This is a genomic window from Xanthomonas chitinilytica (assembly GCF_026107455.2).
GTDB lineage: Bacteria > Pseudomonadota > Gammaproteobacteria > Xanthomonadales > Xanthomonadaceae > Stenotrophomonas > Stenotrophomonas chitinilytica.
On record NZ_JAPCHY010000001.1, the window covers coordinates 342,497 to 445,877 of the forward strand.

Annotated in this window: 112 protein-coding genes and 3 pseudogenes (1 of these 115 only partly in view); 61 read left to right on the forward strand and 54 right to left on the reverse strand. The window is 69.8% G+C overall.

Going from position 1 to position 103,381, the window contains the following annotated elements:
• Positions 1 to 950: the 3' portion of a sigma-54 interaction domain-containing protein gene (locus OK345_RS01515; RefSeq protein WP_265126130.1), read on the forward strand. The gene continues 382 nt to the left of window position 1, outside the view; the window shows 950 of its 1,332 coding nt (coding positions 383-1,332); the start codon falls outside the window, past its left edge; its stop codon occupies positions 948 to 950.
• A 42-nt stretch (positions 951 to 992) separates the two neighbouring features.
• Here OK345_RS01515 and OK345_RS01520 read toward each other — a convergent pair whose 3' ends face one another.
• From OK345_RS01520 to OK345_RS01555, 8 genes are all read right to left on the reverse strand, one after another.
• Positions 993 to 2,285: a transporter gene (locus OK345_RS01520; RefSeq protein ID WP_425510935.1), complete on the reverse strand. Its 1,293-nt coding sequence runs from the start codon at positions 2,283 to 2,285 to the stop codon at positions 993 to 995.
• Between the two features lie 41 nt (positions 2,286 to 2,326).
• Entirely contained in the window at positions 2,327 to 3,091 is a 765-nt protein-coding gene (locus OK345_RS01525; RefSeq protein WP_265126132.1) for a hypothetical protein, read from the reverse strand.
• Positions 3,092 to 3,103: 12 nt separating this feature from the next.
• Entirely contained in the window at positions 3,104 to 3,802 is a 699-nt protein-coding gene (locus OK345_RS01530) for a C39 family peptidase (protein WP_265126133.1), read from the reverse strand.
• A gap of 137 nt (positions 3,803 to 3,939) precedes the next feature.
• Positions 3,940 to 5,460: a FapB/FapC family functional amyloid domain-containing protein gene (locus OK345_RS01535; protein ID WP_265126134.1), complete on the reverse strand. Its 1,521-nt coding sequence runs from the start codon at positions 5,458 to 5,460 to the stop codon at positions 3,940 to 3,942.
• A gap of 47 nt (positions 5,461 to 5,507) precedes the next feature.
• Positions 5,508 to 6,131 (reverse strand): FapB/FapC family functional amyloid domain-containing protein, encoded by a 624-nt coding sequence (locus OK345_RS01540; protein WP_265154823.1) that lies wholly within the window; start codon positions 6,129 to 6,131, stop codon positions 5,508 to 5,510.
• A gap of 20 nt (positions 6,132 to 6,151) precedes the next feature.
• A complete protein-coding gene (locus tag OK345_RS01545) occupies positions 6,152 to 6,682 on the reverse strand; it encodes a FapA family amyloid fibril periplasmic chaperone (RefSeq protein ID WP_425510936.1) in 531 nt (176 codons plus the stop codon).
• A gap of 427 nt (positions 6,683 to 7,109) precedes the next feature.
• Positions 7,110 to 7,337 carry a hypothetical protein gene (locus tag OK345_RS01550; RefSeq protein WP_265126135.1) on the reverse strand — a complete coding sequence of 76 codons (228 nt, stop codon included), beginning with the start codon at positions 7,335 to 7,337 and terminating at the stop codon, positions 7,110 to 7,112.
• A gap of 152 nt (positions 7,338 to 7,489) precedes the next feature.
• On the reverse strand, positions 7,490 to 8,830 hold the full coding sequence (locus OK345_RS01555) for a dicarboxylate/amino acid:cation symporter (RefSeq protein WP_265126136.1): 1,341 nt from the start codon (positions 8,828 to 8,830) through the stop codon (positions 7,490 to 7,492).
• 153 nt (positions 8,831 to 8,983) lie between these two features.
• Between OK345_RS01555 and OK345_RS01560 the strand changes: the two genes are divergently transcribed.
• The 5 genes from OK345_RS01560 (at position 8,984) to OK345_RS01580 (ending at position 13,758) form a co-directional block, all read left to right on the forward strand.
• Positions 8,984 to 10,687 (forward strand): alkaline phosphatase, encoded by a 1,704-nt coding sequence (locus OK345_RS01560; RefSeq protein WP_265126137.1) that lies wholly within the window; start codon positions 8,984 to 8,986, stop codon positions 10,685 to 10,687.
• The gene (locus OK345_RS01565; protein WP_265126138.1) at positions 10,684 to 11,226 is read left to right on the forward strand and encodes a WG repeat-containing protein; all 543 of its coding nucleotides are present in this window, start codon (positions 10,684 to 10,686) and stop codon (positions 11,224 to 11,226) included. The genes OK345_RS01560 and OK345_RS01565 overlap by 4 nt, the downstream gene beginning before the upstream one ends.
• Before the next feature lie 70 nt (positions 11,227 to 11,296).
• Positions 11,297 to 12,598, forward strand: a complete 1,302-nt coding sequence (tilS, locus tag OK345_RS01570; protein WP_265126139.1) for a tRNA lysidine(34) synthetase TilS — start codon at positions 11,297 to 11,299, stop codon at positions 12,596 to 12,598.
• A 31-nt stretch (positions 12,599 to 12,629) separates the two neighbouring features.
• The gene (locus OK345_RS01575) at positions 12,630 to 12,890 is read left to right on the forward strand and encodes an exodeoxyribonuclease VII small subunit (protein ID WP_265126140.1); all 261 of its coding nucleotides are present in this window, start codon (positions 12,630 to 12,632) and stop codon (positions 12,888 to 12,890) included.
• Positions 12,880 to 13,758, forward strand: coding sequence for a polyprenyl synthetase family protein (locus OK345_RS01580; RefSeq protein ID WP_265126141.1), 879 nt, complete (start codon positions 12,880 to 12,882; stop codon positions 13,756 to 13,758). The genes OK345_RS01575 and OK345_RS01580 overlap by 11 nt, the downstream gene beginning before the upstream one ends.
• 161 nt (positions 13,759 to 13,919) lie before the next feature.
• Here the strand turns inward: OK345_RS01580 and OK345_RS01585 are convergent, their stop codons facing one another.
• Together OK345_RS01585 and pmbA are read right to left on the reverse strand one after the other, a co-directional pair.
• A complete protein-coding gene (locus OK345_RS01585; RefSeq protein WP_265126142.1) occupies positions 13,920 to 14,303 on the reverse strand; it encodes a DUF4870 domain-containing protein in 384 nt (127 codons plus the stop codon).
• An 84-nt stretch (positions 14,304 to 14,387) separates the two neighbouring features.
• A complete protein-coding gene (gene pmbA, locus OK345_RS01590) occupies positions 14,388 to 15,755 on the reverse strand; it encodes a metalloprotease PmbA (RefSeq protein ID WP_265126143.1) in 1,368 nt (455 codons plus the stop codon).
• A gap of 209 nt (positions 15,756 to 15,964) precedes the next feature.
• Between pmbA and yjgA the strand changes: the two genes are divergently transcribed.
• Positions 15,965 to 16,573, forward strand: a complete 609-nt coding sequence (gene yjgA, locus OK345_RS01595) for a ribosome biogenesis factor YjgA (protein ID WP_265126144.1) — start codon at positions 15,965 to 15,967, stop codon at positions 16,571 to 16,573.
• A gap of 84 nt (positions 16,574 to 16,657) precedes the next feature.
• Positions 16,658 to 17,611: a hypothetical protein gene (locus OK345_RS01600; protein ID WP_265126145.1), complete on the forward strand. Its 954-nt coding sequence runs from the start codon at positions 16,658 to 16,660 to the stop codon at positions 17,609 to 17,611.
• A gap of 61 nt (positions 17,612 to 17,672) precedes the next feature.
• On the opposite strand, the gene tldD is transcribed toward OK345_RS01600, so the two are convergent.
• Genes tldD through OK345_RS01620 form a run of 4 tightly spaced genes read right to left on the reverse strand, consistent with a single transcriptional unit; the run spans position 17,673 to position 25,193 of the window.
• Positions 17,673 to 19,118 (reverse strand): metalloprotease TldD, encoded by a 1,446-nt coding sequence (gene tldD / locus OK345_RS01605; RefSeq protein ID WP_265126146.1) that lies wholly within the window; start codon positions 19,116 to 19,118, stop codon positions 17,673 to 17,675.
• Between the two features lie 49 nt (positions 19,119 to 19,167).
• A complete protein-coding gene (locus tag OK345_RS01610; RefSeq protein WP_265126147.1) occupies positions 19,168 to 23,028 on the reverse strand; it encodes a YhdP family protein in 3,861 nt (1,286 codons plus the stop codon).
• 51 nt (positions 23,029 to 23,079) lie between these two features.
• Positions 23,080 to 24,567, reverse strand: coding sequence for a ribonuclease G (gene rng / locus OK345_RS01615; RefSeq protein WP_265126148.1), 1,488 nt, complete (start codon positions 24,565 to 24,567; stop codon positions 23,080 to 23,082).
• Between the two features lie 5 nt (positions 24,568 to 24,572).
• The gene (locus OK345_RS01620) at positions 24,573 to 25,193 is read right to left on the reverse strand and encodes a Maf family nucleotide pyrophosphatase (RefSeq protein WP_265126149.1); all 621 of its coding nucleotides are present in this window, start codon (positions 25,191 to 25,193) and stop codon (positions 24,573 to 24,575) included.
• Between the two features lie 128 nt (positions 25,194 to 25,321).
• Here OK345_RS01620 and OK345_RS01625 point away from each other — a divergent pair, with 128 nt between their 5' ends.
• Together OK345_RS01625 and OK345_RS01630 are read left to right on the forward strand one after the other, a co-directional pair.
• Positions 25,322 to 26,056: an SIMPL domain-containing protein gene (locus OK345_RS01625; protein WP_265126150.1), complete on the forward strand. Its 735-nt coding sequence runs from the start codon at positions 25,322 to 25,324 to the stop codon at positions 26,054 to 26,056.
• A 190-nt stretch (positions 26,057 to 26,246) separates the two neighbouring features.
• A complete protein-coding gene (locus OK345_RS01630; RefSeq protein WP_265126251.1) occupies positions 26,247 to 26,924 on the forward strand; it encodes an energy transducer TonB in 678 nt (225 codons plus the stop codon).
• 162 nt (positions 26,925 to 27,086) lie between these two features.
• Here the strand turns inward: OK345_RS01630 and rlmH are convergent, their stop codons facing one another.
• From rlmH to leuS, 6 genes are all read right to left on the reverse strand, one after another.
• On the reverse strand, positions 27,087 to 27,557 hold the full coding sequence (gene rlmH, locus OK345_RS01635) for a 23S rRNA (pseudouridine(1915)-N(3))-methyltransferase RlmH (RefSeq protein ID WP_265126151.1): 471 nt from the start codon (positions 27,555 to 27,557) through the stop codon (positions 27,087 to 27,089).
• A gap of 83 nt (positions 27,558 to 27,640) precedes the next feature.
• Positions 27,641 to 28,057: a ribosome silencing factor gene (gene rsfS / locus OK345_RS01640; protein ID WP_265126152.1), complete on the reverse strand. Its 417-nt coding sequence runs from the start codon at positions 28,055 to 28,057 to the stop codon at positions 27,641 to 27,643.
• Positions 28,058 to 28,113: 56 nt separating this feature from the next.
• Positions 28,114 to 28,791: a nicotinate-nucleotide adenylyltransferase gene (gene nadD / locus OK345_RS01645; RefSeq protein ID WP_265126153.1), complete on the reverse strand. Its 678-nt coding sequence runs from the start codon at positions 28,789 to 28,791 to the stop codon at positions 28,114 to 28,116.
• A 51-nt stretch (positions 28,792 to 28,842) separates the two neighbouring features.
• A complete protein-coding gene (holA, locus tag OK345_RS01650) occupies positions 28,843 to 29,886 on the reverse strand; it encodes a DNA polymerase III subunit delta (RefSeq protein WP_265126154.1) in 1,044 nt (347 codons plus the stop codon).
• Between the two features lie 49 nt (positions 29,887 to 29,935).
• The gene (locus tag OK345_RS01655; RefSeq protein ID WP_265126155.1) at positions 29,936 to 30,550 is read right to left on the reverse strand and encodes an LPS-assembly lipoprotein LptE; all 615 of its coding nucleotides are present in this window, start codon (positions 30,548 to 30,550) and stop codon (positions 29,936 to 29,938) included.
• Between the two features lie 431 nt (positions 30,551 to 30,981).
• Positions 30,982 to 33,624, reverse strand: coding sequence for a leucine--tRNA ligase (gene leuS / locus OK345_RS01660; RefSeq protein ID WP_265126156.1), 2,643 nt, complete (start codon positions 33,622 to 33,624; stop codon positions 30,982 to 30,984).
• A gap of 223 nt (positions 33,625 to 33,847) precedes the next feature.
• Here leuS and OK345_RS01665 point away from each other — a divergent pair, with 223 nt between their 5' ends.
• The gene (locus OK345_RS01665) at positions 33,848 to 35,146 is read left to right on the forward strand and encodes a metal-dependent hydrolase family protein (RefSeq protein ID WP_265126157.1); all 1,299 of its coding nucleotides are present in this window, start codon (positions 33,848 to 33,850) and stop codon (positions 35,144 to 35,146) included.
• Positions 35,147 to 35,170: 24 nt separating this feature from the next.
• Here OK345_RS01665 and OK345_RS01670 read toward each other — a convergent pair whose 3' ends face one another.
• From OK345_RS01670 to OK345_RS01690, 5 genes are all read right to left on the reverse strand, one after another.
• A complete protein-coding gene (locus OK345_RS01670; RefSeq protein WP_265126158.1) occupies positions 35,171 to 35,752 on the reverse strand; it encodes a DUF998 domain-containing protein in 582 nt (193 codons plus the stop codon).
• A complete protein-coding gene (locus OK345_RS01675) occupies positions 35,752 to 35,970 on the reverse strand; it encodes a helix-turn-helix transcriptional regulator (protein ID WP_265126159.1) in 219 nt (72 codons plus the stop codon). The genes OK345_RS01670 and OK345_RS01675 overlap by 1 nt, the downstream gene beginning before the upstream one ends.
• Positions 35,967 to 36,437: a hypothetical protein gene (locus tag OK345_RS01680; protein WP_265126160.1), complete on the reverse strand. Its 471-nt coding sequence runs from the start codon at positions 36,435 to 36,437 to the stop codon at positions 35,967 to 35,969. The genes OK345_RS01675 and OK345_RS01680 overlap by 4 nt, the downstream gene beginning before the upstream one ends.
• The gene (locus OK345_RS01685) at positions 36,434 to 37,066 is read right to left on the reverse strand and encodes a hypothetical protein (protein WP_265126161.1); all 633 of its coding nucleotides are present in this window, start codon (positions 37,064 to 37,066) and stop codon (positions 36,434 to 36,436) included. Before OK345_RS01685 ends, OK345_RS01680 begins: the two co-directional genes overlap by 4 nt.
• A gap of 161 nt (positions 37,067 to 37,227) precedes the next feature.
• Positions 37,228 to 38,430, reverse strand: coding sequence for a winged helix-turn-helix domain-containing protein (locus OK345_RS01690; RefSeq protein ID WP_265126162.1), 1,203 nt, complete (start codon positions 38,428 to 38,430; stop codon positions 37,228 to 37,230).
• Positions 38,431 to 38,591: 161 nt separating this feature from the next.
• Between OK345_RS01690 and trxA the strand changes: the two genes are divergently transcribed.
• From trxA to OK345_RS01710, 4 genes are all read left to right on the forward strand, one after another.
• Positions 38,592 to 39,443, forward strand: a complete 852-nt coding sequence (gene trxA / locus OK345_RS01695) for a thioredoxin (RefSeq protein ID WP_425510942.1) — start codon at positions 38,592 to 38,594, stop codon at positions 39,441 to 39,443.
• Between the two features lie 163 nt (positions 39,444 to 39,606).
• Positions 39,607 to 41,277, forward strand: a complete 1,671-nt coding sequence (locus tag OK345_RS01700; protein WP_425510937.1) for a FecR family protein — start codon at positions 39,607 to 39,609, stop codon at positions 41,275 to 41,277.
• The gene (locus tag OK345_RS01705; protein ID WP_265126165.1) at positions 41,274 to 42,908 is read left to right on the forward strand and encodes a CHASE2 domain-containing protein; all 1,635 of its coding nucleotides are present in this window, start codon (positions 41,274 to 41,276) and stop codon (positions 42,906 to 42,908) included. Before OK345_RS01700 ends, OK345_RS01705 begins: the two co-directional genes overlap by 4 nt.
• 75 nt (positions 42,909 to 42,983) lie before the next feature.
• Positions 42,984 to 43,445, forward strand: coding sequence for a DUF4442 domain-containing protein (locus OK345_RS01710; RefSeq protein WP_265126166.1), 462 nt, complete (start codon positions 42,984 to 42,986; stop codon positions 43,443 to 43,445).
• Here OK345_RS01710 and OK345_RS01715 read toward each other — a convergent pair whose 3' ends face one another.
• Positions 43,446 to 44,732, reverse strand: a complete 1,287-nt coding sequence (locus OK345_RS01715; RefSeq protein WP_265126167.1) for a hypothetical protein — start codon at positions 44,730 to 44,732, stop codon at positions 43,446 to 43,448.
• Positions 44,733 to 44,845: 113 nt separating this feature from the next.
• On the opposite strand from OK345_RS01715, the gene OK345_RS01720 reads away from it, so the two are divergent.
• The 14 genes and pseudogenes from OK345_RS01720 (at position 44,846) to OK345_RS01790 (ending at position 59,292) form a co-directional block, all read left to right on the forward strand.
• The gene (locus OK345_RS01720) at positions 44,846 to 45,520 is read left to right on the forward strand and encodes a DUF502 domain-containing protein (RefSeq protein WP_265126168.1); all 675 of its coding nucleotides are present in this window, start codon (positions 44,846 to 44,848) and stop codon (positions 45,518 to 45,520) included.
• A 9-nt stretch (positions 45,521 to 45,529) separates the two neighbouring features.
• Positions 45,530 to 46,297, forward strand: coding sequence for a queuosine precursor transporter (locus OK345_RS01725; RefSeq protein WP_265126252.1), 768 nt, complete (start codon positions 45,530 to 45,532; stop codon positions 46,295 to 46,297).
• 76 nt (positions 46,298 to 46,373) lie between these two features.
• Positions 46,374 to 48,230 (forward strand): DUF885 domain-containing protein, encoded by a 1,857-nt coding sequence (locus OK345_RS01730; protein WP_265126169.1) that lies wholly within the window; start codon positions 46,374 to 46,376, stop codon positions 48,228 to 48,230.
• A 100-nt stretch (positions 48,231 to 48,330) separates the two neighbouring features.
• Positions 48,331 to 49,332 carry a serine hydrolase domain-containing protein gene (locus tag OK345_RS01735; RefSeq protein WP_265126253.1) on the forward strand — a complete coding sequence of 334 codons (1,002 nt, stop codon included), beginning with the start codon at positions 48,331 to 48,333 and terminating at the stop codon, positions 49,330 to 49,332.
• Entirely contained in the window at positions 49,329 to 49,727 is a 399-nt protein-coding gene (gene gloA2 / locus OK345_RS01740) for an SMU1112c/YaeR family gloxylase I-like metalloprotein (protein ID WP_265126170.1), read from the forward strand. The genes OK345_RS01735 and gloA2 overlap by 4 nt, the downstream gene beginning before the upstream one ends.
• Before the next feature lie 145 nt (positions 49,728 to 49,872).
• A complete protein-coding gene (locus tag OK345_RS01745; protein ID WP_265126171.1) occupies positions 49,873 to 50,766 on the forward strand; it encodes an ABC transporter ATP-binding protein in 894 nt (297 codons plus the stop codon).
• A gap of 12 nt (positions 50,767 to 50,778) precedes the next feature.
• The gene (locus tag OK345_RS01750) at positions 50,779 to 54,366 is read left to right on the forward strand and encodes an ABC transporter permease/M1 family aminopeptidase (RefSeq protein WP_265126172.1); all 3,588 of its coding nucleotides are present in this window, start codon (positions 50,779 to 50,781) and stop codon (positions 54,364 to 54,366) included.
• A 114-nt stretch (positions 54,367 to 54,480) separates the two neighbouring features.
• Positions 54,481 to 54,924 (forward strand): DUF2147 domain-containing protein, encoded by a 444-nt coding sequence (locus tag OK345_RS01755; protein ID WP_265126173.1) that lies wholly within the window; start codon positions 54,481 to 54,483, stop codon positions 54,922 to 54,924.
• Between the two features lie 287 nt (positions 54,925 to 55,211).
• Positions 55,212 to 57,293 carry a methionine--tRNA ligase gene (metG, locus tag OK345_RS01760; protein WP_265126174.1) on the forward strand — a complete coding sequence of 694 codons (2,082 nt, stop codon included), beginning with the start codon at positions 55,212 to 55,214 and terminating at the stop codon, positions 57,291 to 57,293.
• A 67-nt stretch (positions 57,294 to 57,360) separates the two neighbouring features.
• Positions 57,361 to 57,951 carry an HAD family hydrolase gene (locus tag OK345_RS01765; protein WP_265126175.1) on the forward strand — a complete coding sequence of 197 codons (591 nt, stop codon included), beginning with the start codon at positions 57,361 to 57,363 and terminating at the stop codon, positions 57,949 to 57,951.
• Between the two features lie 38 nt (positions 57,952 to 57,989).
• Positions 57,990 to 58,412, forward strand: a complete 423-nt coding sequence (gene rnfB, locus OK345_RS01770; protein ID WP_265126176.1) for an Rnf electron transport complex subunit RnfB — start codon at positions 57,990 to 57,992, stop codon at positions 58,410 to 58,412.
• 70 nt (positions 58,413 to 58,482) lie between these two features.
• The gene (locus OK345_RS01775) at positions 58,483 to 58,635 is read left to right on the forward strand and encodes a hypothetical protein (protein ID WP_265154817.1); all 153 of its coding nucleotides are present in this window, start codon (positions 58,483 to 58,485) and stop codon (positions 58,633 to 58,635) included.
• A gap of 116 nt (positions 58,636 to 58,751) precedes the next feature.
• Positions 58,752 to 58,856, forward strand: a pseudogene (locus OK345_RS01780) (electron transport complex protein RnfB); the annotation flags it as partial.
• 307 nt (positions 58,857 to 59,163) lie between these two features.
• Complete coding sequence (locus OK345_RS01790) at positions 59,164 to 59,292, forward strand: hypothetical protein (RefSeq protein WP_265154815.1); 129 nt, start codon at positions 59,164 to 59,166, stop codon at positions 59,290 to 59,292.
• A gap of 75 nt (positions 59,293 to 59,367) precedes the next feature.
• Here OK345_RS01790 and OK345_RS01795 read toward each other — a convergent pair whose 3' ends face one another.
• The 6 genes from OK345_RS01795 to OK345_RS01820 form a co-directional block, all read right to left on the reverse strand.
• A complete protein-coding gene (locus OK345_RS01795) occupies positions 59,368 to 59,715 on the reverse strand; it encodes a RidA family protein (protein ID WP_265126254.1) in 348 nt (115 codons plus the stop codon).
• Positions 59,712 to 60,395, reverse strand: a complete 684-nt coding sequence (locus OK345_RS01800) for a DUF998 domain-containing protein (protein WP_425510938.1) — start codon at positions 60,393 to 60,395, stop codon at positions 59,712 to 59,714. Before OK345_RS01800 ends, OK345_RS01795 begins: the two co-directional genes overlap by 4 nt.
• Positions 60,396 to 60,546: 151 nt before the next feature.
• The gene (locus OK345_RS01805) at positions 60,547 to 60,726 is read right to left on the reverse strand and encodes an oxidoreductase-like domain-containing protein (protein ID WP_265126178.1); all 180 of its coding nucleotides are present in this window, start codon (positions 60,724 to 60,726) and stop codon (positions 60,547 to 60,549) included.
• A gap of 62 nt (positions 60,727 to 60,788) precedes the next feature.
• A complete protein-coding gene (locus OK345_RS01810) occupies positions 60,789 to 61,388 on the reverse strand; it encodes an HD domain-containing protein (protein WP_265126179.1) in 600 nt (199 codons plus the stop codon).
• A 43-nt stretch (positions 61,389 to 61,431) separates the two neighbouring features.
• Positions 61,432 to 62,019, reverse strand: coding sequence for an RNA 2',3'-cyclic phosphodiesterase (gene thpR / locus OK345_RS01815; RefSeq protein WP_265126180.1), 588 nt, complete (start codon positions 62,017 to 62,019; stop codon positions 61,432 to 61,434).
• A gap of 127 nt (positions 62,020 to 62,146) precedes the next feature.
• Complete coding sequence (locus OK345_RS01820; protein WP_265126181.1) at positions 62,147 to 62,608, reverse strand: PA2169 family four-helix-bundle protein; 462 nt, start codon at positions 62,606 to 62,608, stop codon at positions 62,147 to 62,149.
• 325 nt (positions 62,609 to 62,933) lie between these two features.
• Here OK345_RS01820 and OK345_RS01825 point away from each other — a divergent pair, with 325 nt between their 5' ends.
• Positions 62,934 to 64,013 (forward strand): tetratricopeptide repeat protein, encoded by a 1,080-nt coding sequence (locus OK345_RS01825; RefSeq protein ID WP_265126182.1) that lies wholly within the window; start codon positions 62,934 to 62,936, stop codon positions 64,011 to 64,013.
• A 28-nt stretch (positions 64,014 to 64,041) separates the two neighbouring features.
• Here OK345_RS01825 and OK345_RS01830 read toward each other — a convergent pair whose 3' ends face one another.
• Positions 64,042 to 64,380, reverse strand: coding sequence for a zinc ribbon domain-containing protein YjdM (locus OK345_RS01830; RefSeq protein ID WP_265126183.1), 339 nt, complete (start codon positions 64,378 to 64,380; stop codon positions 64,042 to 64,044).
• Positions 64,381 to 64,489: 109 nt separating this feature from the next.
• Here OK345_RS01830 and OK345_RS01835 point away from each other — a divergent pair, with 109 nt between their 5' ends.
• From OK345_RS01835 to OK345_RS01850, 4 genes are all read left to right on the forward strand, one after another.
• Positions 64,490 to 65,281, forward strand: a complete 792-nt coding sequence (locus OK345_RS01835) for a hypothetical protein (RefSeq protein ID WP_265126184.1) — start codon at positions 64,490 to 64,492, stop codon at positions 65,279 to 65,281.
• A gap of 93 nt (positions 65,282 to 65,374) precedes the next feature.
• Positions 65,375 to 66,739 (forward strand): Hsp70 family protein, encoded by a 1,365-nt coding sequence (locus OK345_RS01840; protein ID WP_265126185.1) that lies wholly within the window; start codon positions 65,375 to 65,377, stop codon positions 66,737 to 66,739.
• Between the two features lie 316 nt (positions 66,740 to 67,055).
• Positions 67,056 to 67,403: a YkgJ family cysteine cluster protein gene (locus OK345_RS01845; protein ID WP_265126186.1), complete on the forward strand. Its 348-nt coding sequence runs from the start codon at positions 67,056 to 67,058 to the stop codon at positions 67,401 to 67,403.
• 9 nt (positions 67,404 to 67,412) lie between these two features.
• Positions 67,413 to 67,619: a hypothetical protein gene (locus OK345_RS01850; protein ID WP_265126187.1), complete on the forward strand. Its 207-nt coding sequence runs from the start codon at positions 67,413 to 67,415 to the stop codon at positions 67,617 to 67,619.
• Between the two features lie 43 nt (positions 67,620 to 67,662).
• Here OK345_RS01850 and OK345_RS01855 read toward each other — a convergent pair whose 3' ends face one another.
• Genes OK345_RS01855 through OK345_RS01865 form a run of 3 tightly spaced genes read right to left on the reverse strand, consistent with a single transcriptional unit; the run spans position 67,663 to position 69,649 of the window.
• Complete coding sequence (locus OK345_RS01855) at positions 67,663 to 68,556, reverse strand: DUF4097 family beta strand repeat-containing protein (protein WP_265126188.1); 894 nt, start codon at positions 68,554 to 68,556, stop codon at positions 67,663 to 67,665.
• An 11-nt stretch (positions 68,557 to 68,567) separates the two neighbouring features.
• Positions 68,568 to 69,074: a hypothetical protein gene (locus OK345_RS01860; RefSeq protein ID WP_265126189.1), complete on the reverse strand. Its 507-nt coding sequence runs from the start codon at positions 69,072 to 69,074 to the stop codon at positions 68,568 to 68,570.
• Positions 69,071 to 69,649: an RNA polymerase sigma factor gene (locus OK345_RS01865; protein WP_265126190.1), complete on the reverse strand. Its 579-nt coding sequence runs from the start codon at positions 69,647 to 69,649 to the stop codon at positions 69,071 to 69,073. The genes OK345_RS01860 and OK345_RS01865 overlap by 4 nt, the downstream gene beginning before the upstream one ends.
• Positions 69,650 to 69,801: 152 nt before the next feature.
• Between OK345_RS01865 and OK345_RS01870 the strand changes: the two genes are divergently transcribed.
• From OK345_RS01870 to OK345_RS01935, 14 genes are all read left to right on the forward strand, one after another.
• Entirely contained in the window at positions 69,802 to 70,086 is a 285-nt protein-coding gene (locus OK345_RS01870) for a hypothetical protein (protein WP_265126191.1), read from the forward strand.
• A 282-nt stretch (positions 70,087 to 70,368) separates the two neighbouring features.
• Entirely contained in the window at positions 70,369 to 70,953 is a 585-nt protein-coding gene (locus OK345_RS01875) for a mechanosensitive ion channel family protein (RefSeq protein WP_265126192.1), read from the forward strand.
• Positions 70,954 to 71,019: 66 nt separating this feature from the next.
• The gene (locus OK345_RS01880; RefSeq protein ID WP_265126193.1) at positions 71,020 to 71,451 is read left to right on the forward strand and encodes an HD domain-containing protein; all 432 of its coding nucleotides are present in this window, start codon (positions 71,020 to 71,022) and stop codon (positions 71,449 to 71,451) included.
• A 39-nt stretch (positions 71,452 to 71,490) separates the two neighbouring features.
• Positions 71,491 to 71,814 carry a DUF7709 family protein gene (locus tag OK345_RS01885; RefSeq protein ID WP_265126194.1) on the forward strand — a complete coding sequence of 108 codons (324 nt, stop codon included), beginning with the start codon at positions 71,491 to 71,493 and terminating at the stop codon, positions 71,812 to 71,814.
• Between the two features lie 256 nt (positions 71,815 to 72,070).
• On the forward strand, positions 72,071 to 72,454 hold the full coding sequence (locus OK345_RS01890; protein ID WP_265126195.1) for a nuclear transport factor 2 family protein: 384 nt from the start codon (positions 72,071 to 72,073) through the stop codon (positions 72,452 to 72,454).
• Between the two features lie 67 nt (positions 72,455 to 72,521).
• Positions 72,522 to 73,091 (forward strand): hypothetical protein, encoded by a 570-nt coding sequence (locus tag OK345_RS01895; RefSeq protein ID WP_265126196.1) that lies wholly within the window; start codon positions 72,522 to 72,524, stop codon positions 73,089 to 73,091.
• Positions 73,092 to 73,297: 206 nt separating this feature from the next.
• Entirely contained in the window at positions 73,298 to 74,200 is a 903-nt protein-coding gene (locus OK345_RS01900) for a hypothetical protein (RefSeq protein WP_265126197.1), read from the forward strand.
• A 71-nt stretch (positions 74,201 to 74,271) separates the two neighbouring features.
• On the forward strand, positions 74,272 to 74,625 hold the full coding sequence (locus OK345_RS01905; RefSeq protein ID WP_265126198.1) for a hypothetical protein: 354 nt from the start codon (positions 74,272 to 74,274) through the stop codon (positions 74,623 to 74,625).
• Between the two features lie 3 nt (positions 74,626 to 74,628).
• Entirely contained in the window at positions 74,629 to 75,216 is a 588-nt protein-coding gene (locus OK345_RS01910) for a hypothetical protein (RefSeq protein ID WP_265126199.1), read from the forward strand.
• 71 nt (positions 75,217 to 75,287) lie between these two features.
• Positions 75,288 to 75,521, forward strand: coding sequence for a hypothetical protein (locus OK345_RS01915; RefSeq protein WP_265126200.1), 234 nt, complete (start codon positions 75,288 to 75,290; stop codon positions 75,519 to 75,521).
• A 63-nt stretch (positions 75,522 to 75,584) separates the two neighbouring features.
• Complete coding sequence (locus OK345_RS01920; RefSeq protein ID WP_265126201.1) at positions 75,585 to 76,031, forward strand: pyrimidine dimer DNA glycosylase/endonuclease V; 447 nt, start codon at positions 75,585 to 75,587, stop codon at positions 76,029 to 76,031.
• A 4-nt stretch (positions 76,032 to 76,035) separates the two neighbouring features.
• Positions 76,036 to 76,545: a GNAT family N-acetyltransferase gene (locus OK345_RS01925; protein WP_265126202.1), complete on the forward strand. Its 510-nt coding sequence runs from the start codon at positions 76,036 to 76,038 to the stop codon at positions 76,543 to 76,545.
• An 85-nt stretch (positions 76,546 to 76,630) separates the two neighbouring features.
• Positions 76,631 to 76,846 carry a hypothetical protein gene (locus tag OK345_RS01930; RefSeq protein WP_265126203.1) on the forward strand — a complete coding sequence of 72 codons (216 nt, stop codon included), beginning with the start codon at positions 76,631 to 76,633 and terminating at the stop codon, positions 76,844 to 76,846.
• 271 nt (positions 76,847 to 77,117) lie between these two features.
• Positions 77,118 to 78,374 (forward strand): sugar transporter, encoded by a 1,257-nt coding sequence (locus tag OK345_RS01935; RefSeq protein WP_265126204.1) that lies wholly within the window; start codon positions 77,118 to 77,120, stop codon positions 78,372 to 78,374.
• A 12-nt stretch (positions 78,375 to 78,386) separates the two neighbouring features.
• On the opposite strand, the gene OK345_RS01940 is transcribed toward OK345_RS01935, so the two are convergent.
• Together OK345_RS01940 and OK345_RS01945 are read right to left on the reverse strand one after the other, a co-directional pair.
• Positions 78,387 to 78,653 carry a DksA/TraR family C4-type zinc finger protein gene (locus tag OK345_RS01940; RefSeq protein ID WP_265126205.1) on the reverse strand — a complete coding sequence of 89 codons (267 nt, stop codon included), beginning with the start codon at positions 78,651 to 78,653 and terminating at the stop codon, positions 78,387 to 78,389.
• A 117-nt stretch (positions 78,654 to 78,770) separates the two neighbouring features.
• Entirely contained in the window at positions 78,771 to 79,325 is a 555-nt protein-coding gene (locus OK345_RS01945; RefSeq protein ID WP_265126206.1) for a DUF2058 domain-containing protein, read from the reverse strand.
• Positions 79,326 to 79,402: 77 nt separating this feature from the next.
• Between OK345_RS01945 and OK345_RS01950 the strand changes: the two genes are divergently transcribed.
• Positions 79,403 to 79,903 carry a M48 family metallopeptidase gene (locus tag OK345_RS01950; RefSeq protein WP_265126207.1) on the forward strand — a complete coding sequence of 167 codons (501 nt, stop codon included), beginning with the start codon at positions 79,403 to 79,405 and terminating at the stop codon, positions 79,901 to 79,903.
• A gap of 13 nt (positions 79,904 to 79,916) precedes the next feature.
• Here the strand turns inward: OK345_RS01950 and OK345_RS01955 are convergent, their stop codons facing one another.
• Complete coding sequence (locus OK345_RS01955; protein WP_265126208.1) at positions 79,917 to 80,432, reverse strand: Pvc16 family protein; 516 nt, start codon at positions 80,430 to 80,432, stop codon at positions 79,917 to 79,919.
• 235 nt (positions 80,433 to 80,667) lie between these two features.
• Between OK345_RS01955 and OK345_RS01960 the strand changes: the two genes are divergently transcribed.
• A complete protein-coding gene (locus OK345_RS01960; RefSeq protein ID WP_265126209.1) occupies positions 80,668 to 81,378 on the forward strand; it encodes an rRNA pseudouridine synthase in 711 nt (236 codons plus the stop codon).
• 28 nt (positions 81,379 to 81,406) lie between these two features.
• Here the strand turns inward: OK345_RS01960 and OK345_RS01965 are convergent, their stop codons facing one another.
• Positions 81,407 to 81,718 (reverse strand): AzlD domain-containing protein, encoded by a 312-nt coding sequence (locus OK345_RS01965; protein ID WP_265126210.1) that lies wholly within the window; start codon positions 81,716 to 81,718, stop codon positions 81,407 to 81,409.
• Complete coding sequence (locus tag OK345_RS01970) at positions 81,718 to 82,452, reverse strand: AzlC family ABC transporter permease (RefSeq protein ID WP_265126211.1); 735 nt, start codon at positions 82,450 to 82,452, stop codon at positions 81,718 to 81,720. The genes OK345_RS01965 and OK345_RS01970 overlap by 1 nt, the downstream gene beginning before the upstream one ends.
• Positions 82,453 to 82,553: 101 nt before the next feature.
• Between OK345_RS01970 and OK345_RS01975 the strand changes: the two genes are divergently transcribed.
• The gene (locus OK345_RS01975) at positions 82,554 to 84,110 is read left to right on the forward strand and encodes a phospholipase D family protein (protein ID WP_265126212.1); all 1,557 of its coding nucleotides are present in this window, start codon (positions 82,554 to 82,556) and stop codon (positions 84,108 to 84,110) included.
• Positions 84,111 to 84,156: 46 nt separating this feature from the next.
• Here OK345_RS01975 and OK345_RS01980 read toward each other — a convergent pair whose 3' ends face one another.
• Both OK345_RS01980 and OK345_RS01985 read right to left on the reverse strand, forming a co-directional pair.
• A complete protein-coding gene (locus tag OK345_RS01980; protein ID WP_265126213.1) occupies positions 84,157 to 85,131 on the reverse strand; it encodes an HDOD domain-containing protein in 975 nt (324 codons plus the stop codon).
• A gap of 250 nt (positions 85,132 to 85,381) precedes the next feature.
• Entirely contained in the window at positions 85,382 to 85,666 is a 285-nt protein-coding gene (locus tag OK345_RS01985; protein ID WP_265126214.1) for a hypothetical protein, read from the reverse strand.
• A gap of 226 nt (positions 85,667 to 85,892) precedes the next feature.
• On the opposite strand from OK345_RS01985, the gene OK345_RS01990 reads away from it, so the two are divergent.
• The 4 genes from OK345_RS01990 to OK345_RS02005 all read left to right on the forward strand — a co-directional run bounded on the left by OK345_RS01990 (position 85,893) and on the right by OK345_RS02005 (position 88,810).
• Positions 85,893 to 86,045: a hypothetical protein gene (locus OK345_RS01990; protein WP_265126215.1), complete on the forward strand. Its 153-nt coding sequence runs from the start codon at positions 85,893 to 85,895 to the stop codon at positions 86,043 to 86,045.
• 214 nt (positions 86,046 to 86,259) lie between these two features.
• A complete protein-coding gene (locus tag OK345_RS01995) occupies positions 86,260 to 86,922 on the forward strand; it encodes a class I SAM-dependent methyltransferase (protein ID WP_265126216.1) in 663 nt (220 codons plus the stop codon).
• A gap of 394 nt (positions 86,923 to 87,316) precedes the next feature.
• On the forward strand, positions 87,317 to 88,048 hold the full coding sequence (locus tag OK345_RS02000; RefSeq protein WP_265154813.1) for a carboxylesterase family protein: 732 nt from the start codon (positions 87,317 to 87,319) through the stop codon (positions 88,046 to 88,048).
• A gap of 522 nt (positions 88,049 to 88,570) precedes the next feature.
• The gene (locus tag OK345_RS02005; protein ID WP_265126217.1) at positions 88,571 to 88,810 is read left to right on the forward strand and encodes a DUF2789 domain-containing protein; all 240 of its coding nucleotides are present in this window, start codon (positions 88,571 to 88,573) and stop codon (positions 88,808 to 88,810) included.
• 42 nt (positions 88,811 to 88,852) lie between these two features.
• Here OK345_RS02005 and OK345_RS02010 read toward each other — a convergent pair whose 3' ends face one another.
• The 3 genes from OK345_RS02010 to OK345_RS02020 form a co-directional block, all read right to left on the reverse strand.
• A complete protein-coding gene (locus OK345_RS02010; protein WP_265126218.1) occupies positions 88,853 to 89,404 on the reverse strand; it encodes a DUF488 domain-containing protein in 552 nt (183 codons plus the stop codon).
• A 3-nt stretch (positions 89,405 to 89,407) separates the two neighbouring features.
• Positions 89,408 to 89,620, reverse strand: coding sequence for a hypervirulence associated TUDOR domain-containing protein (locus tag OK345_RS02015; protein ID WP_265126219.1), 213 nt, complete (start codon positions 89,618 to 89,620; stop codon positions 89,408 to 89,410).
• A 120-nt stretch (positions 89,621 to 89,740) separates the two neighbouring features.
• Positions 89,741 to 91,396 (reverse strand): hypothetical protein, encoded by a 1,656-nt coding sequence (locus tag OK345_RS02020; protein ID WP_265126220.1) that lies wholly within the window; start codon positions 91,394 to 91,396, stop codon positions 89,741 to 89,743.
• A gap of 180 nt (positions 91,397 to 91,576) precedes the next feature.
• On the opposite strand from OK345_RS02020, the gene phaZ7 reads away from it, so the two are divergent.
• Positions 91,577 to 92,734, forward strand: a complete 1,158-nt coding sequence (phaZ7, locus tag OK345_RS02025; RefSeq protein WP_265126221.1) for an extracellular native short-chain-length polyhydroxyalkanoate depolymerase PhaZ7 — start codon at positions 91,577 to 91,579, stop codon at positions 92,732 to 92,734.
• A 64-nt stretch (positions 92,735 to 92,798) separates the two neighbouring features.
• Here the strand turns inward: phaZ7 and OK345_RS02030 are convergent, their stop codons facing one another.
• From OK345_RS02030 to OK345_RS02040, 3 genes are all read right to left on the reverse strand, one after another.
• Positions 92,799 to 93,401: a YiiX/YebB-like N1pC/P60 family cysteine hydrolase gene (locus tag OK345_RS02030; RefSeq protein WP_265126222.1), complete on the reverse strand. Its 603-nt coding sequence runs from the start codon at positions 93,399 to 93,401 to the stop codon at positions 92,799 to 92,801.
• A 40-nt stretch (positions 93,402 to 93,441) separates the two neighbouring features.
• Positions 93,442 to 93,828 (reverse strand): nuclear transport factor 2 family protein, encoded by a 387-nt coding sequence (locus tag OK345_RS02035; RefSeq protein WP_265126223.1) that lies wholly within the window; start codon positions 93,826 to 93,828, stop codon positions 93,442 to 93,444.
• A gap of 359 nt (positions 93,829 to 94,187) precedes the next feature.
• Positions 94,188 to 94,823: a LysE/ArgO family amino acid transporter gene (locus OK345_RS02040; RefSeq protein ID WP_265126224.1), complete on the reverse strand. Its 636-nt coding sequence runs from the start codon at positions 94,821 to 94,823 to the stop codon at positions 94,188 to 94,190.
• Between the two features lie 135 nt (positions 94,824 to 94,958).
• Between OK345_RS02040 and OK345_RS02045 the strand changes: the two genes are divergently transcribed.
• The gene (locus tag OK345_RS02045; protein WP_265126225.1) at positions 94,959 to 95,864 is read left to right on the forward strand and encodes a LysR family transcriptional regulator ArgP; all 906 of its coding nucleotides are present in this window, start codon (positions 94,959 to 94,961) and stop codon (positions 95,862 to 95,864) included.
• A gap of 307 nt (positions 95,865 to 96,171) precedes the next feature.
• Here OK345_RS02045 and sstT read toward each other — a convergent pair whose 3' ends face one another.
• Positions 96,172 to 97,371, reverse strand: a complete 1,200-nt coding sequence (sstT, locus tag OK345_RS02050; protein WP_265126226.1) for a serine/threonine transporter SstT — start codon at positions 97,369 to 97,371, stop codon at positions 96,172 to 96,174.
• A 343-nt stretch (positions 97,372 to 97,714) separates the two neighbouring features.
• Here sstT and OK345_RS02055 point away from each other — a divergent pair, with 343 nt between their 5' ends.
• The 4 genes and pseudogenes from OK345_RS02055 (at position 97,715) to OK345_RS02070 (ending at position 99,741) form a co-directional block, all read left to right on the forward strand.
• Positions 97,715 to 97,930 carry a helix-turn-helix domain-containing protein gene (locus OK345_RS02055; protein WP_265126227.1) on the forward strand — a complete coding sequence of 72 codons (216 nt, stop codon included), beginning with the start codon at positions 97,715 to 97,717 and terminating at the stop codon, positions 97,928 to 97,930.
• 25 nt (positions 97,931 to 97,955) lie between these two features.
• Positions 97,956 to 98,174, forward strand: a pseudogene (locus OK345_RS02060) (LuxR C-terminal-related transcriptional regulator); the annotation flags it as partial.
• A gap of 69 nt (positions 98,175 to 98,243) precedes the next feature.
• On the forward strand, positions 98,244 to 99,329 hold the full coding sequence (locus OK345_RS02065) for a hypothetical protein (protein WP_265126228.1): 1,086 nt from the start codon (positions 98,244 to 98,246) through the stop codon (positions 99,327 to 99,329).
• Between the two features lie 22 nt (positions 99,330 to 99,351).
• Positions 99,352 to 99,741 carry a ribonuclease domain-containing protein gene (locus tag OK345_RS02070; RefSeq protein ID WP_265126229.1) on the forward strand — a complete coding sequence of 130 codons (390 nt, stop codon included), beginning with the start codon at positions 99,352 to 99,354 and terminating at the stop codon, positions 99,739 to 99,741.
• Positions 99,742 to 99,839: 98 nt separating this feature from the next.
• Here the strand turns inward: OK345_RS02070 and OK345_RS02075 are convergent, their stop codons facing one another.
• From OK345_RS02075 to OK345_RS02090, 4 genes and pseudogenes are all read right to left on the reverse strand, one after another.
• Positions 99,840 to 100,736, reverse strand: coding sequence for a dienelactone hydrolase family protein (locus tag OK345_RS02075; RefSeq protein ID WP_265126230.1), 897 nt, complete (start codon positions 100,734 to 100,736; stop codon positions 99,840 to 99,842).
• Between the two features lie 102 nt (positions 100,737 to 100,838).
• Entirely contained in the window at positions 100,839 to 101,759 is a 921-nt protein-coding gene (locus tag OK345_RS02080; protein WP_265126231.1) for a M14 family metallopeptidase, read from the reverse strand.
• A gap of 158 nt (positions 101,760 to 101,917) precedes the next feature.
• Positions 101,918 to 102,817 (reverse strand): 1-acylglycerol-3-phosphate O-acyltransferase, YihG family, encoded by a 900-nt coding sequence (yihG, locus tag OK345_RS02085; protein ID WP_265126232.1) that lies wholly within the window; start codon positions 102,815 to 102,817, stop codon positions 101,918 to 101,920.
• A gap of 199 nt (positions 102,818 to 103,016) precedes the next feature.
• Positions 103,017 to 103,381, reverse strand: a pseudogene (locus OK345_RS02090) (hypothetical protein); the annotation flags it as partial.

Below are 103,381 nucleotides of genomic sequence, written 5' to 3' on the forward strand. Positions count from 1 at the left end.
CGCCCCCCCAGGGGAGCGGGCTGGACGCGCTGATCGGCGAAAGCCCGGCGATGCTGGCGATGCGCGCGGCGATCCGCAAGTTCGCGCCGGTCGACCTGCCGGTGCTGATCACCGGCGAAACCGGCACCGGCAAGGAAATGGCGGCGCATGCGCTGCACGAGCTCTCCCCGCGCCAGGGCCGTCCCTTCACCGCCATCAACTGCGGGGCGATCCCCTCCACCCTGGTGCAGTCGGAACTGTTCGGCCACGAACGCGGCGCCTTCACCGGGGCCACCACCCGCCGCCTGGGCCTGTTCGAGACCGCCAATGGCGGCACCGTGTTCCTGGACGAGATCGGCGACCTGCCGCTGGACGTGCAGACCAACCTGCTGCGGGTGCTGCAGGAAGGCACCATCGAGCGGGTGGGCAACAGCCAGCCGGTGCAGGTGGACGTGCGCGTGCTTGCCGCCACCCACGTCGACCTGGAACAGGCGGTGGAACAGGGACGCTTCCGCCGCGACCTGTACTACCGCCTCAACGTGCTGCGGCTGCCGATGCCGGCGCTGCGCGAGCGCGGCAACGACATCGAGCTGCTGGCGCGCCACTTCCTGACGGCCTTCCGCGAGCGCCACCGCACCCGCGCGCGCGGCTTCTGCCGCGAGGCGCGCCTGGCGATGGAGCGGTTCCCGTGGCCCGGCAACGTGCGCGAACTGCTCAACCGGGTGCAGCGTGCGGCGATCATCGCCGAAGGCGAACTGATCACCTGCGCGGACCTGGAACTGGAAGACGACGAGGGCCGGAAGGGCGTGCTGGACATCGCCCGCATCCAGGCCGAACGCGACGCCCTGCTCGCCTGCCTGCAGCAGAGCCAGTACAACGTCAGCGCCTGCGCCCGCCGCATGCAGGTCTCGCGGGTGACCGTCTACCGCCTGTGCCGCAAGCACCGGCTGGAGCTGCAGGAACTGCGCTGACCCTGCCCTCCGGCGCGGTCGGCCGGCGCCGGATCCCCGCCGTTACAGCATGTACGGCACCTTGAAGGCCAGGGTGAAGTCCGGCGCGTCCGGGGTCAGGCCGATGCCGAGCATGCTGACGAACGTGGCATGCGGGGTCAGCGCATAGGTAACGCCCAGGTTGAGGGTGCCGGCATTGGCATCGCTGCCGATGACCTTGACCCACTGCCCGTTCTTGTAACGGGTGGAGGCCCGGGCGCTGAGCTTGTCGCTGAACGAGATGCTCAGGCTGGTGCGCTCGTTGAACGCGAACGCCACGCCGGCGCCGAAGTAATACGAACCGCCGAGCTTCACGTCGCCGGGATTGACGGTGTCGGGATTGGAGTCGATGTCGTCGAAGCTGCGCTTGAACGAATGGATGTAGCCGATATTGCCGAACAGGATGGCCGGGTCGGCGGTCTTGACCGCCGACAGGCCCAGGTTGGCCTGCCACACGCCGTTGCCGGTGGGTTGCTGTGCCGGCACCGCGAAGCGGATGAAATCGTCGTCGTCGCGCTCGATCACCTTCCAGTCCAGCCCGTAGGGTTCGCGCCCGGTCGGCGCGGTCACGCCGACCGTCATCACCGTTTCCGGGCGCCGCCGGCCTTCGGCGAACAGCTTGTAGTTGGCGCTCACGGTGACGTCGCCGATCCCGTCGCCACGGGTCTCTTCCTGCGCGATCGCGGCCGCCGAACCGCCCGCGCCGCCTTTCTGGTAGATGGTCTTGCGCGCGACGTAGGGCACGTCCAGGTTCAGGGTGAGCTTGGGATTGACGCCCCAGCGCGCGGCGAAGTTGTAGGTGAGCGAATCGGACTCGACGTTCTCGATGGCGATGTTGCCCAGGAAGATCGCGTCCAGCGCCAGGAAGCCGTTGAGGGTGAGCTGCTTGCGGTCGTAACGGGCGTAGCTGAGGCTGTTCTCCAGCGTCAGCCGCCGGTTGAACAGCGCCGACTGCTGCTGCTTGACGTCGTCGACGCTGCGCCGCGCCGCCTCCCTGGCCTCCTCGGCCTCGGCCGCGGTGCTGGCGTAGCCCTCGGCCGGCGCCGGTGCGGCGGCGGCCGGCGGTGCCGGGGGCGCGCCGGCGGTCCTGCCGCTGATGCGCGCCTGCATCGCCTGCACCTGCATGTCCAGTTCGCGCAGCCGGCGCACTTCCTGCGCATAGCTGGCCTTCAGTGCCTCCAGTTGCGACATCAGTGCCTTCATCTCGGCATCGTCGTTGCCGCCGGCCGGCTCCTGCGCCAGCACCTTCGACGATCCCAGGGACAGGCCCACCAGCGCCGCCATCGCCAGTACCTTCATTTGCGTATTCCCTCGCATGGTTGTTCTCGATTGCCCTCCCGGCCAGACGCCGGGCGTCGTCAGCCGCCCGGCCCCGCGCCGACTCCCCGGGTCAGCGTGATGGCCTGCGATACGTTCTGCGCCAGCGGCACGTTGCTGGCCAGCGAACTGCGGACCAGGTCGATCTGCAGCCGGTTGCCGGCCTGCTGGCCATCGGCCATCAGCTGGATGCTCTGGCCGACGCTGCCGGCCCGCAGCCATTGCTGCACCGCGCCGTGGCCGTCGATCTGCAGCAGCACCTTGGCCGCGTTGCCGTCGAAACTGGCGCTGGCGCTGGCGTTGCCCTGCCGGGCGAAGGCGTCGCCGGCCACCACGCCGGTGCCGGAAGGCACTTCGCCGCCGTCGCGCACATTGAGATGGGTGACGTTGCTGGCACGGTTGCCGTCGCCGGCCACCTGCACGCTCTGGCTCATGCCGGCCACGTTCTGCAGGCCGCTGGCATCGATGCTGCGGCCGCCGGTATCGGGCAGCGGCGCATTGGCGGCGGTGATGTTCACGCTGGGCGCGAAGCTGACCTTGGGCGTGTTGCCCTTGGTGAAATCCATGCCGAGCGCGAGCGTGCCCTGCAGGTTCTGCCCGGTCTGCGTCTGCCAGTTGGATACCATCGTCACCCCGAACCAGGCGACCGCGTTGCCGCCGGCGGTGTAGCGCCCGCGCATCAGGTTGAGCTCGGGATCGGGTATCTCGTCGATGCCCTTGCCGGTTTTTCCCGCCGGCTCGGACGCGATGGCCGGCATTGCCAGTGCCAGCGCAAGCGCCAGGCAACAGGGATGCAGGATCTTCATGGTCGTGCTCCTTCAGAACAGGTCGGCATGGGTGAAACCGAAATCCACCAGTTCGGCATCGGTGATCGGTCCGCGCCCCTGCCGGGCATAGAGCGCGCGCGCGCTCGGTCTCTCGCTTGGCTGCAACAACACGGTGTTGCGGTCGAAGTCGCTGCCGATGACGACGAACACCGCGCGCGACGGCCACGACTCCAGGAATTCCTCCAGCGGCACCACGCGGTTGCCCAGGATCGGATCGGCCACCTCGACCATCTCGTTGCGTACCTGCTTGAGCACGACGAAATGGCGGAAACCGCGCACGTCCATCAGTACCAGCCCCGGGACCCGCAGCGACCGCAGCCGCTCCTCGTTGATCCGGTAGCCGCGCCCGCGCATGCCCAGCGATTCGACATAGCGCTTGATGTCCAGCAGCGAGAAGCCGCGCTGTTGCACCAGCTCCGGATCGGAAACCCCCATCATTCCTTCGATCACCGTGGCCTCGTCGGCATCCAGGTGATAGGCGTAACGCAGGATGGTGGCCAGCGCGGCCGCGCCGCAGCTGTAGTCCGTATGCTGCCGCACCAGGTTGCGGAAGCGCCGTTCCTGCATGCTCTCCACCCGTTGGGTGTGGATTGCGCCGTTGGGCAACACGCCGCTGAAGCCGACATCGCCGGCACGGGCCATGGCGCCGGGCAACAGCAGCAGGAACAACAGGGCAAGCAGGCGGATCATCGGGAAATCGGCTCCATCGCAGGATGGAGCCCCTGCCCCAAGGGGGAGGAGGGACAGGGGCTCCTGGGGAGCCCGGTCATTGGCGGATGACCGGGTTTGTTGCGCCTAACGCGTGTTGCCTGCGCAACAGGCCACGCTTACTCGGTCCCGCCGCCGCCACCGCCGGTGGACGGCTGCGCCACGGCCAACGCCAGGCTGTTGGCCTGCAGGTTGCCGCTGCCCGACGCCACGTTCACGCCGATGTTGCCGGAGGCGCCGGAGAAGGCATCGCCCGACAGCGCGGCGGTGTTGGTCGCATTGACCACGACCCAGCGCGAGGTGGTCACGGTGCCGCTCAGGCTGGCGTACAGGTCCGAATAGCCCAGTTCGACGAAGCCGAGCGTGCCGCTTTCCTCGGTATCGAAGGCGATGCCGCCGACGCCCGGACGGTTCGGATTCGCGGTGGCGTTCTGGATCTCGTTGTCCAGATCGATGTGGCCGGTCGAATTGCCGTTGGCATGGGGAAGCGCGCCGCTCCAGGTATCCAGATAGTAGTTGTCCATCTGGTAGGCCGCGCCGCTGCCCTCGTAGGCGCCTGCGCCGACCGAGGCGGTGTAGCCGCGGACCGGGCCGCTCAGGCTGACCTGCACGGTGTCGGTGTACTTCTGCGCATAGCCGGAGTTGGACACCACGTTGCCGGTGGACACCTGGTTGGAGCTGATGCTCGACTGCGCGTAGGCGCTGGTCGCCACCGATGCCGCCAGGGCGTTCTTCTGCTCGTTGTTGTTGCCCGAGGTCACGTTGACGCCGATGTTGCCGCTGGCGCCGCTGAAGGCCGAACCGCCGACGCCGGCGGCGTTGGTGACGCCGTGGTTCAGCGTGGTGTTGCCCGCGCCGTACTGGTTGACGAACACTTCCGCATCGGCCATGCCGAAGCTGAAGGAGGCGTCCGCGGCCGACAGTGCCGCCGCGTTGTCCTGGGTGTTGTTGTCGCCGGCGGCCACGTTGAAGCCCAGGTTGCCCGAGGCGCCTGCGGCCACGTTGTCGGTCAGGTAGGCGTCGTTGGTCAGCAGCTGGTTGGCGGCCTTGTTGCCGGTGATCGACTGGCGGTTGTCGATCACGGCGATCGCCGCCGAGTCGAGGTCGATCGAGCCGGTGATGGTGGGATCGCCGCTGAAGTTGATGTCCGAGCTCAGGCGCAGGTCCTTCTCCAGATTCACGTCGACGCCGTGGTTGTTCTTTTCCTTGCGCTCGTCGGCCTGGATGTTGCTGGTCCGGTCGATGTTCTCGTAGACCTCGTTGCTCCAGTAGTTCTCGCTGCGGTTGTAGCTCTCGGTGTTGCTGATCGACTCGCTGTAGTTGCCTTCCACGTTGAGCAACAGGTTGGCTTCGGCGTTGAGCAGCAGGTTGGCCTCCGCGTTCAACGCCAGGTTGACGTCGGTATTGCTGTTGTTCGTGGTGGTGTTGGTGGTCGTGTTGGTGTTGGTGTTGGTGTTGGTGGTCGTGTTCGTCGTGTAGTTGCGGGTGTCGTCGACGTTGGTGTCCCAGTCCTCGATGACGATGTGCTTGTGGATGATGAGTGCCGAGGCGTTCTGGTTGTCCTGTGCAAACGCGGCAGGGCTGGCGGCGACAGCGGCCACGGCCAATGCGATTGCGGTCTTCCTGATGTTCGCGTTCATGGTGCCCTCTCTGGAATCACTTATCGGGTGATGGATGTGACGTTTCTTCACGGGATGGTCTGCACGGAGATGCTCAGTCGGTTGTCCGTTGCATTGCCCGATCCCGCGATCTGATTGAGTTGCAGCACACCTTCGAACCCGCGCAGCGCGGAGGCTTCCACTCCGACCCTGCGGGTCCCCGGCGAACCTTGCCCGCCGGCGATGCCCTGCCCCCCTGCCGACGCGAGCGAGCCTGCCGAGGCCAAGGCCTCTTCGCTCGCTTCGCGTATGCCCTGTTGGGCCAGCGTCGCGGTGACGGAATTGAGTTCCGCATTGCCGCTGCCGCTGGCCTGATTGATGGAAGCGATGCCGCTTGCGCCGGCCAACGCGCCGCCGCCGATGCTGGCGGAGGCGTGCAGGGGGGCGTCGAAGCGGTCGCTTCGCTGTTTCTGGATGGCGCTCACGCTGGCCGACGCATTGGCGCCGACCGCCATGCTGTGCAGGTTCGCCTGCAGGTTGAGGTCCCCGGCCGCCATGTTCACCGCGATCACGCCGTCGGCGCCTGAAAGCGCGCGGCCATCGATGCGGCTGTCGGCCAGGTACGACAGCATCGATGCGTAGACGTCGCCGGACTGCGCCATGACCGGTACCGCCGGGCCGGCGGCCAGGGCAATGGCCAGCAGCATCCGCATGCCGTGCATCGCGGCCGGCCTCACTTGCCCGGGCCGCCGGCCGGCTGGCCGAGCGGGAACTGCGCCAACGCACCGCGGACCTGGTCGCCGACGCCGCGCGTGGCGTTGCCGACGGCCCCCATCGGCCCACCGATGGTCTGGCTCAACTGACCGCCGGACAGCACGCCCTCGCCGCCGGTGACGCGCCCCAGGGTGCCGGTGATCGCCGTGCCGGTGACGCGCTCCACGGTGGTCTGCTGCGGGTGGTGCACGTCGCCCAGGCTCGAACCCAGTGCCGCGTAGTCGTCGTCGGAAAGCTCGTCCATGCCGTTGGACGTGCCCAGCATGCTGGACAGCTCCCGGTTCGGCGTGGGATCGGCGATCAGGGCCACGCCGGGAGGGGCGGGCCGGTAGGCGTGGCGTGCGGAGACATCGCGCAGCAGCACCATTTCGCCGGGCTTGGCCTTGACGCCCTGGCGGGCGCCTGACGCCTGCGCCACCTGCGGCAGCGCCACTGCCAGCATCAGTACCACGATCAAACGGGGGTGCCGACGTACGTTCCTGCGATCCATTGCTGCGTTCCCGACATTGCGTGCCGGAGGACAACGCAGCATCCGTGCCAAGCCTTGTTTATCCTTTGAAAACAACAAGATAAGCGAAAAACGCGCGGTCGCCGACGGGCGCAACGCTGTAACAGCCACGGCGGCGACGGCGGCTGCCGGAGTACCTCCCGACCCGCGAATGCGCGCGGCCGCTGGCCTGCGCCGGCTGTAACAGCGGTGATACAGCCCCCTGCAACACCCGGTTTACACAGGCCGCGGCGGCCCGGGCAGCCGGTGCCGGGGACCACCACCATCGCGCGCAGGACCATGACGCCATCGCCGGTCCGGGTACGAAAGCCGCGCCGGCGCCGGGCTGGTCGATGGCGGCATGCCGCCGATGGCCGACACGCGGCTGGCGCGCGGCGGCAGCGACGACCCGGACTTCGGCGACGAACCGCTACTCCCGTCGGTGCAGGCCGCACGCCTGCTGCAGGACGGGGAAACGCTGGAACTGGGCGGCCTGCGGCTGCGGCTGCACTTCACTCCCGGCTACCGCCGGGAAGCATTGGCTACAGCCGCTGCGCATCGCCTGCGCCGTCAGCCTCTCCGCGCCCGGCGACCGGCTGCGCGACAACCGGCGCCGTCCGCGGATGCTGGCCGGCTTCCAGCGCAGCTTCAGGGTCATGCGTGCCCTGCCCGGCGACCTGCTGGTCACCCCGCGCCCGGCGCTGGCCGGCATCCCGACAGCGAAAGCGGCTGGATTGCGGCATCTGCGCCGATGCCGCCGAAGCGCGGCTGCGGCAGCAACTGGCCGAACGGGACCGCGGCGGCTGGGGCTCAACCGCGCGGCGATTCCCCGGCTTCCTCGCCTTCCTCGATGCCGACGTTGCTCGACGCCGCATCGTAGACCTTCTGGTCGAGCAGCCCGGTCTCCTTGGCCACCAGCACCGGCACCAGCATCTGCCCGGTGACGTTGGTCATGGTGCGCATCATGTCGAGGATGCGGTCGATGGCGTACAGGTAGCCGATCGCCTCCAGCGGCAGGCCGGCGGCGCTGAGCACCACGGTGGCCATCACCACCGCCGTGCCCGGCACCCCGGCGGTGCCGAAGCTGCCCAGCACCGAGGCGATCAGCACCACCACGTACTGCTCCGGCGTCAGCGGCACGCCGGTGTACTGGGCGATGAACACCGCGCACAGCGCCGGGTAGATCGCGCCGCAGCCGTCCATCTTGATGCTCGCGCCCAGCGGCACCGCGAACGCGGCGTAGTCCTTGTTGACGCCCAGGTTGTGGGTGATCGAACGCATCGCCACCGGCATCGAGGCGAAGCTGGAGGAACTGACGAAGCCGACCTGCATGCCCGGCGCGGCGCCGCGGAAGAATTTGAGCGGGTTGAGCCCGTGCGCCAGCAGCAGGCCGCTGTAGACCACCACGATGTGGATCGCGCAGGCCACGTACAGCGCCAGCACGAAATTGCCCAGCGGCAGCAGTTTCTCGAAGCCGTAGCTGCCCACCAGCGCGGCGATCAGGCCGAAGGTGCCGATCGGGGTCATCTCCAGCACGAAGCGGGTGACCTGGATCATCACCTCGCTCATCTGCCCGGCCAGCCTGCGCGCCTCGGCCACTTTCTCGCCCAGCTTCACCATCGCGAAACCGAGCAGGCCGGCGAAGAAGATCACCGGCAGGATCGAACCGCGCCCGGCCGCCAGCACGGTCTCGCCGGCGGCGTTGATCCGGGTGCCGATCCCGGTCAGCGCGTAGAACGGATTGGCCGGCACCACGTCCAGCAGCACCTGCACCGCGTTGGGCACCTCGCGCGGGGTGTAGTTGCCGTCCATGCTCAGGCTCAGGTTGCCGGTGCCCGGCTGCATGAGCGTGCCCACCGCCAGGCCCACGCCCACCGCCAGCGCGGCGGTGGCCAGGAACCACAGGAAGGTGCGCCCGCCCAGCGCCGCCAGCGATTTCTGCCCGTGCAGCGAGGAGATCGCGTTGATCACCGCGAAGAACACCAGCGGCACCGCGATCATCTTGATCAGGGTCACGTACAGGTCGCCCAGCGGCCCGAACCAGGTCTTGGCGGCCGGCCCCAGCAACCAGCCGGCCAGCGCGCCGAGCACGAAGCCAGCCACCACGCGTTGCCAGAACGGAATGCGCAACCACGCGGAAACCAGCTTCATATCGTCGATCCGGGACCTGCTGCAGGGAACGGCACGATAGCGCAAGCAGCCACCGGCAACGACGCCTCCGCGGGAAAAACTGCGTGTCATCCGCGTGCCTTTTCGCAGCCGTCATAATGTCAGGCCCGTTTCCCGCGAGATCCGAACGCCGCCATGTCACGCGCCACGCCCCTGTTCGCCGCCATCGCCACCCTGCTGCTCGGCGCCTGTGCCAGCTCCCCGTCGCTCCCCACCGCCGCCGCGGTGAACGTGGAGGTGCCGGCCATCGCCCATCCGCAGGGCGAGACCCCGCAATGGTGGTACCGCAGCGGCGCGGCCACGGCCGCGGCCAACGGCGCCATGGCCGGCAAGGCCAAGAACGTGATCCTGTTCCTCGGCGACGGCATGAGCCTGACCACGGTCGCCGCCGCGCGCATCTTCGAGGGCCAGCGCAACGGCAACCCCGGCGAGGAGAACCTGCTGTCGTGGGAGCGCTTCCCCGCCACGGCCTTCAGCAAGACCTACAACACCGACTCGCAGACCCCCGATTCGGCCGGCACCATGACCGCCATCACCACCGGGGTGAAGACCCACATGGGCGCCATCGGCGTTTCCGCCGGCGAGCGCAACGACTGCGCCGACAGCCTCGGCAAGCACCTGCTGACCTGGCTGCAGCTGGCCGACAGCGCCGGCATGGCCACCGGCATCGTCTCCACCGCGCGCCTGACCCACGCCACCCCGGCGGCCACCTACGCCCACTCCCCGGACCGCAACTGGGAGAACGACACCGACGTGCCGGAGGAAGCCAAGGCCGCCGGTTGTACCGACATCGCCCAGCAGCTGCTGTCCACCGCCCGCTACGGGCGTGGCCCGCTGGTGGTGCTGGGCGGCGGCCGCGGCGAATTCACCACCGTCGAGGAGCGCGATCCCGAGTACGACGACAAGGTCGGCCAGCGCCTGGACGGCCGCAGCCTGGTCGCCGAATGGCAACAGGCGCATCCGCAGGGCGCCTATGTCTGGAACACCGCGCAGCTCGAGGCCGCGGCCGGTGCCCCGGCGATCCTCGGCCTGTTCGAGCCGGACCACATGCAGTACGAGCACGACCGCCCGCAGGACCCCGCCGGCGAGCCGAGCCTGGCCGAGTTGACCCGCACCGCCATCGCCAACCTGTCCCGGCACCCGGAAGGCTACGTGCTGATGATCGAAGGCGCGCGCATCGACCACGCCAACCACAGCGGCAATGCCGCCCGCGCGCTGGGCGACACCGTGGCCCTGTCCGACGCGGTGCGCGCCGCGGTCGAGGCCACCTCGGAGAAGGACACCCTGATCGTCGTCACCGCCGACCATTCGCACACGCTCAACTTCGTCGGCTACCCGGCGCGCGGCAATCCGATCCTGGGCAAGGTCATGGACAAGGGCGGCGAAGACGGCATCGGCGGCCTGGACCTAGCCCGCGACGGCCTGGGCCTGCCCTACACCACCCTGAGCTACGCCAACGGCCCGGGCTACACCGGCGCCAGCAACCAGCAGCCGGCCGGCCCCAAGACCTTTCCGCACAACCCCAGCAGCTTCGACAGCGCCGACGGCCGCCCGGACCTGACCCACGTCGACACCGAACACCCGGACTACATGCAGGAAGCGCTGGTGCCGGCCAAGAGCGAATCGCACGGCGGCGAGGACGTCGGCATCTGGGCCCGTGGCCCCGGCAGCGCCGCCGTGCGCGGCACGCTGGAGCAGAACGCGATCTACCACCTGATCGTGCAGGCCACCCCGCGCCTGCGCCAGCGGTTGTGCGACGCCGGCACCTGCGACGCGCAGGGCGTGCCGGTGGAACTGCCGCAGCCGCAGGCGTTCGAACGCAAGACGGAGACGCAGTGACCCCATCGCGGCGGCCCGCCCGACGCAGCCGCCGCGCCCGCGCGGCCGTCGGCCTGCTGCTGGCGGCGTTGCCGATCCTGGCCGGCGCCACCTGCCGGGAGCTGGCCGGGGACGACCTGCAGCCCGTCCCCGGCTGCAGCGTCGACGCCGGTGGCGCGCTGCAAATACCGGCCGGGGCATTGCGGCACCTGAAGTTCGACGGCGACGGACTGGCCGCGCTCCAGGCGGACGGCCGCCACTACTACGTCGGACGCGACGGCCGGCAGCTTGCGGTGGTCGGCTACGACAACGGTCCCGACTATTTCGCGGAAGGCCTGGTCCGCGGCCACGTCGACGGCGGGATCGGCTTCTTCGACCACGAATTGCGGCCGGCCTTCGCCGAACGCTTCGACTGGGCATGGCCGTTCCGCGACGGCATCGCCGAGGCCTGCAACGGTTGCCGCCCGGGCGCGCCCGATGCCGATGGCCACGTTCCGATGGTCGGCGGCGTCCACTTCCGCATCGACCGCAACGGGCACCGCATCGACGCCCCGCGCTGATCCGTTGCATGGCGCTCCGGGGCCGCAGCCGGGATACTGCCGGTTCCCTCGCCTGCATCGCCGCGATTCCATGAGCCCGCTTTCCCCCTCCAGCCTCGACCCGGCGTCCACCGCCGCGGTGCTGGTCGGCTTCAGCGGCGGGCTGGACTCGACCGTGCTGCTGCACCTGCTCGCCGGCGACCCCGCGCAGCGCGCGCGCGGCCTGCGGGCACTGCACGTCCACCATGGCCTGCAGGCCGGCGCCGACGACTGGGCCGCCCACTGCGAGGCGCTGTGCCGGCAGCTCGACGTCCCCTTGCAGGTGGTCAGGGTCGACGTCGCGAACGACAGCGGCCAGGGTCCGGAAGCGGCCGCACGCAGCGCCCGCCATGCCGCCTTCGAACAGGCATTGCGGCCGGGCGAATGGCTGGCCCTGGCCCACCATCTGGACGACCAGGCCGAGACCTTCCTGCTGCACGCGCTGCGCGGCTCCGGCATCGACGGGCTGGCGGCGATGCGGGGCTGGCGCCGGTTCGCCGGCGGCGGCCTGTGGCGCCCGTTGCTGCACGTCCCGCGCGATGCGCTGCTGGCCCATGCCGAACGCCACCGCCTGCGCTGGATCGAGGATCCCAGCAACGCCCGCGACGACTTCGACCGCAACTTCCTGCGCCTGCAGGTGATGCCGCTGCTGCGCGAACGCTGGCCGCATGCCGCCGCGGCCTTCGCCCGCAGCGCGGCGCTGGCCGCCGAGGCCGGCGACCTGCTGGCCGGACAGCAGCACGACGACCTGTCGGCCTGCCTGCTGCCCGGCAGCGGGGCGCTGTCGATCCCGGCGCTGGTCGCGCTGCCGCCGCCGCGCCGCGCCGGCGTGCTGCGGGCCTGGATCCGCCAGCGCGGCCTGCCGCCGCTGCCGGCCAACGGCGTACGCATGATCGAACGGCAGCTGCTGCCCGCCGACCACGACCGCCAGGCGGCCTTCCGCTGGCGGTCGGCGCAGGTACGGCGTTGGCGCGACCAACTGCACGCGCTCGCGCTGGCCACGCCCTGGCCGGACCACTGGCAGGCCGGCTGGGACGGGCGCGCGCCGCTGCCGCTGCCCGACGGCGGGTCGCTGCAGCTGCTCGGCGCCTCCGCCTTCGAGCAGCCGTTGACGGTACGCGCACGCCGCGGCGGCGAACGCATCGTGCTGCCCGGCCGCCGGCATTCGCATGCGCTCAAGGACCTGCTGCAGCAGGCCGGGCTGCCGCCTTGGCAGCGGCAACGATTGCCGCTGCTGTGCGCCGGCGACGAAGTGCTGGCCGCCGGCGACCGCATCGTTTCCGCCGCCCTGCAACGATGGCTGGACACGCATTCGGCTGAACTGTCGTGGCATCCCGGCGACACCGCGAATTGACCCCGTCGACCCCGCCGCTCACACTTTCGCCATGGCCAAGAAGTCCAACAACGAAACCTCCCCGGTCGCCCGGTTCGAACAGTCGCTGGAAGAACTCGAGCAACTGGTCGAGAAGATGGAAACCGGCGACCTGAGCCTGGAGCAGTCGCTCAGCGCCTACGAGCGCGGCGTCGGCCTCTACCGCCAGTGCCAGCAGGCGCTGGAGCAGGCCGAACTGCGCGTGCGCCTGCTCACCGACCCCGCCCAGCCGGAAAAGTCCGTACCGTTCGAACACACCGGCGATGACGACTGAGGCCCTGCTCGCCGGCTGGAGCGCACGCACCGAACAGCACCTGCAGGCCGCCCTGCCCACCGCCGACGCCGCGCCGCAGCGCCTGCACCAGGCCATGCGCTATGCCGCGCTCGGCGGCGGCAAGCGCATGCGGCCGCTGCTGGTACGCGCCGCCGGCCATCTGTTTGGCGCCGACGAGGCCCTGCTCGATGCCCCCGCGGTGGCGGTGGAACTGATCCACGCCTATTCGCTGGTGCACGACGACCTGCCGGCGATGGACGACGACGCCCTGCGCCGCGGCCGCCCCACCACCCACATCGCCTTCGACGAGGCTACCGCCATCCTCGCCGGCGACGCGCTGCAGACCCGCGCCTTCGAAGTGCTGGCCGAGGCCGCGCTGCCGCCCGTGCTGGCGGTGGCCTGCCTGCGCACGCTGGCCGGCGCCTCGGGCGCGGCTGGCATGTGCGGCGGGCAGGCGCTGGATATCGACGCCACCGGGCAGCAGCAGCCATTGGCCGACCTCGAACGCATGCACGCGCTCAAGACCGGCGCGCTGATCCGGGCGGCGGTGCGCATGGGTGCGCTGTGCGGCGGTGCGACCGAATCCGAACTGGCGCGGCTGGACGGTTTCGCCCACGCGCTGGGCCTGGCCTTCCAGGTCCGCGACGACATCCTCGACGTCGAGGCCAGCTCCGAGCAGCTCGGCAAGACCGCCGGCAAGGATGCGGCGCAGGACAAGTCCACCTTCCCCGCGCTGCTGGGCATGGAAGGCGCCAAGGCCCAGCTGGAAACGCTGGCCACCGCCATGCGCGAAGCGCTGGCGCCGTTCGGCCCGCGCGCCGACGCACTGGCGGCCCTGGCCGAACTGGCCATCCGCCGCTCGCACTGAGCCCCAGGTTTCCCCTGTAGGAGCGACGTCAGTCGCGACGAGGTTTTAACGGGAAAGCCCGGTCGCGACTGACGTCGCTCCTACAGGGGCAAGATTGAGAGACCGAAACGGAGAGGCCCGGGAATCCCGGGCCTCTCGCCTGTCCGCTTGCAGCCGACCGCTTACTTGATCAGGCGCAGCGTGAACGGATAACGGTAAGCCTCGCCGTTGTTGGCCTTGACCGCGGCGATGATGCAGAACACCACGTTGGCGATGCCGACCAGCGCCGGCAGGAAGAACAACAGGCCGAAGCTGATGATGGTCAGGATGAAGGCCACGACGAAGGCGATGGTGACGGTGATCTGGAAGTTCAGCGCTTCCTTGGCCTGGTCGACGATGAAGCCCTTCTGCGCGTCGTCCTTGTTGATCAGCCAGATGATCAGCGAGCCGACGAACCAGGTGAAGATGCCGAGGATGTGCGCCACCAGCGCCATCGTGCGCTGGTCCTGCGGTGCGGCTTCGCTCGGCGGCGGCGGCGGCGCGGTGATGTTGTCGAAATCGCTCATTGTGTATTCCCCTTTGTTCCTTGGGTGATGTGGTTGGATGTGCGTCCCCGGCCTGATCCGGCACCGCAGCTGTTGAAGGATACGTCAATCGTTGCCCGCAACGGTCATCTTTCCGATCAATATCGAACCAGTTCGCACGTGCGAACGCCGGTCCACGTCGCTGCCGACCGCCTCGATGCCGGCGAACATCTGCTTCAGGTTGCCGGCGATGGTGATGCCGTCCACCGGGTAGGCGATCTGCCCGTTCTCCACCCAGAAGCCGCCGGCGCCGCGCGAATAGTCGCCGGTGACGCCGTTGACGCCCTGCCCCATCAGTTCGGTGACCAGCAGGCCGCGGCCCATGCCCGCCACCATCGAGGCCAGGTCGCCGGCGTTGGCCGCCACCTGCAGGTTGTGCACGCCGCCGGCATTGCCGGTGGTCTGCAGGCCCAGCTTGCGCGCCGAATAGCTGCCCAGGATGTAGCGCTGCAGCACGCCCTGGCTCACCAGCGCGGAGTTGCGGGTGGCCACGCCCTCGCCGTCGAAAGCACTGGAGCGCAGCCCGCGCCGCAGCAACGGCAGTTCCTCGATGCCGAACCATTCCGGGAACAGGCGGGTGCCGGCGCTGTCGAGCAGGAAGCTGGCGCGGCGGTACAGCGCACCGCCGGACACCGCGCCGAGCAGGTGGCCGATCAGCGAACGCGCCACTTCCGCCGAGAACAGCACCGGCACCTCGCCGGTCGGCAGCGAGCGCGGCTGCAACCGCGCCAGCGTGCGCTCGGCGGCGCGACGGCCGATGTCGACGGCCGCCTCCAGGTCTTCGCGGGCGATGGCGCTGCTGTACCAGCCGTCGCGCTGCATGCCATCGCCGTGCCCGGCGATCAGCGCGCAGCCGATGGAATGGTGGCTGCTGCGCTCGCGGCCGATGAAACCGTGCGAGTTGGCATACACCGACAGGCTCTGCGCGGTGGCGGCCGAAGCGCCGTCGGAGTTGCTGATGCGCGCGTCGGCCTCGCGCCCGGCCGCTTCGCAGGCCAGCGCCAGGTCCAGCGCTTCGTCGGCGCCCAGCGCCCAGGGATGCCAGCCGTCCAGATCGGGGAACTCGTGCGCCATCAGCGCGGCATCGGCCAGGCCGGCGGCAGGATCGTCCTCGGTATGGCGGGCGATCGCGCAGGCCTGGGCCACGGTCGCCTCCAGGCTGGACTCCTGCAGGTCGGCGGTGCTGGCGCTGCCCTTGCGCTGGCCGAAATAGACGGTGACGGCGATGCCGCGATCGTGGGTGGACTCGACCGTCTCCACCTCGCCCAGGCGCACGTTGACGTCCAGCCCGCGCTCTTCGCTGCAACTGACCTCGGCCTGGGTGGCGCCCAGTGCGCGGGCCTTTTCCAGCAGCCGCTGCGAGATGCCGGCCAGTTGCTCCAGCCGCTGCAGGCTGTCGTCGGCGGCGTGGGTTTCGGTGGTCAGGGTGTTCAATGCTTTATCCTTTCGAAAATCCAGCCGAAGCCGGTGGTTCCTTCTCCGTTCGGAGAAGACGGCGCGAAGCGCCGGATGAGGGGCGAACGAAGTCCGTATGTCCGAACGAGCCGGACTCCATCGCCCCTCACCCCAATCCCTTTCCCTCGGGGAGAGGAGCTTTGAAGCGGGCTTCGGCTACACACGAACTTTAATCGAGTAACAAGGCAATGCGCGGACACGACGAGGAAACCGGCGAATTTTTGAGCGAGAGCCGCAGCCAGAACCGGCGCGAGGCGCTGGAAGTGCTGGCGCTGGGCGAGAAGCTGGTGGAGCTGACCGCCGCGCAGCTGGCACGCCTGCCGATTCCCGAAGAGCTGCTGGAGCACATCGAGTACAGCAAGCGCATCACCTCGCACGGCGCGCGCAAGCGCCAGCTGGCGTTCCTGGCCAAGCAGATGCGGCGCGAGGACGATGCCGTGCTGGAAGCCATCCGCGACGCGCTGGAAGCCAACAGCGAAACCTCCAGGCGCGCGGTGGCGCTGATGCATCGCATCGAGCATTGGCGCGAGCGGCTGCTGGCCGAGGGCGACGTGGCGCTGGCCGAGCTGCTGGACGAATATCCCGGCGCCGACCGCCAGCAGCTGCGCACGCTGGTGCGCAACGCACTGGCGGAAAAGGCGAAGAACAAGCCGCCGCGCGCGTTCCGCGAGATCTACCAGGTGTTGCGCGAGCTGCTGATGCCGGCACAGTCCGCGGCCACCGAGGGTCGGGATGGGGAAGACACCGGCACGCCCGACGACCTCGACGACGCCGGCGAAGACGACGGGCGCGATTGATCCGGCACACGCCGCGTCCCTGCGGCCCGTCGCCGGCGCATGACGGCATATCGCCATTCCCGCTCCCCGCAGCCTGGAGAAAGCATGCCCACACGACGATCCTTCCTGCTGGCCGCCCTCGCCGGTGCCGCCCTGCGCCTGCCGGTGGCCCGCGCCGCCAGCGGCAGCCAGCCGCGGGAGGCCGGCTACGTCGACCTGATGCCCGACTTCTGGGAGGCCTACGCCCGGGCTGAAGGCGCGGCCGATCGAGTGCAGGCGCTGCAGGACAGCTTCTTCGCGCCGCACCATGCCATCTACGCCGCCGCCGGCCTGAAGCCGCGCGCCGAGCGCATCGCCCGCTGGCTGCCCGACTTCGACGCGATGGCCGCCGACGTGCGGCGGATCGTCGGCGACTTTCCCGCCGTTTACGCGGCGCACGCCACGCGCTTCGCCGACGCCTTCCCGGATTTCGACCGCACCCACGCGCCGATCTATCTGCTGCCGGCGCTGTTCGCCTTCGACGGCCACCTCGAACCCGGCGGCGAGCAGTTGCCGCTGTTCATCGGTGCCGATGGCCTGGTGCGCTACCACGGCGCCTCGCCGGATCTGGCCGTGTTCCTGGACCACGAATCCTTCCACCTCTATCAATCCCAGGTGGCGCCGGAAGTGATGCTGGACCCGACCCCACCGGTGTACGCCATGCTGTGGACCGAAGGCGTGGCGACCTACGTGAGCGAACGACTCAATCCCGACGCGGCGCTGCTGCACGTGCTGCTCGACGACGCCCGCCTGGCCGAGGCCGACGCCGCCACGCGCCGCGAGCTGGCTGCGGCGATCCTCGCCGCGCTGGATTCCACCCGTGAAGCCGATGCGCTGCGTTTCTTCAGCGCCGGCGCCACCGGAGCGTGGCCGGCGCGCGGTGGCTACCTGATCGGCCTGGAAGTCGCGCGCCGGATCGGCCGCGAGCTGCCGCTGGCACAGTTGCCACGGTTGCAGGGCTCGGCGCTGCGCGAACGGCTGGCCCGCGAACTGGCCACGCTGGCGGCAGGCGACGACTGAACCCGCGGGCATACCGTCCGCCTGCCTGTCGCTGGATCGCCATGCGGGACAAGCCCCGCGACTACGCCTGCGTGCCGCCCACGGTAAGCCCGTCGATCAGCAGCGACGGCTGGCCCACGCCGACCGGCACGCTCTGCCCGTCCTTGCCGCAGATGCCCACGCCCTCGTCCAGCGCCAGGTCGTTGCCGACCATGCGCACCTTCTGCATGGTTTCCGGGCCGTTGCCGATCAGGGTGGCGCCCTTCACCGGCGCGGTGACCCTGCCGTCCTCGATCAGGTAGGCCTCGGTGGCCGAGAACACGTACTTGCCGCTGGTGATGTCGACCTGGCCGCCGCCGAAGTTGACCGCGTACAGGCCCTTCTTCACCGAGCGGATCATCTCCTGCGGATCGTGGTCGCCGGCACGCATGTAGGTGTTGGTCATGCGCGGCATGGTCAGGTGCGCGAACGACTCGCGGCGGCCGTTGCCGGTCGGCGCCACGCCCATCAGCCGCGCGTTGAGCGTGTCCTGCATGTAGCCGACCAGGATGCCGTCCTCGATCAGCGTGGTGCACTGCGTCGGCGTGCCCTCGTCGTCGATGTTGAGCGAACCGCGACGGCCATCCAGGGTGCCGTCGTCGACGATGGTCACGCCCGGGGAGGCCACCCGCTCGCCGATGCGGCCGGCGTAGACGCTGGTGCCCTTGCGGTTGAAATCGCCCTCCAGGCCATGGCCCACGGCCTCGTGCAGCAGCACGCCCGGCCAGCCCGGCCCCAGCACCACCGGCATCACCCCGGCCGGCGCCGGCACCGCCTCCAGGTTGACCAGCGCCTGCCGCAGCGCCTCGCTCGCGAGCGCCTCGGGGCGGCCGCCCGCGAACAGTTCCTCGTAGCCGTAGCGGCCGCCGCCGCCGGCATAGCCGGATTCGCGGCGTCCGTCCTGCTCGACGATCACCTGCACGTTCAGCCGCACCAGCGGCCGCACGTCGGCGGCCAGTACGCCGTCGCTGCGCGCGATCAGCACCGTGTCCACGCCGCCGGACAGGCTCACCATCACCTGCTGCACGCGCGGGTCGGCGGCACGCAGGTAGCGGTCCAGGCGCTTGAGCACGCCCACCTTGAGTTCGTTGCCCAGGCCGTCCACCGGATCGAGGGCCGGGTACAGCGCACGGCCGTTGCCGCGCACCAGCGAGCGCGCGCCCTGCGCGCCGCCATCGCGCGAGATGGCCCGCGCCGACTGCGCGGCGATCCGCAGCGCATCGGGGTGGATGTCGTCGGAATAGGCGAAGCCGGTCTTCTCGCCGGCGATGGCGCGCACGCCCACGCCCTGCTCGATGGAATGGGCGCCGTCCTTGACGATGCCGTCCTCCACGCTCCAGCTCTCGCGCCGGGAATGCTGGAAATACAGGTCGCCGAAGTCGATGCCCGGCCCCAGCAGGGTGCCGAAGGTACGTTCCAGGGCGGTGGCATCCAGGCCGGCGGGCAGCAGCAGGCGGGATTCGGCAAGCGTGAGGGCGGTATCGGTCATGGTCATGAGGTGGGGACACGGCCGCCGATCGCAAGCGGCCGCGCGGGTTTCAGAGGGTATCGGCGTCGTTGCCGGCGGCCGGGACCGGAATTGGAGCCGGGCGCGGCGACTCGCGCTCGATCACCTCCACCTTCGGTTCCTTCCACGGTCCGGTGACGCGGTAGGTCTTGGCACCGATCTCGCCGAGCGGCTTGGACAGCACCGCGTTGGCCGCGGCGCCCACGGCGGCGCCGACCGGTCCGCCGGCCACCGCGCCCACCACCGTGAGCAGGTTGCCCGAGCGCGGGTTGACGTCGATGGTCTGGTCGAACTGCTGGGCGCGCAGGTCGGCCTGGCCGCGGATCACGATGTCCGCCGCCGGCCCCTCGATCGCCACCCGTTCGGTCCTGGCCATGCCCTGGCCGAACGCCACCTGGCCCTCGACCTGGTTGAAGGCGAAGCCCTTGGAGAAGAAGTCGCGGAAATCCAGCATCAGCCGGCGCGGCAGCTGGGCGACGCTGAGCAGGCCCAGCACGCGGCCGGCGCCGGGCTCGAGCTCCAGCAACTGGCCGTTGCGGGCCTGCACCGCCAGTGTTCCGTCCAGTGCCGCCAGCTGGAACGCGGCCGGCCCGCCGGGCCAGCCGGCATCGAACTGGAACCGGCCCTGGCCGCCGCGCAACTGCCCGCCGTAGTCCAGGTTCTGCATCAGCGCTCCCAGGTCGTCGCTGTCGACCCGGGCGCTGAGCCGGGTATGCGCATCGGCACCGCTGCCCCGCCACTCGCCCTGCACGTCGATGGCCTGGCGCGGCGCGCGCAGCTGCAACTGCTCCACCCGCAGGCCGTCGGCCAGCGGCCGCGTGCGCAGGCTGGCCTGGCCGAGCCTGGCGTTGCCGAACTGCAGGTCGTCGATATCCAGCGCCAGCGGCGGCACCTTGGCCGGATCGGCGATGGCGACGACCGGCGTCGCGGCATCCGTATCGGCATCGGCATCGGCGGCGACCGCGGCAGCCGGCTGCATCTGCCAGTGCACCCGCGCCAGCTTGCCGACGATGGTGCCGCCCTCGGCCTCGGGCACGCTGAGACTGCCGGCCAGCGCCGGCCCGTCCAGCTGCACCGCGACCGCGTCGGCGCCGGGCCGCAGTTGCAGGCGGGTATCGGCGAACACGCCGCCGGCCAGCAACAGGCGACCGGCCTGCACGTCCACGTGCCGCAATGGCAGGGTGTCGCCGCCGGTTTCGGCATCGCCCTCCTGCCCACGCGCCAGGCCGATCCACTCCAGCGCGTCGAGCGAACCGGTACGTCCGGTCACCACCAGCCCTTCGGCCGGCGGCTCGCGCTCCACCCGGTTGGAGCCCATCGTCACCTGCACCCCGGTCTTTCCGTCCTGGCTGCGCGCCGCCAGCGCCAGCAGCCGACCGAAGGCGACATCGACCCGGCCGCTGCCCAGCGGCAGCGACGCCGCCACGGTGGTCGGCAGCGGTTCGCTGGCCGGCTTGTCCAGCGGCGCCGGCAGCTGCAGGCGGGTGCCGACCAGGTCCGACTGCAGGCGCAGCGACGTCGGCGGTTCGACCTTGCCGCCATCCGCCGCCTGGGGAATCTCGACGCCCACCGTCCAGCGCGAGGTGCCGCGCACCTGCGGCTTGAGCCAGGCCAGCTCCGGAGCCCGCTCCAGCAGCCGGGTGGCATCCAGTGCCGCAGCCAGCTGTGCCTCGAAGACATTCCGCGGATCGGCGACATGGCTACCGGCACGCAATTCCAGCACGCCTTCGCGCTCGTCCATCCGCACCGCCAGCGCCGGCGCCTCGAACCCGCCATCGCTGTAGCGGGCCTTGCCATGCACGTCGTCGAACTGCAGGTCCCAGCGCTTGTCGGCCAGGCGCGCGCCGCGCAGCTCCACCTCGCCGCCCAGCCTGCCGGCACCGTCCTCCTCGTGCAGCGGCTGCAGCAGGTCGAACGCCACCCGCGCCGGCCCGGAGACCTGGAGATTGTCGAGCGTTTCCGCATAGGTCTTCTGCAACGGGCTTTGCCGCAGCATCGCCAGCAACTGCGCGGCGTCGCCCTGGCTGGTCGCCTTCACCTGCAGCCGCGACTGCCCGAAATCGGCGATGCCGGCCTCGAAACGGTTGACCGGCACGCCGGCCAGTTCGCCCTTGCCGTGGATCTGGAAGCCGTTGCCGATGAAGGCGATGTCGGCGTCCACCTGCCGCATCAGCGGCCAGTCGTGCTGGAAGCGGATCGCGCCGCGGTCGATCTGCCCGCTGGCCTCGAAGCGGCCGTTGTTCTGGTCGAACGGCCAGTCGTCCAGGTCGCCGGTGACCAGGCCACGGCCGTTGCGGACATGGCCGTCGACCAGCGCCGCATCGAGCCAGTCGATCGCCTCCTGGCTCATCTGCGAACGGACCCAGAACCGCTTGGCCACGGTCATCGGCACGTCGTCCAGGTCCGCGGCCAGCTCCATCCACGGCCGCGTGCCGTCGCCCTGGAAACGCAGCCCGCCGCGGACGTCGGCGGCGTAGTCGGTGCCCTGCACCCGCATCGCCGGCGTCGCCACGCGCCAGTCCGTGCCCTCGCGCCAGCCCACGATGCGTCCGGCCAGGCGCACGTCGTGGACCTCGCCGAAACCGCTGGGCCAGTCGAAATGCAGGGTGCTGTCGGGCTGCAGCGTCAGTTCCACGCCCTCGCCGTCGCCTTCGAAATGGCCGCGCAGTCCCTCCACGCCCGGCACGTCGCCGACGGTGGCGAAGGCCACTTCCTCCAGCTCGCCGCTGCCGCGCAGGGTGCCCCCGCGCAGGCCGCCGACCTGCACCTGCGAGAACCGCAGTTGCGGCCCGGCCCGGTACAGCCATTGCCGCAGCTCCGGCTGCAGCCGTTCGCTCAGCGCGGCGATGCGCAGCAGCGGCGTGAGGTCCAGCTGTTCACCGACCAGCGCGAAGCGTTCGCCGCCGGCCAGCAGCAGGCCGTCCAGCCGCTGCACTTCGCCGGTGCCGCCGATCCGCAGCCGCGGCGCATCCAGCCGCCAGCCTTCGGCGGAATGGCGCCAGCGGGCGCGCAGTTGCAGGGTGTCGAAATCCGCCGCCGGCACCGCCCCGTCGTCGGGCAACGCCGCCCCGGACAGCTGCAGCTGCCGCAGGTCGGCCTCGGTGGTCACTTCCACCACCCGGTGGTCGTGCAGCTGCACCCAGCTGCGCAGGCTGCCCTTGCCGCCCTGCACCCGCACACCGGCGAAATGCAGCAGTTGCGACCACGCGGCCAGGTCGGCCGGTTCGGCCGCCACCCAGGCATGGCCATCGCCGCGCTGGCGTTCGAAATCCAGCACCGCCACCAGCGGCGGCGCCCCGGCATCGATCCAGCCCCTGGCCCCGGCCCGCAGGCGCTGGCCGTCGACCCGCAGCCGCAGGTCGATCCGCGGCACCTCGGTCTGGATGCCCAGCGAAGGCGCTTCCACCCGCAGCCGGCCGCCGATCACCTGCAGCTCGCCCAGGTTGCGCAGGGTATCGAGCGGATCGCCGCCGGTGCCGGTGGTGGGCAGGCCGCGCACCGACCAGCGTCCGTCATCGTCGCGCTGCAGGGTCAGCGACAGGCCGCGCAGCCGCAGTTCGGTGAACGACCAGCCCGGGAACAGTCCCGAATACAGCGACACCAGCACCTCGGCCTGGCCGATGCGCACGCCGTCGCCGGCACCGATGCGCAGCCCCTCCAGCCGCAGCAGCGGCCCGCGCCGGGTCCAGGCGGTATCCACATCATCGAAGCTGACCGGCTGGCCGGCGCGCGCGCTCAGCCAGGCCGCGACCTTGTCAGGATGCTGCTCGGCCAGCGGCAGCAGCTGGCTGATCGCGCCCACCAGCAACGCCACGCACACCAGCACGATCGCCAGCGCATACAGCGCGTAGCGTCGGAGCAGTCGCAGGCGGCGGCGCGGCGGCGTGCGCATCAGGCCACGCCGCGTTCCCGACGGACGCCCGCGGTCGGGCGCCCGGCAAGGTCAAAGCAGGACCACATCGAACTGTTCCTGCAGGTACTGGTCGTCGGCCTGGAAACGGATGCTCTTGCCGAGGAATTCCTCCAGCTCGGCCACCGCCGCCGATTCCTCGTCGGTGATCCGCGCCACCACCTTGGTCGAGGCGATCACCAGCAGCCGCGCCGCGTCGAACTGGCGCACCGCGCGGGTGATCTCGCGGAAGATCTCGTAGGTCACGGTCTCGGCGGTCTTGATGCTGCCGCGGCCGCCGCATTCCGGGCATTGCTCGGACAGCTGCCGCTCCAGGCTTTCCACGGTGCGCTTGCGGGTCATCTCCACCAGCCCCAGCGGCGAGAACTCGTACACCGTGGTCTTGGCATGGTCGCGCGCCAGCGCCTTCTCCAGCGTGCGCAGCACCTGGCGGCGGTGCTCGGCATCGTCCATGTCGATGAAGTCGATGATGATGATCCCGCCCAGGTTGCGCAGCCGCAGCTGCCGCGCCACCGCCTGCGCCGCCTCCAGGTTGGTGCGGAACACGGTCTCTTCCAGATTGCGCTGGCCGAGGAACGAGCCGGTGTTGACGTCGATCGTGGTCATCGCCTCGGTCTGGTCGATCACCAGGTAGCCGCCGGACTTGAGCGGCACCTGCTTGTCCAGCGCACGGCCGATCTCGTCCTCCACCCCGTACATGTCGAAGATCGGGCGGTCGCCGGCATACAGCTCCAGCTTGTCGGCCAGCACCGGCATGTACTTGGCGACGAACGCCTGCAGCTGGCCGAAGGTCTCCTTCGAGTCCACCTTCACCTTGTCCACGTCCTTGCGGATCAGGTCGCGCACCGAGCGCAGCGGCAGGCTCAGGTCCTCGTAGATGATGCTGCACGACGCCGCCTCGCGGCCGCGCCGCTCCACCACGTTCCATACCCGCGACAGGTAGGCGATGTCCTCGGCGATGGCTTCCGGCGGCTGGCCCTCGGCATTGGTGCGGATGATGTAGCCGAAGCCGCCATGGCTGGCGGCCAGGTCGGCCACCAGGGTCTTCAGCCGCAGGCGCTCGGCCTCGTCCTCGATCCGCGCCGACACCCCGATCACCCGCGACTGCGGCAGCAGCACCAGGTAGCGCGAGGGAATGCTGATCTGGGTGGTCAGGCGCGCGCCCTTGCTGCCGATCGGGTCCTTGACCACCTGCACCACGATGTCCTGGCCGTCGCGCAGCAGCTCCACGATCGGCACCGCCGACGGCAGCGCCAGGGTGGCGTCGTCGGTGTCGTCGCTGGCCACCGGCGCCGGCCGCACCACGTCGTTGGCGTGCAGGAACGCGGCGCGCTCCAGCCCGACCTCGACGAAGGCCGCCTGCATCCCGGGCATCACCCGCTGCACCCGGCCCTTGTAGATGTTTCCGACCACGCCGCGGCGCCAGCCGCGCTCGATGTGCAGCTCCTGCAGCATCCCGTTCTCGATCACCGCCACCCGGGTCTCGCGCGGGGTGACGTTGACCAGTATCTCTTCGGACATGACGCTCATTCCCCCATGCGCATTGCGGCCGTTGCCGGCGGATGTCCCGCTGTTTCCCCGTCCGCGGCCATGAATTCGCGCAGCAGCTGCGCGGTCTGCTGCAGCGGCAGGCCCATCACCCCGGAGTAGCTGCCGGACAGGTGGCGGATGTAGCGCTCGGCGCCGCCCTGGATGGCGTAGGCGCCGGCCTTGTCCATCGGCTCGCCGCTGGCGACGTAGGCGGCGATCTCGCCGGCCGTCATCGTCGCGAAGGTCACCTCCGACTCCACCGTGACCGAGCACAGGCGACCATGCCCGGCCAGCGCCACCACGGTGACGACCCGGTGGGTGCGGCCGGACAGGGCCTGCAGCATCGCCACCGCATCGGCGGCGTCGACCGGCTTGCCGAACACCCGGTCGCCCAGCACCACTTCGGTGTCCGAGCCCAGCACCACCGCGTCGGCGTCGTCGCCGACCCGCGCCAGCCCGGCGCGGGCCTTGTCCGCGGCCACGCGTTGCACATAGGCTGCAGCCGCTTCGCCGCTGCCGCGCACTTCGGGCACCTGCAGGTCCAGGGTGCGGAACGGCACGCCCAGGCGCGTCAGCAATTCGTTTCTGCGGGGGGAGCGGGAGGCAAGATAGAGCATCGCGGAAGGATAACCCGCGGCGGCTGACTGAATGATCGGCAAAGGCACGCGGATATCGCGAACCCTGACCGGGCTCACCACGCGTTCATCGCTCCGGCAACACTCTCACCCCTCACAAGGAGGACCCCATGCGCCACCACCCGCTGTCCCTGATGCTGCTCTCCCTCTCGCTCGCCCTGGGAACCACGATGACCGCAAACGCCCAGCCCGCCCCTGCCGCCTACGCCGTGCCCAGCGACGGCACGCTCCTGAACGTGTCCGCCCAGGCCGAGGCCACGCGGGTGCCGGACATCGCCACGCTCTCGGCCGGCGTGGTCACCCAGGCCGCCGACGGCAACGCCGCCATGCGCCAGAACGCCGAGCAGATGACCCGGGTGCTGGCCGCGATCAAGGCCGCCGGCATCGCCGAGCGCGACGTCCAGACCAGCGGCATCAACCTGAGCCCGCAGTACCGCTACGCCGACAACGAGGCGCCGAAGATCACCGGCTACCAGGCCAGCAACACGGTCAGCCTGAAGGTCCGCGACATCGCCAGGCTGGGCAAGGTGCTGGACGCGCTGGCCGCGCAGGGCGCCAACCAGATCCACGGGCCGAGCTTCGAGATCGACCAGCCCGAGCCGGTCTACGACGAGGCCCGGCTGGCGGCGCTGAAGAAGGCCCAGGCGCGCGCCGAGACCTACGCCAAGTCGCTCGGGGTGCGGGTGCGGCGCATCGTCAGCATCTCCGAAAGCAGCGGCGGCGGCTTCCGGCCGATGCCGATGATGGCCATGGCGAAGATGGACCGGGCCGAGTCGACCCCGGTCTCGCCCGGCGAAACCACCGTGTCGGTGAACCTGGAAGTGGTGTTCGAACTCGGCCGCTGACCGCCGCCGACAGTTGTCCAGGACGGCGCCCACGGGCGCCGTCTTGCTTTCCCGCAGCTGACTGGAAACTCCATCGCCCCTTGCCGCCTGCCATGTTTGCTGGCGCACTGGACGGGCACGGCCGGAATGCCGTCGACCCCGTCCGTCGCGCTGGAACGTTGCTGTTACCGCACATCTGTCATGGAGGTGGATCATGGTTCGCACGCAGTCCCACGCTTGGCCCGCACGCTTCGACGTCTCCCGCATCCTGGCGCTGAGCGCCGCCATCGCCCTGCACCTGCTGGCGCTGGGGCTGCTGCTGGTGCCGCTGTCGCAGGCGCCGATCCGGCTCGAGCAACCGCGCGAGACGTTCCGCTGGGTGATTCCGGAGATCATGCCGGTCACGCCTCCGCCGCCTAAGCCGGAAGAGGTGCCGGTGACCCGGCAGGTCAGCCCGCCCACGCCGGCGCCGGCGCTGGCTCCGGTGCAGATCGAGACGCCGCCGCTGCCGGTGTTCTCCACCGAGGCCGTCGTTCCGGAGCTCTCCGTGCCATCCACGCTGCCGACCACGGAGACCGGTTCACCGTCGATCGCACCGGCGCAGCCGGTCGCGGGCGTGCAGCTGCGCTACCTGCGCTCGCCGGCGCCGGCCTATCCGCGCGACGCCCTGCGCGCCGGCCTGGAAGGCACGGTGGTGTTGAAGGTACTGGTGGACACCGACGGCTCGCCGCTGAAGGTGGAGGTCGAACGCAGCAGCGGCCACCGCGTGCTCGACCAGGCCGCCCGCACCCAGGTGCTGCGCCAATGGAAATTCCAGCCGGCGGTGGACGGCGGCCGGCCGGTGCAGGCCTATGGCCTGATCCCGATCGATTTCTCGCTGCAGCGCTGAGCCTGCCGCATGGCAGGGCCAGGACGCGTGACATCGCGTCCTGGTTTTTTTTTGTTTGGCCCCGTCAGCGGACTCGGTCGCGACTCACGTCGCTCCTACAACGCTCCTGCCCCCATGTAGGAGCGACGTGAGTCGCGAGCTTTTCGGACAGCCCGGGAATGCTCAGGCGCGATGATAGGGATGGTTGGCCAGCATCGCCGCGGCCCGGTAGAGCTGCTCGGCCACCACCAGCCGCACCAGCATGTGCGGCAGGGTCAGCGGGCCGATCGACCATTTCTCGTCGGCCGCCGCCGACACTTCCGGCGCATGTCCCTCCGGCCCGCCGATCAGGAACGCCAGGTCGCGCCCCTGCGCGCGCCAATGCTCCAGCCGCTGCGCCAGCTGTTCGGAACTGAGCTGGCGGCCGGGCACGTCCAGCGCCACCACGTAGCCGTTCTTCGGCAGCGCCGCCAACACCCGGCGGCCCTCGTCCTCGATCGCCCGGCGCGGGTCGCGGCCCTTGCCGCGCAGCCCGGGCTCGATCTCCACCAGTTCCAGCGGCAGCCAGTGCGACAGCCGCTTCTGGTATTCGGCGAACCCCTGCGCCACCCAGGACGGGGCGCGCTCGCCGGTGGCGATCAGTCTGGCCTTCATGTTCCGCGCCTCCCTGTGGCTGGCGGTGCTGCAAACGGCGACGGCGCCCTGCGGCGCCGTCATCGCGACATCGGTTGCCGGGCTCAGCCGGCGAGCGTGTCCTCGTCGGCCGGGTCGGCCGGCGGCTGGTCGCCCACCGTCCACAGCCGCTCCAGCGCGTAGAACTCGCGCACGCGCGGCAGCATGACGTGGACGATCACGTCGCCCAGGTCCACCAGCACCCACTCGGCCTCGCGCTCGCCTTCCACGCCCAGCGGCATCACGCCCAGGTTCTTGGCGAACTTGACCACTTCATCGGCGATCGACTTGACGTGGCGGCTGGAGGTGCCCGACACGACCACCATGTAGTCGGCGACGCTGGACTTGCCGCGCACGTCGATCTCGGAAAGATCCTTGGCTTTCAGTTCCTCCACCGCGCCGCGGACGGCGGCGAGCAGGTCCGGGACGGACGGCGGCGGGCTGGGGAGTTGGGTCTTGATGACTTGGGCTTCGGTGGTCAAGGGGGAAAACTCGGGGAATGTGGGGCGATTATAAAGAACCCGGGCGCCGCCCGCGTTCACGATTGCGGCGGGCAGCCGTACAGGCCGGCGGCGGCGATGTAATCCGCCACCGCGACCGGCACCAGCGCCCGCCAGTCGCCGCCGGCGGCGATCCGCCGCCGCACGTCGGTAGCGGACTCGCCGCGCAACGGTTGCCGCAGCCGCCAGACCTTGCCTGCGGGGGAATCCATCAGCTCCTGCGGCTGCGCCACCCAGGCGCCGCGCAGATGCGCGGCCAACGCTGGCGGCAGGTCGCCGTCCAGGGCGCTGCCGGGGCGGTCGGCCACGACGAAATGGGCGAGCCCGAACAGCGCCTGCCACTGGTGCCAGCCCGGCAACCCCAGCAGGCTGTCGGCCCCTACCAGCAAGGCCAGCGGCTGCTCCGGGCCGGTCTCGGCGCGCAGCTCGCGCAGGGTGTCCACGGTCCACGACGGGACCCCGGGCTGTCGCGCCGCCCGCTGCAGTTCGCGCAGATCGAGCAGCAGGCCCGGCTCGCCGGCGATCGCCAGTTCCAGCATCCGCACCCGCTGCCCGGCGTCGGCACCGGGCGGAGCGCGGTGCGGCGGATCGGCGGCCGGCATCATCCGCACCGGCACCTGCAGCTCGTCGCGCGCGCAGCGGGCGATGGCCAGGTGTCCGCCATGGACCGGGTCGAAGGTGCCGCCGTAGTAGAGCCGCAACGGGGAAGGCGTCATGCGCGGGGCCCTGGAAAGACAGGGACATCCGCCGGCCGGGCCGCCGCCATGTCAGCGGCTGCCGCGGGCCAGCAGGCGCAGCGCGCGGTTCTCCGCCAGCGCCACCAGCAGCCGCTCCAGCGCCAGCCACGGATCGCCCTCGGCGCGGCCCTTGGCCATGCGGTCGACCTGCGAGGCTTCGGCGACGAAACGCTCCCAGCGGCGCGGATCGGGATGGCGCTGCAGGGCGCGCTTGAACGGCGCCTGCCGCGCTTCCCAGATGCCCTTGCCCTTCATTTCCGCGGCCAGGTTGCCGCCCTTGGCCTGCACCCGCGCCAGCCCGGCGGTCAGCAGCAGCTCGCGGATCAGGATCGGCATCAACGCCGCCACCGCCTCGCCCTCGGCACGCAATCCGGCCAGCATCCGCATCACCGCCACCGGCTGTCCGGAGAACGCGGCTTCGGACAGGCGGAACACGTCGTAGCGGGCGGCGTCGGCCACCAGCGATTCCATCGTCGCCACGTCCAGCGTCTGCCCTTCGGCCAGCAGCGCCAGCTTGTCGATCTCCTGGGCGGCGGCGAGCAGGTTGCCTTCCACCCGTTCGGCCAGCCGCTGCACCGCAGCCGGCTCGGCGCGCAGCCCCTTGCTGCGCAGGCGGCGCTCGATCCAGTCCGGCAGTTCGTGCGGCTTGATCGCCCAGGCCACCGACAGCACGCCCGTGCGCGCCACCGCGTCGGCCCATTTGCCCTGGTGCGACTTGCTCCATTCACCCGCCGTGATCAGCAGCACCACGTCGGTTGGCGGCTGCGCGCAGAAAGTGCCGATGACTTCGGCGCCCTCCTTGCCGGGCTTGCCGCTGGGCAGCCGCAGCTCGACCAGGCGCCGGGCGCTGAACAGGCTGGGCGCATTGAAGCTGGAGTCGAGCCGGCCCCAGTCGAAATCGCGGCCGTCGGCATCGAACACCTCGCGCTCGCCGATGCCCTCGGCGCGCGCGCGGGCGCGCACCGCGTCGGCGGCTTCGAGCACGCGCAGGGTCTCGGGACCGGCGATCAGGTAGACCGGGGACAGCGGCTGCGTCGCCGGCTGCGTGCAGAGCTGTTCGGGGCGCAGTTCCATGGCGACAGCCTAACCGGTGCGACCGGCGCGATGCCGGCCGGGCAACGACTCAGGCACCCTGGTCCACCGGCTGGGTCGGTTCGGTCGGCTCCACTGGCTCGGTCGGCTCCCCTGGTTCCGTCGGTTCCGTCGACTCTGCCGGTTCCGTCGCCTCCGGCGCCCGCTCCAGTTCGGCGCGGATCACGCTGTCGATGCGGCGCAGGATCGAGGCGGACATGTCGCGGCGCAGTTCGTCGGCCAGGATCTCGCGCTCGGTGGTGGTGCCGGTGACGTCGGTGGGCTGCGAGATGTAGTCGCGCGACAGCTCGATCACCTGTTCCGGCACCAGCACGCTGCCGTCGCCGCGGTAGAACACGAACACCGTTGCGTAGCGCAGGCTGTACTCCTGCGCGCGGCCGCGGGCATCGATCGCGATCGGCAGGTCGCCCCAGCGCTCGGAGCGGATCTGCAGCCGCGCCGCGCCCTCGACCGCGGTGTCGTCGGCCACTTCCGCACCGGACGCGCGCAGGCCGCGCTCGAGCAGCTTCACCAGTTCGCTGTAGCGCACGGACGACTGCACCTTCACCGCGGGCGTATCGGCCGGCAGCGTCAACGTGTTGCGCAGGTGGAAGCCGCAGCCGGCAAGGCTCGCGGCAATGACGAGGGCAAACAGGAATCGGGTCATGGATACAGTCTGGCGGAGCGGAAGGAGAGCGGCAATAGCCGGGCCGCATCATCGCGCAGGCCGCGTGAGCGGAGATGAAACCGCCCCGCGCGGCAGGCTCCCGTCATTGGCAGCGAAGGCGAACCTGCCGCCATGTGCCCGCGCAGTTTGCTGCGGGTGCCGCCCCAGCCGTCGTCCCCGCGCGGGCGGGAGACGCGCCACGACCGGGCAAAGCGCCGGTCGGCCGCCGTGCACGTCGCTGGGCTCCCGCCTTCGCGGGAGCGACGAGCGACGACATCATCGAGCACAGCGCCGAAGCCGTGGTGCCGGGCTTCCACCTGTGCGGAAGCGACGGCAGAACCGCGGGTTCGGAAATACTGCGGACGGCGTCCCATCGGGACGCGTCCCTGGCTGGCGACGCAACCTGGGGGGGTGGGCGGCCTCGCGGCGGCTCACGCCGCCACGATGTTCACGATCTTGCCCGGCACGATGATGATCTTGCGCACCGCCAGCCCTTCCAGGAACCTGGCCGCGTTCGGCTCGGCCTGGGCCAGCGCCTCGATCTGCTCGCGCGCCGCGTCGGCGGCCACCTCGATGGTGCCGCGCAGCTTGCCGTTGACCTGCACCGCCAGGACCAGCGCATCGCGCACCAGCGCCGACTCGTCGACCTGCGGGAACGGCAGGTCCTCCAGCAGCGTCTCGCCATGGCCCAGCACCTGCCACAACGCGTGGCAGGCGTGCGGGGTGATCGGGTTGAGCAGCAGCACCGCGGCGCGCAGCGCTTCGTGGCGCACGGCACGCCCCTGCCCGCTGGCGTCCTCGAACTTGGACAGCACGTTGAGCAGTTCCATCACCGCGGCGATGGCGGTGTTGAAGGCATGGCGGCGGCCGTAGTCGTCGCCGACCTTGCCGATGGTCTCGTGGGTCTTGCGGCGGATGGCCTTCTGGGTGGCGTCGAGCGCGGCCACGTCCAGCTCCGGCGCGGGACCGTCGGCGGCGTGCTTCTGCACCATCGCCCACAGCCGGCGCAGGAAGCGCGCCATGCCGTCCACGCCCGCCTCGTTCCACTCCAGCGACTGCTCCGGCGGCGCGGCGAACATCGAGAACAGGCGCACGGTGTCGGCGCCGTACTTGGCCACCATCGCCTGCGGGTCGACGCCGTTGTTCTTGGACTTGGACATCTTCTCCGAGCCGCCGATCAGCACCGGCTGGCCGTCGGCGATCAGCGTGGCGCCGGTGACGCGGCCGCGCTCGTCGCGCTGCACGTCGACGTCGGCCGGGTTGATCCACTCCTTCGATCCGTCGGCGTTCTGCCGGTAATAGGTGTCGGCGATGACCATGCCCTGGCACAGCAGGTTCTGCGCCGGCTCGTTGCTGTCCACCATGCGCGCGTCGCGCAGCAGCTTGTGGAAGAAGCGGAAGTACATCAGGTGCAGGATCGCGTGCTCGATGCCGCCGATGTACTGGTCCACCGGCAGCCAGTAGTTGCCGCGCTTGTCGACCGCATCGCGCGCGCCCGGCGAGGTGTAGCGGGCGTAGTACCAGCTCGACTCCATGAAGGTGTCGAAGGTGTCGGTCTCGCGCTCGGCCGCGCCGCCGCATTCCGGGCAGGTGGTCCTGCGCCATTCCGGGTCGGCCTTGAGCGGCGAGCCGGTACCCAGCAGGGTCACGTCCTCCGGCAGCACCACCGGCAGCTGCTCTTCCGGCACCGGCACCGCGCCGCACTTGTCGCAGTAGATCACCGGGATCGGGCAGCCCCAGTAGCGCTGGCGGCTCACGCCCCAGTCGCGCAGGCGGTAGTTGACCCGGCGCTGGCCCTGGCCCTTGCGCTCGAAACGCTCGGCCAGCGCCTCGAACGCGCCCTGGAAGTCCAGCCCGTCGAACTCGGCCGAGTTGACCAGCTCGATCTCGCGGCTCTTGTCGCCGTACCAGTCCTGCCAGCGGTCCGGATCGTAATTGCGTTCGTCGTCGTTCTTGGGGTTCTTCAGCGCGATGACCTGCTTCTTCGGCAAGCCATATTTGGTCGCGAACTCGAAGTCGCGCTGGTCGTGGCCGGGCACGGCCATCACCGCGCCGGTGCCGTAGCCCATCAGCACGAAGTTGGCGACCCAGATCGGCACCTGCTCGCCGCTGACCGGATGCACCGCCTTCAGGCCGGTGTCCATGCCGCGCTTTTCCTGGGTCTCCAGTTCCGCCTCGGAGACGCCGCCCTGCTTCAGCTCGGCCAGCAATGCGGCCAGCTGCGGGTTGTCCCTGGCCGCGTGCAACGCCAGCGGGTGTTCGCCGGCGATGGAGACGAAGCTCACCCCCATCACCGTGTCCGGGCGGGTGGTGAACACGCGCAGCGGGTCCAGCGGCGCACCGTCCACGTCGCGCACGTCGAACTGGATCTCCAGCCCTTCGGAGCGGCCGATCCAGTTGCGCTGCATGGTCTTGACCGAGTCCGGCCAGCCGTCCAGCTCGTCCAGCCCGTCCAGCAGTTCCTGGGCGTAGTCGGTGATGCGCAGGAACCACTGCGGGATCTCGCGCTTTTCCACCAGCGCGCCGGAGCGCCAGCCGCGACCGTCGATCACCTGCTCGTTGGCCAGCACGGTCTGGTCCACCGGGTCCCAGTTCACCACCGCGTTGCGGCGGTAGGCCAGGCCCTTGCGCATCAGCCGGGTGAACATGCGCTGCTCGTGCACGTAGTACTCGGGCGTGCAGGTGGCGAACTCGCGCGACCAGTCGATCGCATAGCCCAGCGACTTGAGCTGGCTGCGCATGTGGTCGATGTTGGCGTAGGTCCACTTGGCCGGCGCGGTCCTGTTCTTGATCGCCGCGTTCTCGGCCGGCAGGCCGAACGCGTCCCAGCCCATCGGCTGCAGCACGTTGTGGCCGGTCATGCGCTTGTAGCGGCTGATGACGTCGCCGATGGTGTAGTTGCGCACGTGGCCCATGTGCAGCGCACCGGACGGGTACGGCAGCATCGACAGGCAGTAGTACTTGGGCTTGTCGGAGGTTTCGTTGACCTCGAAGGCACGGGTGGCATCCCAGTACTGCTGGGCGGCGGATTCAACCTGCTGCGGGTCGTAGACGTTGGGTTCGACGCTGGACATGGAAACGCTAGGGCGGCGGCAAAGCGGGACAGGGTACCGCAGCGCATCAAAGGGCTCCAATCGGCCGCGGTACGGTTTCGCGTAAAAACCCCATCCGATTGATATGCATGGATTTTTTCCAGCCACCGGGAAACCGGCGCGGATGCCGTCGCATCCGTTGCGCGCCTCCCTCGATGGCGCATTCACGTTTATGCTCGATGTTCCACTCCCAGGAGTTCCACCGATGCGCAGATCGCTGCTGGCCTTGGCTGCGGCCATGGCCACCCTCCCGGCATTGGCTTCCGAACCGGTCGCCCTGCACTGCGGCAAGCTGTTCGACGCCCGCAGCGGCCAGATGCGCGGCGCGCACACGCTGCTGGTGGTCGATGGGCGGATCCAGCAGGTGGTGGGCGGCGGCAATGCCGATGTCGCCGGCTGGCGCGCCATCGACCTGCGCGACCAGGTCTGCCTGCCCGGCTGGACCGACCTGCACGTGCACCTGGGCAGCCAGTCCAGTCCGCAGAGCTACGCCGAGGGTTTCCGCCTGGATCCGGTGGACCATGCCTTCCGCTCGGTCGGCTATGCCGAAAAAACCCTGCTGGCCGGCTTCACCAGCGTGCGCGACCTGGGCGGCGAGGTCGCCCCGCACCTGCGCGACGCCATCGACCAGGGGCTGGTGAAGGGACCGCGCATCTTCGCCGCCGGCAAGTCGATCGCCACCACCGGCGGCCACGCCGACCCGACCAACGGCTGGAACGACCATCTCTCGCACCTGGCCGGCCCGCCCGGCCCGACCGAGGGCGTGATCAATTCGCCCGAGCAGGCGCGGCAGGCGGTGCGCCAGCGCTACAAGGACGGCAGCGACGTCATCAAGATCACCGCCACCGGCGGCGTGCTCAGCTATGCCAGGTCCGGCGACGCGCCGCAGTTCGTGCTCGACGAGATCAAGGCCGTGGTCGACACCGCCCGCGACTACGGCTTCCGCGTCGCCGCCCACGCCCACGGCACCGAGGGCATGAAGCGCGCGGTGCTGGGCGGGGTGACCAGCATCGAGCACGGCACCTACATGGACGACGAGGTGGTCCGGCTGATGAAGCAGCACGGCACCTGGTACGTGCCGACGCTGTACGCCGGCCGCTTCGTCGCCGAGAAGGCGAAGATCGACGGCTACTATCCCGAGGTGGTGCGGCCCAAGGCGGCGCGCATCGGCGCGTTGATCCAGGACACCGCCGCCAGGGCGTACCGCAGCGGCGTGAAGATCGCCTTCGGCACCGACCAGGGCGTTGGCCCGCACGGCGACAATGCGCGCGAGTTCGTCTACATGGTCGAAGCCGGCATTCCCGCCGCCTACGCGCTGCAGGCGGCCACCGTGCATGCGGCCGAGGTACTGGGCGTGGACGACCAGGGCGTACTGGAAGCGGGCAAGCGCGCCGACGTGATCGCGCTGGCCGGCGACCCGCTGCAGGACATCGACGCGGTGCTCAACGTGCGCTTCGTGATGAAGGACGGCGTGGTCTACAAGGAATCCGCGGCGACGCCGTGATCCCTGTCTCCGGGGCCTGCGCGGTCAGCCGCGGGCCGCCGGCCGCAGGGTCCTGGCCGCGTGCCACGTCCATGCGAACCACGCCAGCAACGACAGCCGCTGGCCGAAGCCGGCGCCCAGCAGCTGCGGCAGCAGCACCCCGCACAACAACACCACCAGCAACGCCGCCAGCGTCGCCGGGCGCAGCGGACGGATGCCAATGGCCAGCAGCGCGGCGCCGGCGACGAAGGCGATCCACCACGCGGTCCACGCAGCGGCATGCAGGCGGCTGACGCCGGCATCCAGGTGCTCCGGGTCGAGCGGGAAAACGCCCTGCGCCGCGAACGCCAGCGCGGCCAGCAGCAGCAGCGACGTCCCCAGCCGCGTGGCCATCCCCGCCGCCGGCGGCAACGCGTCGCGCAGCCGCCACGCGACGGCGGCCAGCAGCAGCCCCGGCAGCACGAAGCACAGCAGGTTGAACGCCAGCGCCCGCGGGATTGCCGTCGCGCCGGGCAGCGCCAGCGGATGCTGCAGGTGCGAGTAACCCTCGAGCAGACTGCCGAAGCCGGCGGAGGCCGCCACGCACAGCAGCATGGCGGCGACCGCCAGCCGATCCAGGTGCCGCATCAGCCCTCTCCTTCCCAGCGGAACACGTCCTCGACCCCCACGCCGAAGGCGCGCGCGATGCGGAACGCCAGCTCCAGCGACGGCGCGTAGCGGCCGGCTTCCAGCGCGATGATCGTCTGCCGGGTCACCCGGCAGGCGTCGGCCAGCTGCTGCTGCGTCATCCCGCCATTGTCGAAGCGCAGCCGGCGGATATCGTTGCCGAGCGGGGTGCCGGTCATCGCCCATCCCGGCGGTAGCGCAGCGCGACCGCGACGTGGGCGGCGGCATTGGCCGCGATCAGCCCCAGCAGCAGCATGCCGGTGAGCGTCGCCGGCGCGGCCAGCAACCAGGCACGGACGGCGGGCACCAGCAGCGCGAGCGCCAGGCCCATGCCCAGCGTGCTCGCCGCCAGCCGGAACGCCCGGTCGCCGGCCGCCAGGATCGCCGCATCGCGCTCGTCCTCCAGCACTCCGCGGTGGCGCCGCGCATCGAACAGCGCGCGCCGGCGGAACCCGTGCGACAGCGGCAGCACCACCACCACCGCCAGCAGCGGAAACAGGCTGCCCTGCCAGACCACGGCCACCAGCGTGAACAGGCCCAGCCCGGCCATGCCGCTGGCCATGCTCCATGCGAAGCGTTCGCCGAACGGCGCCGCCATCCCGCGCTCCGGCGGCATCTTCCGCCCTTCCCGCATCGAACTGTTCATACCTGTTGGCTCCTGCTGCGATCGCGCCAGTACATCCAGACCATGCCGGCATGTTCCGCCAGCCAGCCGCATGCCAGCACGAATACCAGCAGGTTGCCGATCAGGAAATGGCTGGCCCACTGCAGCCGGCCCGGCGGCGAGAACCCGAACGTCAGCGCCAGCCCGACCAGCCCGGCGACCACCGCCCCACGGCTCCAGCCCGCCGCCGGTATCTCGACCTGGCGATCGCGCTCGTCGACCTGCACCCGCCCCTTCCAGCGCGCGGCCAGCAGCCGGGACAGCACCAGCCAGGCCAGCAGCAGGCCGATCAGGCTCACCGCCACGTCCCTGGCCGCGGGACCGGCCCCTTCGGCAAGCAACGGCAAACGGGTGGCGAAACAGACCGCGCCGGCCGCATTCACGCACAACCCGATCCATGCCTGCCATTCGCGCGGCGAAATTTTCCCTTCCACCTCTCTGCGCGGCATCCGCGAAACCGCATGCAACGCCATGCCCGTGACCAGGATCAGCAGGCTGGCGCCGAAGGCGCCGACAGCGACACCGCGCACCCGCCCGCTCCCCGGCAACAGCCAGAACCCCGTGCCCGCCGTCGTCAGCAGCGCGGCCCACCCCGGGCGATGCCAATCCATATGTCATCCAGACCAGACTTTATGTAAAAACAAATTTACAAAGGCCATCGCCAATGTCAAATCATTTTTACACTCCGGATGCGATCGTCACCGCGTCACCACCGGCTCCGGTGCCCCCGGCATCCATCGCGGTCGCGCCCGGTACCGGCGGACGGCGCACCTCACCCCCGTCCGGCGACCGCCGCACGCAGGGCGGCGGCCAGGCCGCCACGGCGCTCGACCTGGATCTGCTGCAGTCCCAACCATCCGGCCAGTGCTGCCAGCTCCCGCGCCAGCGCCCCGGCGGTCTCCGCCGGCGCATCGGTTTCGGCATGCGCGCTGCGCACCACCAGCCGGCCCCGGTTGCGTTCGGCCTTGAGGTCGACGCGGGCGACCAGATGCTCCCCGAGCAGGAACGGCAACACGTAGTAGCCGTGGGTACGCAGGTGCTCCGGCACGTAGATCTCGATGCGGTAGCGGAACCCGAACAGCTTCTCGGCGCGTTCGCGCGCCCACACCAGCGGATCGAACGGGCTGAGCAGCGCGCACGCCTCCACCTTGCGCGGCAGGCGCGCATCGCGATGCATCCATGCCGGCCGCGGCCAGCCCTCGACCCGCACCGGCAGCAGTTCGCCCCTCTCGACCAGCGCGGCGATCGCCGGGCGGCCCTGCTGCGGCGACATGCGGTAGTAGTCGCGCAGACAGGCCTCGGTGCCGACGCCATGCGAGATCGCCGCGCGCCGGATCAGTTCGATGTGCGCCTCGGCATCGTCGGGCACCGGCCGCGCCAGGATGTCGGCCGGGATCACCCGTTCGGGCAGGTCGTACAGGCGTTCGAAGGCGCCGTTGCGGCCGGCGATCGCGATCTGCCCGGACAGGAACAGGTATTCCAGCGTCTTCTTGGCTTCCGACCAGTTCCAGCCCCAGTGGGTCTTCGCCCGCGGCAGGCCATCGTCCAGTTCGCGCGAAGTGCTGGCGCCGCGCTCGCGCAGCTCGGCCAGCAGCGCGCCCACCAGCTTCGGATCGTGCGCGATCGCCGACCAGGCGTGGCCGTTGTCGCGGTAGTGCCGCATCCGGTGCTGCATGTACGGCCACAGTTCCACCGGCATGAACGCGGCCACGTGCGCCCAGTACTCCACGATCCGGCGCGGCGCGGCTTGCGCGGCACGGCCGAGCAGGCCGCTGTCGTAGGACCCCATCCGGCTGAACAGCGGCATGTAGTGCGCCCGTTGCAGCACGTTGACCGAATCGATCTGCAGCACGCCGGTGCGCGCCAGCGTGCGCATGAAGGTGCGCATCGTCGGCGTGCGGTGGCGGCGGTCGCAGAAGCCCTGCGCGGCCAGTGCGATGCGCCGGGCCTGCGCGCGGGAGAGTTCGAGGGTCATGGGCGCTGCGGGTATCCGGGTGCGTCCGCGCATTGTCCCCGCCGCCGCGGCATCCGCAATCCCGCGCGCCGGCATCGCCGCGCAGGTTGAATTCCACGCCTTTGCCACAATGTCGGGGACTTCGCCGACAGGAACCTCGCCAGATGACCGCAGACGCCGCCATGCCCCACGTCTTCGACGCCACCACCGAAACCTTCGAGGCCGACGTCCTGCAGAAGTCGCTGCAGGTGCCGGTGCTGGTGGACTTCTGGGCCACCTGGTGCGGGCCGTGCAAGACGCTGGGGCCGCTGCTGGAGAAGCTGGCCGGCGAGTACAACGGCGCCTTCGAGCTGGCCAAGGTCGACGTCGACAAGGAGCAGCAGATCGCCGCCGCGTTCCAGATCCGCTCGGTGCCCACCGTGTTCCTGGTCAAGGGCGGACAGCTGGTGGACGGCTTCCCCGGCGTGATCCCGGAAGGGCAACTGCGCGAATTCCTCAAGCAGCACGGCATCGAGCCGCTGGCCGCCGCCGAGGTTGCCGTGGAGGCCGAGGCGTTGCCGCTGGACCCGCAGGCCGAGGTCGAGGCCCTGCGCCAGGCCATCGCCGCCGCGCCGGACAACGAGGAGCTGAAACTCGACCTGGCGCTGGCGCTGCTGCGCACCGGCGCCGCCGCCGAGGCCGGCGAGCTGATCGACGCCCTGCCCGCCAACCTGGCCACCGACGACCGCGCGGTGCGTGCCCGCGCCCGCCTCGATTTCGCCAAGGCGCTGCAGGACGCCCCGGCCGCCGAGGCGCTGGCCGCCCGCGTCGCCGCCGATGGCGACGACCTGCTGGCCCGGCACCTGCTGGGCGTGCACCAGCTGCTGGCCGGCGAGGACGAAGCGGCCCTGGAGCAGTTCCTGGAGATGCTGCGGCGCGACCGCGGCTTCCAGGACGGCCTGCCGAAGAAGGCGCTGATCGACGCGTTCCGGGTGATCGAGGACGAGGACCTGGTGGGCCGCTATCGCCGCAGGATGTCGTCGCTGCTGTTCTGAAGTGTGACGCATGCACGTATTCAGGTTGACGAAATACCTGCTACGCGATAATCGCGCGGTCATCGTCGTGATGACGCCACGGCAACCGTTGCCGTGACTACCAGGGGATGGGGATGCCCGGCACGACCACCGGGCGCCGCGGTCCCGTGCCTGTAGGACCGAGATGCCCGTGACGTTGTCGATTGCGCAGTCCCCGCGTTTCACCTCCCTGTCGCGACTCCTGCTGGCCGCCGTGCTGCTGGCGAGCGCGGCCGCCGCCAGCGCCCAGGACTGGACCTATCGCGTCCGCCCCGGCGACACCCTGTGGGACCTGGGTACCCGCTACCTGAAACCCAACGTACCCTGGGAAGAACTGCAGGCGCACAACCGCGTCGCCAATCCCTACCAGTTGCCGCCCGGCCAGACCCTGCGCTTCCCCATCGCCTGGCTGCGGGTGGAACCGGCACCGGCGAAGGTGCTGGCCGTGCGCGGGCCGGTGCAGCTCGTCGACGGCAAGGACGCGGCCGGGAAACCGGTACAGGAAGGCATGCGCCTGCCGATCGGCAGCCAGCTGCGCACCGGCGCCGATGCCAGCGTGACCCTCGTCTTCGCCGACGAATCGCGCCTGCAGCTGCGCGAGAACTCGGAACTGCACCTGGACCAGCTCAGCAGCTACGGCGCCACCGGCATGGTCGATACCCGGCTGCGGCTGCAGCGCGGGCGCACCAGCAGCCGGGTTGCGCCGGCCCGCGGCCCGGCCTCGCGCTACGTAATCGCCGCCCCCACTGCCACCAGCAGCGTGCGCGGCACCGTGTTCCGGGTCAGCGCCGGCAGCGGCGACAATCCCGCCGCCACCGAAGTGCTGGAAGGCCGCGTGCAGGTCGGCAACCGCCATGGCCAGCAGCTGGTCGGTTCCGGTCACGCCACGCTCAGCGGCTCGGCCGGCCGCGCACCGGCCCGCGCACAACCGCTGCCATCGGCCCCGCAACTGGACGAAGCCCGCCTGCGGCTCGACCCGCTGCCGCTGCTGGCGGCCTGGCAACCGGTGGCCGGCGCTACCGGCTACCGCGTCGAAGTGGTCCGCGCCGACGCCCCCGAGGTCCTGCTGTTCGCCCAGGACGTCGCCGAACCGCAGCTGCAGATCGACGACCTGCCAGCCGGGCAGTTGCGACTGCTGGTCCGCGCGGTCGCCGGCGACGGCATCGAAGGGCACGACGCCGAGCGCGATTTCGCCGTCCTCGACGATCCGCCGCCGCCACTGACCCTGAATCCCACCCACGGCCAGACCCTGAACCAGTCGCGCCCGCGCTTCGAATGGGCGCGGGTGCCCGAGGCCGCCGGCAGCGTGCTGCAGATCGCGCGCGACCCGCAGTTCCTGCAGCCGCTGGCCGAACAGGAAACCCGTTCCACCCGCCTGCGCGCGCAGCCCGAGCTGGCCCCGGGCGACTACTGGTGGCGGGTGGCCTCGCGCGATGCGCAGGGCCGCCGCGGCCGTTACGGCCAGGCCCTGCCGCTGCACATCAGCGACGACCCGGTGGACCCGCAGTTGCAGCCGCCGCAGACCGCCAGGGGCGAGCTGACGCTGCGCTGGCAGGCCGGCGGCGAAGGCCAGCGCTACCGGGTGCAGGTCGATCGCCGTGGCGACTTCGCGCGACCGCTGCTCGACCAGGAAGTCGATGCGCCCGAGGTCTCGTTGAAGCGCCCGTGGCGCGGCACCCTGCACATACGCGTGCAGTACATCGACGACGACGGCTACGCCGGCGCGTTCTCCCCTGCCCAGCAGATCAGGCTGCCCTGCCGGCTCTGCTACGGCGCCGGCGCGGGTGCCGGCGCGCTGTTGCTGCTGGCGCTATGAGACCGTTCCTGCTGCCCTGGTACCAGCGCTTGCTGTTCGCCGCCGCACTCGGTGCGGTGGCCGCCTGGGCCAGCCATGCCCAGCTGTTCTGGCAGCAGGACGAAAGCGTCTACGACCGCCTGGTCGGCAGCTGGGACTATCCGCCCGACGCGCGCCTGGCCATCGTCGCCATCGACGAGCGCAGCCTGCAGCAGCTCGGCCAATGGCCATGGCCGCGCGGCACCCATGCGCGCCTGCTCGACCGCCTGGACGAGGCCGGCGTGCGCCGCATCGCCCTGGACCTGATGTTCCCCGAGCCCGACCGCAAGGACAGCACCCAGGATGCCGAACTGGCAGCGGCGATCCGGCGCAGCGGCAAGGTGCTGCTGCCGGTGATGGCCACTTCGGTCAGCGACGAGACGGTGCCCGAGGAACTGCTGCCGGTACCGGCCATCGCCGGCGCCGCCGCGGTCCTGGCCCACAGCGACATCGAAGTGGACGGCGACGGCATCGCCCGCGGCCTGTACCTCAAGGCCGGTGTCGGCTCGGCCTACTGGCCGGCGCTGGGCCTGGCGCTGGCCGGTACCAGCGGCCCGGTTCCCGGCCTGGGCGATCCGCAGGCGGGAATCGCCTCCCCCTACCAGTGGCGCCGCGACCACTACGTGCGCCTGCGCTATGCCGGCCCGCCCGGCAGTTTCGCGCAGATGTCCTACATCGACGTGCTCGAAGGCCGGGTACCGGCCGAGCTGCTGCGCGACCGGCTGGTGATCGTCGGCATGACCGCCAGCGGGCTGGCGCCGCGACTGCTCACGCCCACCTCGCACGAGAGCTGGATGAGCGGCAGCGAGTACCAGGCCAACGTCGCCTCGATGCTGCTGGGCGGCCACGCCATCGTGCCGCTGCAACCGGCCCTGCAGGCCGGCCTGGTGGCCCTGCTGGTGGCGTTGTCCTGCCTGTGCATGACCCTGTCCACGCCGCCGCCGTGGCTGACCGCCACCGTGGCGATCCCCGTCCCGCTGCTGCTCAGCCTGGTGCTGCTGCGCGGCTTCGACCTGTGGTTCGCGCCGGCCGCCGCGGTGGCCGGGATCGCCGTGCTGCTGCTGGCCTGGGGCCTGTGGCAGATGCGCTACTGGCGCCGCCAGGCCAACCGCGACGCGCTGACCGGGCTGGCCAACCGCATGCGCTTCGAGGAAACCCTGCGCCAGGAGCACGACGCCGCCCGCCGCAGCGGGAGGCCGCTGAGCCTGGCGTTGATCGACGTCGACAACTTCAAGCACTACAACGACGACTTCGGCCATCACACCGGCGACCGCGTGCTGCAGCAGGTGGGCCGCACGATCTCCGCCCATGCGCGCCGTCCGCGCGACCTGGCCGCCCGCTTCGGCGGCGACGAATTCGCGATGATCCTGCCCGACACTCCCCGCGAAGGCGCGATCCAGTTGATCGAGGACCTGATCGCCCGCGTGCGGCGGATGAGCATCGCCGTCGACAAGGGCCGGCAGGCGCGGGTAAGCGTCACCGTCGGCCTGTACACCGTGGTGCCCGATGCCGACAGCCTGCCGCCGCATCTGTTCGAAGGCGCCGACACGGCCCTGTACCAGGCCAAGGCAGCTGGGCGCGACGGCTATTTCGCCGCGCCGCCGGACGATTGAAACGGCGCGCGACCGGAAACCATACGGCAGCGAATGCTAGACTCCCCGCTCCCGCCGCCACCTGCAATTCCCGCAATGAAAGCCAGCACGTTCCGCCACGGCATCAACCTGTGGCCGCCGTTCCTGTTCGCCGGCATCCACGTCACCCGGGTCACCCCGGACTATCGCGACATCCGCGTGGAACTGCGCATGCGCCCGTGGAACCGCAACTACGTGGGCACCCATTTCGGCGGCAGCCTGTTCGCGATGACCGACCCGTTCTGGATGCTGGGGCTGATGCAGAACCTGGGGCGCGACTACTACGTCTGGGACAGGAGCGGCAGCATCGATTTCCTCAAGCCCGGGCGCGGCACGGTGTGGACCGAGTTCAGGCTCGACGACGCGCTGCTGGACGAGGTCCGCGCAGCGGCGGCCAGCGGCGAGAAATACCTGCGCTGGTTCGAGAACGACATTCTCGATGCGCAGGGCGAGGTCGTCGCCCGGGTCCGCAAGCAGGTCTACATCCGGCTCAAGCCCGAGGCGCGCAAGGCGGGCTGATCAGGGCGCCGCCAGCGTCGCCGGCAGCGGCAACGACAGCACCGGCTCGCGCTGCCGCCAATGGCGCTGCACCTGCAGGCTGCGGCCATCGTCGGCCAGCGCGAACGGCCGCCGGGCACCGGTCAGCTCCGGCGGCAGCCGCGCCAGCAGCGCGGCCACATCGTCTTCGGCGTCCCCGCTTCCGGCGGCCTGGTCGCGCAGCCAGAGCAGCGCCGCCGCCAGCCGCAGTTGTGCGCCGGCATCCTGCAGCCGCAGCTGGTAGTCGCGGTAGGCCGGCGCGGCGATGTCGGCCAGGATGCAGCCCATGGCATTGGCCGCGCACTCCAGCCGCCACGGCGACGTGGGCTCCGGAACCGGAGCCACCGGCTCGTCCAGCGCCAGCGCCTGCTGCGCCTCCCGGGTGCAGGCCCACCCCATCCCCACCGCCATCCGGCCCAGTGTCTTGTCCTCGTCCAGTACCAGCCAGCGCAGGCGGCCAGCCGATTGCACGATCGCGGCCCGGCTGAAATCGAACTCGCCCCGCATCGCGCCGCAGATGCTCAACTCGCCGGCAGCCGGAGGTGCGAACGCGCCCGCGCAGGTTGCCGGCAGCGGATGATCCAGCGGCAACTCGGCCAGCACCTCGGCCAGCAGCCGTGCGTTGCCCTCCACCATCGCCGCTCCGATCATCGCCGCCAGCAGGTTGTCGCCGTGCGCCAGCAGCATGCGCGCGGTCGTCGCATCGTTGCAGATGCCCGCCAGCGCCGCGTCGCTGCGCCCCTGCACGTGCGCCAGCGCATGCGCCGGCAGCGACCGCATCAGCAACTGGAAGGGCGGCATCGGCATCGAAGGATCTGCTGCGAACAGGTTGCGGTGGTGTCCGTAGCGCGCCAGCTCCGCGATCCGCGCCAGCAACGCCTGCTGCCCGGCCAGCGCCGCGGCGACGGCCGTCGCATCCTCGCGGACCGCCTGCAGGCATCCCGGCTGGCGCCAGCTGCACGGCGACTGCATCGCCTCCGTCTGCCGGAACCGCTCAGAAGCAACGCTTTCGAAAGCGACGCCTGCGCCCCATTCCTCGGCGGGAAGGGCCGCCAGCAGCTGCCGATGGCGGGCGACGTCCTGCATCGCCAACGCCTCCCGCTGCGCTGCGGGGACCTCCTCGTAGCCGAGCAGCCACAGCGCCGCGAACGCGTTGTCGCCGGGTTGCTGCACCTCTTCCTGCAGCCATGCGAGCGCCTCGCGCTGGCCACGCTCCATCGGCATCATCCGCGACACCGTCCACAGCGCCACCGCCAGCAGCAGCAACATCAGCACTCCCTGCAACAACCACCGCAACGCCTTGAACACAGCATTCCCTCCCTGGCCATCGTCCAGCCGCACCGTGCAGCTTAAACAGGCCGCCGGACCGCTACAATCCGCCCATGTCGCCCGAAGCCGCTTCCGCCCCCCGCCCCTCCCTGCAACGACTGTTCCTGACCGGCCTGCTGACGCTGCTGCCGATCTGGCTGACGTGGGTGGTCGTCAAGTTCGTGTTCGTGCTGCTGGCCGGCATCAGCAGCCCGCTGGTGGTGCCGCTGTCGCAGCAGATGGCGGCCTCGTTCCCGCACTACCTGGGATGGATCAAGGCCGAATGGGTGCAGGCCGTCATCGGCCTGCTGGCCACGTTGCTGGTGATCCTGGCGGTGGGCGTGCTCAGCCGGCGGGTCATCGGCCAGCAGTTGCTGCGCTGGTTCGGCGCGGTCATCCGCCGCATCCCGCTGGCCAGCATCATCTACGACAGCGCGCGCAAGCTGCTGGACATCCTGCAGACCAAGCCCGGCAGCACCCAGCGGGTAGTACTGATCGACTTCCCGCACCGCGACATGAAATCGGTGGGGCTGGTGACGCGGGTGATCCGCGAGCACGGCAGCGACCGCGAGCTGGCCGCGGTGTACGTGCCGACCACGCCCAACCCGACCTCCGGCTACCTGGAGATCGTGCCGGTGGAGCTGCTCACGCCCACCGACTGGACCGTGGACCAGGCCATGAGCTTCATCATCTCCGGCGGCGCGGTGGCGCCGGACAGCGTGCCCTTCACCCGCGCCGGCGAGCGCTGAGCGGTGAGCCTGCGGCCGCTGCACGACCGCGCGGTGCTGCTGTTCATCGCGCTGGCGGCGTTCTTCTGCGCCAACGCGATACTGGCCGAGCTGATCGGGGTGAAGATCTTCGCCCTGGAAGACACCCTGGGCATCGCGCCACTGAACTGGAACCTGTTCGGCCAGACCGGCTCGCTCAGCTTCACCGCCGGCACCCTGCTGTGGCCGATCGTGTTCGTCCTGACCGACACGATCAACGAGTTCTTCGGCCGCCGCGGGGTCAAGTTCATCTCGTGGCTGACGGCGCTGCTGATCAGCTACGGCTTCCTGTTCGCCTTCGCCGCCATCGCGCTGGTGCCGGCCGGCTGGTGGGTGACGGCGATGCAGGCCGAGGGCGTGCCCGACTACCAGGCCGCGTTCGCCGCGGTGTTCGGCCAGGGCATGTGGACCATCGCCGGCTCGCTGGTCGCGTTCATGATCGGCCAGCTGGTCGACGTGGCGGTGTTCCACCGCATCCGCCGCGCCACCGGCGAGCGCATGGTATGGCTGCGCGCCACCGGCTCCACCGCGGTATCGCAGCTGATCGACAGCTTCGTGGTGATCTGGATCGCCTTCGTGCTCGGCCCGCAGCGATGGCCCACCTCGCTGTTCCTGGCGGTGAGCACGGTGAACTATGCCTACAAGCTGCTGTTCGCCATCGCCCTGATCCCGCTGCTGTACCTGATGCGGCGGGCGATCACCGCCTACCTGGGCGCCGAGCGCGCGCAGCAGCTGCGCGCCGAGGCCGCCGCCGGCTGAACCCGGCCGGCCCTCGTCTGGCCGAGCGCGGCGATATCGGGCAAGCTCGACGGCTTGTGCGTTCCCGGAATTCCCGATGCCCTCCAGCCTGTCCCGCGCCCTGGCGCTCGCCATCGCCTCGATCCTCGCCCTCTCCACCGCCCCGGCGGCCGAAGCGGCAACGAAGAAGGCCCAGCGCCCGGCAGCCGCCCAGGCCCGCCCCGCCGCAGCGAAGCCGGCCGCCACCCCGGACAAGGCGGCGCAGCTGAACAACCTCTACGAGCAGTACTGGGATGCGTCGATGCAGCTGAATCCGCTGCAGGCCACGTTCCAGGGCGACGGCCGCTACAACGACCAGCTGCCGAACTTCCTGTCCCCGGCCTTCCGCCAGCAGTCGCACGACTTCACCGTGGAATGGCTGGGCAAGGTCGAGGCGGTGGGCGCCGAGGGCCTCGGCGGCCAGGACCTGCTCAGCTACGAGATCTTCGTGCGCGACGCGCGCGGCTCGCTGGCCGCCGAACGGTTCCCGAGCTGGATGCTGCCGGTCAGCCACTACTACAACATCGCCAGCATCATGGCGGTCCTCGGCTCGGGCACCGGCCCGCAGCCGTTCCAGACGGTCAAGGACTACGAGAACTGGTCGCGGCGCTCGCTGGGCATCCCGGTGCTGTTCGAGCAGGCCATCGACAACATGCGCGAAGGCATCGCCGCCGGGGTGGTGCAACCGCGCGCGGTGATGGAGAAGGTGCTTCCGCAGCTGGATGCGGTGATCCGCCCCACCGCCGAGGAAAGCCTGTTCTGGGAGCCGGTGCGCAACCTGCCCGAGGACTTCTCCGACGAGGACAAGGCGCGCATCGCCGCCGAATACAAGCGCATGATCGAATACCGGATCATGCCCGCCTACCGCGCCCTGCGCGGCTTCATCGCCACCGCCTACCTGCCGGCCACGCGCGACAGCGACGGCCTGTCGGCGCTGCCCGACGGCCAGGACTGGTACGCGCAGAACATCCGCCAGGCGACCTCGTCCGCGCAGACGCCGCAGCAGCTGCACGAACTGGCCGTGCAGCAGGTCGGCGAACTGCAGGAGCAGATCGCCGCGCTGATCAAGCAGGCCAGGCTGCGCGGCTCGACCCAGAAGGTACTGCGCAGCATGCGCAGCGACCGGCAGTTCCAGTTCGCCGACGAGGACGCGCTGCTGGCGCAGTACCGGCAGCTGCAGGAGCAGGTCGAGGCCGGGTTGCCGGCGCTGCTGGCGACCCGGCCGAAGGCGCCGCTGGAGATCCAGGCGGTCGAACCCGAACGCGCGCCAACCTCGCCGGCGGCCTTCTACCAGCAGCCGCTGCCCAATGGCGGCCGTCCCGGCACCCTGTACGTCAACACCAGCGACCTGCCCAGCCGCAAGCGCTGGGCCACGCCGATGCTGTTCCTGCACGAAGCCATTCCCGGCCACCATGTGCAGCTGGGACTGCAGCAGGAGCTGGACAAGCTGCCGCGCTTCCGCCGCCTCGGCGGCGACGTCGCCTTCGTCGAAGGCTGGGGCCTGTACGCCGAATCGCTCGGCGACGCGCTCGGCCTGTACGAAGATCCGTACGCGCGGCTGGGCTATCTGCAGGCGGCGCTGACCCGCGCCGCGCGCATGGCCGCCGACACCGGCCTGCATGCCGACGGCTGGAGCAAGCGCCAGGCCGTGGACTACCTGGTCAAGACCGCCGGGTTGGCGCCGGCCGAGGCCGAGGCCGAAGTCGAGCGCTTCATGGCCCAGCCCGGCCAGGCCCTGGCCAACCGCACCGGCGAGCTGAAGCTGTTCGCGCTGCGCGACAAGGCGCAGGCCGCGCTCGGCGAGCGCTTCGACCTGCGTGCGTTCCACGAGGAAGTGCTGAAGGACGGCTCGATGCCGCTGGACATCCTCGAAGCCAAGATCGACCGCTGGATCGCCAGCCAGCAGACACCGTGACCGCCCTGGAGCCGCTGCGATGATCGCGACCTGCAAGCGCCTGCTGTTGTTGTCATTGTTGCTGGGCGGCGCGGTGGCGCAGGCCCAGGCCACCGCGCAGATGCGCCGGCCCGATCCCGGCGTCGATGCGCTGATGCAGCGCTACGACGGCCAGCTGCCCGGCGCCGCGTTGCTGGTGCTGCACAAGGGCAAACCGGTGTTCCGTCGCGGCTATGGCCTGGCGGTGGTCGAGGACGGCACCGTGGTGACGCCGCAGACCAACTTCCGCCTGGCCTCGGTCAGCAAGCAGTTCACCGCCGCGGCGATCCTGCTGCTGGCCGAGGACCGGAAGCTGTCGATCGACGACCCGGTGAAGAAATGGCTGCCCGGCCTGCCGGCCGCGGCCGATGCGGTGACGTTGCGGCAGCTGCTCGGCCATACCAGCGGGTTGATCGACTACGAGGACCTGATGGACCCGACCGACACCCGGCAGGTGCGCGACAGCGACGTGCTCCGGTTGCTGGAAAAGCAGGACCGCACCTATTTCCCGCCGGGCAGTGGCTACCGCTACAGCAACAGCGGCTACGCGCTGCTGGCGCTGGTCGTGGCACGGGCCTCGGGCAGCGACTTCGCCAGCTTCCTGCGCCAGCGCATCTTCCTGCCGCTGGGCATGGCCGACACCTATGCCCACCAGGACGGCGTGGACGAAGTGCCGCATCGTGCCTATGGCTACAGCGAGGTCGACGGCCGCTGGCAGCGCACCGACCAGAGCCCGACCAGCGCGGTACTCGGCGACGGCGGCATCTATTCGTCCATCGACGATCTCGCCAAATGGGATGCCGCGCTCTACGGCCGCCGCCTGCTCAAGCGTTCCTCGCTGAAGCTGGCGTTCTCCCCGGCCACCGCCACCGACGAGCCCGACGTGCCGTTCTACGGCTTCGGCTGGCGCCTCAACGGCGATGCACAATGGCACAGCGGCGAGAGCATCGGCTTCCGCAACGTCATCCTGCGCTACCCGAAGCAGAAGCTGACGGTGATCGTGCTGAGCAACCGCAACGACCCCGAGCCCTACCCGCTGGCGCTGCAGATCGCGCAGCGCTGGCTGGTGGAACCACGGCGATGACCGCCCCGCTGCTGCAGGGCATCCACCACGTCGCGCTGATCGCCTCGGACTATGCGCGCTCGAAGGACTTCTATACCCGCATCCTCGGCCTTGCGGTGGTCGCCGAGAACTTCCGCGCCGGACGCGACTCGTGGAAGCTCGACCTGGCGCTGCCCGACGGCAGCCGGCTGGAGCTGTTCTCGTTCCCCGAGCCGCCGCCGCGCCCCAGCCGCCCGGAAGCCTGCGGCCTGCGCCACCTGGCCTTCCGCGTCGGCGATCTCGACGCCGCGGTGGCCCACCTGCACGCGCACGGCGTGGCCACCGAGGACATCCGCGTCGACCAGTACAGCGGCCGCCGCTTCACCTTCTTCGCCGATCCCGACGGGCTGCCGCTGGAGCTGTACGAAGCCGGCTGAGCCGGCGCGTGGCGGCGGCCGTCGCCGCCGGCGGTCACATTCCGGTTCCCGCCACGTCCATGGTCCCAGTGACTTCCGGCGGATTGCGGCGCTGCCGCCGCGACCGGAAGAATCGAATCCATCCAGTGAACGACAAGGAACGTACATGCTGCAGATCCGCGGGCTGTCCAAGACCTACGCCAATGGCGTCCATGCACTGAAGGGCGTCGATCTCGACATCCCGCGCGGAATGTTCGGCCTGCTCGGCCCCAACGGCGCCGGCAAGTCGTCGCTGATGCGCACGCTGGCGACGCTGCAGGAAGCCGATTCCGGCAGCGCCACGCTGACCGGCGCCAACGGCGAGGCGATCGACGTGCTGCGCGACAAGGATGCGGTACGCCGCCAGCTCGGCTACCTGCCGCAGGATTTCGGCGTCTATCCCAAGGTCAGCGCGCTGGACCTGCTGGACCACTTCGCCGTACTCAAGGGCCTGACCGCACGCAGGCAGCGCAAGGAAGTGGTCGAGGGCCTGCTGCAGCAGGTCAACCTGTGGGACGCGCGCAAGCGCAAGCTCGGCACCTACTCCGGCGGCATGCGCCAGCGCTTCGGCATCGCCCAGGCGCTGCTCGGCGACCCGCGGCTGGTGATCGTCGACGAGCCCACCGCCGGGCTCGATCCGGAAGAGCGCAACCGCTTCCTCAACCTGCTGGCGGAAATCGGCGAGAACGTGGCGGTGATCCTGTCCACCCACATCGTCGAGGACGTCACCGACCTGTGCCCGACCATGGCGATCATGAACAAGGGCGAGGTGCTGCTGACCGGCAGGCCGGCCGACGCCATCGCCGCGCTCGAACGGCAGGTATGGCGCAAGCAGGTGGCCAAGAGCGCGCTGGCCGACTACGAGGCGCGCTTCACCGTGCTGTCCACGCGGCTGGTCGGCGGCCACCCGGTGATCCATGTATTCAGCCCCTCGCAACCGGACGAAGGCTTCGCGCCGGTGGAGCCGGGGCTGGAGGACGTCTACTTCCAGCGCCTGCGCCTGCAGGCGCGGGCCGCCTGACGGAGACGGCCCATGACCTTCGCCTTCCTTCGCTTCGAGCTGCGCGAGCAGCTCCGTTCCCCGCTGCTGTGGCTGCTGGCGCTGTTCCTGGCGCTGATGGCCTTCGCCGCCGCCTCCAGCGATGCCGTCCAGATCGGCGGCGGCATCGGCAACGTGCACCGCAATGCGCCGACGGTGATCGCCTCCTTCATGACGTCCTTCACCCTGATCGGGTTGCTGGTCGCCACCCTGTTCGTCAGCAACGCCCTGCTGCGCGACTTCGACCTGGGCACCGCCGAGCTGGTGTTCTCCAGCCCGATCAAGCGCCGCGACTACCTGCTCGGCCGCATCGGCGCCGCCCTGCTGGCCAGCCTGTTGATGTACCTGATCATCGCCAGCGGCCTGTTCATCGCCCAGTTCATGCCGTGGATCGACGCGGCGCGGCTGGGCCAGGTGTCGCTGCACCCCTACCTGTGGGCGTTCGCGGTGATGGTGCTGCCCAACGTGCTGTTCACCACCGCGCTGCTGTCGGTGCTGGCCGCGACCACCCGCAACATCCTGTGGGTGTACATCGGGGTGATCGTGTTCATCGTGCTGTACGGCGTCAGCAGGGCGCTGCTGGCCGACATCGACAACCAGCAGATCTCCGCATTGCTCGATCCGCTGGGCATCCGGGCGATGAGCCACGCCACGCGTTACTGGTCTGCCGAGGAGCGCAACACCGGGCTGCCGGCGCTGTCCGGCTTCCTGCTGCAGAACCGTGCGCTGTGGCTGGCGACGAGCGCCGCGCTGTTCGCGGCCACCTTCGCCCTGTTCCGCACCCAGCGCGCCGGCACCGGCCGCGCCGGCAGCCGCCAGCGCCGCGAACCGGAGACGGCCGCCCGCCACGGCGCGCGCTCCACCACCGTCGCGCCGCGCGCGATCCCGGCCTTCGGTGCCGCCAGCACCGCGCAGCAGTTGCTGCGCCAGCTGCGCTTCGACACCGCCGGCATCTTCCGCAGCATTCCCTTCATCGTGCTGCTGTTGCTGGGCCTGGCCAACTTCATTCCCTCCGCGCTGTTCCGCCAGAGCCTGTACGGCACGCCCACCTGGCCGGTCACCTCGCAGATGCTCGCCGCCCTGCAGGGCAGCTACAGCTGGCTGCTGGTGCTGATCGTGCTGTTCTACGCCGGCGAACTGGTGTGGAAGGAGCGCAATGCGCGCGTGGCCGGCATCACCGACGCCACGCCGGTGCCGAACTGGGTGCCGCTGCTGGGCAAGTTCCTGGCCCTGGTCGCGGTGGTGCTGGGCTTCCAGGCCATCGGCGGGCTGGCTTCGGTCATCGTGCAGCTGTGCAAGGGCTACACCCACATCGAACCGATGCTGTACGTGAAGACCCTGCTGCTGAACTCCATCGTGTTCGTGCTGATGGGCGGCCTGGCGCTGGCGCTGCAGGTACTGAGCAACAACAAGTTCCTCGGCTACGCGCTGTTGATCCTGGTGCTGATCGGGCAATCGATACTGGGCCTGCTCGATTACACCCAGGACATCTACAACTACGCCAGCGCGCCGAATGCGCCGTATTCGGACATGAACGGCTACGGCCATTTCCTGACCGGGCAGCTGGCCTTCCAGGGCTACTGGACCTTGTTCCTGCTGGTGTTGCTGCTGCTGTGCGCGGCGCTGTGGGTACGTGGCGTGGATACGGGCTGGCGCCCGCGCCTGCGGCTCGCCCGGCAGCGCCTGCGCGGCGGGCTGGGCGTGGCGCTGGCCGCCTCGATCGCGGCCTTCGTCGCCTGCGGCGCCTGGCTGTACTGGAGCACCAACATCCGCAACGAGTTCGTCTCGCCGGACCAGATGCTGGACCGCCAGGCCCGATACGAGCGCGAATACCGCAAGTACAAGGATCTGCCGCAGCCGCGCATCATCGCCGTCGACAACACCGTCGACCTGCGTCCGGAAACCCAGACGGTCCGCATCGACGGCCGCTACCGCGTGCGCAACACCCACGCCGCCGCGATCCCCACCATCCACGTGGCGATGGGCGACGACCGCACGCTGGCCAGCATCGAACTGGGCGGCGCCAGGCTGACCACGCACGACGAGGCGCTGGGCTACCGCATCTACACGCTGGATACACCGATGCAGCCGGGCGAGGAACGCGACATCGCCTTCACCGTGGACATCCACCCGGACGGCATCACCGCCGGCCAGGCACAGAGCCGGATCGTGGGCAATGGCAGCTTCTTCAACAGCCGCGTGCTGCCGGCCTTCGGCTATGACACCGGCGCGGAGATCAGCGACCGCAACGAACGCCGCAAGCGCGACCTGGGCGAACCCACGCGCATGCCGAAGCTGGAGGACGAGGCCGCGCGCGCCGACACCTACATCTCCAACGACGCGGACTGGCTGGATTTCCGCACCACCATCTGCACCGCGCCGGACCAGATCGCGCTGGCCCCGGGCTACCTGAAGAAGGAATACAGCCGCGACGGGCGCCGCTGCTTCGACTACGCGATGGACCGGCCGATGCTCAACTTCTATGCCTACCTGTCGGCGCGCTGGGCGGTGCACAAGGCCGCCTACAAGGACATCCCGATCGAGATCTACTACGACCCCAAGCACCCGTACAACGTGGAGCGGATGGTCGAGGGCGTGCAGAAGTCGCTGGCCTACTACGAAGCCAACTTCAGCCCGTACCAGCACCATCAGGTGCGCATCATCGAGTTCCCCGGCTACCAGTCGTTCGCGCAGAGCTTCGCCAACACCATTCCCTACTCCGAATCCATCGGCTTCATCGCCGACCTGCGCGACCCGGACGACATCGACTACGTGTTCTACGTCACCGCGCACGAGGTCGCGCACCAGTGGTGGGCGCACCAGGTGATCGGCGCCAACGTGCAGGGCGCGACCCTGCTGTCCGAGTCGCTGTCGCAATACTCGGCGCTGATGGTGATGGAGAAGGAATACGGCCGCGCGCACATGCGCCAGTTCCTCAAGACCGAGCTGGATCGCTACCTGTCCGGCCGCGGCGGCGAGGACGTGGAGGAACTGCCGCTGTACCGCGTGGAGAACCAGCAGTACATCCACTACCGCAAGGGTTCGGTGGCGTTCTACCGGCTGCGCGAGGAAATGGGCGAGCAGGCGCTCAACCGCGCCCTGGCCCGTTTCATCCAGGCCAAGGCCTTCCAGCAGCCGCCCTACACCACCTCGGCCGAGCTGCTGGACTTCATCCGCGCCGAGGCCAAACCCGAGCAGCAGGCGCTGATCACCGACCTGTTCGAGAAGATCAGCTTCTACGACAACCGGGTGGTGGCCGCGACCGCCAAACGCCGCGCCGACGGCCGCTACGACGTGACCCTGGAGCTGCACGCGGCCAAGCGCTACGCCGACGGCATCGGCAAGGAAACCGCCGGTACGCTGGACGACTGGATCGAGATCGGCGTGTTCGCCAAGGGGCCGTCGGGCAAGGAGCGCGACGAGAAGGTGCTGTACCTGCAGCGCCACCACGTCACCGAGGCCGCACCGCGGATCACCGTGACCGTGGACGAACTGCCCCACGAGGCCGGGTTCGACCCCTACAACAAGCTGATCGACCGGGTATCGGCCGACAACCGCAAGCGGGTCAGCCTGCAGCAGTAAGCCGCCGGCCGGAATCCGGCGCGAGCCGGATTCCGTACCCGGGCGAATGGGTATACAGTCCGGCTGTCCCGGCTGCATGCCGGAGTTCACGGAAAACTCCCTGGGAGGGGAAACATGCGCAAGACCTTCAAGACCCTGCTGCTGGCCCTGCCGCTGGCTGCGGCCGCCTTCTCCGCCAGCGCCGCCGACGGCGCGACCGGCCGCTGGAAGACCATCGACGACAAGACCGGCAAGGTGAAGTCCATCGTCGAGATCACCCAGGCCGCCAACGGCACCCTCAGCGGCAAGGTGGTGGACATCCTGTATTCCGAGCGCGGTCCGGACCCGGTCTGCGACAAGTGCGACGGCGAGCGCAAGGGCAAGCCGGTCAAGGGCATGACCATCCTCTGGAACCTCAAGGCCGACGGCGCCAACCAGTGGTCCGGCGGCACCATCCTCGACCCGGCCAACGGCAAGAGCTACAAGTCCAAGGCCGAACTCAAGGACGGCGGCGGCAAGCTGGACGTGTCCGGCTGCGTGGCCTTCATCTGCCGCGCGCAGACCTGGGTGCGCGAGTAATCCCACGACCGCGCCCGTGCGACGGAACGGGAAGTGCATCGCCACGCGCCGCCCGCCCGTTCCGTCCACCGGCACTCCTTCCTCCATGCGGCGGCGCCAACCGCCGCCGGCAAACCGGCCCGGCGCTTCGCCATCGGCAGCGCCGCCCGGCCACGACCGCCCATCCGTGGCTTCCCGGCTGACGCGACGATCCACAGGCACGCCGTTGCGCCAGCGCCGGCGCATCCCCGCGGGGCCGCCGCGGCGCGGCATGCGATAATCGCCGGTCCCCCGCACCACGACCGGCCATGACCCGCACCGCACTCGTCACCACCGCCCTGCCCTATGCCAACGGCCCGCTGCACCTGGGCCACCTGGTCGGCTACATCCAGGCCGACATCTGGGTGCGCGCGCGGCGCCTGAACGGCGACAGGACCTGGTTCGTCTGCGCCGACGACACCCATGGCACCCCGATCATGCTGGCCGCGGAGAAGGCCGGGGTCACCCCGGAAGCCTTCATCGCCAACATCCAGGCCAGCCACGAGCGCGACTTCGCCGCCTTCGGCGTGGCCTTCGACCACTACGACTCGACCAACTCGGCCGCCAACCGCGAGCTGACCGAAGCGTTCTACCTGAAGCTGGAACAGGGCGGCCACATCGCCCGGCGCTCGGTGGCGCAGTTCTACGACCCGGCCAAGGGCATGTTCCTGCCCGACCGCTACATCAAGGGCACCTGCCCCAAGTGCGGCAGCGGCGACCAGTACGGCGACAACTGCGAGGTCTGCGGCGCCACCTACGGCCCCACCGACCTGATCGACCCGAAGTCGGTGATCTCCGGCGCCACGCCCGAGATCCGCGACTCGGAGCATTTCTTCTTCGAGGTCGGCCGCTTCGAAGCGTTCCTGCGGCAGTGGCTGGCCGGCGACGTCGCCCTGCCGGGGGTCAAGGCCAAGCTGATGGAGTGGCTGGACGCCGACGGCGGCCTGCGCGCCTGGGACATCTCGCGCGACGCCCCGTATTTCGGCTTCGAGATCCCCGGACAGCCCGGCAAGTACTTCTACGTCTGGCTGGACGCGCCGATCGGCTACCTGTCCAGCTTCAAGACCCTGTGCGAGCGCAGCGGCGAGGACTTCGAATCGCACCTGCGCGCCGGCACCGATACCGAACTGCACCACTTCATCGGCAAGGACATCGTCAACTTCCACGGCCTGTTCTGGCCGGCGGTGCTGCACGGCACCGGCCACCGCGCGCCGACCCGGCTGCACGTCAACGGCTACCTGACCGTGGACGGCGCCAAGATGTCCAAGTCGCGCGGCACCTTCGTCATGGCCCGCACCTTCCTGGACGTGGGCCTGGAACCGGAAGCGCTGCGCTACTACTACGCGGCCAAGTCCTCCGGCGGCGTGGACGACCTGGACCTCAACCTGGGCGACTTCATCGCCCGGGTCAACGCCGACCTGGTGGGCAAGTTCGTCAACCTGGCCAGCCGCTGCGCCGGCTTCATCGCCAAGCGCTTCGACGGCCGCCTGGCCGACGCGCTGCCCGATCCGGCGCAGTACCAGCGCTTCGTCGCCGCGCTGGCGCCGATCCGCGAGGCCTACGAGCGCAACGACCCGGCCGCGGCGATCCGCCAGACCATGGCGCTGGCCGACGAAGCCAACAAGTACATCGACGAACAGAAGCCATGGGTGATCGCCAAGCAGGACGGCGCCGACGCGCAGCTGCAGTCGGTCTGCACCCAGGGCCTGAACCTGTTCCGGATACTGGCCGCCGCGCTCAAGCCGGTGCTGCCGCGCACCAGCGCCGAGGCCGAGGCCTTCCTGTCCGCGCCGCTGACCGGCTGGGACGGCATCGCCACGCCGCTGACCGCGCACACCGTCCAGCCCTACACCGCCCTGTTCACCCGTATCGACCCGAAACTGATCGACGCCATGACCGACGCCTCCAAGGACACCCTGCAGACCACCGCCCCGGCCACCGGGGCCAAGCCGGCCAAGGCCGAGAAGCCCGCCAAGGCGGAAACCAAGCCCGAAGCCGCGGTCGACGGCGCCACGCCGGCCTACATCGGCATCGACGACTTCGCCAAGCTCGACCTGCGCATCGGCAAGGTGCTGGTGTGCGAGTTCGTGGAGGGTTCGGACAAGCTGCTGCGTTTCGAGCTGGACGCCGGCGAACTGGGCAAGCGCCAGATCTTCTCCGGCATCCGCGCCAGCTACGGCGAACCGGAAAAGCTGGTCGGCCGCAGCGTGGTGTTCATCGCCAACCTGGCCCCGCGCAAGATGCGCTTCGGCATCAGCGAAGGCATGATCCTGTCGGCCGGCTTCGACGGCGGCGCACTGGCGCTGCTCGATGCCGACAGCGGCGCCCAGCCGGGCATGCCGGTACGCTGAGCGCCCCCGGGGAGCCGGCAACATCGGCTCCCCGATCGCACGGCGCATGTCCCGGCGGAACCGTCCCATGGAACTGGCCCTGTTCGACTTCGACCACACGGTCACCACCTGCGACACCTATGGCCGTTTCCTGCGCCGTGTCGCCACGCCAGAACAGCTGGCGCAAGCGCGCTGGAAGGTCGGCCCGTGGCTGCTGGCCTACAAGCTGGGGTTGATCTCGGCCGAGGCGATCCGTGCGCGCGTCACCCGCCTGACCTTCAGCGGCCGCCACGCCGGCGACATCGCCGAACTGGCCAGCGCCTATGCGCACCAGGTGCTGCCGGAACTGGTACGACCGGAAATGCTGCAACAGATCCAGTGGCACAAGGCGCAGCAGCACACCGTGGCGATCGTGTCCGGCTCGCTGGACCTGTACCTGCGCCCCTGGTGCGAGCAGCATGGCCTGCAGCTGATCTGCAACCGCCTGGAAAGCGATGGCGACCGCCTCACCGGCCGCTACGCCGGCGGCGATTGCGGCCCGCACAAGGTGGCGCGCATACAGCAGCTGTTCGACCTGGGCCGGTTCCAGCGTATCCACGCCTACGGCGACAGCCGCGAGGACAAGCCGATGCTGGCGCTGGCGCACGAGCGCTGGTATCGCGGCAAACTGGTGTCCTGATTTCCACGCACGCCTATCCGCGCAGCCCCACGCCACGCATGCAAGCTCTCCCTACCAACGACCTGATCGAACGCCTGGACCGGGTGCTGCCGCAGACCCAGTGCGGCCAGTGCGGCTTCGACGGTTGCCGGCCGTATGCCGAGGCGATGGCGCGCGGCGAGGCCGGCGTGGACCATTGCCCCCCGGGCGGCGATGCCGGGGCGCGGGCGCTGGCCCGCATCCTCGGCGTGCCGGCATTGCCCTACGACCGCTCGCGCGGCGAACACAAGCCGCCGCAGGTGGCCTTCATCGTCGAGGCCGACTGCATCGGCTGCACCAAGTGCATCCAGGCCTGCCCGGTGGATGCGATCGTCGGCGGCGCCAAGTACATGCATACCGTCATCGCCGACCTGTGCACCGGCTGCGAGCTGTGCATCCCGCCGTGCCCGGTGGACTGCATCGAACTGGAACCCTCACCGTAGAGCGCAGCTTGCTGCGCTTGGGTTTCTCCGGGGAGATCCCAGCGCAGCAAGCTGCGCTCTACGGCTGTGTGTGGCTTACGGTACCGCTGCGGCGGCGGCGATCTCGATCTTCCACTGCGGCACCCGGCACATGCATACCGTCATCGCCGACCTGTGCACCGGCTGCGAGCTGCGCATCCCGCCGTGCCCGGTGGACTGCATCGAACTGAAACCCTCACCGTAGAGCGCAGCTTGCTGCGCTTGGGCTTCTCCGGGAAGATCCCAGCGCAGCAAGCTGCGCTCTACGGCTGTGTGGCTTACGGTACGGCCGCGGTGACGACGATCTCGATCTTCCACTGCGGCGCCCGGTACATGCATACCGTCATCGCCGACCTGTGCACCGGCTGCGAGCTGCGCATCCCGCCGTGCCCGATGCGCTGCATCGAACTGGAACCCTCACCGTAGAGCGCAGCTTGCTGCGCTTGGGCTTCCCCGGGAAGATCCCAGCGCAGCAAGCTGCGCTCTACGGCTGTGTGGCTTACGGTACCGCTGCGGTAACGACGATCTCGATCTTCCTCTGCGGCGCCCGGTACATATCTTCCCTCATCGCCGACCTGACCGGCTGCGAGCTGTGCATCCCGCCGTGCCCGGTGGAGTGCATCGAACTGAAACCCTCACCGTAGAGCGCAGCTTGCTGCGCTTGGGCTTCTCCGGGAAGATCCCAGCGCAGCAAGCTGCGCTCTACGGCTGTGTGGCTTACGGTACGGCCGTGGTGACGACGATCTCGATCTTCCTCTGCGGCGCCCGGTACATATCTTCCCTCATCGCCGACCTGACCGGCTGCGAGCTGCGCATCCCGCCGTGCCCGGTGGACCGCATCGAACTGGAACCCTCACCGTAGAGCGCAGCTTGCTGCGCTTGGGTTTCTCCGGGGAGATCCCAGCGCAGCAAGCTGCGCTCTACGGCTGTGTGTGGCTTACGGTACCGCCGCGGTGACGACGATCTCGATCTTCCACTCCGGGTTGGCCAGCCTGGCCTCCACGGTGGCGCGCGCCGGGGTGGCGCCCTGCGGCACCCACTTGTCCCAGGCCTGGTTCATGCCGGCGAAGTCGGCCATGTCGGCCAGGAAGATCTCCGCGCGCAGGATGTTGCTCTTGTCGGTCACCGCCAGCGCGAGCAGGTCGTCGATCGCCTTGAGCACCTGCTCGGTCTGGCCGACGATGTCGGCGCCGGTGTCTTCGGGCACCTGTCCGGCCAGGTAGGCCACGCCATTGTGGACGGTAATTTCCGACATGCGCGTGCCGGTGTCGTAGCGCTGGATCAGCATGGGGCGTCTTCCTTCGGTGGGATATCCCCGACATTCTCGCGTGTTTGCGCACCGGCCGCAGCCTCCGGCGACGGTCGCCGGCGCAGCCACCAGGCGACCAGCAGCAGCCAGCACAGCACCCCGGCGATCACGACCTTCTGGCTCAACCCGCGCGGCGCCGAACGCCACAGCACGTGCAGCCACAACAGGCCGAACACCAGCCACGCCAGCCACCAAGCCGGCGGATGCAGGCGACGCCAGTAGCCATCGCCGCGGAAGCGCCAGGACTGCAGCAGCATCGCGCTGGTGACGCACAGGAACGCCGTCTGCGCCGCCAGCGCGTGCACCAGCGGCGCCAGGAGCGGTGCGCGCGCGGGCAGGTAGCTGTCGCCGATCGCGACCCCGAGCAACCCCGCCGCCGCGGCGACGAACAGCAGCAAGGGCGCCGCGCTGCGTGCGGCGGGCGCGAAGCCGCGGTACAGCATCGTCCCCAGCAGCGCGATGGCCAGCGCCAGCGCGCAGTAGCCGGCCCGCAGCAGCAGGCCGTGCGGGCCATGCAGGTAGAGGCTGAGCGTGGCGCGTTGCCAGTCCAGGTCGGTGCGCGCCACCTGCAGCACCGCCACCAGCGCCACGAACGCGGCGAACGTCAGCAACAGCGCCGTCGCCGCGATTGCTGAGGAACCGGCAGGCCGGCGCACGGCATCGCCACCGGCAAGGTTTCGTCTGTCGTCCCGATTCACGGCCGCTGCCTTCCCCTCCACCCGAAGCGGCAAAGCCTACGGGCCGGCAACACGGAAGAAAAGCCGGCCACGCCGGTGCAGCGGGAATGCATCGACCCCGGACGACGGCCTATTCGGCGCCGGGGTGGCGCAGCTTCCATTCGGCCAGCGCCTGCCGGTAGCGCTGCAGCTCCTCGGCATACAGGTCCAGCACGCACAGCGGGCAACCGCTGCCGCAGCATTCGTTGGGGCCGGGCTCTTCCGGCGGCTGTGGCCGCGGGTCGTCCTGGGCGGGGGAAGTATCGTTCATGGCGCTCGCAGCGGCGCACCGGCAGCGGTGCGCATTCGACATCCGCGCATTGTACCGTCGCCTCAGCCCGCGACCCGGCGCAGGTTGGCGCGCGCCGCCGCGTCGTAGCGCCGGTGGAAGAAATCGCTGAAGAAGATGCGCGGCTGCGCCAGCACGCCTTTGAGGAAGCGGCGCCGATTGAGGCGGAACAGGAAGCCCGGCACCTTGCCGCGGTATTCCTCGGCGATGCCGCGGTCGTAGGCGTCGAACACCTCCGCCGGCGCGCCGAGGATGGCCATGTCGCAGTCCAGGAACAACGCCGCCTCCGCGTCCACTTCCCCGGCCCGCAGCTGCCCGTGGCGCGCGGTCAGGCGGATCAGCTCCATCACCCTGTCGCGGTCGACACCCTGTCCCGGCAGCCAGCGCGCGATGGCCTCGCCGGCCAGCTGCGCCGAGCGTTCCTCGTTGTCCTTGCGCCCGGCCTCGTAGATCGCGTCGTGGTACAGGATCGCCAGGTACGCTTCGCGCGGCTGCCGCCAGCCGGGGCCGTCGGCGACCTCGTGGAAATGCCGCAGCAGCGCCTGCACGTGGCCGAAGTTGTGGTACGCGCGCGGCGGGGCGGCGTAGGCGGCTTCGATCTCGGCCAGCTGCGCCGCCGGCAATGCGAGGGGAGGCGTGGACATGGCGCCATCTTTGCCAGCGCGGGCGCGCGACGCAAGCGCCGGCTCAGCCCAGCGGCCAGCGTCCTTCCAACTGGTAGCGCGTCTGCCCCAGGAAGCTGCGCATCAGCACGAACTCGCCCACGTGCCAGCGCAACGGCTGCACCGGCTGCAGCGGCAACCGGCGGCGGTCGTAGAGCAGGGTCACGTGCGGGGTGAACGCATGCCCGGGCTTGTTGCCGATGCCCTGCAGGCAGCGCCCCAGCTCCTGCTGCAGCGCGTGCAGGCGCTCCACCCCGGATTCGCCGCGCAGCACGAACGGATGCTGGCGGTTCCCGGCGAAGCTGCCCACCTGGTCGAAGCACACCTCGAACGCCGGCAGCCGCAGCCGCGCCGCGGCCTGCTGCGCACGTGCCAGCAGGCCCGGCGGCACCCCGGCGTAATCGCCCAGGTGATGCAGGGTGACGTGCAGGCGGTCGCGCTGCAGCAGCTTCCCAGTCAGGCCGTGCTCGTCGCACAGCGCCGTGGCCAGTTCGACGATACGCGCGGCGGTCGATGGATCGGGCATCACCGCGAAGAACAGGCGTTCGGTCGGGATGTCGTCGCCGAATCCCAGCGACAGCTGCGCGGCGGCGGAAGGAAGTGGCTTGTTCATGGCGGTGCGCAAACCCGGCCGGCGGACTCGCGCGCCACCTGCCGCTCAGCAGTATCGAGGGCCGCGGATACTAGCAGACGCCGGCGCCCTCGCCGCAAGGACACGGCCATGCCTCCGGCGCGACGGCTCAGCCGGCCGGCGGCGGATGTTCCATGAGGCGCCGTCGCTGATGGATCACCTCGCGCGCGGCGCGCACGTCGGGCAATACCCGCAGCACCGCATCGCGCGCGGCATCCGGCGTGCGCGGATCGGCCGCCACCGCTTCGAAGGCCTGCTGCAGGTGTTCCTCCAGCGCTTCCAGTTCCACCACGTAGCGGTGGTCGCGGTCGCCCAGCGCGGCCCGCAACCGCGCATACCCCTGGCGGAGGCTTCCCGACAGCGTGCCCTGCCCTGCCGGCTCGCCACCGGCCGCATGCACCGTCTCCTCCAGCCTCGCCATCAGCGCCGACTTGGCCGCCGCGATGCGGACGAAAAGCGCGGCCAGTGCCGCGTCCTCCACCCGCCCGGCCGCATCCAGGTAGAAGCGCTCGCCATCGCGCACGATGGCCAGCAATCCCCCCAACGTGTCGACCGCATTGCGCGGGCTCATGGCGCGCTCCTTGTCGATACCGGCCCATGCCGATCATGCCGGCCGGTTCCTGCGATGCTGCGCAGCGCCGGGTAAAACCGGCGTGAGCCGCCGCCGGCGTCAGCAATGGTCATTTTTTCGCCGCGACGCCCGGGCGCCTTGCAGGCCGGGGGCCGCCGATGGTTATCCACATGTTTGCCCGACGCTGGTCCACACCGCCTGTGGATGGAATCGCCGCCTACCGGCCGGCCATGGATGAATACGCGACTGGCACCCCAAACGACGCGGCGCGGGCATACACTGGCGGCGTCGCAGTCCGGCACTCCGCACCCGAGAGGTGACCGCCATGATCGGCTGGAACGCAATCGCCCTGCTCGCCGCCACCACGCTGGCCCCGGCGCCTTCGGTGCCCACGCCGGAACAGGTCATGCAGATTCCCCCGGAGCTGCGGACGATGCTGCAGGAACGGGTCATCCGCCCGGCGCATTCGCAGGAGCAACGCCTGACCCGGCTGGTGGAGATGGTGCTGCTGCCCGACGGCCTGGGCCTGCAGTACGAGACCGCCGCCACCCAGACCGTGGCCGAGACCTACGCGTCGCGTCGCGCCAACTGCCTGTCGTTCACCCTGCTGTTCGTGGCCCTGGCGCGCGAAGCCGGGCTCGACGCCCGCGTGCAGGAAGTCCGCCAGGTGGTGACCTGGTACCAGGACCAGGGCGTGATCTACAACTCCGGACACGTCAACGTCGGGTTGCGGATCGACGGCCGCGAGGGCACCGTGGACCTGGACCGGAACGTGCTCTACGACCGCCGCGGCCCGCGCGTGATCACCGACAAGCGCGCGCTGGCCCACTACTACAACAACCGCGGCGCCGAGCTGATGGCCGAAGGCGACCTGGCCGGTGCCCGCAGCCACTACGACATGGCGCTGGAGATGTCGTCGCGCTTCGCCCCCACCTGGAACAACCTGGGCGTGCTGCACGCGCGGCTGGGCGAGCCGGCCGCCGCGATGCGCGATTACGAGACGGCGCTGTCGATCGACCCGCGGCATGCGCCGGCGCTGTCCAACGCCACCACGCTGTACCAGCGCCTGGGCGAGACCCGGCGCGCGGCGCAGCTGGCCTCGCGGCTGGAACGGGCGCAGCGGCGCGATCCGTTCTACCAGTTCAGGCTCGGCGTGGAGGCCGAACGCCGCAGCGACTACGCCGCCGCGGTGCGCCATTACCGGCGCGCGGTCGACCTGCACGGCAACGCCCACCAGTTCCACTTCGGGCTGGCGCGCGCCCACTTCCTCAACGGCGACAACCGCAGGGCGGAACGCGAGCTGGAATATGCCCAGCGGCTGGGCGACAACGACGAGATCCGCGCCCGCTACCAGGACAAGCTCGAGAGCCTGCGCCGCTGGAGCCGGCGCACCGCGCAGCACTGAGCATGCCGCGCGCCGCGCCGGAACCGGATCAGGCCTTGCGCAGGAAGCAGGTCTTCAGCACCAGGCCCTTGATCTTGTCGGAGTTGCCCTCGATGTGCTCGGCATCGTCCTCGACCAGGCGGATGTTGCGGATCACCGTGCCCTGCTTGAGCGGGATCGACGATCCCTTGACCTTCAGGTCCTTGATGACGGTGACCGTGTCGCCGGCCGCCAGCACGTTGCCGTTGCTGTCGCGCACCACCAGCGCCTCGGCGCCGTCCGCGTCGCCGGCGGCCCATTCGTAGCCGCAGTCGGCGCAGATCCACAGCGCACCGTCGACATAGGTGTTTTCCAGGGTGCACTGCGGGCAGGCGGGTGCGTTGGACATGCTCGTCTCCGTAAATCGCAAAGGCGATATTGTAGCCGCCCGCCGCGATCGCCCCGTCCGGCACCACCGGGATAGACTGGCCACCTCGCCCTGAAACGGAGTCCGGGACATGATCGCCCCGCTGCTGCTCGCCCTGAGCCTTGCCGCCACCGACGAACCGCGCCTGCCGCCGGCCGCGCACTGCCTGGATGCCCGCCAGGTCAGCAGCGCGTACCAGCCCGACGACAGCACCCTGGTGGTGGCCAGCGGCGACCGGCACTACCGCCTGGCCTTGGCCGGCAGCTGCCCGGCGCTACTGGCGCAAGCCGACGCGCTGCAGCTGCGCGCGCCCGGCGGCTGGGTCTGCGGCGGCCCGCAAGAGGCCGTGGTCGGCGCCGGGGTCCGCTGCCCGGTGGCCACTGTGGAAACCATCGGCGCCCGCGATTACGCGCTCGCGGCACGGCGTTCGGACCGCGAGGTGCGCACGATGGAAACGGTGCAGGTCACAGCCAGGGCCGGCGTCGACCGCAGCCGGCGTTTCGCCCGCGGCTTCGTCGGCACGCCGGACTACTGCATGGACCCGCGGCAGATGCGCGGCTGGACCGAGACTCCTGCCGGCCTGCAGGTGGAAGCGTCGCCACGCCGCAATGCCGGCAACCGTTTCTACGTGGTGGAAACGCTGGGCAGCTGCCCGATGCTCAGCGGCGACGCCAGGGTGGGCTTCCGCTCCGGCATGGGCCTGGGCGTGGTCTGCGGCAATGCCGGCGATGCCATCTACGCCCTTCGCGACGCCTTCGTGGCCGAAGTCCCGCACCTGGACGTGGACGGCAGCATGCTTGCCGTACTCGCCGCCGGCGACCAGGTCGCCGAGGTCATCACCGCCCGCTGCTCGATCACCGCGGTCTATCCGGTCGTCCGCTGAGCCGCGGGCCGGACGCCGCCACCGGCATCATCGCTTGCGATACCGCGGCGGCTGGCGCACAGTGCGCGCCCTCCCGCCTACCCCCTCTCGCCCATGCGCCTTGGCATCGACTTCGGCACCAGCAACTCCGCCGCCGCGGCGGTCATCGACGGATCGGTGGTGCCTGTCCGCTTCGGCGACGCCCTGCAGTTCCGCACCACGGTGTATTTCCCCGAGGTGATGCGCGATCCCAACGACTTCGAACTGACCCCGGCGCTGGAGCACCAGGTCGCGGAACTGGTCGAATCCGGCCGGCGCGACGCCCGCGCCGCCGGCCAGGAACGCACGCCCGAGCAACTGCGCCGCGACGCCATCCGGGTCGTACGCCGGCAATGGATGGAGGAACGCATGCGCGAGCCGCGCAGTTCCACCACGCTGCTGCAGAACGCGGTGTACGGCGACGAAGCGCTGGAAGCCTATTTCGAGGAGAACGAAGGCAACCTGGTGCAGAGCCCGAAGTCGATGCTCGGCTACAACCTGCATCCGCGCGCGCGCCAGACCATCACCGGCATCGCCACCCACATCCTCGAACACATCCGCCTTACCGCCTCGCGCCAGCTGGAAACGCCGGTCCGCAGCGCCACGCTGGGGCGGCCGGTGCAGTTCCGCAGCTCCATCGGCGAGGCCGGCAACGCGCAGGCGCTGGAGATACTGCACACCGCCGCGCTGGCGGCCGGCTTCGACAGCATCGACTTCCTGGAGGAACCCGCCGCCGCGGCGATGCACTACCACGCCGGCAGCGGACAAGCGCACGAAGCGGTGATCGTGGACATCGGCGGCGGCACCACCGACATCGCCCATGCCAGCGTCGGCGGCGACGGCGCGCCGCGCATCCATCGCGCCTGGGGCGTCGCCCGCGGCGGCACCGACATCGACCTGGCGCTGAGCCTGGCCGGCTACATGCCGCTGTTCGGCCGCGGCAGCACCCGCGTGCCCGCGCACCACTACGTGGAAGCGGCGATGGTGCAGGACATGACCCGCCAGCGCGATTTCCGCCAGCACCGCTACGACGACGCCCCGGCGCCGTTCGACCGCCGCCTGCGGGCGCTGCAGGACACCGGCAACACCGCGCGCCTGTACCGGGCGGTAGAGCGCTGCAAGATCGCCCTCAGCGACGACCCAGCGCATTCGAGCGCGCTGGACTTCATCGAACCCGGCCTGCGCGCGGACGTGACCGCACCGCAGCTGGCCGACGCAGCCGCCGGCTACCTGCGCGAACTGACCGGACTGCTGGCGCAGGTACGGGCCGACATCGGCCACGACCCGGCCGCGGTGTTCCTGACCGGCGGCATGTCGCGCGCCGGCTACCTGCAGGCGGCGGTGGCCTCGGCCTTTCCCGGATCGCGGCTGGTGCATGGCGATCCCTCCTTCGGCGTGGTGCAGGGCCTGGCGCTGGCCGCCGCGCAGGCGCGGGCCTGATTCCCGCCGCCGTGGCGCGGCGCCACGGAACGGTGGGTTCCGCCGGCATTGGCCGGGGATTAACGCTTGCCGACGCGAACCCGCGTAGCATGGTGCCGTTCGCCTCATGACGCACCGGCGCCCGCGCCACCCGTGCGTTCCTCCCGACAGCCCGACCCGCCGCGCCGATCCGCGCGCGTAACGGCCCCGATCCCGTCCTATCCGCCGAGGGGAACCGCATGCCCGCATGGGCGCGGCTCCTCGCCCGCCGTTCCGGCCCCGACCACTCCCGCAGCTTCCTGCGCCGGTCGCATGCCATCAACCTGGAGGCCGACGCATGGGGATTCCCCAGGCTGCCGCTGCCGCACCCGCCGCCAAGCGCCAGCCCGCCGTCAGTTGCAGCAATTGCGATGCGGTGTGCTGCCGCCTGACGGTGCTGCTGATGCCCGAGGACCGCGTCCCCGAGCACCTGACCGAGTACACCGACGCCGGCCTGCACGTGATGGCGCGCGACGAGGACGGCTGGTGCGTGGCCGTCGACAGCCAGCGCCTGTGCTGCTCGATCTACGAACAACGTCCCGCCATCTGCCGCCGCTTCGTCATGGGCGCCCCCTATTGCCGCGAGGTCCGCCACACCTACCAGGACCAGATGCGCCGCGGCATTCCCCTCACCCTGTACCGCTAAGGAGCTTTCATGTCCCGTTCGCCCCTGAAGACCGCCAACCAGCCGCGCGTCAACCGTACCGACCGCAAGCAGGCCCAGTCGGCATTGAGCCACGAGCGCATCGCCGCCGACCTGGCCGCGTTCCGCAAGGCCGGTGGCAAGATCGAGGTACTGGGCAACACCAACACCCTGAAGAAGATCGCCGAGGCCAAGGCCGCCGACGCGGCCGCCGAGTAACGATCCACCGCACCGCACGGGCGTGCCGCCATCGCGGCACGCCTCAGCGGTTGCCCAGCCGCACCCGCACGTTGCCGGCATGCGAGCTGATGGAGATGTCGCCGTCGCCCGCGCCGATGCGGGTATCCAGCCGGCTGCCGGGCCCGTAGCGCGGACGCACCACCTCGCCGGCATCGGACTGGATGCGGCCGCTGAAGCTGTTCACCCGCAACTGTGCCGAGGTATCGGCCGGCAGGCTCAGCTCCACCGGCGCACTGACCGTCTGCACGCTGATGCGCCCACCCGGTGCGAGTCCGCCGCTGCGGATGCCCAGGTCGCCGGACACCGATTCGACATCGAGCCGCTGTACCCGGGAAAGCGCCAGTTTCACCGCTCCGGACACGGTCTCGGCGGACACGTCGCCGCCGGTGTCGCCGGAAGCATCGATGCCGCCGCTGACCGTACGCGCCTCCAGCCGGCGGGTCCGCAACTGCGAGCGGATCGATCCACTGACCGTGCCCAGCACTCCTTCGCCCGTACGCCCGGCGACGACGAGATCGCCGCTGACCGTCTGCGCCTGCAGCCGCCGCAGGTCGACGTCGGCGATGTCGATCCCGGCGCTGACCGTGCTGGCCTGCAGCTCCGCCGCGCGCGGCACCCGCAGTTCCAGCTGCGCACCGCGGCTGTTGCGGTTGTTGCGCGGGTAGACCACCTTCAGCTGCACCCGGTTGGAGCTGCTCTGCACCTCCAGCGTCTGGCCCTCGCCCAGCGAGCCGGTCAGCTGCACCTCGTCGCGGTCCCAACCGCGGATATTGACCTGGCCGGCGACGTTGCCGATCTCGACCCGCCCCCCGCTGGCCAGCGGATGGCGTTCGTTCACTGCGGTCTGCGCGTTGGCCGCGGCCAAGGGTGCCAACAGCACGACGGCAGCGGCAAGGAAGCGAATGGATCTGTGCATGGCGTGCTCCTTCAGGATTGAAGACCGGCGGCTTGCAACAGCCCCTGCCGGGTAAGTTCGAGACGCAGCGCATAGGTGCGCTGCAGCTGGCGCAACAGGAATCCCGCCTCCGGGCTCTGGCCGATGGCCGCATGGATCGCGCCGGCGCTGCGGTCCAGCTCGCCCAGCGCCGGCACCAGTTCGGCAGGCATCTGCCCGGCCGGCAACGCAGCGAGCGCCTGCCGGTACTCCCCGGCCATCGCATCGGCCTGCTGCAGCAAAGACCCCTGCATCATGGCCTCCGGCGGCAGCGATGGCGGCCGTGCGACCAGCACCAACACCAGCGATGCAGCGGTGGCCAGTCCCGCCAGCAGCGGCCACCGCCGCGACCGCTGCCGGACGGGCGTTGGCGCGGAAGCCCGGCCCGGTTGCGCGGCGATGCCCTCGGCGATGCCCGCCCATACCCTTGCCGGCGGCAGGCGCTCGCCCGGCAGCGCGCGCAGCCGCCGCAGCAGTTCGTCGTCATCGTGATCGTTCATTGCGGTTCTCCCAGGCGTGTCCGCAGCAGGCCGCGGGCGCGATGCAGCTGCGCCTTGGAGCTGCCGACCGCCATGCCCAGCTGTTCGGCGATTTCATGGTGTTTCCAGCCCTCGATGTCGTGCAGCACCAGCACCGCCCGTGCGCGCGGCGGCAGGGTCTCCAGCGCTTTTTCCAGGTCCAGCCCGCTGGCATGGCATCTCGCCGCAGCCGGGGTGTCGGCCAGTTCCTGCAGCCCGCGTTCGCCGGCATCGGCCGCTTCGAAGGCCGCATTGGCGCGCAACTCCATCAGCGCGGCGTTCACCGCCATGCGGTGCAGCCAGGTCCCCAGCGCGCTTTCGAAACGGAACGTGGGCAAGCTGCGCCAGGCCTGGATGAAGGTGTCCTGCAGCGCATCCTCGGCACGCGCGGCATTGCCGCCGCACAGCCGCCACAGCATCGCGTACAGCCGGGGCGAATGCCGCCGGTAGATGCGCTCGTATGCCTGTACGTCGCCCGCGGCGGCGGCACGGACGAGCGCCACGTCGTCCACGATCGGCGGATTGGCTGCGGAGGCGGTCACGGTGGCGTCGAGCATATCCGTTGGATGCGGACGACCCGCAAAAGGTTTAAACGCACGCTCCGCCGCGACCGCCGGCGACTTGAAACGGCGTTTTAAACCTTTGCCGTCCTGCCCCGCATCCAATCGATGAGCGCCGCGTTGCGGCCTGCCGTCCCACCGGAGATTCCATGCCCCCCACCGTCGCCACCCTGCTCCTGTGCCTGGCCTCCTGCCTGCCGTGGCAATGGGACGGGTGGTCGCTGCAACTGCACCTGGGCAGGGACCATGCCGACCTGTGCCTGCGGCAAGCCGAGGCGGGGGACGCGTACTGCCTGTCCGGACTGCCGCGACTGCTGTCGGGGTTGCCCATGCCGCTGCCGGTGATACGCGGCCGGCAAACGCCACCGGCCGCTCCGCCCCTCGTCCTGGCGCGCGGGGCTGCGACCACGGCCGCGGATGACCGCCCCACCTGAGACCGGGCGACCGAACGCCCCCGACGGAAGAAGGGCACCCTGCCCGCGATCCCCATCCTGTTGCAGCGGTCCACTTGCAGCACGCCTCCGCGCACCGCCATTGCGATGCCTCCCGCAGGCACCGCAGGTATCGGCAGCGTCCGCCCCGGGGCATATCGCCGCCGCCATTGCCGTTGGCCATGCGATACGCGCTGCGGCGCGTTGAAAACCCCTCGTCAATGCCGGTACCGTTGCCGTCGCCGCCCACCTGCGAATCGCGGCATCGCAAGGAGATAGTCCGTGATGAAGCAACACCTGCCGGTCTGGATGCATGAATGGATCGAGGTTTTCCAGGGCGGGTTGAGCATCCTCCTGATACTCGTCGCCGCATGGCTGCTGCGACTGCTGGCACGGCGGCTGCTGGCGCGCCTGGGTACCCATTACACCCTGCCCCTGCAGCTCGAGGTCGCGGCACGGCGCCTGTCGAACTTCGTCATCTGGAGCACGGCCCTGGTGATGATCCTGGACCGGCTGGGCGTCTCGGCCACGGTGCTGTGGACGGCATTCACCGGCTTCGCCGCCGTCGGCGCGGTGGCGTTCTTCGCCGCATGGAGCGTGCTTTCCAACATCTTCTGCACGCTGCTGATCTTCACCACCCGCCCGTTCCGCATCGGCGACCAGGTGGAACTGCTGGAGAATGGCGAAAAGCCCGGCCTCAAGGGCCGCGTCATCGACATCAACCTGATCTACACCACCCTGCAGGAAGTCGGCGGCCCGGTGGAAGGCACGCTGATGCAGATACCCAACAGCCTGTTCTTCCAGCGCCCGACCCGACGCTGGCGACCGACGCATGCCGGTTCGGCCGAGATCATCCAGGGAGACGGCTGAGACCCAGCCCCTCCATCCGGCGCCGCTTCCGGGCGCCCCCGCTCCACGCAATACAGGCACTCCACCATGTCCACCCTGGAACGCGCCATCGAGATCGCGGCCGCCGCCCACGCCGGGCAGGTGGACAAGGCCGGCCAGCCCTACATCCTGCATCCGCTGCGGGTGATGCTCCGCGTCTCGACGGAGCACGAACGGATCGCTGCCGTGCTTCACGACGTGGTCGAGGACACCCCGGTCACGATCGGGCAGTTGGCCGACGAAGGCTTCCCTCAGCCGGTTCTTTCCGCCATCGCCGCCCTGACGAAGCATCCGGGGGAATCCCGGATGCAGGCAGCGGTCCGCGCCGCCGCCGATCCCGTCGCCCGCATCGTGAAGCTGGCCGACAACGCGGAGAACATGGACCTGGGCCGGATCGCGAACCCGACCGAAAAGGACTTCGCCCGCCTGCGCGAATACGAACAGGTGCGCGCCCTGCTGCTGGCACCCGACGCGGCCTGACTTTCACCGAGGCCGATCATCCACGCCCAAGAGGACCCCATGGACAAGAGCGTTGAAAACACCGATCGACTGGCCTCCATCAACCACAAGATCGTTTCCGACGGAGAGACCCTGCCGACGGTCCAGCTCAAGGATGGCAGCCGGGTCCAGACCGGAACGGTCGCCGCCATGCTGCACAACATCGCCCTCTACAACGCAGGCGAGCGCGGCCAGGTCGAACGGGAACTGGAACTGGCGGTCCCCACCCTGATGAAGGTCGGGCTGTTCGAACTGTTCGCGCCCGACGAGTGGATCGGCGGCTCCAATCCTGGTCGCGAGCTGGTCGGCAGGTATGCGAAGCAATACCTGGCCAACCGCCGCTGACGCTTCCTCCGGGTCGATGCCGCCATCCGGCTCGCCGATGAACACACGACAATCCGGCCCTGGGCATGGATCCGCGGGCATCAGGCTTCGCGACTTTCCAGCATACTGGGCATGGACCCCCGAAGCTTCCGCCCCTCGCGGCTCCGGTCTTCGCAGCGGGAGGGAAGCGATGCGATGCCCCGGGACCCTGCATTCCATCCAGGCCGGCGACGCCCGGCATCGCGCGGCCCCGACTTCCGACGCACAAGGAGCAATCATGGACAGTGCAGGCGCAAAGAAACTCGTCGACCGCTACATCGCCGCCTACAACGCCTTCGACATCGACGGCATGCTGGTGCTCCTGTCCCCGGACATCCGCTTCGAGAACCATTCGGGCGACCAGCCTGCGACCGCCACGACCGGCATCGACGAATTCAGGCAGCTGGCGCAGCAGTCGAAGACGTTGTTCTCCGAACGCGAGCAGCGCGTTGCCGCGCTGCGGATCGGCCAGGACTCGGCCATCGCCGACATCGCCTTCCGCGGCGTACTGGCCGCCGATGTCCCCGGCGGCCCCGCGGCCGGAACCGTCCTCGAGCTGCAGGGAACCTCGGAGTTCACGTTCGACGACGGGCGGATCGCCAGGATCGTCGACCGCAGCTGAAACCCTGCCCCCCACGGTTCGCCCGAACCTGCGCCGCTTGTCCTGACGCCATGCGAGGTGGAGACAGATGAAGAGCTTGATGGTGATGGGCCTGATGATGGTCGCCGCCAGCGCGACGGCGCTGCCCGTCGATGAATGGCACACCTACGGCAACGACACGTACGGGTACGAGATCCGGTATCCCGAGCCGTACGAAGCCGACGTCACGAGGCCGGGCAACGAGCGCGACGGGAAAATCATCCGCATCGCCATGAAGCGGATCACCCGCCAGCATGGCATCGTCCTCGAGATCCACCCCGGCCTGTCCCTGCAGCGGATCATGGAGCAGATGGGGCCGCGGATGATGGCGCCCGGGCTGGAAGAGATCGAACGCGGCGACGTTGCCGTGGACACCGAGCTCAGCCGGATCCTCTGGCAGTCCACCACGGTCAATGGCGCCCCGGCCGTGAAGATGGAGGCCAGGTTCGTCCAGAACGGCGAACTGCACATGAGCCAGCTGTTCATGGACCAGGCCGTCATGACCGTGGATTTCTGGCCCTTTGCGGGCTTCGACGAGGAACTCGCGGAACGGATCGTATCGACCTTCCGCTGGACGGCCGGGACGCAGGGCAGCCCGGGTGCCGACGCCGACCAATGACCGCACCCGACCGGTATCGCCACCGTCCAGTCGCCGGAACGATGAGCGGATCGATCTTCCCGGCATGCCGCGGGGCCCCGCCGCATCGGTCGTTGACTGCGGCACGGCGATCGAAGCCCGCGAAAAAGCGGAGCCAAGAGCCGACATGTTGAAACGAACCCGTGTGGACGACGATATGCAGCCACTTGCAGCAGGGGAGCAACACGATGTATGAGCAGCGTGCCAGGAGTTTCACCGGGATAAGCGCATTCAAGAAGGATTACGTCGTAATAACCGCCGTGGACGACGAGCTTGCGGACCAAGGCATCGATCATTCGATCGTCTTTCGATATGCCGGTGGATCCTGGGGGAAAAAGACCCTCGAAGGCGCCACACGGGGCTCGATGGTTCTTGACGATGGAAGAAGGATCTTCAACATGGGCACCGATGGACGGATATTCATCCTGAACCTTCCCGGCATGTCCGAAGAACATGTGGACACCTCCGACGAGGGGCCCAGCGACCTGCTGACGTTGAGAGCCACACGCCTCATTGGCGATGGGATCTATGCAGCAGGCATGGGCAGGCATGTTTACAAGAGAACCGGGGACGGCGCATGGCTCCGGATCGACGACGGCGTTTTCCTGGAAAAGGAGAAACGCACCCGTGCAACGGGCTTCAACGCCATCGATGGATTCTCCGAAGACGACATTTATTGCGCGGGATACGCGGGAGAGGTCTGGCACTTCGACGGCGGCGCCTGGATCCGGAAGCAGAGCCCGGGCAATGTCGCCCTCAATTGCATCCTGTGCGCGGAAGACGGCCTGGTGTACGCCTGTGGAATGGCTGGAACCATCATCCGCGGTCGTGGCGACGCATGGGAGGCCATCGCACAGGACGTCACCCAAAGTGACTTCATGGGAATCGCCTCTTTCAAGGGCGCGCTTTACCTGTCGAGCCATGAGGGCCTGTTCAGGGCCACAGGCGACCTGGTAGAGAAGGTGGACCCAGGGATCAGCATTGACACGGCCTACCTGGACTGCGCCGACGGGCGCATTTGGTCGGTTGGTCCACGGGACATCGCCTGCAGCGACGATGCCGCGAGCTGGATCCGGATAGTGAATCCGTAATGCATGGCCGGACCATGCCGGCATCCGGACCGCCTGCGCGGACGCCCCCCCCCCGGACCAAGGATCGAAGCATGCGCATTTTCCTGCTTGCCGCCGCACTGTTCCTTTGCGTGGTGCCCGGCGCCCATGCAACCTCTTCTTTCGGTTACTCCGGCGAGTCTCTGGACGTCCAGTTCGTCGGCCGCGATTTCCAGCCGACATTCAACGGCACGATCGAGGTCTCGACCGGGACCGGGCCTCGCACCTTGCCGGTGCACAGCTACATGTTGAGCGACTACCGCTTCGGGGAATCGCTCAGGCTGGACTTCCGCAACCCCGGGGATGAGTCGCTGCCGCCGTCCTTCACCCTGATCGTGGTCGGCGCCCGGGCGACACTGGAAACCGGCGGACTCCGGCTCGGCGGCCATTTCACCTGGGAGAGCTGAACCATGCCCTGGCAACCACCCGATACGCCGCCCCGGCCGTCAGCGTTCCGCGGCGCCTCGTTCCGGGTCTCGAGTACCGTGCGCAGATGCCTGCTCCTGCTTTTCGCCGCGGTGGTTCCGCCCTCCGCCGCCGCCGTGGAGCCTTATCGCGTGCATGGAATCATGCTGCTGCAGCCGGACTTCGTGCTGCAGCAGCGCGCACCATCGGCAGAAGCGGTTTCCGGCTATATCAAGGCGGTACAGGAAGCGGCGGAAGGCGCGCTTGCCGCCGAGCCTCCCAGCCCGGCAAGCGGCCATCTCGTCCTCGCCGTGCGGCCGGACGGGCGGTCGATGGCCTGGCTGGATTTCAGACCCGCATTGCCCGCGCCGACCGCGGCTCGGTTGCTGTCGGCCATCCGCGGCGTGCCGCCGTTCGAGGCACGCAATGGCGTGGTCGTTTTCGCGCTCAATGCGACGCTGTGGGAGGCCGCTCCCACCCGCGGCTTTCCGGATCCCGCGGAATGGCGCAAGGCAATGGAAGGGCATGACGAACCCCGGGAAATAGGCGATCTTGTGGACGAGATATGGCCGCCGGATGCGCCAGCCCCCTGAAGATCCTCCATCGACGGCTGCCCTCCGGTTGCAGCCGAACTTTCCTCCTTCGACCTTGCGCGGGTGACCCCATGCCGATCGGCGACATCGCAGGCGACGCACTCGGCGGCCTTTTCCGTTTCCTGGGCCGCCTCTTCGTCGAGATATTCTTCGAGTTCATCATCCAGGGGACCGGCCACGTCCTGCTCCGCATCGGCCGGCCCAGGCACGAGCCCAGCGATACCGCCTGCGCCGTGGCCGGCCTGCTGTTCTGGGCCATGGTCGCGGTGGGCGCCTACGGGTTCTATCGCGCCACGTCGTCCTGACGCCCCCCACCATCCCGGCCACCGCAACCGTGCGGCCGGCCCGCGAACGACAGGCAACACCGAATGCGATTGTGGTCGCTGCATCCCCGATACCTGGACCCGCAGGGGCTGGTCGCCCTGTGGCGCGAGGCGCTGCTGGCGCGCGCGGTGCTGCGCGGCCAGACCCGCGGCTACCGGCACCACCCGCAACTGCAACGCTTCCGTGCGCATCCCAGTCCGCGCCTGGCGATCAACGCCTACCTGGCGGTAGTCCACGCCGAGGCGCTGGACCGCGGCTACCACTTCGACCGCGGCAAGATCGGGCCGGTCCGGGCGGTATCCTCCATTGCCGTCGAACAAGGTCAGATCGATTTCGAATGGCGGCACCTGCTCGCCAAGCTGGAGCACCGCAGCCCGGCCTTGTTCGGGCAAAGCCGGGACGTCGCCGATCCGGCATGCCACCCGCTTTTCCAACCTCGCCCCGGTCCGGTGGCATCATGGGAACGCGCTTCGCCATCATCGCCGCAGTGAACCCATGGCCGTCACGACGAATCTCCGCATCCGCCGCTACGAGGAGGGCGAGGAAACCGCCCTCTGGGAGATATTCCATTCCTCCATCCACCAGCTGGCGCATCGCCATTACAGCGCCGGGCAACTCGCGGCCTGGGCGCCGGACAATCGCGACGAGCACGCATGGCGGCGCCGGATCGCCGCGAACGCTCCGTTCGTGGCGGTCGTCGATGGCCGCATCGCCGGGTACGCCGATCTCCAGCCCTCCGGCTACATCGACCACTTCTTCGTCGGCGGTGCCTGCGCCGGCCGCGGCGTCGGCGCTGCACTGATGCGGCACCTGCTCGCCGTGGCCGAATCGCGGCGCATCGGCCGCCTGCATGCCGACGTCAGCCTTGCCGCGGAGGCATTCTTCCTGCGCCACGGCTTTTCCGTCGAGACGCGCCAGCAGGTCACGATCCGCGGCGTGCAGCTGCAGAACGCCCGCATGTCCAGGAGCGTCGCGCTCGGGCACACTCCCGCGCCGCCCGGCTGACCGCTCCGCCGGGCGGCGACGGGGACACCCGCCGGAACCGGGCAAGCTGTCGGCAGGCTCGACGGCACCGGACAAGGAGAAATCCATGAGCGACAACACCGGAAGCGTCGCCGGCGCGGTGGGAGCCATCGTCGGCCTGGCGGCCATCGCCCCGCCCCGCGCCTGCCCCAGGTGCGGCACCGGCCTGCCGGCCCTCCGCATTCCGCGGGACGTGCGCGAAGCCCTGTTCGGCGGCTGGCACTGCCCGAGCGGCGATGTCCGCATCGGACGGGACGGCGCACGGCTGCCGGACCCGACGTAACGACAGCCCTCCCGCCGCCACGGCAACATCGGCGGCGATGCGGACCACCCGCCGTTCAAGGCGCACGAGGGCCTGATCCGGTGACGCAATCCTCCCGGCGACGCCGGCGCGCGCCGGTTCGAGTGCGCCCGGACCGCTTTGCCGGGCCTGGCAGGAACGGCTGCGCACCGCAGCGTTTCATTCCCGGAAAGCCTGCGCGTGGCAGAATCCGCAAGCGTGGCCTCCCGCTGCCTGCCGGGACCACGCCTCCCCCCGCCGCTCCCCCCGCACCATGTCCGCCGCCTCCGATCCCTCGTGTCCGTCCATCGCGGCGGGCGCTGCCGTTTCTGCTTCCCCTTCGCCGGTACCGAGCGACCGCCAACGCTGGTTCAGCGTGATCGCGCTGGCGCTGGGCGCGTTCGTATTCAACACCAGCGAGTTCGTGCCGGTGGGGCTGCTGAGCGACATCGGCGGCAGCTTCGGCATGCCGATCGAGCACGTCGGGCTGATGCTGACGATCTACGCCTGGGTGGTCGCGCTGACCTCGCTGCCGGGCATGCTGCTGACCCGGCACATCGACCGGCGCAAGCTGCTGGCCGGCGTGTTCGCCTTGTTCGTCGTCAGCCATGTGCTGTCCGGATTGGCCTGGAGCTTCCCGGTACTGATGGCCAGCCGCATCGGCATCGCCCTGGCGCACGCGGTGTTCTGGTCGATCACCGCCTCGCTCGCGGTCCGGGTGGCGCCGGAAGGAAAGCGCCCGCAGGCGCTCGGCCTGCTGGCCACCGGCACCTCGATGGCGATGGTGCTGGGCATTCCGCTGGGACGCATCGTCGGCGAGGCACTGGGGTGGCGCGTCACCTTCCTGGCCATCGGCGGCGCGGCGCTGCTGGTGATGGCGGTGCTGGTGCGCCTGCTGCCGGCACTGCCCAGCCGCAACGCCGGCTCGGCCAGCAGCCTGCCGCTGCTGTTCCGGCGCCCGGCGCTGATGGCGCTGTACCTGCTGGTGATGGTGGTGGTTGCGGCACAGTTCACCGCCTACAGCTACATCGAGCCGTTCGTGCAGCAGGTGGGCGGTTTCGACGGCCACGTCACCACGCTGGTGCTGCTGCTGTTCGGCGGCATGGGGCTGGTCGGCAGCCTGCTGTTCTCGCGTTTCGGCCTGCGCTGGCCACGCGCTTTCCTGCTGGCGGCCATCGGCGTGCTGGGCGGCTGCCTGCTGTTGCTGGCGCCGGGCAACGGCCACGCCTGGATGCTGTACGCGCTGGCTTCGGTCTGGGGCGTGGCGATGATCTGCTTCGCGCTGTCGATGCAGTCCAAGGTGCTGCACCTGGCGTCGGACGCCACCGACGTGGCGATGTCGCTGTTCTCGGGCATCTTCAACATCGGCATCGGCGCCGGTGCGCTGATCGGCAGCCAGGTCAGCCTGCACCTGGGCCTCCAGCACATCGGCCTGGTCGGCGGACTGCTGGCGCTGCTGGGCTGGAGCTGGTGCCTGTTCGCGATGCTGCGCTACTCGGCCAGCTTCCGCCTTAGCGGCCCCACGCATTGAGGCCGGCCGCCGTCAACGCAGCTGGCTGTCCTTGCTGCCGCGGCGGTTGTAGCCGCTGAATTCGGCCTGCTCGCGGTCCTGCGCTTCCTGGCAGGCCACGCACAGGCGCACGCCGGGTATCGCCTTGCGCCGGGCCTCGGGAATCGGCGCGCCGCACTCTTCGCAATGTTCCAGCCCGGGACCGCTGGGCAGCTTGCTGCGCGCCCGCTTGATCGCATCCTCGACGGTGGCGTCGATCTGCTCCTGTACCGCGTCGTCTCCTGCCCAACCGGTGGCCATGACTGCCTGCTCCACAACGACCTTGCGCCAGCCTAGCCGAGTTGGCGCACGGCGGCGTCGAAGCGCGTATTCAGGCCGATGGCGGTTCAGGCCACGGCCGGCATCGCGCAGGCCGCGTCACCACATCAGGTCGTCGGGCACCTTGAACTGCGCGTAGTACGCATCGTCCTCGGCGTTGCCGGTGGACGGGGCGGCGTCGGCCGTGGCGGCATGGTCGACCACGACGAGCGAGGCGTCGCGCTCGCGGATCTTGTCGGCCGCCGCACGCGGCACCAGTTCATGGCCCTCGCCCAGCCGCACGATCACCAGCGTGCCGGCGGCCAGCTGCCGGCGCAGGCCGTCGTCGACCAGCAGGGTGCGGATCGCCGCGCCGTCGGCGAAGCGGTACTCCAGCTCGCCGCTGCGCTTCACCCGGCTGGTCTCGATGATCTGCCGGGCCTGGGCACGCAGTTCGGCCTGGCGCGCGGCCGCGTTGCGCTCGGCGGCAAGGGCACGATCGCGCTCCACCTTCTCCGCCCGCGCCCGCTCGATCTCCCGCTGCTCTTCGCTCGGCGCCCTGGGGGCCTTGGCGTGGCGGGCCTTGGCCTGCTCGTGCGCGACCTGCGCCACCTTGGACTTCTTGACCAGGCCGGCCTTGAGCAACTGTTCCTGGAGGGGGTTCGCCTTCGCCATGTTCCTGCACGTTCTTCGGTTGCCGATGGCTGCCATCATACTGGGCCATCCCGTCCACGCGCCCTGCCCACGCCCCGATGCAACCGCTGAAGTACCTCGCCGGCTATCCCGAGCACCTGCTGCAGCGGGTACGCGCACTGATCGAGCAGGACCGGCTGGGACAGGTATTGGGCGACAGGTACGGCCAGCCGCACGCGGTGCGCAGCGACCGCCAGCTGTACGAGTACACGCAGGCGCTGAAGGAGCGCTACCTGCGCCAGTCCGTGCCGCTGGGCAAGGTGGTCTACGACAACCGGCTGCAGGTGGTGAAGCACGCGCTGGGCACGCACACCACGGTGTCGCGGGTGCAGGGCAGCCGGCTCAAGGCCAGCCGCGAGATCCGCATCGCCAGCGTGTTCCGCGACGCCCCGGCCGATTTCCTGAAGATGATCGTGGTGCACGAACTGGCGCACCTGAAGGAATCGGACCACAACAAGGCGTTCTACCAGTTGTGCACGCACATGGAACCGGATTACCACCAGCTCGAATTCGACCTGCGCCTGTACCTCACCCACCTGGAGTGCGCGGGCCGGCGCTGACGCCCCGGCGGCGCTACTGCGACTGCCAGAGCACCTCGGCACGCCAGTACAGGCTGCCGCGCGCGGAGACCCCGAGCGAACGCCACAGCGCGGCCTGTTCGGCCAGCGGCAGGTCGAGCGCCTTGAGCGTGATTCCCAGCGAGGCCGGCAACAGCGTATCCAGCCGTTCCGGCTGCGACAGCAGCGGCCCGATGCCCGGCAGGTCGATCAGCGGCAAACGCACCAGCGCGTGCAGCGCGGTGCCCAGCAACTGCTGCGCCTGCAGCGGATCGGCCGCGCGCGCATCGACCAGGTAGTCCAGATGCAGGAGCTGGGCCGCGTGCAGGCGGCGGCCGTCGGCGCCGAGCACCGGGACCGCGCGCGCCGCCGGTGGCGAGGCGATGCGGAACAGGTGCAGCGAAACCGATTCGGCAACGGCCGCCTCCGCCGACGGCGCGGCCAGCTGCACGTTCACCGCCGCCGGCATGGCACTTTGCAGCAGGCCGCGCAGCGCATCGCTGGACACGGCAATCAATGCGTTCTGGGTCATGCTTCCACCTCCGCACAGGGGATCGGGTACTCCACCACCCACGGCACCCGGACCCGGCACCGTGTCCACCTCGCCCGCATGCATCGCCTCGCCACGGCGGCCACGCCCAGCATCCGGAACGCCTCGCCTGCGCACATTACGCCCGCGCCGCCGCAACGGCGCAATCCGGCCGGTTTGGCCGCGTCTTCCGCGCCAAGCCGGTACACTCGCCGCCCGTCGCCCCGAACCGCTTCCGATGCCCGACCCGATCCGCCTGGACAAACGCGTGGTTGAACTGCTGCGCTGCTCGCGCGCCGAAGCCCAGCACTACATCGAGGGCGGCTGGGTGTCGGTGGACGGCCGCGTGGTCGAAACCCCGCAGACGCTGGTGGGCGCCGAACGGGTGGAAATCGCCGCGGAAGCCGCCCCCGAGGCCGCCGAACCGGCCACGCTGCTGCTGAACAAGCCCGTCGGCAGCGACCCGGCAGCCACCGCCGCCCTGCTTTCGCCGCAGGCCCGCGCCGAAAGCGACGACTCCGGCGTGCGCCTGCTGCAGCGCCATTTCCAGCGGCTGGTGCCGCTGATGCCGCTGGACGACGACGCCAGCGGGCTGGTGGTGTTCAGCCAGGACTGGCGGGTGCGCCGGCGACTGGAGGAGGACCTGGCGACGATCGAACAGGAGTACGTGGTCGAGGTCGAGGGCCAGGCCGGCCCCTGGGCACTGGCGAAGCTCGGCCATGGCCTGCGCTACCAGGGCCGGGTGCTGGCGCCGTGCAAGGTCAGCTGGCAGAGCGAGAACCGGCTGCGGTTCGCGATCAAGCACGTGCAGCCGGGCCAGCTGCGGCAGATGTGCCGCGAGGTCGGGCTGGAGGCGACCGGCATCCGCCGGCTGCGGATCGGCCGCATCGGCCTGAGCAAGATGCCGGTGGGACAGTGGCGCTACCTGGCGCCCGGCCAGCGCTTCTGAGCGCCGCAGGCCGGCCAGGCGATGCGCTTCAACCCCAGCCGGCCAGCCGCAGCAATGCCGCCGTCGCCGCGCCGGCGACCACCACCAGCAGGAACGGCAGCCGCCACCACAGCGCCAGCGCCGCCGCCAGCAACGCGCCCAGCCGCGCATCCAGCACCAGCCCCTGCCCGGAAGCGAAGGCGTTCATCGCCGTCAGCGACGCCAGCAGGCCGATGGTCAGGGTGCCGGCCACGCGGGTCATGCGCGGCTTCTCCAGCCAGCGCGTCGGCACCAGGTAACCGCTCAGCTTGATCGCATAGGCCGCCGCGCTGGCCAGCAGGATCCATCCCCACAGCGGCATCAGCGCAGCTCCCCATGATCGCCCTCGGCATGGCCGGCCGGCTCCACGTCCGGCTCCAGCCCCTCGTCGGCGGGACCGCGTCCGAACCAGCCCCACAGCGCCGCCACCAGCGCCGCGACCAGGATCGGGATGCCCGGCGGGCTGAACGGCACCGCCAGTACCGTGACCAGCGCGCAGGCCACGGCGATCGCGACCGGCTCGCGGCTGCGCAGGCGCGGCCACAGCAGGCCGAGGAAGGCCGCCACCGCCGCGCCGTCCAGCCCCCAGCGACGCGGATCGCCCAGCGCGTCGCCCAGCAGCGCGCCGACCGCGGTGAACAGGTTCCACAACAGGAACACGCCGAGGCCGGCGCTCCAGAAACCGCGGCGCCGCTCATCGCGGCTGTCCTGTCCGGCGGCGGCGGCCACCGATTCGTCGATGGTCACCTGCGCCGCGAGCAGCCGCCGCCAACCGCGCGGCTGCAGCATCTGGTTGACCTGCGCACCGTACACCGCGTTGCGCACGCCCAGCAGCGTGGCCGCGCCGAACGCGGCCGGCCCGCTGCCGCCGCCGGCCACCACGCCGATGAAGGCGAACTGCGAGCCGCCGGTGAACATCAGCAGGCTCAACGCCACCACCTGCCAGACTTCCAGACCGGCGGCCACGCCCAGCGCACCGAAGGAAACGCCGTACAGCCCGGTCGCCAGCGCGATGGAGCAACCGATACGGACGGCGGGGGAATCGAGCCAGCGCATCGCCGCATTCTGCATGCCCGCTTCCGCCGCAGCCAGCCACCGGCCATATCCGGCCCGGTCGGCAATGATTACGATGTCGCGGTCACGTCATGGGGTTGGACATGCGCCGCCTGTTGCGCTGGATGGGGATCGCACTGCTGCTGTTGCTGGTACTGGTCGCCAGCGGCCTGCTGCTGGCCGACCACCTGACCCCGCAGGCGTTGGGCAAGCCCAGCCATGCGCTGCCGCTGCAGCCGTCGCAGACGCCCATCGACCAGGCGCTGGCGCCGCTGCTGGCCGCGCATCCGGGCAAATCCGGCATCGGTTTCGTCTCCCGCGGGCTGGATGCCTTCGCGGTGCGCGCGCTCAGCGCGCGCCAGGCCGGCCGCAGCCTGGACCTGCAGTACTACATGTGGAAGAACGACCTCACCGGCCACCTGCTGGCGCACGAGGTCCATGCCGCCGCCGAGCGCGGGGTGCGCGTGCGCATCCTGCTCGACGACATGAACACCCGGCGGATGGACCCGCAGCTGCTGGCGCTGGACGCGCATCCCAACATCGAGCTGCGGCTGTACAACCCGTTCCGCAACCGCAAGGGCCTGTGGCGGCTGGTGGAGATGGTGCAGCGTTTCTTCAGCGTCAACTACCGCATGCACAACAAGGCCTGGATCGCCGACGGCCGGGTCGCGGTGGTCGGCGGACGCAACATCGGCGAGGAGTATTTCGACGCGCGCAACGACGTCAATTTCCGCGACCTCGACCTGGTCGTGGCCGGCCCCGCGGCCGACGACGCCAGCCGCATCTTCGACCGTTTCTGGAACAGCCCGGCGGTGGTGCCCATCGCCTCGCTCAACCACCAGACCCCGGCCCAGCTGCGGCGGCTGATGGCCGAAAGCGCCGCCGAGGCGCAGCTTCCCGCCGCCCGCCGGTACCTGCAGCAGGTGGCGCAGTCGCCCACCCTGCGCCACTACCTGGACCGCAAGATGCCGCTGAAATGGAGCGGCCGGGTGGCCATCGTCTCCGACCCGCCCTTGAAGAAGGGCCAGCAGGACACCGCCGACTGGCTGGTGTACCGGCTGGCGCGGGAACTGGAAACGGTGCGCGGCAAGGCCCTGCTGATCTCGCCCTATTTCGTTCCCGGCGATGCCGGCAGCGAGTGGTTCGCCGGGCTGGTGGCGCGCGGCGCGCAGGTCGGCGTCGTCACCAACTCGCTGGCGGCCAACGACGTGCCCGCGGTGCACAGCGGCTACTCGCGCTATCGCCGGCCGCTGCTGGAGGCGGGCGTGCAGCTGTACGAGTTGAAGGCGCACGGCAGGATCGACTCGGCCGGACTGTTCGGCAGCAGCGGCGCCAGCCTGCATACCAAGGCGTTCGTGGTGGACGACCGGCGCGGCTTCGTCGGCTCCTTCAACCTGGACCCGCGCTCGGCCTACCTCAACACCGAGATGGGCGTGTTCTTCGACGATCCCGACATCGGCCTGCGGCTGCGCCAGGAATACCTGCACCTGACCGATCCGGCGCAGAGCTACTGGGTGTTCCTGGACGGCGAACGGCGCCTGCGCTGGCTGGACCGCGAGCCGCAACCGCCGCAACTGCTCGCCACCGAACCGGATACCGGCAGCGGCAAGCGCCTGCTGGTGTGGATGATCGGCTGGCTGCCGATCGAATCGCAGCTGTAGCCGCAGGCCCGTGTAGCCGCAGGCCCGGCCGGCAGCGGCGGCCCGATCAACCGGCCGCCGGCGCCGGGGCCGTCAAGCGCCGCCAGATCCACTCCGTGGCGTGCGCCTGCGCCTCCATTCCGTCCAGCGTCGCCAGCGCCGCCGCCGCTTCCATTTCGCCGTGCCGGCACAGCAGCGCCAGGGTGGCGGCCAGCTGGCCGAACTCCAGCGATCGCGCCAGCGATTCCCTGCTGCCCCCATCCGCCGTCCCCGGACGCAGCGCGCGCCGCAGCGACTCCGGCAGTTCCCAGCAACCGGCAACGCGCTCGGCGGTCGCGGCGGTCCACTCCTCCAGCAACGATTGCGCGATTTCCACGGACGGCTTCAGCAAGGGTTGCCGCGCGTACTCGTCGCGCAGCACCTGCACCACCAGCACCGCCGCCAGGCCATGCAGCAGGGCCAGCAGCTGCGCGGCCAGCCCGTCTTCGCGCCCCACCGCGCGGGCATGGTCGGCCGCCGCGGCGCCGGCCAGCAGCGAGTGTTCCCAGACCACCGCCTGGAACCGGGCGAACGCGCCGGCGCCGATGTTCATCACCGGCTGCACCAGCGCGGCGGAAATGATCTGGCGGATGCCGTCGGTACCGACCAGGGTCACCGCCCGCTCGATGCTCTCCACCGGCCGCGCCTGCAACCGGTACAGCGGGCTGTTGGCGATGCGCAGCAGGTTGCCGACCAGCACCGGATCCTGGCCGATGATCCGCGCGATCGAACGTGCCGAAGCATCGGCATCGTTGACGCTCTGCATCAGCTGCGGCAGCAGCTGCGGCCGCCGCGGCGTATAGCGCGGCGACATGTCGATCCGCACCAGCGTGGCCGCCACCGCTGCCGCCACCGCCTCGTGCGCCGGCCGTTCCGCCAGCGTCAGCGGCGGCGCGCTGCCCAATGCCAGGACATGCAGGCGCTGCCGGACCGCACGCAGCTGTTCGCGCTCGACCGCGGTCGCGGCCCGCGCGTTCTCATGGCCGGCGCCCTCGCCCGCCATGGATGCCGCATGTGCGGGTTCCCGTGCGGGAACCGCGTGGGAGCGACGTCGCCGCATCCGCGCCATGGCGACCACGAGGATCGCCATGGCGGCTGCAGCCAATGCGGCAAGAAGGGTCGCCATGTCGGGAACGTCGGAAAATCCATGCACGGTATCGCCGCCGGTATCGGCATTCTGGCGGACATCTGAAGCGTCGCGCTCGCCGCCTGGCGCGGTCGCCGCTCCCGTTTCGTCCGCTGGCGACGCCGCGCTATTCGATCCTGAGCAGGCGCACGCCCATGGGGCCGGTCAGGGAACCGTCGGCACCGAGGGTGAAATCCAGCGACGGCGCATCCCCGGGCAGCAGGATCCTCACCACCTCGCCCTCGCGCACGTAGCGGGCCTGCCGCGACACGCCCGCCACCTCGACGGTCGCGCTGCCGTCGCGCTCGAAGGTATAGGCGCTCACGCCCATCTCGTCGCGATAGGTGCCCTGCAGGCCCTGGCTGCAGGCGGACAACAGGCAGACCAGCGCGACGGCCAACAGCTTCTTCATTGCGATTCCCGGCAGGTGGAAACAAGCGCCGCCCGCGACATGGCCGGCGCCGGCGGATTCTGCCATGCCCAGGGTGCGGACGCGGGTTCCGGATCCGCGCCGAATGCGCCGTTTTTCGCCACCGATGGCCGTCATCCGGCGCTTTTACGGCTTTTTTGCCCGCAAATGCAGCAGTTCACCTGCAAGGGTCTACACTGGCTGCCCCGATTCCCAAGAGAAAAGCCACTTGGCCAAGCCCAATTACTCGTTCGAGAAGCGACAGCGCGAGATCGCGAAGAAGAAGCAGCAGGACGAGAAGGACGCGCGCAAGCGCCAGGCACGCGAGGCCGCCAAGGCCGCCGCGGAAGCCGCTCCCAGGACCGCCAACCCGACGGATTGACGCACCGGCGCCGGCGGTGCCCGGGGTGCAGCGCCGCCCCATACCGCCACTGCGCCTGCTCCGCGGCCTGCGCCGCCCTCCGGACCGACAGGCGCCGACCTGTATGATGTCCCGGACACACCCGCCCCGCCGGCCCGCAAACCCCCGGGCCATGCCGGCCTCTCCCTTCCCTTACCTCGGCCTGCACGCAGGCTGCACTGCTCTGGGAGAGCACATGCCTGGTTACGACATCCGCCACCTCGACCTGCAGGTGGGCAAGCATCCCTTCCGGCTCCGCGTGCTGCGCGATCTGCAGCAGTTCTCCGACCCGGACGGCCACGGCGAGCGCCTGGGCATTTCCTCGGCGCAATGGAGCCTGTTCGGCCAGGTCTGGCCGGCCGCGGAGCTGCTGGCGCAGGCGATGGACGATTTCGACATCGCGGGCAAGCGCATCCTCGAGCTCGGCTGCGGCATCGGCCTGCCCAGCCTGGTGCTGCAACGGCGCGGCGCACAGGTGGTCGCCTCGGACATCCACCCGCTGGCGGAATCGTTCCTGGCCTACAACGCGGCGATGAACGAGCTGCCGGCGGTGCATTTCCGCCATCTGGACTGGGACACGCCGCTGCCCACGCTGGGAATGTTCGACGTCATCATCGCCAGCGACGTGATGTACGAGCGCAACCACGCGCGGCTGCTGGCGGACCTGGTGCAGCGCCACGCGCTGCCCGCGGCCGAGATGGTCATCACCGATCCCGGGCGTGGCAGCGGCGGCCTGTTCACGCGGTTGCTGGAGGCGCAGGGATTCGGTCTGCAGGCCACGCTGTGCGCGACCCCGGCCGCCGATTCGCCGGCCGACACGCCACGGGTACTGCACTTCCGGCGCACGCTCCCGGCCTGAGCCACGGCGGCGGCCGGGCCCACGGTCCGCCGGAAACTCCAGCGTCCGCAATGGCAGCAGAATGCACGCCTGGCATCGCGCTTCGTCCGCCCCGGCCCCATCGCCCATCGGATACATCGCGACCGGCGGCATGGCGGCCACGCCACGCCGGCTCCGCGCATCGGACTTCTCCCGGAACCGGCGACACTCCCAGCCGGCATCTGCAGGGCATCGCCCGCGGCCGGCGTTTCATCCGAGCGGGCCGGTCGATGCCCGCTCCGCCCGTTGCCGACCGCCTCTCGCCATTGCGACGCCGGTGTCGGATAAGCTGCGGCTTCCCCGAACGCCGGGACGACCGATGATCCGACTGCTCTCCCTGTTGGTCCTGATGCCGTTTTTCGCCGGATGCGCCGCGATGCCACCGCAACCTCCCGCCGCCAGCGGCCATTTCGTTGCCCGCACCCTGGAGATCGAGAACCGGACGTTCCGCTACCAGGTGTTCGTACCGGCCCGGCACGATCCGCAGGGCACGCCGATCGTGCTGTTCCTGCATGGTTCCGGCGAGCGCGGCAGCGACGGCGAACGCCCGCTGCTGGCCGGCCTGGGCCCCTGGCTGCGGGCCAACGCGGATACGTTCCCCGCCCTGGCCGTGTTCCCGCAGGTGCCGGAGGACGAGGAGTGGCTGGGACGCAACGCGCGCATGGCGGTGGCCGCGCTGGACGCAGCAAGCCGGGAATTCGGCGCCGATCCGCGACGCACCTACCTCACCGGCATGTCGATGGGCGGCTATGGCACCTGGGAAGTGGCGCTGATGCACCCGCACCGCTTCGCCGCGCTGGTGCCGATCTGCGGCGGGCTCAGCATCCCGCGCCCGGAACGCCCGACGCTGCGGGTCGATCAGGTCACCGGCGAGGCAGACCCCCACGCCGCCGTGGTCGCCCGGTTGCACGACGTCCCGACCTGGATCTTCCACGGCGCCCGCGACGACATCGTGCCGCCGGACGACGACCGCCGGCTCCACCGGGCCGCGCTCGCGGCCGGCGCGGATTTCCGCTACACCGAGTATCCCGATGTCGACCACAACGCCTGGGATCCGACCTACCGCGACCCGGCGATGTGGCAATGGCTGTTCCAGCAGCGTCGTTGAGCGCCGTTGCGGTTGTGGCGTCCGCATCGATGGCACGGCATGGAATTTCCGATCAATGGCGGCGGAATGATCAGGCTAGGTGGGCTCCATCCCGCCATCCGGGTTGGCATCGCCTGCCAAAGCCCATCCTTCGTGCGCCGGCCGCTTTGCCGATCAGTCTCCAGGTGTCATCGCGACTTGCAAGGCGAGACCGATCGGAGTCGCAGTGATAGCATCGCGGCCCGACAATTCATTCCGGTCGGCACCATTCGCGGTGCGGCGCAGCTCATGCGTCAGATCTCAAGGAAATATCCATGCGGGTGATGGGCCTGGTTCTTCCATGTATCGGCATTGTCGCCATGGTTGCTGGCGTGCTGCTCGTGTTGAGATCCCTGGGGACGTTCTGAACAACGCCGGCAGGCGAGCCGCGTTCCCGGCCGATCCGCGATGGTGCCTCCCGGCGTAGCCAGACGGCGGCTCGATCACCCGCTCCGCCTCCGCACGCATTAGACTCGGGCTCATCTCTCTGCCGGGAGCGCGACCATGGAACACCCCGTCCACCCCTTCTCCGAGCTGTTCGCGCAGCTGGGATTGCCTTCGGACAAGGCCGGCATCCGTGCCTTCATCGTCGGCCACTCCCCACTGCCCGAGCACACCGCGCTGGCGGATGCGCCGTTCTGGACACCCGCACAGGCCGCCCTGCTGCGCGAAGAACTCGCCGAGGATGCCGACTGGGCCGAAGTGGTCGACCAGCTCAACCTGGCCCTGCGCGCGGCGGGCTGAAGCTTCGCCGCCGGCCCGGCGGAACCGGGACGCGCCGCTTGGCTACAACAGCGGCGCCTGCCGCGGCGCGTAGCTGAGCCGGCCGTCCACGATGTGTGCCGGCGCCGTATACGGGTGCGACACGGCATGGGTGGCATCGAGGATGTGGATCACCTCGATGCCGCGCAGCTTCAGCACATCGGCGATCAGTGCGCGATGGCAGCGCCACCATGGCGCTTCGGCGCACATCAGCGCCATGCGCCGGTCGGTGGCCAGCGCCAGGGCCTGCGCCAGCCCCTCGGCGAACTCGGCGCTCGCCAGGTGATCGGCGTATCCCTGGAACGAAGGATTGCGCCAGCCGCCGTTGGGCGACCCCGCCAGCACCTTGCGCCGGCCGCCCAGCTGCGGGATCCGGCGATAGGCGATGCCGTGCGCCGGCAGGCTTTCGCGCAGCGCTTCGCCGGCGAACCAGGGATAGCGACGGGAACCGGGGAAGCGCCGCACGTCGGCGACCGCATCGATGGGGAAGGTGGCGAGCAGTTCCAGGAACTCCTCCAGCGGGCGCGTCGAATGGCCGACGGTCCAGACCGTTTCCGGCATGGCGGCAGGGGACATCGCTCAATCGATCCGGTGCAGGGCCGCGCCCTTGTGCATGGCCACATGGTCGCTGCGGTCGCTCTTGATCTCGTACTGCGGATCGTCCGCGCTGCAATGCCTCACGTATCCCTTGTAGAGGGTGTCGCGCGTGTGCACCTTGACGATCCTGCCGCTGACCTGGCCGGCCTCCGAGTTCCAGCCGACGTGATCGCCCACCTTGAAGTCGTGCGCCATGCCGCAAGCTCTCCTGGCATCCGGGGGGGGCATTGCAGCATTCGAGGCGTTCATGCGGTGTAAGCGGCCAACGCCCACCGATTCCACCGGCGGGCGATGCCGGAAATTCAGCATGCGCGGCTAGGCTTGTGGAACGACCGGGTGCGAAGACTCCGCCGCTACGGTGGGAAGCGCGGGTGGTGTTGCCAGCAGGTTGCGCCGTTCCAGTTCGTCGATGTCCCCTTCCCGGTCCAGATGACGCGCGGATTGCGCGTATCCCACGGCCAGGTCGTACATGCGCCGGCACTCCTCCGACAGCAGGTCGACGGAGGTGACCAGCCGCGTCTCCTTTTTGCCGAAGCACACGCTGCCGATACGCATCACGCAGATTTCCAGGCGGCTGTTGAGCAGCTTGAAGCGCTCCTCCCGCAGCGTCCCCTCGCCATGCAGGACATTACCGGTCTCGCTCTGGGTGAACTTGTAGGCGCCGCGGTAGCGCAGCCAGTACACGGTGGAACTGAAATCGGTACGCAGCCACAGCCGGTGCGCGGACAGCAGTGCGAACTGCGAAGACGCAAGGAAGGCGAGGGCCACAAGCCCCACCAGCGCGCCCTGCCCGTATCGACTGAACGCCATGGCCATGAACGCTGCCGCCACTCCCAGCATCAGGCCGAACAGCTGCAGTCCGAGCAGTGGCCGGTCGGATTCGCTGGCCCATGCCGCGGAGAACGCCTCGCGCAGCGTGCCTGCCGAACTGCCTGCGTTCAACGTCGGTTCGGTTTCGAACATGATCTCCCCGGAGAACTCCCCGTTGGCGGTTCCCGCCCGCGCCTGCCGGTCGTGCGAGTATCGCCGGCGCGGCACAGGGATGTTGTCCAGCCACGTATCCAGCAGGCCCGAGGAGGTCTCGCGGAAGGGGTGGTTCTCCACCACCTGCATCGTCACCCCGGACGATGCCAGCGAGCGCGTCTGCGCGATCAACGCCAGTACGAACAGCACGCTGGCGATGAACGTCGAACCGAGGATCGCGACCGTCGGCACGATCACCACCGCCGGGTTGAACGGCGTCGGCGGTATCCGGGCCACCGAACCCTGCAGCACCGCCGGCAGGATCACCGAAGCCACGACCAGCATCATGATCAGCGGCAGCTTGATCTCCAGCGGTCGTTTCCCCGCCTCGGTATCGGTCACGCCACGGCCGATCCGCTGCAGCGTGCGGTGCGGCTTGAGCACGGCCACGGCGATGACGAAATAGGCCAGTGCCATCCATGCGAACACCGCAGGCTGCGCGAACAGCCAGGCCAGTCCGAAGCACAGGATCAGGACCAGTACGTGCGCCGCGTGCCTGAGCTGCATCTCGGCGTGGTAGCGGATGGGCACGGGCGCGTAGGCCAGCTTGGGGATGAGCCCGTACAGCATGCTGCCAAGCGCGCTGTCCGGGGTCGAGGCCTTGCTGATGCCTTCCGCGGCGACCGAGGCCAGGTATTGCCGGTTGCTGCTGTCGCCCCCCGGAGACACGAACGGCCCGATCTCCTCGGGGGTGTAGCTGATCTTGAAATGGCGCATCGCCTGCCGGAACTGCAGCGCGCCCAGTACCAGCATCAGCACCACCACCGTCACCCGCAGCCCCAGCCCGGCCTGCCAGCCGCCGGCGGAGATGGCCCGGGTCACGCCTTGCATCGACCACAACGCCAGCGCGATGTTCAGCGTTCCCAGCACCACGTAGAAGAAGTTGGTCAACCGCATCGGATTGGCATCCAGCGCGTCTGCCCCGGCACTCGCGTATTCGCTGTTCATCCCTGTCTCGCGCAAAAGAGAATGACCCCCTATCGGCTGCCGCCGGCCATTCTTTAGAAGGGCCGGCAGCGGTCGCCAGTGGCCCGGTCATCGGCCATAGGTGCAATGGTCGTGGCGCCGGCGGCGGCACAGGATCGGCGGGTCGGCTTCTATTCGTCAGGCCCAGCCCGGGAGGCACGCATGTCCTGCAGTCGCTTGAAGCACGTTCCGACACGATTCTCCGGCACGCTCGCCGGCCTGGCGCTCAGCGCCGTCCTGCCCCTGCTGGGCACCGCCGCGGCGCTGCTTCCGGGGCAGGCGCAGGCGCTGGATTGCGGCACGAACAACGGCTACACCTGCCAGGGAACCGCCAGCCAGTACGCCGGCGGCTTCAATCCCGGCGTCGGCCACGGCGGCTTCGGCGGCGGCAACTGCAGCGCCAGCCGCACGCCGGTGGTCTTCATCCATGGCAACGGCGACAGCGCGATCAGCTTCGACATGCCGCCCGGCGCGGTCACCGGCTACACCACCCCGCCGCGCTCGGTCTACGACGAGTTGAAGGCCAGCGGCTACAACGACTGCGAGCTGTTCGGGGTGACCTACCTGGACGCCGACGAGCGCGCCTATCCGCAGTTCAACTACCACGAGCCGGCCACGTACCAGGTGCTCAAGACCTTCATCGACAAGGTGAAGGCCTACACCGGCAAGAGCCAGGTGGACATCGTCGCCCACTCGCTGGGTTCGTCGATGGCGCTGGCCATGATCAAGTACCACGGCTACCAGGGCAGCGTGCGCCGCTTCGTCAACATCGCCGGCGGCCTGCGCGGGCTGCAGACCTGCCGCAGCACCGGCTACCAGTCCGCCTACGCTCCGACCTGCAACGCCGAGGCCTACGTCTACCCGTACAACCACTACACCTTCGGCCTGTATCCGAGCAGCGGGGTGACCTACTTCGGTTACAACCGCTGGACCGGCAGCGGCGCCGGCAGCCTGCGCACGTTGCCGGCCAGCTACAGCGGCATCCGCTTCTACACCATCACCGCCGGCCTGCGCGACCAGGTGCAGTGCTTCACCACCAGCTACAGCAGCGGCTGCAGCGATGGCGCCCTGTTCAACGGCGCCACCAACGTCATCGCCCAGGTCGACATCGGCGCCGGCAGCAGTTCCTACGGCTTCGACTGGAACTGGTCCGACGGCAGCCCGTACAACCTCGGCGGCGGCGACACCAGCAACGGCGTCGGCCATTTCCGCTCCAAGAACAACGCCGGGCGCATCGTCGCCAACATGCTGACCACCCAGTGCAGCATCGACTGCGCCAGCGGCTACGGCGGCGTGCACGGTCCTGCGGTGAACCGCTGAGGCGCCGGGCCACGCGGGACGACGCGTCGACCGCCTTGCGGCAACGACGCGTCCCGGCCGTCCGTCAGCCGGGCGGGTCCCGCAGCGGCGCATCCGCACCGGCTTCCACCGGCAGCATTCCGCCGGCCTGGCGCAGGTAGTCCGGCGGCACCACGGCTTCGGCCAGCAGGAAGGCCTGGTGGGTCGCGAATGCCGGTTCCAGGCCCGCCGCCCACAGCGCCTTGATCGCCAGTTCGGTGCAATACAGGCGGCTGTCGTCGCCAAGCCGGAAATCATCGTCGAACGGCGTGCCCAGCCGCGACAGCAGATAGTCGCGCACCTGCGTGCGCCGCGCCGCGGTGAGTCCCTGCATGCGATACACGACGGCGTCGGCGGCGACCTCGGGCGCGATGAAGTCTTCCAGCGCTTGCCGCCGCACGCCGCCGGGGACGCCGCCCTCATCGGGCATCGCATGGATGACGTACAGCCGCCGCTCCTCGCGGACGATCATGCCCACATGCGAATAGCGGCTGTCCTGCCCCTGGCTGAGCACGACCCGGCTCATCAGGTCGCGCCCACGGCGGAACACCAGGTCGCCTTCGGCCAGCCGTTCCGGTGCAGGCAGGACAATGCCGGCCTGCGCCACCGGCGCGGCACCGCCGGTTTCGAAGCGGCTGCCGCCCAACACGCCGGCCGCCGACGCCAGCAGCAGCCAGCAGGTCAGCCGTTTACTTGCCAGCGCTGATCTTCCACTTGCCGTCTTCCTTCATCAGGCTCACCGCCTCCTTCTTGGCCGGGCAGTCGCCCTTGAAGGTGACCGAAGCGGAGCCCTTGCGGACCTCGCCCTTGCCTTCCAGCGCCACGTCGAGGCGGCCGATGCCGCCACAGCCGGCGAGCTGCTGGGCCGCGTTGCCCAGTGCCATGTCCAGCTTGTTCTCGCCCAGCATCTCCACCACCCGCTTGGACAGATGGCTGCGCGCCTGGCGGACCTCGCCATTGTCCAGCGCCTTGTAGAACGACTTGACCACGCCCTCGGGGCTGCCGCCGGAACAGGCGGACAACAGGAGCGCGGAAGCGAAGACGGCGGAGGCCAGGCAGCAGCTGCGAATGGACATGCGATTCCCTGTTCGGAGGAAGGTTCGGACAACGCGCGTGTTGCCGCCGGGCATGGAACCTCCCGACCGCACCGGCATTGCGGCTGCACGCGCCCGGAACGATCGCCCGGGACCGCGCATACCGGATCGGTATCGGCCGGACGGGAAGGAAATGAAGGGGGATAGCCGGCCTCGACACGGGGCGATCCGTACCGCGCCCCAGCTGCAGCGGGCAGCACCCGTCACGGAACCGGCAAACAGCACGTCCGTGTGCTGGAACAAGTGGCACGTCCCTGTGCCGAAACCGGTTCTATCGGGCCTGCAGGCAGTACCCGCCGGCATCGCGCAAGCGGCCGCCGAGTACGCAATGGCTTCGCGCCTCAGTGGACGCCGCGGATGGCCAGGGTCAACGCCAGCACGCTCAGGATCACCGCGATGGTGCCGTCGAGCACGCGCCAGGTACCCGGCTTGGTGAACAGGGGCGCCAGCAGGCGCGCGCCCAGGCCCTGCGCCGTCAACCACACGAAGCTGGCCGTGACCACGCCGGCGGCGAACGCCATGCGCGCATGGCCGAAGTTCTCCGCGATCGAACCGATCACCATCATGTCCAGCCAGAAATGCGGGTTGACGATCGAGAAGCCGGCCGCGGCCAGCATCGCCGCACGCCGCGAGGACTCGGCATTGTCGTCCACGTGCAGGCCACCGCCGCCGCTCAGCGCCCGGCGCGCCGACTGCAGCGCGTACCAGACCAGGAACGCCACGCCGCCCCACAGCAGCACCGTGGTCAGCCACGGCAGGTTTTCGGTCACGGTGCGCAGCCCGGCCACGCTGGCGAAGATGAAGGTCGCGTCGATGGCGGCGCAGGTGCCGATCACCGCGATCACGTGCTGGCGCATGATGCCCTGGCGCAGGATGAAGGCGCTCTGCGCGCCGACGATGGCGAACAGGCCGATGCCGATGGCCGCGCCGCTGAACCACGCGCCGAGGCCGGCATTGCCCGAAAGTGCGGAAAACATGGAAGTACTGCCTGTTGCAGGGGTGGGAGAGCAGTGCCGGGGGAAGCCCTGGCGCTGCGACGGGAAGGATTGTCGCACCGCAACAATAAAAAGTTGATCTAAACTTGTTTAACCAACTTAAGAATCGCTAATGCCATGCGCATCGACCACGCCCAGCTCCGCGCCCTCGCCGCGGTGATCCGCGAAGGCAGCTTCGAGCGCGCCGCGCAGTCGCTCAACGTCACCGCCTCGGCGGTCTCGCAGCGGATCAAGGCGTTGGAGGACCGGGTCGGCCACCTGCTGGTCAAGCGCTCGTCTCCGGCCGAGGCCACGCCCGAGGGGCGGATACTGGTGCAACTGGCCGAGCAGACCGCGCTGCTGGAACACGATGCCCTGCACCGCATGGGCATCGCCGATGCCGACCTGCCGCGGGCCAGCATCCCGGTGGCGGTCAACCACGACAGCCTGGAGACCTGGTTTCCGGAAGCGGCGTTGAGGTTCGCCGAGTCCACCGGCACCACCCTGGACCTGCACACCGAGGACCAGGACCACACCGTCGCGCTGCTGCGCCAGGGCGCGGTGCTGGGCGCGGTGACCACCCTGGCCGAGCCGGTGCAGGGTTGCCAGATCCACGCCCTGGGCAGCATCCGCTACGCCGCCACCTGCACCCCGGAATTCCACGCCCGCCACTTCGCCCGCGGCGTCAACGCGCAATCGCTGGCGCAGGCCCCGGTGCTGGTGTTCAACCGCAAGGACGACCTGCAGGCCCGCTACGCGCGCCGGCTGGCCGGCGTCGAGCAACCGCTGAACGCACCGACCTGGTGGATCCCGTCCACCCGCGCCTTCGTCCACGCCAACCTCGGCGGGCTGGGCTGGACCATGAACCCGCTGCCGCTGGTGCGCCGCCACCTGGAAAGCGGGCGACTGGTCTACGTCAAGCAGCGCGCATGGGAAGACGTGCCGCTGTACTGGCAGCACTGGAAGGGCGAGGTGAAGACCATGGCCCTGCTCACCCGCGCGGTGCTGGAAGCGGCCTCGGCGCTGGTGCGCAAGCGCCGCTAGTTCGGTGTCCCGCAAGCAGCTTTCCACTCGTCGTCCCCGCGACTTTCAACAGCCGAAGTGCTGGTCATGGCTGTTCAAGCGGGAATGACGAACCCAGAAACCTGCAAGACACCATCCTGGAGGCGCAGCCTCCGGCAGAAAGCCATGCCCGAAGCCGCCCGCATGCCGGAGGGCGCGGAGCCAGGAAGCGATACCTTCATCGCAACCTGGAGGCTTCCATTGGACAGTCGTTGCCGTCGCCGCTACGCGGACGGTTCAAGGCTCGGGCGATGCGGATGGGCGCGCAAGGCGGCCACCCGGCCCCGGCTCAGGTGGCGTTGCGCTCGCAGGCCGCGGCGATGAACACCACGTCGGTGGAGGAATTGAGCGCCGTTTCCGCCGAGTCCTGCACCACGCCGACGATGAAGCCGACCGCCACCACCTGCATGGCGATGTCGTCGCTGATGCCGAACAGGCCACAGGCCAGCGGGATCAGCAGCAGCGACCCGCCCGGTACGCCCGAAGCGCCGCAGGCACCGATGGCCGCCACCACGCTCAGCAGCAGCGCGGTCGGCAGGTCCACGGCGATGCCCAGGGTGTGCACCGCGGCCAGGCTCAGCACCGAGATGGTGATCGCCGCGCCGGCCATGTTGATCGTCGCCCCCAGCGGGATCGCCACCGAATAGGTTTCCTCGTGCAGGCCGAGCTTGCGGCACAGCTCCAGGTTGACCGGGATGTTGGCCGCCGACGAGCGGGTGAAGAAGGCGGTGATGCCGCTTTCGCGCAGGCAGGTGAGCACCAGCGGATACGGGTTGCGGCGCATCACCGCGAACGCGATCAGCGGGTTGGCCACCAGCGCCACGAACAGCATCGCCCCCACCAGCACGTAGAGCAGGTGCAGGTAGGCCTTCAACGCCCCCAGCCCGGACTCGGCCAGGATCGAGGCGACGATGCCGAACACGCCCAGCGGCGCCAACCGGATCACCAGCCGCACCAGCCAGGTGACGGCCTCGGAGAAATCCGACACCACCTGGCGGGTGTTGTCGCTGGCATGGCGCAGCGCCAGTCCCAGCCCGATGCCCCACGCCAGCAGGCCGATGTAGTTGCCCTCCTTCAACGCGTTGACCGGGTTGTCGAAGATCTTCAGCACCAGTGTCCCGAGCACCTCGCCGATACCGCCGGGCGGGTTGAGCGCGGCCCCGGCCGGCACGCGCAGTTCCAGCGTGGTGGGAAACAGGAAGCTGACCGCCACCCCGATCAACGATGCGGCAACGGTGCCGATCAGGTAGAGCACCAGGATCGGCCGGATGTGCGTCGGCTCCCCACCCTTGCGATGGTTGGCGATGGAGGCGGCCACCAGCACCAGGACCAGCACCGGCGCCACCGCCTTCAGGGCCGAGATGAACACCGTGCCCAGCAGGCCGACCGCGGCACCGGCACGCGGCGACACCAGTGCGAGCACGATGCCGGCCACCAGGCCGATGACGATCTGGGCCACCAGGCCGGGGCGACGAAGGAAGGACGGCATGGGCGGTGTTTCCGGCAGGAGCAGCCCCTATTGTCGCCCAATCCGCTCCGCGGACGGCGGTGCCAGAGGTATCGGACCGTCGGCATGCGCGTCCTCCTCCCGTTCCCGGCCGATGCGCCCCCTGCGGAATCGCCGGCACGGGCGTGTCCGCCGCCCGCCCTTCAATCCGTGATGAGGTTCGTCGAATGCGGCGGCCCGATCGGATACACCGGATGCCGCTGCAGGGCGGGGAGCCCGGTGCAGCCGACCGACGACAAACCTGCCATGCCCATTTCGATGCAGCCGGTCCCGCTGTCCGGCCCGCGGGCATGGCCGCGACCGACAGCGCCGCGGGAGCTGCAGCATGCGACGGCTTACGCCGAGGGAACGCGAGATCATCCGCCTGATACCCATCCATTCCAGGGTCGATCAACAGGCCGCGCTGTTAGGGATCAGCCGATGCACGGTGCGCAAGCACCGCGCCAACATCTGCGAAAAACTGGGCCTGCGCGGCAGCGCCCAGCTGATCGCCCACGCGCACGGACTGTCACGGCCGAAGGTGGACTTCCGCGCGCAGTGATCCGGCCCGCACCCCGCTCACCCCACGTGAGTGCGAAGTCGTGCGGGCGGCCGCCAGCGGGCTTTCGAGCAAGCACATCGCCCGTTGCCTGGGCATCAGCCATCGCACCGTGCACAAGCATCGCCAGAACGCCATGCGCAAGCTGGGCGCGGCCACGCTGTCGTCGCTGATCGTCGCCTTCGACGCCCTGCCGTCGCCGCCGGCGGACCACCCGCAGCGGATCACGACTACGCAATCGGGATAATTGCCGCCACCGGAGGCGTTTCCAGAATGGGCATCGATGCACATGCATCAAGCCAACAGAGGAAGTGCCATGCACAACTGGAATGAGCAATTCACCCAACTTCTGCGCGGATCGTTGCCTGCACACTGGGGCAACTGGGCGCTGAGCCCGGACATCGCACCGGGCGCGGTCGGCATACTCGATCCGGCCAGCGGCGAGTTCCGCCTGGTCAACCGGAAACTCGACGGCCTGGGCGAAACCGACATTCTCCGCACCCCGCTCAGTTCCGACTGGAACATGATGACCAGCTCGGTTTCCCGCAAGGAAAGCAGCATTTCCCTGGACGGCTCGGCCACCGACCCCGAGACCGGCGTCAAGATCACCGCCGGCGTGCAGGTCGAATGGAAGATGGCCAAGGCCGGCGACATGGTGTCGCAGTGCGCGCTCGACGCCACGGTGACGCTCAATGCGATCGACCGGCTGCTGGGCAGCCGGATGGAATGGCTGGAGAGCCAGGCCAGTGCGGCCAGCATGTCCAGCGACCGCGGAATCTCGCAGGGCTTCGGCGTGATCACCAGCGTGCTGTACGCGCGCAGCGGGCTCAACCTGGCCTCGCTGTCCGACGACAACAGCTTCTCGATCAGCGGCAGCGCCTCGGGCATCCACAAGATGCTGGGCGAGGCCAAGGGCAGCGGCTCCTTCGTCAGCACCAACGCCACCAAGAGCACCGACAAGCACCTGTGGCCGAGCGAGTCCAACACCCTGCCCGCGTCGCCAGTGCCGATCGCCTTCAGCTTCGCCTCGTTCGACGGCCGCCTGCTGCTGCCGCGCTGGATCACCCGGATCGGCTCGTACCAGCTGGTCCTGCGCAACAACCATGGCGGCACCTACATCGTGAAGGCCGAGCTCAACTACGACTGCGGCAAGGGCCACCAGAAACGCACCGCAAGCGTCTCCGGCGGCCTGACCACCGCTTTCGGCGACATCCCGCTGGATGCCAGCAACATCGACCTGAAGCTGGAGTTCGTCTGCGTCGGTCCGAACCAGCACCAGAGCTTCCACTGGAACAACCCGCGTGGCGAATGGATCAACGGCGTCCGCCATATCGACATCCATGGCGTGTGGCCGGGACCGACGAGCGCGGTCGACGCCGAAGCCAGCATCAAACTCTCGTGACCTGCCCCACGAAGGAGCCGACATGAACATCCTGATCAAGACCGTCGCAACCCTGGCGCTGCTGCTGCCGTTCGCCCAGGCCGGGGCCGGGAATATCCCGCAGTGCGGGAACCTCCCGGACTACGTGCGCGAGGCGATACGCAACATGGCCTACTGCGTGACCGTCGAGCAGCCGATCGCCGAGTGCGGCCGGGCGTACATCAATCTGGAAGTATTCGGGAACAACGAGAACCGGCTGCCTGCCGCCGGCCGTGGCCAGGTCTACTACGAAGGCCGCGCGCAGCGCGACCCGGGCGGCGACGCCGGCGCCTACCGGCTGGTATTCCTGGTGACCGAAGGCAAATCCAAGTCGGTGATCGAGCAGCGCTACTACTCGCCCAATCACTACGGCGGCTTCTGCTCCTTCAGATAGGCCAGGCGCTCCCGGAAGCCGTTACCGGTTCCGGGAGCTCTCCGCCAGCGCCTGCCACATGCCGGGTGGCCATGTGCGCAGCGCCGCGGGCGGGCCGGCTACCTCAGCCCCTTATCGAACAGCGCGAGCATGCGCTTCCATGCCTCGGCGGCGGCCGCCGCGTCATAGCGCGGCGTGGTGTCGTTGTTGAAACCGTGCTGGGTGCCGTCGGGCTGGTACAGCGCATAGGCCACGCCCGCCGCCTTCAACGCCGCCTCGTAGGCCGGCCACTGCGCATTGACCCGCTCGTCGTCGGAAGCCAGCACCACCAGCAGTTCGGCCTTGATCCGCGGCACGTCCTCCAGCGGCGCGGCGCCGCCGTAGAACGGTACCGCGACCGCCACTTCCGGCAGCTGCGACGCCAGGTAGTTGGCCATCGCCCCGCCATAGCAGAACCCGACCACGCCCAGCTTGCCGTTGCCGCCCTCGATACCGTGCAGCAGTCGTGCGGCGGCGATGAAATCCTGGCGGGTCTTGCTCTGGTCCAGCTTGGGGAACAGCGTGCGGGCCGCATCCTCATCGCCGGGATAACCGCCCAGCGGGAACAACGCATCCGGCGCAAAGGCGATGTAGCCTTCCAGCGCGATCCGCCGCGCCACGTCCTCGATGTGCGGATTGAGGCCGCGGTTCTCGTGCACCACCAGCACCACCGGCAACGGGCCATCGACCTTGGCCGGGCGCACCAGGTAGCCGCGGCCGCGTCCGTAGCCCTGCGGCGAATCGAATTCCAGGTACCCGGCCTTCAGCCGCGGATCGTCCGGCACGACCTGCTGCGCATTGGCGAAATCCGGCGCCAACGCCGCCAGCAGGCCCGCGGCGGTACTCGTACCGACCGCGAACTTCGCCGCGCCGGCCAGGAATCCACGCCGGTCGATCACCCCATGCACGTACTGGTCGAACAGGCGCAGCACTTCGGGATCGAAGTCGCGAACGGTCTTGCGCGGCTGGCTCGTCATGACGTCCTCCGGTAGTTCTCGGGATGGACCGGCATCCTAGCAAGACTCCTCAGCTACCAGCCGCACGACATGCCGGCAGCCATGGTTCGTCCAGTTACGCGCTCACGCCGCCAGCGCGAAATCAATGGCGGCCCGCACCGCGGCCACCTGCGCGGCGTTGCACTGTTCCGGCGTGGCGCGCGGACTGTCCGGATAGACCTCGGTGGTCGTGGTGTAGCGGGCAGCGCTGATGCCCGCGCACAGGCCCAGCGGCTCGAGCGGATACTCGATGACGCCATGCGCCACCACCGGCGAACCGATGATCTCGCCGTTGGCGTCGGCCGGCGCGATGTGCGTCACCTTCGCCACCGCTTCGATCACCGCCTGCTGGAACGCCGGCTGCGGGTTCTGCGTGTCGTCCACCAGGTAGAAGCCGTCGGGAATCCCGCCCGGCTCGAACGGCTTGCCGTCGCGCGCGGCCAGTGCCGGGCGGAATTCGCTCTCGTCGGTATCGGTGGTCTCGTGCAGGTCGATATGCAGCAGCACCTTGCCCCGCAGCGGCGCCACCAGCGCCATCAGCGCCGCCGATTCCGGCGCCGGGCTGTCGGCCACGAACGAGCGGTTCGGGTCGAGCGCCAGCGCGTTCCAGCGCTGGATGCGCTCATACCCCCACGGGCTCACGCACGGCGCCACCAGCAGGTTCGCCTTGCCGGCATAGTCGGCGCCGTGCCAGTCGACGAACTGCAGCGCACCATGCACACCACTGGTCTCGTAGCCATGCACGCCACCGGTCACCAGCGCCACCGGCAAGCCGTCGTCCCAGTCGCGGCTGCGGATCGCGAACAGCGGATAGCGTCCGGACGGATAATCCAGCTCGCCGTACTGCACCACCTCGAAACGCTCGCGCAGCCGGTCGATCGCCGACACCACCTCGGCGGCGTAGCTGCGCTGGACCGTCTGGCGCGCCAGCCACTGCGACTTCTCCGCCTCGCCCCAGGGCTTGCCGGGCGTACCGATGGGATAGAAGGAAGACGGATTGGTCATGGCGCGGACCTCGAACAGGCATCGAATGAGGCCGGAACTCTACACCCAACCCGGCACGGGCTGCTGCGTTCCAGGGTCGACCGGCGCCCACGCCATGGCGGAACCGGCCGGAGGTCGGAGCCGGCCCCCGCGCCATGCTTTCCCCGGGTATTCCCGGGTCAGCTCTTCGCCTCGCCGGATTCGCCGCCCAGCAGGCGGGCGAGGTCGTCGTCCTTCTCCCGCCAGATGCCGTTCATCCATTGCTGGAACCGGGCGCGGAAGGCACGGTCGTCCTGGTAGTTGCCGCCGACCAGCTCTTCCGGAATCGGGCGTTGCCGCACCAGCACGCGCACCTCGGGGATGCGGTCGCCCATCAGGTCCAGCATCGTGGGGCGGCCACCGGGATAGGCGATGGTCACGTCCAGCACCGCATGCAGCCCCTCGCCCATCGCATCGATCACGAAGGCCACGCCGCCGGACTTGGGCTTGAGCAGATGCCGGTACGGCGAGGCCTGCCCATCGTGCTTGGCGGGCGTGAAGCGGGTGCCCTCCACGAAGTTCATCACCGCCACGGGAATCGCGCGGAACTTCTCGCAGGCGCGGCGCGTGGCCTCCATGTCGCGCCGCCCCAGCTCCGGGTTGCGGGCGATCTGCTTGCGCGTGTAGCGCCCCATGAACGGGAAATCCAGCGCCCACCAGGCCAGCCCCAGCACCGGCACCCAGAACAGCGAGCGCTTGAGGAAGAAGCGCAGCAGCGGGATGCGCCGGTTGAACACCTTCTGCAGCACCACGATGTCCACCCAGCTCTGGTGGTTGGCCAGCACCAGGTAGTGGCCGTCGCGCTGCAGCGAGGCCTGCACGTCGACCTCGAAGCGGGTACGGGTGAAGGCCCCCATCATCGCGCTGTTCACCCCGATCCAGCTTTCCGCAAGACCGGTCAGGACCGGATTGCAGGCCAGCCGCACCCGCTCGAACGGAAACACCGCCTTGAACAGCGCCACCGCCAGCAGCGGCCCGACGTGCAACAACGTGTTGCCCGCGATCAACAACGGGATCAGCGCAATGCGCAGCCACAACATGGGAGACACCGGCGGGCAGTCCTATCGAACGGAGGCGCGCAAGCCTATCAAATCGGCGGCCAATCGCGCTTCGCCCCCTGCCCGCGCGGCCCCGGGGAAACATGGCCGCGCCCGCGGCACTGCGCGCCACCGCCCCCGCGGGGCCGGCCATCCCGCTCCGGCCTCCGCGGCAAGGCCTGCCCGCACCGGCCAGGATGCGTCAGATGCCCGAAAACACCGGCTCCAGCAGACGGAAGCTGCCGGCATCGGCATCCATCTCCACCCTGCCGCCCACCGGCACGATGAACTGCTCGCGGATATGGCCGATCATCGCGCCGCGATAGGCCGGGATTCCCAACGGCGCGATGTAGTCGGCGAATATCTGGTCCAGCGTCAGCGAGCCATAGCCATCGCCGGGTTTGCAATCGGTGCATTCGCCGAAGATGAAGCCGGCGATCCTGTCCAACCGACGTCCCCCCGGTTTTGAGTAGCGCGGCGATCTGGAGTCCAATTCCCCAGAGTAAGGAGATTGGACGTGAAGAAGCGCTTTTCCGAAGAGCAGATCATCGGCTTCCTGCGTGAGGC

Excerpts from the sequence above, each read along its gene's own strand:
- OK345_RS01520 (WP_425510935.1), bottom strand. The coding sequence starts at position 2,285 with ATGCGAGGGAATACGCAAATGAAGGTACTGGCGATGGCGGCGCTGGTG.
- OK345_RS01525 (WP_265126132.1), bottom strand. The coding sequence starts at position 3,091 with ATGAAGATCCTGCATCCCTGTTGCCTGGCGCTTGCGCTGGCACTGGCA.
- OK345_RS01530 (WP_265126133.1), bottom strand. The coding sequence starts at position 3,802 with ATGATCCGCCTGCTTGCCCTGTTGTTCCTGCTGCTGTTGCCCGGCGCC.
- OK345_RS01535 (WP_265126134.1), bottom strand. The coding sequence starts at position 5,460 with ATGAACGCGAACATCAGGAAGACCGCAATCGCATTGGCCGTGGCCGCT.
- OK345_RS01540 (WP_265154823.1), bottom strand. The coding sequence starts at position 6,131 with ATGCGGATGCTGCTGGCCATTGCCCTGGCCGCCGGCCCGGCGGTACCG.
- OK345_RS01545 (WP_425510936.1), bottom strand. The coding sequence starts at position 6,682 with ATGGATCGCAGGAACGTACGTCGGCACCCCCGTTTGATCGTGGTACTG.
- OK345_RS01550 (WP_265126135.1), bottom strand. The coding sequence starts at position 7,337 with ATGACCCTGAAGCTGCGCTGGAAGCCGGCCAGCATCCGCGGACGGCGC.
- OK345_RS01555 (WP_265126136.1), bottom strand. The coding sequence starts at position 8,830 with ATGAAGCTGGTTTCCGCGTGGTTGCGCATTCCGTTCTGGCAACGCGTG.
- OK345_RS01560 (WP_265126137.1), top strand. The coding sequence starts at position 8,984 with ATGTCACGCGCCACGCCCCTGTTCGCCGCCATCGCCACCCTGCTGCTC.
- tilS (WP_265126139.1), top strand. The coding sequence starts at position 11,297 with ATGAGCCCGCTTTCCCCCTCCAGCCTCGACCCGGCGTCCACCGCCGCG.
- OK345_RS01575 (WP_265126140.1), top strand. The coding sequence starts at position 12,630 with ATGGCCAAGAAGTCCAACAACGAAACCTCCCCGGTCGCCCGGTTCGAA.
- OK345_RS01580 (WP_265126141.1), top strand. The coding sequence starts at position 12,880 with ATGACGACTGAGGCCCTGCTCGCCGGCTGGAGCGCACGCACCGAACAG.
- OK345_RS01585 (WP_265126142.1), bottom strand. The coding sequence starts at position 14,303 with ATGAGCGATTTCGACAACATCACCGCGCCGCCGCCGCCGCCGAGCGAA.
- yjgA (WP_265126144.1), top strand. The coding sequence starts at position 15,965 with ATGCGCGGACACGACGAGGAAACCGGCGAATTTTTGAGCGAGAGCCGC.
- OK345_RS01600 (WP_265126145.1), top strand. The coding sequence starts at position 16,658 with ATGCCCACACGACGATCCTTCCTGCTGGCCGCCCTCGCCGGTGCCGCC.
- tldD (WP_265126146.1), bottom strand. The coding sequence starts at position 19,118 with ATGACCGATACCGCCCTCACGCTTGCCGAATCCCGCCTGCTGCTGCCC.
- OK345_RS01610 (WP_265126147.1), bottom strand. The coding sequence starts at position 23,028 with ATGCGCACGCCGCCGCGCCGCCGCCTGCGACTGCTCCGACGCTACGCG.
- rng (WP_265126148.1), bottom strand. The coding sequence starts at position 24,567 with ATGTCCGAAGAGATACTGGTCAACGTCACCCCGCGCGAGACCCGGGTG.
- OK345_RS01620 (WP_265126149.1), bottom strand. The coding sequence starts at position 25,193 with ATGCTCTATCTTGCCTCCCGCTCCCCCCGCAGAAACGAATTGCTGACG.
- OK345_RS01625 (WP_265126150.1), top strand. The coding sequence starts at position 25,322 with ATGCGCCACCACCCGCTGTCCCTGATGCTGCTCTCCCTCTCGCTCGCC.
- rlmH (WP_265126151.1), bottom strand. The coding sequence starts at position 27,557 with ATGAAGGCCAGACTGATCGCCACCGGCGAGCGCGCCCCGTCCTGGGTG.
- nadD (WP_265126153.1), bottom strand. The coding sequence starts at position 28,791 with ATGACGCCTTCCCCGTTGCGGCTCTACTACGGCGGCACCTTCGACCCG.
- holA (WP_265126154.1), bottom strand. The coding sequence starts at position 29,886 with ATGGAACTGCGCCCCGAACAGCTCTGCACGCAGCCGGCGACGCAGCCG.
- OK345_RS01655 (WP_265126155.1), bottom strand. The coding sequence starts at position 30,550 with ATGACCCGATTCCTGTTTGCCCTCGTCATTGCCGCGAGCCTTGCCGGC.
- leuS (WP_265126156.1), bottom strand. The coding sequence starts at position 33,624 with ATGTCCAGCGTCGAACCCAACGTCTACGACCCGCAGCAGGTTGAATCC.
- OK345_RS01665 (WP_265126157.1), top strand. The coding sequence starts at position 33,848 with ATGCGCAGATCGCTGCTGGCCTTGGCTGCGGCCATGGCCACCCTCCCG.
- OK345_RS01670 (WP_265126158.1), bottom strand. The coding sequence starts at position 35,752 with ATGCGGCACCTGGATCGGCTGGCGGTCGCCGCCATGCTGCTGTGCGTG.
- OK345_RS01675 (WP_265126159.1), bottom strand. The coding sequence starts at position 35,970 with ATGACCGGCACCCCGCTCGGCAACGATATCCGCCGGCTGCGCTTCGAC.
- OK345_RS01680 (WP_265126160.1), bottom strand. The coding sequence starts at position 36,437 with ATGAACAGTTCGATGCGGGAAGGGCGGAAGATGCCGCCGGAGCGCGGG.
- OK345_RS01685 (WP_265126161.1), bottom strand. The coding sequence starts at position 37,066 with ATGGATTGGCATCGCCCGGGGTGGGCCGCGCTGCTGACGACGGCGGGC.
- OK345_RS01690 (WP_265126162.1), bottom strand. The coding sequence starts at position 38,430 with ATGACCCTCGAACTCTCCCGCGCGCAGGCCCGGCGCATCGCACTGGCC.
- trxA (WP_425510942.1), top strand. The coding sequence starts at position 38,592 with ATGCCCCACGTCTTCGACGCCACCACCGAAACCTTCGAGGCCGACGTC.
- OK345_RS01700 (WP_425510937.1), top strand. The coding sequence starts at position 39,607 with ATGCCCGTGACGTTGTCGATTGCGCAGTCCCCGCGTTTCACCTCCCTG.
- OK345_RS01705 (WP_265126165.1), top strand. The coding sequence starts at position 41,274 with ATGAGACCGTTCCTGCTGCCCTGGTACCAGCGCTTGCTGTTCGCCGCC.
- OK345_RS01710 (WP_265126166.1), top strand. The coding sequence starts at position 42,984 with ATGAAAGCCAGCACGTTCCGCCACGGCATCAACCTGTGGCCGCCGTTC.
- OK345_RS01715 (WP_265126167.1), bottom strand. The coding sequence starts at position 44,732 with ATGTTGCTGCTGCTGGCGGTGGCGCTGTGGACGGTGTCGCGGATGATG.
- OK345_RS01720 (WP_265126168.1), top strand. The coding sequence starts at position 44,846 with ATGTCGCCCGAAGCCGCTTCCGCCCCCCGCCCCTCCCTGCAACGACTG.
- OK345_RS01730 (WP_265126169.1), top strand. The coding sequence starts at position 46,374 with ATGCCCTCCAGCCTGTCCCGCGCCCTGGCGCTCGCCATCGCCTCGATC.
- OK345_RS01735 (WP_265126253.1), top strand. The coding sequence starts at position 48,331 with ATGCGCCGGCCCGATCCCGGCGTCGATGCGCTGATGCAGCGCTACGAC.
- gloA2 (WP_265126170.1), top strand. The coding sequence starts at position 49,329 with ATGACCGCCCCGCTGCTGCAGGGCATCCACCACGTCGCGCTGATCGCC.
- OK345_RS01745 (WP_265126171.1), top strand. The coding sequence starts at position 49,873 with ATGCTGCAGATCCGCGGGCTGTCCAAGACCTACGCCAATGGCGTCCAT.
- OK345_RS01750 (WP_265126172.1), top strand. The coding sequence starts at position 50,779 with ATGACCTTCGCCTTCCTTCGCTTCGAGCTGCGCGAGCAGCTCCGTTCC.
- OK345_RS01755 (WP_265126173.1), top strand. The coding sequence starts at position 54,481 with ATGCGCAAGACCTTCAAGACCCTGCTGCTGGCCCTGCCGCTGGCTGCG.
- metG (WP_265126174.1), top strand. The coding sequence starts at position 55,212 with ATGACCCGCACCGCACTCGTCACCACCGCCCTGCCCTATGCCAACGGC.
- OK345_RS01765 (WP_265126175.1), top strand. The coding sequence starts at position 57,361 with ATGGAACTGGCCCTGTTCGACTTCGACCACACGGTCACCACCTGCGAC.
- rnfB (WP_265126176.1), top strand. The coding sequence starts at position 57,990 with ATGCAAGCTCTCCCTACCAACGACCTGATCGAACGCCTGGACCGGGTG.
- OK345_RS01805 (WP_265126178.1), bottom strand. The coding sequence starts at position 60,726 with ATGAACGATACTTCCCCCGCCCAGGACGACCCGCGGCCACAGCCGCCG.
- OK345_RS01810 (WP_265126179.1), bottom strand. The coding sequence starts at position 61,388 with ATGTCCACGCCTCCCCTCGCATTGCCGGCGGCGCAGCTGGCCGAGATC.
- thpR (WP_265126180.1), bottom strand. The coding sequence starts at position 62,019 with ATGAACAAGCCACTTCCTTCCGCCGCCGCGCAGCTGTCGCTGGGATTC.
- OK345_RS01820 (WP_265126181.1), bottom strand. The coding sequence starts at position 62,608 with ATGAGCCCGCGCAATGCGGTCGACACGTTGGGGGGATTGCTGGCCATC.
- OK345_RS01825 (WP_265126182.1), top strand. The coding sequence starts at position 62,934 with ATGATCGGCTGGAACGCAATCGCCCTGCTCGCCGCCACCACGCTGGCC.
- OK345_RS01830 (WP_265126183.1), bottom strand. The coding sequence starts at position 64,380 with ATGTCCAACGCACCCGCCTGCCCGCAGTGCACCCTGGAAAACACCTAT.
- OK345_RS01835 (WP_265126184.1), top strand. The coding sequence starts at position 64,490 with ATGATCGCCCCGCTGCTGCTCGCCCTGAGCCTTGCCGCCACCGACGAA.
- OK345_RS01840 (WP_265126185.1), top strand. The coding sequence starts at position 65,375 with ATGCGCCTTGGCATCGACTTCGGCACCAGCAACTCCGCCGCCGCGGCG.
- OK345_RS01845 (WP_265126186.1), top strand. The coding sequence starts at position 67,056 with ATGGGGATTCCCCAGGCTGCCGCTGCCGCACCCGCCGCCAAGCGCCAG.
- OK345_RS01850 (WP_265126187.1), top strand. The coding sequence starts at position 67,413 with ATGTCCCGTTCGCCCCTGAAGACCGCCAACCAGCCGCGCGTCAACCGT.
- OK345_RS01855 (WP_265126188.1), bottom strand. The coding sequence starts at position 68,556 with ATGCACAGATCCATTCGCTTCCTTGCCGCTGCCGTCGTGCTGTTGGCA.
- OK345_RS01860 (WP_265126189.1), bottom strand. The coding sequence starts at position 69,074 with ATGAACGATCACGATGACGACGAACTGCTGCGGCGGCTGCGCGCGCTG.
- OK345_RS01865 (WP_265126190.1), bottom strand. The coding sequence starts at position 69,649 with ATGCTCGACGCCACCGTGACCGCCTCCGCAGCCAATCCGCCGATCGTG.
- OK345_RS01870 (WP_265126191.1), top strand. The coding sequence starts at position 69,802 with ATGCCCCCCACCGTCGCCACCCTGCTCCTGTGCCTGGCCTCCTGCCTG.
- OK345_RS01875 (WP_265126192.1), top strand. The coding sequence starts at position 70,369 with ATGAAGCAACACCTGCCGGTCTGGATGCATGAATGGATCGAGGTTTTC.
- OK345_RS01880 (WP_265126193.1), top strand. The coding sequence starts at position 71,020 with ATGTCCACCCTGGAACGCGCCATCGAGATCGCGGCCGCCGCCCACGCC.
- OK345_RS01885 (WP_265126194.1), top strand. The coding sequence starts at position 71,491 with ATGGACAAGAGCGTTGAAAACACCGATCGACTGGCCTCCATCAACCAC.
- OK345_RS01890 (WP_265126195.1), top strand. The coding sequence starts at position 72,071 with ATGGACAGTGCAGGCGCAAAGAAACTCGTCGACCGCTACATCGCCGCC.
- OK345_RS01895 (WP_265126196.1), top strand. The coding sequence starts at position 72,522 with ATGAAGAGCTTGATGGTGATGGGCCTGATGATGGTCGCCGCCAGCGCG.
- OK345_RS01900 (WP_265126197.1), top strand. The coding sequence starts at position 73,298 with ATGTATGAGCAGCGTGCCAGGAGTTTCACCGGGATAAGCGCATTCAAG.
- OK345_RS01905 (WP_265126198.1), top strand. The coding sequence starts at position 74,272 with ATGCGCATTTTCCTGCTTGCCGCCGCACTGTTCCTTTGCGTGGTGCCC.
- OK345_RS01910 (WP_265126199.1), top strand. The coding sequence starts at position 74,629 with ATGCCCTGGCAACCACCCGATACGCCGCCCCGGCCGTCAGCGTTCCGC.
- OK345_RS01915 (WP_265126200.1), top strand. The coding sequence starts at position 75,288 with ATGCCGATCGGCGACATCGCAGGCGACGCACTCGGCGGCCTTTTCCGT.
- OK345_RS01920 (WP_265126201.1), top strand. The coding sequence starts at position 75,585 with ATGCGATTGTGGTCGCTGCATCCCCGATACCTGGACCCGCAGGGGCTG.
- OK345_RS01925 (WP_265126202.1), top strand. The coding sequence starts at position 76,036 with ATGGCCGTCACGACGAATCTCCGCATCCGCCGCTACGAGGAGGGCGAG.
- OK345_RS01930 (WP_265126203.1), top strand. The coding sequence starts at position 76,631 with ATGAGCGACAACACCGGAAGCGTCGCCGGCGCGGTGGGAGCCATCGTC.
- OK345_RS01935 (WP_265126204.1), top strand. The coding sequence starts at position 77,118 with ATGTCCGCCGCCTCCGATCCCTCGTGTCCGTCCATCGCGGCGGGCGCT.
- OK345_RS01940 (WP_265126205.1), bottom strand. The coding sequence starts at position 78,653 with ATGGCCACCGGTTGGGCAGGAGACGACGCGGTACAGGAGCAGATCGAC.
- OK345_RS01945 (WP_265126206.1), bottom strand. The coding sequence starts at position 79,325 with ATGGCGAAGGCGAACCCCCTCCAGGAACAGTTGCTCAAGGCCGGCCTG.
- OK345_RS01950 (WP_265126207.1), top strand. The coding sequence starts at position 79,403 with ATGCAACCGCTGAAGTACCTCGCCGGCTATCCCGAGCACCTGCTGCAG.
- OK345_RS01955 (WP_265126208.1), bottom strand. The coding sequence starts at position 80,432 with ATGACCCAGAACGCATTGATTGCCGTGTCCAGCGATGCGCTGCGCGGC.
- OK345_RS01960 (WP_265126209.1), top strand. The coding sequence starts at position 80,668 with ATGCCCGACCCGATCCGCCTGGACAAACGCGTGGTTGAACTGCTGCGC.
- OK345_RS01965 (WP_265126210.1), bottom strand. The coding sequence starts at position 81,718 with ATGCCGCTGTGGGGATGGATCCTGCTGGCCAGCGCGGCGGCCTATGCG.
- OK345_RS01970 (WP_265126211.1), bottom strand. The coding sequence starts at position 82,452 with ATGCGCTGGCTCGATTCCCCCGCCGTCCGTATCGGTTGCTCCATCGCG.
- OK345_RS01975 (WP_265126212.1), top strand. The coding sequence starts at position 82,554 with ATGCGCCGCCTGTTGCGCTGGATGGGGATCGCACTGCTGCTGTTGCTG.
- OK345_RS01980 (WP_265126213.1), bottom strand. The coding sequence starts at position 85,131 with ATGGCGGGCGAGGGCGCCGGCCATGAGAACGCGCGGGCCGCGACCGCG.
- OK345_RS01985 (WP_265126214.1), bottom strand. The coding sequence starts at position 85,666 with ATGAAGAAGCTGTTGGCCGTCGCGCTGGTCTGCCTGTTGTCCGCCTGC.
- OK345_RS01995 (WP_265126216.1), top strand. The coding sequence starts at position 86,260 with ATGCCTGGTTACGACATCCGCCACCTCGACCTGCAGGTGGGCAAGCAT.
- OK345_RS02000 (WP_265154813.1), top strand. The coding sequence starts at position 87,317 with ATGCCACCGCAACCTCCCGCCGCCAGCGGCCATTTCGTTGCCCGCACC.
- OK345_RS02005 (WP_265126217.1), top strand. The coding sequence starts at position 88,571 with ATGGAACACCCCGTCCACCCCTTCTCCGAGCTGTTCGCGCAGCTGGGA.
- OK345_RS02010 (WP_265126218.1), bottom strand. The coding sequence starts at position 89,404 with ATGTCCCCTGCCGCCATGCCGGAAACGGTCTGGACCGTCGGCCATTCG.
- OK345_RS02015 (WP_265126219.1), bottom strand. The coding sequence starts at position 89,620 with ATGGCGCACGACTTCAAGGTGGGCGATCACGTCGGCTGGAACTCGGAG.
- OK345_RS02020 (WP_265126220.1), bottom strand. The coding sequence starts at position 91,396 with ATGAACAGCGAATACGCGAGTGCCGGGGCAGACGCGCTGGATGCCAAT.
- phaZ7 (WP_265126221.1), top strand. The coding sequence starts at position 91,577 with ATGTCCTGCAGTCGCTTGAAGCACGTTCCGACACGATTCTCCGGCACG.
- OK345_RS02035 (WP_265126223.1), bottom strand. The coding sequence starts at position 93,828 with ATGTCCATTCGCAGCTGCTGCCTGGCCTCCGCCGTCTTCGCTTCCGCG.
- OK345_RS02040 (WP_265126224.1), bottom strand. The coding sequence starts at position 94,823 with ATGTTTTCCGCACTTTCGGGCAATGCCGGCCTCGGCGCGTGGTTCAGC.
- OK345_RS02045 (WP_265126225.1), top strand. The coding sequence starts at position 94,959 with ATGCGCATCGACCACGCCCAGCTCCGCGCCCTCGCCGCGGTGATCCGC.
- sstT (WP_265126226.1), bottom strand. The coding sequence starts at position 97,371 with ATGCCGTCCTTCCTTCGTCGCCCCGGCCTGGTGGCCCAGATCGTCATC.
- OK345_RS02055 (WP_265126227.1), top strand. The coding sequence starts at position 97,715 with ATGCGACGGCTTACGCCGAGGGAACGCGAGATCATCCGCCTGATACCC.
- OK345_RS02065 (WP_265126228.1), top strand. The coding sequence starts at position 98,244 with ATGCACAACTGGAATGAGCAATTCACCCAACTTCTGCGCGGATCGTTG.
- OK345_RS02070 (WP_265126229.1), top strand. The coding sequence starts at position 99,352 with ATGAACATCCTGATCAAGACCGTCGCAACCCTGGCGCTGCTGCTGCCG.
- OK345_RS02075 (WP_265126230.1), bottom strand. The coding sequence starts at position 100,736 with ATGACGAGCCAGCCGCGCAAGACCGTTCGCGACTTCGATCCCGAAGTG.
- OK345_RS02080 (WP_265126231.1), bottom strand. The coding sequence starts at position 101,759 with ATGACCAATCCGTCTTCCTTCTATCCCATCGGTACGCCCGGCAAGCCC.
- yihG (WP_265126232.1), bottom strand. The coding sequence starts at position 102,817 with ATGTTGTGGCTGCGCATTGCGCTGATCCCGTTGTTGATCGCGGGCAAC.